Genomic DNA, 92,512 nt, shown 5'->3' with positions numbered 1-92,512 from the left:
TCTATAACCACCACATTCCTCAGAGAGCACTACACCACAAAGCGCCTATAGCAGCAATGAAGGAGTGGCAGGTCGAACGACCTGAGCTGTTTACGCAAGCTATAGTCAATCAGACGGAACCCGACACCTACGAACAGACCAGGACAGTTCAGCAATCCCGCCCCGCCACCCAGCGTCCCTGAAGAGGAGAACAGCATGCGAATACTGGTACATCATGAACGCGCCGAACGTTGGTGCGATGCTCTGCGTCAGCGCCTGTGCGATACCGCCGACGCCAAGGGGTCGCAGCAAGGTGAGTTTTCGGAACAGTCGTCGGAGTCGTCATCAAAGCACGCGCCGCTGGAAATCGTTGCCGATGACGGCGAGATGCTGGGCGATGTGCTGGTGGTGTGGGCACCGCCCGCAGCGCTGTTCGAGCGCCACCGCGATCATGACGTCAAGGCGATCCTCAATCTGGGCGCGGGCGTCGACAGCCTGCTAGGCAACCCGGCACTGCCTGACGATGTGCCGGTGCTCAAACTGAGCGATGCCGGCATGGCCAGCCACATGCTGGATTACGTGCGCTATGGCCTGCTGTATTTTCGGCGTGATTTCGACCGCTATGCCAGACAGCAGGCGGACTCACACTGGGCCCCGCACCGCGTGGTGCGCACCCATCAGTACCCGGTGGCAGTGCTCGGGCTGGGCGCCATCGGCAGCCAAATCGCCGAATCACTGGCGGCAGACGGCTATCCGGTACATGGCTTCAGCCGCAGCGCCCACACGTTGCAGGGCGTGACCTGCCACCATGAAACCGGCGAAGGGGGCCGCACCCTCCAGCAAGTGCTGGGTGACGAGTCGCTCGGCCTCAAGGCGGTGATCAACCTGTTGCCCAATACGCCGGCCACGAGAGACGTGTTGAACACCGATGTCTTCCAGTCCCTGCCCGACGACGCCGTGCTGATCAATCCGGGGCGTGGCAGCAGCGTGGTCGAGGAGGACCTGGTCGCGGCGCTCGAGGAAGGCAAGCTCAGGGGCGCCCTGCTCGACGTCTTCCAGCACGAGCCACTGGCCGAGGACAGCCCGCTGTGGCACCAGCCGCGCGTGATCATCACGCCGCATGCCGCTGCGCCGACCCCGGTGGCCGAGGCAGCTGATCAGCTGGCAGACAACATTCGCCGCATTCAGCGAGGTGAAGTGCTGACCGGCATCAGCCGCGAGCACGGTTATTGAGCACGCTGGCGCACGGCGCTCAACCGGCGATCAGACGTCACCGCCTGACAGCCATCACAGCGGCAGCGCGGTGGTCGTCTTGATGCGCTCCATCGCGAAGCGGGCCGACACGTCGCTCAGCTCGTCGATGGTGTTGACCAGCCGCTTGTAGACGCGATCGTAGGCGTTCATGTCCTCGACCTGCACCTTGAGGAGATAGTCGTAGTCACCGGCCATGCGATAGAACTCGGTGACTTCCTCGATCTCCTCGACGATGGCCACGAAACGCTCGAACCAGGCCCGCGAGTGATCGCGGGTCTTGATCTGCACGAAGGCCGTCAACCCCATGCCGATCAGCTCGGCATTCAGCAACGCCACCCGTGCGGTGATCACGCCACACTCTTCCAGGCGCTTGAGGCGCTTCCAGCAAGGAGACGTGGTCAGATGCACGGCTTCCGCCAGCGCCGCCAACGACAGGCTGGCATCGCGCTGCAGCAGCCGCAGCAGGGCGCGGTCCGTGGCATCGAGCACTATTTTCTCCATTACCCTCACCTCGCAATGAATTCTTGCCATGAAACATGGCTCACGCCATGACAACTGGCAAGTTTTGCTTGGCGGCTGGTCATACCATGAAAGCTCCTTCCTGCGACCGAAAATGCCGCCATGCCGACCACTGCCTCGCCCTCGACTGCGCCTTTCAGCACGCCCGCAGCACAGCACGCCCCGCACGCGACTCAGCGCGAGTCATGGCACCAACGCAGTCTCATGAAGCTTGCGGCCTTGAAGGCCGCCACCCCGGCGACCCCGCTGCTGGAACTCAGCCTGCGCGGGCTGGGTGAGGCGCGCATCCTGATCAAGGACGAGCGAGCGCATGCCAGCGGCTCGCTCAAGCATCGCCTGGCGATGTCGCTGTTCGAGCAGGCCCTGCTAAAGGATTGGCTGACGCCCGGCTGTCCGGTGATCGAAGCCTCCTCGGGCTCCACGGCGGTCTCCGAGGCGTGGCTGGCACGCCGGCTGGGGCTTCAATTCATTGCCGTGGTGCCCAGGGGCACCGCCTTTTACAAGCAGGAAGCGATTCGTGACGAGGGCGGGCGCGTGGTGGAAATCGAAGACTCCGCTCGGCTTTGCCAGCATGCGCAGGCGCTTGCCGATGACAGCGGCGGTCACTTCCTCAATCAATTCCGCCATGCCGCTACTGCCGGTGACTGGGCAAGCGACACGAGCCTGCCCGGGGAGTGCCTGGCACAGATCGCCGCGCGTGAGCTGCCCGAGCTACAGGCGGTATTTCTCGGCGCCGGCACCGGCGGCAGCGCCGCCAGCTTCGCGCGCCATCTGCGCCACAAGCGTCATCTGCATCAGGGGAGCCATCTGCATCACGGGAGCCATCGTGCCCGCGTGATCGGCGTGGACCCCGAGCACTCCGTCTATCACGCCTGCTGGCAGCACCATCGTGCCCACGGCACCCGTACGACCAGCCTGCCCGTCCCGCAGGCGGCCAACCCCATCGAAGGCATCGGGCGGCCCTGCGTGCTGGAGGCATTCGACCCCGCCCATTTCGATGACTACCTACGCATCGCGGATGCACGCAGTCAGGCGGCCGCGCTATGGCTGGCCGAGCATGCCGGGCTTGAAGTCGGCCCCTCCACCGGCACCGCCTTCGCGGGGCTGCTCGAGAGTCTGGCGAGCAAGCGCGCTCGCGGTGAGTCGCTGGCCGGCAGCTGGTTGCTGCTGGCCTGTGATCACGCCGAGCGGTATGCCACCACGCTGGGCGACCCCGCATGGCGAGCCGCACAGCAATCGCGACTCGCCCCGCAGCGGGCCTGGATCGAGGCGCTGACCGTCTGAAACGACGACACCCCGCCGAGTGGCAGGGTGTCGTCAGGCAGATCCGATGCGATGGCGGGCGCTAGCGGGGGTGAATCACACCAGCAGCGCCTGGAACTGACGCAGCCATTCCGGATGCGCCGGCCAGGCCGGTGCAGTCACCAGCTTGCCGGAGGTCACGGCGTCGGTCACTTCCAGCGACACGAACTCACCGCCCGCCAGCTTCACCTCAGGCGCACAGGCTGGATAGGCGCTGACGCGATGGCCTTCCAGCGACATGGCGGCGGCCAAGAGCTGCGGACCATGACAGACGGCGGCGATGGGCTTGTCGGCCTCGACGAAGTGACGCACCATCGCCAGTACACGCTCATCCAGACGCAGATACTCGGGGGCGCGGCCACCGGGAATCAGCAACGCGTCGTAACTCTCGACGGCGATCTCGGCGAAGCTGGCGTTGAGCGCGAAGTTGTGGCCCGGCTTCTCGGTGTAGGTCTGATCACCCTCGAAGTCATGGATGGCGGTCTTGACGATATCGCCTTCCGTCTTGTCCGGGCAGACGACATCCACGCGATGTCCCATCGCCTGCAGCGCCTGGAAGGGCACCATCAGCTCGTAATCTTCTACAAAATCCCCGGCAATGATGACAATGCTGGCCATGATGATCTCCTGATTGGACCCAACGTCTAGGTACGCGCCGCGTGCGGCGGAAGGACAAGGCAGTTACAGAGTACCTATCCATTGCACATGAGCAAGCGCTGAAATATCGTCGTGGCCGCCTGGCGGGCGTTGGCTTGATTGTGGATCGCCTCAACATCATTACATCACTATTACATCACTACGTGCAGTCGCCCTACCCCGTCGCTGCCTGACCGCTCGACACCCTCATTCACAGGCCACGGCTCCAGTGCCGGTCTCGGGAGTCACCATGACCCTGCCATCTTTCGCCTTGTCTCACCTTTCTCAAGCCCCCGCGCGGCGCGGCGCTTGCACCGCCACACGCGCTGATCGACCCTCGGCATGGCAGCGCCTGTGCCGCGCAGGCCTGGGGGCGCTCCTGCTGGCGGGCAGTGCCCAGGCGGCCAGCGATGAAGCCGCTGTCAGCCCTGACGCGCCCGTGGCACCTGTCGCCAGCATCGCCCCGGTGCCCTTCACCGCCCACTACACCCTGGTGCTGGATGGCTGGCCGGATGTGCCCATCACCCAGCGCGTCAGCCAGAGCGGCGAGCTGTACATCGTCAGCATGGAGGCCTCCATCAAGGTCGCCAGCGGCTATGAGCAGGGCCGCTTCACGCTTGCGGAGGGCCGCATGCTGCCCGAGGGCTATCGCTCCGGCTATCGGCTGGCCGGCATCGGCAAGGACTACAACCGGGAAGCACCGCAGGCAGGCGACACCCGCCTGCCTGACCGTCAGAGCCTGCTGGTGCTGCTGAGCCAGCAGGTCGACAGCCAATGGAGCGAGCAGGCCTGTCTGGCCGCGACGCCCTGCTCACTGGACTATCTCGACCACAAGGGCCGCCAGCGCACCTTGATGTACGAGATCCAGGGCCAGGAAACGCGCCAGGCGGCACAGCGCACCTTCCGCACCCTGCGCATCGAGGCATGGCGCAAGCATCGCGAACACAAGCACTACCGTATCTGGCTGGCGCCGCGCTGGCCGGGCCTGATGGTCGGCCTCGATTACCTCGACTACGAAGACGTCATGGACAAGGAAGGCAACCGCAACGGCAAGGTACCGCCGCGCTCGGCCCACCTGACCCTGAACCAGCTGAGCAGCGCCCGCCAGTGATGACATGCTCCCGCCTCTAGCGCGGCTGATCATAAGCCCCGCTGATACGCCATCAGCAAGTCTCTCACGCAATGCTGATGGCGGGGTTATCCAGACCCCACGCCAACCGATATAATAAGGTCCTTCGGCGGTATTCACCGCCAATCAATCACTTGCGCCACCCTGCTATCCGGGTGGCAATGCCAGGGAAGGGTCATGCTGTCGGGTCTCATCTTCATTCTGCTGCCGCTGATACTCGGCTATCTGGTACGTCTCACTGATCCTGGCCGCCTGGCGGTGGTCAATCGGCTGGTCAATGCCTCCATCTATCTCATCCTGTTCCTGATGGGCATGGGACTGGCGGCGCTGGAGCAGTTGAGTGTCGGCATGGCCGCCATGAGCGGTCAGGCGTTGACGCTGTTCGCCATCATCACGCCGCTGAATCTGCTGGCGCTGTGGTGGCTGTCGCGCCGCAGCCCGCTACGCGCCAATCCCGCCCAGGCGGTGGATGGCGCACCGATAACCCGCTGGCAGGCACTGTCCGGCTCGCTGACCCTTGCCGCCATGGTCGCGCTCGGCGTCGGCGCCGGCGTGCTGCTCAAGACCTTCGGCACCCAGCTTGATACCGACACCCTCGCCGAATGGGCCCTCTATGTGCTGCTGGCGCTGATCGGCTGCCAGCTCAGAAGCTCCGGCATGAGCCTGCGCCAGATCCTGCTCAATCGACACGGCCTGGTCATCGCGCTGACGGTGATGGCCAGTTCGCTGCTCGGCGGCCTGCTGGCGGCGCCTCTGCTGGCGCTGGAGTGGAATCAGGGCATGGCGATCTCGGCCGGCTTCGGCTGGTATTCCCTGTCGGGGATCCTGATCGGTGATCAGCTCGGGCCGATTCTCGGCGGCGCCGCCTTCTTCAATGATCTGGCGCGCGAGCTGCTGGCCTTCGTGCTGATCCCCCTGACCATCCAGCGCTACACGCCGCTGGCCATCGGCATCGGCGGGGCCACCTCGATGGACTTCACGCTACCGGTGATCCAGCAGACCGGCGGCGTGGCCTGCGTCCCGGTCGCCGTGGTCTCGGGCTTCCTGCTGTCGCTGGCAGCGCCGCCGATGATGCTGTTCCTGCTCTCGCTGAGTCACGTCTGATCCGCCGGGCAAGGCTTGCTCCCGGGCTGCCTTAACAGGGACACTCTTGTCCTCCTTCGCAGCCGCTTGAATGTCCATGCCCTCTCAGCCACACAAAGCTTCCCGCCTCAAGCGCGTCACCCTGGCCGATATCGCCGCCCGACTGGGCGTCACCAAGGTCACGGTGTCGCGCGCGCTCAATCAGCCCGAGAAGGTGTCCGCCGCGATGCGCGAACGCGTCACCGAGTGCGCTCGCGAGCTGGGTTACATGCCCAACCGTCAGGCCGGCAGCCTCGCCAGCGGCCACTCGCGGCTGATCGCGCTGCTGATTCCTTCGCTCTCCAACGCCGTGTTCTCGGAGCTGCATCGCGGCCTGGAAGCCCCGCTGGCCGCCGCGGGCTATCAGCTGCTGATCGGCCATACCGGCTATTCGATGCAGGAAGAGGAGCGCCTGATCGAGACCTGGCTCTCCTTCGGAATCGACGGGCTGGTGCTGTGCGGCAGTCGCCATAGCCCGCGTACCCGCGAGATGATCGCGCGCTCAGGCTGTGCGGTGGTGGAGTGCATGGAGAAGCGCGAGACGCCGCTCGACATGGCGGTGGGACTGGACCAGCACGCCGCCGGCCGTGCGATGACCGAGGCCATGATCGCCCTGGGCCATCGTCATATCGGCTTTCTTGGCGCGCGCATGGACCGCCGCGTCGAACAGCGCCTGGGCGGCTGGCGAGCCGCGCTGGAGGCCGCCGGCCTGTCGCAGCAGGCGCTGTTGACCACCGATGCTCCCTCCAGCGTGCGCCTGGGCGGCGAGCTGCTCGATGAGATGCTGACCCGCTGGCCCGAGACCCGCGCGGTATTCTGCTGCAATGACGACCTGGCGGCCGGCGGTCTGTTCGAGTGTCAGCGCCGTGGCCTGTCGGTGCCCGACCAGCTGGCGCTGGCCGGCTTCAATGGGCTGGAGATGACCCGCGGCACCTGGCCACCGCTGGCCAGCGTGGTCACCCCGCGCCGCGAGATCGGCGAACGCGCCGCCGCCCTGTTGCTGGCACGCCTGAGCGGTGATCTCGACGCCACGCCCCACGGCCTGTGGGAAGACCTGGGCTTCAGCCTGCAGACTGGCGGTAGCCTGTCCTCGTGATACTTTGTCCTCGTAATAAGTGGCAGCAACCTGTCGCCGTGAGACGTCCGGCGAGCGACTAGCGCTATGGCGCGTCGAGGACCTGCTGACAGACACTCTCGACCAGCGCCTGCGGTGTGGCGCTGATGTCGAGGGTGTGAATGCGCCCTTCATCGTCGCCGGGCACCTCGAGCGTCGCCAGCTGATTGTCGAGCATGTCAGCGCCCTTGAAGAAATGATCGGTCCGCGCCTCGAGGCGTTCCAGCAGCAGCTCGCGCGTGCCTTCGAGGAACACGAAGCCCAGCGCGGGGTCCCCGCCACGCAGTTGATCCCGATAGCGTCGCTTCAAGGACGAGCAGGCCAGTACCAGACTGCGCCCGTCGCGACGCGCCGCCTCGATCAGCTCCGTCAGACGGGCCAGCCAGCCGTGGCGATCATCGTCATCCAGGGGGATGCCGCGCGCCATCTTGGCCACGTTGGCCTCACCGTGATAATCGTCGCCATCGATGAACTGCGCGCCCAGGCACGCCGCCAGCTGCTGCCCGACGTGTGACTTGCCACAGCCCGACACCCCCATGACCACCAGACGCACGCCACCCTGAGCGGCCAGAGCCTCTGACCTGGTCGGCATCGACGCGACCGCTGATGCTCCTTCTGCCTGCTGCTGCATGAAAACCCTCTCCCCCTTGAATGAAAACGATGGCCCACCAGCGTACCCGATGTTGCCGATCAATCCCTTGTCAGGCGCCTCGGGACGGCTGTCGCGCACTGAGCGACTGCCCGCTGGCGGACAGCCAGCTGCCAGACGCGACAGACTTTTGCCCCTCATGCACCTTTCGGATCATTGCGTAAGTGTGAATGTTACCGGTAACTTTCATCCTGCACGATCCACGACGCCTCACACAATACGCCTTTGGGCAATGGCCGATGATCACGCCGTTGCCAGCCGCAAGAGTTCGCCATCATGTCCCCAGATAGCACCCTCGTCCTTGCCGCCCTCGGCGGCATTCTGCTGCTGCTTTACCTCGTCATGCGCCTGCGCCTGCATGCCTTCGTTGCCCTGCTGGTGGTGAGTCTGGGGGTCGGACTGGCCACCGGCATGCAGCCCGACGCCATCATCGATTCCGTCACCAACGGCATGGGCAACACCCTGGGCTTCGTTGCCACCGTGGTCGGTCTTGGCGCGATGTTCGGCAAGATGCTGGAAGTGTCCGGCGGTGTCGATCGCATGGCCAACACCCTGCTGGGGCGCTTCGGCACCTTACGCTCGCAATGGGCGCTGGCGCTGACCGGCTTTCTGGTCGCGATTCCGGTGTTCCTGGATGTCGCCTTCATCATCCTGGTGCCGCTGGTCTACGCGTTGGCACGCCGCAGCGGCCGCTCGCTGCTCTATTACGGCATTCCGCTGCTCGCCGGTCTGGCCGTGACGCACTCCTTCATTCCGCCGACCCCGGGGCCGATCGCGGTCGCCAAGCTGATCGGTGCCGATCTCGGCTACGTCATCCTGTTCGGGGCGCTGTGTGGCCTGCCGGCGATGATCATCGCGGGGCCGATCTTCGGTCGCTTCATCGCGGCGCGCATCGACGCCAGGATCCCGGATTACATGGAAAATACCGGCAGCGTGATGAGCGATGAAGAGGTCAATCAGCGCGCCCCGGGCTTCGGTCTGATCCTGTCCATCGTGCTGCTGCCGCTGGCGCTGATCGTGCTCAATACCGTCTCGGGCTTCCTGTTCGGTGACGACAGTCCGCTGGTCGGCTGGCTGGGCTTCCTCGGCCACCCGTTCGTGGCGCTGAGTCTGGCCACCCTGATGGCCTTCACCCTGCTGGGTACACGGCGTGGCATGACGCGCGAACAGGTGATGGAAGTCGCCACCAAGGCGCTCGAACCCGCCGGCATCATCATCCTGGTCACCGGCGCGGGCGGCGTCTTCAAGCAGATGCTGATCGATTCCGGGGTCGGTGACGTGCTCGGCAACCTGATGGCCGACAGCAACCTGCCGCCTATCCTGCTTGCCTTCCTGATCGCCACCGCCGTGCGTGTCATCCAGGGCTCGGCCACCGTGGCGATGATCACCGCCGCCGGCCTGATGGCCCCGGTGATCGATACGCTGGCGCTGTCAGGCCCGGTGCTGGGGCTGGTGGTGATCGCCATCGCCAGTGGCGCCACCGTGCTCAGTCACGTCAATGACTCCGGCTTCTGGCTGGTCAGCCGCTACTTCGGCCTCACCGAGAAGGAAACGCTGAAGAGCTGGACGGTGATGGAGACCCTGATCGGCGTGATCGGCGTCTGCATGGCACTGCTGATCGGCCTGTTCATCTAGGTTATCCAGTTCAACTATTTCAACTACTGAAATCTAGCCTGCCCGCGCGGTTCAGCCAGGCTGATAGAGCGGTTCATCCCGTCAGCAGCCGCCGCCCGCCAGGCGCACTCGTGAAAAGCTGCCACTTCATGTGGCAGCTTTTTTGTGGGACGCCAATCACGCAATGGCAGATTGCGTCTGTTGCACGCTATTTCCCATTTTGGCATTGCGCCTGAATGGCATCATGCGATCATCCACCCATTCGTCTGCCTTTCATGGCCATGATCCATCGCCCGCTCTGACCGACGCCAAAGCGACTGGCCAGAAGACGGCTGCGCATCAGGCCAGTCACTTTTCGTTCGGAGTCCGCATGGACCATAGCCCTGAGACGCCAGCCTCGTCTTCCGCATCGCCCGCCCCTGACGGCCGCCCCGCACCCTCCTCGCGGCGCCTGATCTGGATGCGCCTGCTGGCGCTGATCATTCTCGCGCTGGCGATCGCGCTGGCCGCCTGGTGGATGAATCATCGCCCCGGTGCGCCGAAGCGTGCCCCCAGCGAGGCACCTGCACCCACGGTCGAGGTAGTGACGGTCAGCCATGCCGCCAACGCCCCGACGCTTGAGGGCTTCGGTCGCGTGATCGCCGATCGTCAGACCACGGTCTCCACGCGCGTCAGCGGCCAGCTGGCGCCCTTCCCCGAAGGCATCGAGGCCGGCCGCGAGGTTCGCAAGAACCAGCTGCTGGCCAGTCTCGATCAACTGGATTATCAGCTGGCACTGCGTCAGGCCGAGGCAGATCTCGCCACGGCAGAAGCCAGCCTCGCCTCTGAAAAGGGCGAGCAGATCCGCGCCGCCTCGGAATACAAGACCTTCGGTCGCAATCTGCCGGCGGCCCAGAAGGCGCTGGTCCTGCGCGAGCCTCAGCTCAAGTCGGCCCAGGCCGCCGTGGAAAGCGCCCGCGCCAGCCGCGATCAGGCCAAGCTCAATCTGGCCCGCACCGAGATACGCGCCCCCTACGACGGCCTGATCAGCGAGCGTCTGGTCGGCGAAGGCAGCGATCTCAACGCCTTCACCGACCTGTTGACGCTGGTGGCCACCGACCGCTTCTGGGTGCGCCTCAATCTGCCGCAGGCCGACATGGAGTGGCTCTCGACCCACGCCCGTGATGGCCAGGGCACGCCGGTACTGCTCTCGAGCAAGGCCTGGCCGGATGGCCAGCATCGCCGTGGCGAAGTGTGGAGCGTGCTGCCGTCGCTGGAAGACAACGGCCTGCTGACCCAGGTGATGGTGGCGGTGGAAGACCCGCTGGCGCTCAATGTCTCTGGAGAGGCGCGCGCCAGCACCCCGGCGCTGCGCATCGGTGATGTGGTCGAGGCGACCCTGACGCCCCGACGCACCGCCTCGCTGATCGAACTGCCGATCAGTGCGCTGCGCAGCGGCCAGCAGGTCTGGGTGCTGACGGAGGACGGGCACCTCGAGAAGCGCTCGGTAGGCGTGCGCCACCTGGGCAATGACACCCTGCTGGTCGCCGACGGTCTGGTGGACGGCGAGCGCGTCATCATAAGCTCCCTGAGCAGCGTCGAAGCCGGCATGGCACTGCGCGCCCGCGGCGATGCGCCGACGCCGACCGCCCGGGCGACGGATGCCAAGGCGGCTGACGACAGGACGACGGCTGGCGACAAGAGCACCGCGACAGTTGAGAAGGACACGGCGACTGTCGACAAGAGCACCGCCGCTGCCGACCAGAACACCACGACCACCGGAAGTGACTCATGACGGCACAGTCGCGCCTCAAGGGCCCCATCCGCTGGATGCACGATCACGGCGTCGCCGCCAACCTGCTGATGCTGTGTCTGATTCTCGGCGGCCTGCTGATGTCCAGTCAGATCAAGAAGGAGGTATTCCCCTCCTTCGAGCTCGAGATCATCAACGTCAGCGTCAGCTATTCCGGTGCCACGCCGGATGAGGTCTCCGAAAGCCTGTTGCAGGCTATGGAGTCCGCGGTACAGGACGTGGAGGGCATCGAGGAGATCACCGCCACCGCCGAGGAAGGCCTTGGCTCGCTGTCCATCGAGCTGCAGGACGGCGTCGAGACCATGCGCGCCTATCAGGACATCCAGCAGGCCATCGACAGCATCACCACCCTGCCCGATGAATCCGACCCGCCCGTCTACTCGCTGGCGGGCCGCTCGCGCAGCGTGATGGAGCTCAAGCTGCATGGCCAGACCGATGACCAGACCCTGCGCAATGTCGCCGAGCGTCTGCGCCTGAGCCTGCTGGACAGCGATGACATCACCAAGGTGGAGCTGACCGGCATCCGTGACCGCGAGGTGCATGTCGCGCTGGAGGAAGGCGCGCTGCGTCGCTACGGCCTGTCGCATCAGGATATCGCCGGCCTAATCGGCAATCAGGCGCTCAACCTGGCCGGGGGCAGTCTCGATACCCAGCAGGGCGAATACCTGGTGCGCTATGAGGCGCGTCGCGACGGCGCCGCCGAGTTCGCGCAGCTGCCGGTGATCTCCAGCCAGGAAGGCAATGTCGTGCGTCTGGGCGATATCGCCACCGTCACCGACGGCTTCGCTGACAGCGACAAGGAAGTGCTCTACGACGGCGAACCGGCGATTGGTCTCGATATCTATCAGGTCGGCTCCCAGACACCCAACGAGCTGTCCGCCGCGACCATGGCGATGCTGCCGCAATTGACCGCCAGCCTGCCGCGCGGGCTGACGCTGAGCGTCGAGGACGATGACTCGCTGATCTACCAGGACCGCCTGGAACTGCTGCTCAAGAATGCCTGGATGGGGCTGGTGCTTGTGCTGGTGCTATTGGGGCTGTTCCTCGAGGCGCGTCTCGCCTTCTGGGTCACGCTGGGCATCCCCACCGCCTTCCTGGGCGCGATGCTGTTCCTGCCGCTGGTCGGCGTGTCCATCAACATGATCTCGATGTTCGCCTTCATCATCGCGCTGGGCATCGTGGTCGATGACGCCATCATCGTCGGCGAGAACATCCACTCGCACCGCGAGCGCGGCGCCAGCATGCGCGAAGCCGCCATTCTCGGCGCGCGCGAGATCGCGGTGCCGCTGGCATTCTCGATCCTGTCCAACATCGTGGCCTTCATTCCGCTGCTGTTCCTGCCCGGCTTCCTCGGGCTGGTATTCGGCATCATCCCGCTGGTGGTGATCAGCATCTTCGCGCTGAGCTGGATCGAGGCGATCTTCATCCTGCCCGCCCACCTGGGTCACACCAGCGAGAAACCGATACGCTGGCTGGCACCGCTGGACCGCGTGCGCCATGGCGTCCAGCACGGACTGGAGCGTTTCACGCGTCGCCGCTTCCAGCCCTTCCTCGAAGGGTGCCTGAACTATCGTGGCCTGACCGCCGTCTGCGGTCTGGCGCTGCTGGTGCTGGCGATGGCCTGGATGGCCAGTGGCCGCCTCGGCTTCTCGCTGATGCCGCGTGTCGAGTCCAACCGTGCCGGCGTCACCGCCAACCTGCCGGTGGGCAGCCCGATCAGCCAGGACCGCGAGGTACGCACCCTGCTGCTGGACGCGCTGGAGCGGGTTCGTGAGCGCGACGACGCCCCCGCGATCTACTCCACCAGCGCCGAGATCGAAGGCAACTCGCTGAGCATCATCGCCAATCTGGACACCACGGTAGAGGACAACTGGTCGCCCTCGCAGCTGATCACAGCCTGGCGTGAGGAAGCCGGCACCATCGCCAATACCGAGTCGCTGCTGTTCGAATCCGATATCGGCGGGCCAGGACGCGGCGCGGGCCTCACCATCCGCCTCTCCTCGTCTGACAGTGGCGCGCTGATGGCCGCCGCCGAGTCGCTGGCGACGTCGCTTGAGGATTACAGCTCGCTGTCGGACATCGACAGCGGCCTGGATGACGGCAAGCGCGAGCTCTATCTGCAGCTCAATGCCTACGGTCGCTCGCTGGGACTGGATGGCGCCACCCTGGCCAACCAGCTGCGTGGGCCGCTGTCCGGCGCGACCGCCCTCAAGCAACAGCAGGGCCGCAATGAGGTCGAGGTCAAGGTGCTGCTGCCCGAAGACCAGCGCGCGAGCCTCGCCCAGCTGGAGAACTTCGGCGTGCAGACCGCCAACGGTGTCAGTGTGCCGCTGGGGCTGGTGGCCGATATCGAGCAGGGACGCGCCGCGTCCAGCATCCTGCGCATCAACGGGCGCCGCGTGATCGAGGTCACCGCCAACGTGACCCCGTCCGACGCGGTCAGTCAGGTGATCACCAGTCTGGAAAGCGATGTCTACCCTCAGCTGAAGCGCCAGTATCCGAGCCTGAGCATCGGCTATGGCGGGCGTCAGGAAGAGACCGCCGACAACCTGGGGTCACTGCAGGTGTCGTTGCTGCTGACGCTGGCAGCACTCTATCTACTGCTGGCGCTGCCGTTCAGAAGCTATCTGCAACCGCTGCTGGTGATGACGGCGATTCCCTTCGGTCTGATCGGCGCGGTCGTCGGCCATCAGCTGATGGGCTATGGCCTGTCGGTGATCAGCCTGATGGGCATGCTGGCGCTGTCGGGCATCGTCATCAACGATGCCCTGGTGCTGATCGACTACGCCAACCGCCAGCGTCTGGCCGGTGCCACCGCGCGTGAGGCGATCATCATGGCGGCCTCGCGGCGTCTGCGCCCCATCCTGCTGACGACACTGACCACCTTCTTCGGCCTGGCGCCGATGATCTTCGAGACCTCTCGCCAGGCGCGCTTCATGATCCCGATGGCGGTCTCCATCGGCTTCGGTATCCTGTTCGCGACGGTGATCCTGCTGATACTGGTGCCCTCGCTTTATCTGCTGCTGGAAGACCTGCAGCACAATCTGCGCCGCCTGCTGGGGCTGCCGCCCCGCACCCCGCGTCAGGAGGAACAACCATCATGATGCCCGCCATCACCGCCTGGCGCTCACGGCTGTCCGTGCGGCTGTTCGTGATCCTGCTGCTGACCAATGTCGTGATCGGCGGCAGCATCTACATGTTCATCTCGCATAGCATGGACAAAGGGTTCGCGGAGTATCTGGAGCAGACCCAGCAGGAGCGCATCGAGTTGATTTCGTCCGATCTGGTCAGCGCCTACGCCGCGGAAGGCAACTGGGACTGGATGAAGAGCCGACGCAACTGGGGGCGCCTCGTGCATTCCCAGGCGCCGCAGGACAGATTCGATCTGCCGCCGAACTTCAACCTCAATCGTCCCCAGGACTACATGCTGCGTGATACCAGTGGTCAGCGCCTCAATGGGCCGCCACGTCCCATCCCCGGCATGCAGTTCAAGGACCTGATGCTGGACGGCGAGAAGATCGGCGAGCTGGGCTACCTGCCGGTGAGTGAATTCTTGCGCCGCGGCAAGGACCAGTATCTGGAGCGTCAATCGCGCAATCTGGCGACCATCATCCTGTCCTCCACCTTCGCCTCTTTGCTGGCGGCGGCCGGTATCGCCTGGTGGCTGGGCCATCGGGTGCGTGACCTCGCCAGTGGCGCCAGCCGTCTGTCGAGCGGCGACTATGCCACCCGCCTGCCGGTGCGTGGACGGGATGAGCTGTCGCGGCTGGCCGGCGATTTCAATGCGCTGGCACAGACGCTGGAGACCAACCGCGATTCCCGCCAGCGCTGGGTGAGTGATATCTCCCATGAGCTACGCACGCCGCTGGCGGTGCTCAAGGGCGAGATAGAGGCCATGCAGGACGGTATCCGCCCGATGAGCCAGGACAGCCTCGGCTCGCTGGAACAGGAAGTGGACGCCCTAAACCGCCTGGTGTCGGATCTGCGCCTGCTGGCCCAGAGCGACGCCGGCACGCTGGAAGCCTGGCGCGAGCCGCTGGAGCTGGATGCCCAGCTCAGCGATAGCCTGGACGACCTGCGCGGCTGGCTGGAAGACAGCGGCATCCAGCTGGAGACCGACATCCAGCTGCCGCTGCGAGTGCAGGGCGACATGCAGCGCCTGCATCAGCTGTGGAGCAACCTGGCCAGCAACACCCGCGCCTACACCGACTCGCCCGGCAAGTTGAAGGTCAGCCTGCTGCGCGAGGCTGCCTCACCCGGGGATGGCGCCGGTCACCCCGGCTGGGCGGTCGTGCGCTGGGAAGACTCGAGCCCCGGCGTGCCAGAAGCCGAGCTTGCCCACCTCACCGAGCGCCTGTATCGGGTCGAGAACTCGCGCAATCGCTCGAGTGGGGGTTCAGGCCTGGGCCTGTCGATCGCCAGCGCGCTGGTCAGTGCCCATGATGGCGAGCTGGTACCGGGGCAGTCATCGCTGGGCGGACTGCGATGGGACATTCGCCTGCCGCTGCTGTCTACTTGAAACAGACATTTTCCTCTGCAAGGACTCTTGACCATGAGCGACGTTCACGCCGACACCCCTGACGCCCGGGCCGAGACCCAGAAACCGCTGATTCTGGTGGTGGAAGACGAGCCCAAGATCGCCAGCCTGCTATGCGATTATCTGGACGGCAGCGGATATCGCACCCGGCATGTCGACGACGGCAATGCCGTCATCGCGGCGGTCAATGACGAGACACCCGCCCTGGTATTGCTGGACCTCATGCTGCCGGGCACCGACGGCCTGACCCTGTGCCGCCAGCTGCGGGCCGAGGACAACCTGCTGCCCATCGTGATGCTGACTGCGCGGGTCGAGGAAGTGGACCGCCTGCTGGGGCTGGAACTGGGCGCCGATGACTACATCTGCAAACCCTTCAGCCCGCGTGAGGTGGTGGCGCGCATCAAGGCCGTGCTGCGTCGCAGCCAGGCCCTTGATCAGACCCTCTCGCAGACCTCCGACAAGGGCCAGCTGGTGCTCAATGAGGAAGGCTGGCAGGCACTGGCCGATGGCAGTGACCTGGGCCTGACCGCCGTCGAGTTCCAGCTGCTCAAGGTGATGATGCAGTCGCCGGGGCGCATCTTCTCCCGCGATCAGCTGATGGACCACATGTACCGCGACCACCGCATCGTCTCCGAGCGCACGGTGGATTCCCACGTCAAGAAGCTGCGCCGCAAGATCGCCAATGTCTGGCCGGAGCGCGACGTGATTCGCTCCATCTATGGGGTCGGCTACAAGTTCGAGCCTGACGTACTGGACTGACATCCCGCCTCACACAGGCATCGAAACCTTTCAGAAACATGACAACCGCCGTCTGTGACCACAGACGGCGGTTGCGTTTTTGTTGCACCCACGGTGCGAACTTGCTGTCCAACTGCGACGGATACTGTCAACACTGCCCAAGCGAGAGCCATTTACTGCTGCTCAAGCGCGGGTCTACGCCACAAGTGAGGTATTCGTCATGTCCCACAGTCCTGCCCGTCGTGCTCTCTCCCGCACTCGCCTGATCGGTGCCGGCGTATTGAGCGTCATGCTGATGGCATCACCGCTGAGCGTGACCAGTGCCAGCGCCGCCGATGTCTCGCTGAACGTGCTGCTGGATGGCATCAGCCTGAACGTCAGCCAGCGTGCCACCCTCGACAAGCAATATCGCCACTATCGCCAGCACCGTAAGGCTGCGGAGAGCCGTCACGACGCCAAGGCGCTTGCCAAGGCGCGCGCGGCCTATCTGGCCGATGTCGATCGCATCCTGAACCGCCATCAGACCCAACGCTTCCACCAGCAGTTCAACCGCCACTATCCGGCGAACGCCAAGGTGGCGAAGAAGAGCCACCACAGCGGCTGACGGCCAGCGCGTCTGAGCGCCGCGGGTTGAACCCTGGCGCCATCACCTTGATCAGGGACTCAGTCTCCACAGGGTTCTGTCTCTAAAGGATTCAGACCACAAGATCACGCTGCACAAAGACCACGCAGCAAGCCGTTGCATGTTCCGCCGAAGCGCGTTGCACGCAAACCCATGAAACCTTGCACAATGCCGGCACATTCACTGCTGATAATGCTCTTATCGCTTGATTCCGGTCCTTTACCTAGACACTCGGAGTACGCCATGAACCGCATTTCTCGCAAGCTCATCGTTTCCGGTCTGCTGACCGCCCTGGCGCTGCCGATGACCGCCATGGCCTCAAGCAACGACAAGCACCATGACGGCGCCGACCGCAAGGAAGGCCTCGACAGGATTCTCGCCAGCTGGCATCTCAGCGATGAACAGCAGCAACAGCTCGACGCACTCAAGCAACAGCAGAGGGAAAGCCGCAAGCAGCTCAAGGAGCAGAAGTTCGACTCCCGCGAAGCGCGCCGCGACGCCATTCAGGCACAGCGTGAAGAACACAAGGCCGCCCTGGCTGAGATTCTCGACGAGAATCAGGTCAAGGTGCTCGAAGCCTATTGGGCTGCCGGCAAGCCGATGCACGGCAAGCACATGGACAAGCATGACGGCAAGCGTCACGGCGAAGGCAAGCATGCCGACGAGCATGGCGGTGAGCGTGGCGGCAAGCACATGGCCGAGGACGGCAAGCAACGCATGCAGCTGATGGGTGCCCTGTTCGACAGCTGGGACCTGGATGATGACCAGCGCAGCGCCCTCAAGGACTCCTTCAAGTTCATGCGCGACGACATGGAGTCACTCAAGAAGACCGACTTCGACTCACGTGAAGCGCGCAGGGCCGCCTTCGAGGAACTGCGCAAGACCCAGCACGATCGTCTGGCCAAGGTGCTCAGCGAAGACCAGATCAAGGTGCTGGACCTGATGCACCAGCGTGACAAGCGCGGTCCGAAGATGGCCGACCGTCAGCAGCGCGAAGGCATGAAGGCGCTGCTGGCCAGCTGGAACCTGAGCGATGACCAGATGCAGGCGCTCAAGGAAGTCCGCAAGGAAATGCGCGACGAGATGCATGACAGCATGAAAGAGATGCACGACGACATGCGTGAGGCCATGCAGGACGCCGACACCAAGGAAGAGCGTGCCGCCGCCCGCCAGGAAATGCGCAAGGAAATGAAGGAGCAGCGCCTGGAGCTGCGTGAGGAAGGCCGCGAGAAACTCGCCGATGTGCTGTCCGCCGAGCAGCTCGATGCGCTGGAAGCTTTCATGGCAAATGGCATGCGCCATCACGCTGGCAAGCATCATGGCGGCATGAAAGGTGACATGAAGGGCGGCGACATGCAGCGCGGCCCGATGCATGACGCCGACCAGTCTGAAGATGCCTGAGTCAGGCCATCAACTGGGCAGCTGAACGCCGGCTGATCGACGATCCGGCGAGGCAAGAACCGGACGATCGCGTCCCGGACACAGCCATTCAACTGCCCTGCTGACGTCACTTTCGCCGCCCCGGCCACGATTCTGTGGTCGGGGCGGCGTCGTTGTGTCCTTTTACCGACAGCGATTTTCCAGAGCACGACACCGCGCCTGAGAGGCTCTGCCATCGGGTCTCGCGGCGATCTGACCGCGACGCGAGGATAAACGAAAGCGACAGTTGCACTGCCTTTTTCCCCGAAGGGGGGTTATATTTTTATTGAACAATCAATTAAAATAATTCTGCAACGCTTTGAGCATTACACGGCGTGATGATGTGAGTCGCGTTTTCCTGACTGCTGAGCTCCCCTCCGCTGCCGATCTCGACCGGTGGCAGCAAGACGGGATGCCTGCAACCGTCACAGGAAAGCGGACCCGGTAGATGCCGACGAGACTGACGCCTGCCATCCCGGCAACTTCAAGGGAACAGGTGATGGCGACCGCCACGGACTCGCGAGTAGACACCGGAGTCACCCGCCCTTCGCGAGAAGGCGGGTGACGTCCAGGGACGCCGAGTAGACGTTCGAAGTGATGAGAGCAGCACGATGAAGGCACAGCGTTCCCCTGCGCTCGACCCGCCATCGTTCTTCTGCGGCCATGCTGGCCTGCAGGGAAAGGACCGCAGCACCGCGGTGCACGCGCCCGGCGTCTCTCATGAATTGCCCACCGGCATTTCTTGCTTGCTGCCCAGCGATGCCCCTGCAATCGCATCGCCACGGCAGTCGACACTGCCGCTGCTGCAAGCTCCGCCCCGTGCGTGAGCTGAGCACGGCCTGTGCCGTTCGTGTCCGTCTTTTCCTGCTCGCCACCCGTACTTCCTGCGGCTGACGGGCAGCTAAGCACCACGCACGAGTGAAACTTCCCCTGATAAGGAGTTGCTCATGCAGAAACCTGCTTCCGCCGAGAACGCCACGCCGTCCTCGAGTCGTATCAACCCGACGGTCTTCTACGGATCGATCATCGGTATCCTCGCTTTCCTGGCCTTCGCGATGCTGTTCACCGAACAGGCCGACGCCTGGATCGGCAGCGCCCTGGGCTGGACCATCGATACCTTCGGCTGGTTCTACATGCTGGCCATCGTCGCCTATCTGGTCTTCGGGGTACTGATCGCATGCTCGCGCTTCGGCCGCATTCGCCTCGGGCCGGATGATTCACGCCCGGAGTTCTCGCTGCTGTCCTGGTCGGCGATGCTGTTCGCGGCCGGTATCGGCATCGATATCCTGTTCTACTGCATCGCCGAACCGCTGTCCCACTACGTGGCACCGGTGACCGGTGACCCAGAGACCCAGGCGGCAATCCGCAACGCCATGGTGGAAACCTTCTTCCACTGGGGCCTCTCCGGCTGGGGCATCTACGTGCTCGCCGGCATGTCACTGGCCTACTTCAGCTACCGCCACCGCCTGCCGCTGGCGATCCGCTCGGCCTTCTACCCGCTGCTAGGCAACCGCATCAATGGCCCGATCGGCAACACCGTGGACATCTTCGCGATCATCTCCACCGTGTTCGGCATCGCCACCTCGCTGGGCATCGGCGTCATCCAGCTCAACTACGGCCTCAAGTTCATGCTCGGCGTGCCCGAGAACCTCGCCGTCCAGGCCGCGCTGATCCTCGGCGTGATGGTGCTGGCGACCATTTCCGTGATCACCGGTGTCGAGAAAGGCATCCGCATGCTGTCCGAGTTCAACATGCTGCTGGCCACCGCGCTGCTGATCTTCGTGCTCGCGGTCAGCGATACCTCGCAGCTGCTCAACGCCCTGGTGCTCAACATCGGTGACTACATCACCCAGTTCACCGCCAAGAGCTTCGATACCTACGCCTACACGCCGGGTACCGATGAGTGGATGAGCGGCTGGACGCTGTTCTTCTGGGGCTGGTGGATCGCCTGGACCCCGTTCGTCGGCCTGTTTCTGGCACGCATCTCGCGTGGTCGTACCATCCGCGAGTTCGTGTTCGGCGCGCTGCTGATTCCGCTGAGCTTCATGATGGTGTGGATGAGCGTGTTCGGTAATTCCGCCATCGACATGGTCGCCAATCAGGACGTCGCGGCACTCGCCACCGAAGCCCTGAATGCACCACAGAACACCATCTACACCTTCCTGGAGCAGCTGCCCTACTCCACCATCACCACCGCCGTGGTGGCGATTCTGGGTATCGTGTTCTTCGTGACCTCCGCCGACTCCGGCGCCCTGGTGCTGGCCAACTTCACCTCCATCCTCAAGGACGTGAATCACGACGCACCGATCTGGCTGCGCGTCTTCTGGTCCGCCATCATCGGCCTGCTGACGCTGGCGCTGTTGATGGTCGGGGGACTGAGCGCGCTGCAGAGCGCCGTGGTGATCACCGCCGTGCCCTTCTCCATCGTGCTGATCTTCATGATGATCGGCATGTACAAGGCGCTGATGATCGAAGATCGCAAGGAGAGCGTGCGTCAGGACAACCGCTACGTCTACGAAGGTGTCGACTGGCATGAGCGTCTGGACCACGTGCTCGACTTCGCCCAGAGCGGCAGTTCCGAGGCGACCCTCAAGCGCTCCATCCGCCCGGCCCTCAACCAGCTGGCCGAGGAGCTCAATCGTCGCGGTCAGGTCTCCAGCGTCACCGAAGAGACGCTGGAAGATGAGCCGCTGCCCCGCGTGACGCTGGAAGTCGAGTTCGAGGATGCCTCCAACTTCGTCTACCAGGTGCGTGCGGTGCGCCAACAGACGCCGAGCTTCATCGACGCCAATGATGACTACTACCTGCGTCTTGAGGTCCACCTCTCCGAGGGTGGCAGCGGCCAGGAGCTCAACGGCCTGTCGCGTGCCCAGGTGCTCGACGAAGTCGTCACCGCCTACCAGCAGCATCTGGCCTTCGTGCGCCACGATACGGTCAACGAAGCGCCGGCGATGCCGGGCGTGATCGGCAAGTCCGAACTGGACTGAGCCGTCGCTGAGCGCCTGCGCTCGGCCTGCAATACAAAAGCCCCCGCCGGGAGACCGGCGGGGGCTTTTTGCGTCTTGCCTAGTGCGTTTGCGGCTTGCGTCTTTACCTGCCTGCCAGCGGCTCAGGTCGCGGCAGCGGTCTCGACCTGCTGTGCGCCCTTCTTGATCAGCGCATAGCCGATACCCGTCACCAGGGTGCCGGCGACGATGGCGCCCAGGTACATCAGCGGCACGTTGATGGCGTTGGGAATCAGCAGCACGAACAGACCACCGTGCGGCGCCAGCAGCTTGGCGCCTATCAGCATCGACAGGGCGCCGGTGACGGCGCCGCCGACCATGCAGACCGGAATCACGCGCAGCGGGTCCTTGGCGGCGAACGGAATCGCACCCTCGGAGATGAAGCACAGGCCGAGAATGAAGCTGGCCTTGCCCGCCTCACGCTCCGGCTCGGCGAACTTGCTACGCGCGATGAAACTGGCCAGCCCCATGCCCAGCGCCGGCACCATGCCAGCGGCCATGATGGCCGCCATCGGCGCATAGGTCTCGCTGGCCAGCAGGCCGACACCGAAGGCATAGGCGGCCTTGTTGACCGGGCCACCGAGATCGAAGCACATCATCGCACCGAGCAGAATGCCCAGCAGCACGGCATTGGCCGAGCCCATGGACTCGAGGAATTCGGTCAGCGTCGCCATCAGCCCCGCCACCGGCGTACCGACCACGTAGATCATCACCAGGCCAGTGACCATGCTCGCCACCAGCGGGATGATCAGGATCGGCTTGAGCGATTCGATCGACTGCGGCAGCTTGACGAAACGGCTCAGCCCCAGCGCGCTGTAGCCCGCCAGGAAGCCGGCGATGATGCCGCCGAGGAAGCCGGCGTCCAGGGTGGCGGCCAGCCAGCCGCCGATCATGCCCGGCGTGATGCCCGGGCGGTCGGCGATTGAGTAGGCGATATAGCCCGCCAGCACCGGAATCATCAGCTTGAAGGCCGAGCCACCGCCGATCTGCATCAGCGCCGCCGCCAGGGTGCCTTCTTCCTCGAAGGCCTTGATGCCGAACACGAAGGACAGCGCAATCATCAGACCGCCCGCCACCACCATCGGCAGCATGAAGGACACGCCGGTCAGCAGGTGCTTGTAGGGGCCGCGCTTCTCGCCCTTCTGCTGGCCGCCCTGACCGCCCGAAGCCGTGGCGGATTCCACCTCGGCGCCTTCCAGCGCCTGCTCGATGGTATCGCGCGGCTTCTTGAGTGCGGTGCCGGTGGAGGTGCGCCAGATGCGCTTGCCGGCGAAGCGCGTCGGGTCGACCTCGATATCACAGGCCAGAATCACCACCTCGGCCGCGGCGATCTCGGCCTCGGTCAGCGCATCCTGCGCGCCCACCGAGCCCTGGGTCTCGACCCGCGTTGGGTAACCCAGCGCTCGCCCTGCCTCGCTCAGGGCCTCGGCGGCCATGAAGGTATGCGCCACGCCGGTCGGGCAGGCGGTGACCGCGACGATGGACGGCTTGTGCGCCACGTCGCCATCAGCTGCGCTTGCTGCGCCGCTGGCCGTCGTGCTGACAGTCGCAGCCACGTCGGCGATGTCCTTGGCTTCCAGCACGCGGGCGCGGGCCTCGGCATTGGCCAGGAAGGCAGCGGGGTCCGGCAGCGCCTCTTCAATAGGCGCGACATGCACGCGCTTGCCGACGAAACGCTCGAGACCGGCGCTGGTCATCGGCGACGCCGCGACGATCACCAGCTCGGCGGCGGCGAGCTGGGCATCGCTCAGCACGAGTTCACGCTCGAATTGCGAGCGCATGTCGATGAGGGGCTCCCAGTCGCGACGACGGGCGGCCTGCTCCAGGCGGCGCGCCGCCAGGAAGCTGGTCGCCATGCCGCTCGGGCAGGCGGTAACGATGATGACATTCATGGGCGTGGCTCTCCGGCTGTCGCGACCTCGGCACTGGCCAATGTCTCGATGCTGGTGTGTTGTTGGAGGGTTTCAAGCTCCGGGGCGGCGGGATTGCCCGGCCCCGGGTGGGTCACGGCCTCGGCGGAAAGCGCCGTGGCATGACGCAGAATTTGTTCACGCATGGCCGCCGTGGGTGTCGGATGGCAGAGCACCCCATGCAGCATGGCGGCCAGCAGGGTATCACCGGCACATACGGTACTGACCACTCGCATGCGCGGCGGGCGTGCCCGCAGTGTCTCGGCGCCGGGGCTTGCCCACAGCACGCCTTCCGGACCGGCAGAGATCAGCGCCTGCTCGATGCCGTGCTCGACCAGACTCGCCAGCGCGCGTTGACGGGCAGCGTCGCTCTCCAGCGGCTCCCCCGCCCACAGCGCCAGTTCCTGCTCGTTGGGCTTCACGCCGCTGGGCGGCACCGCCAGACCGGCTTCCAGTGCCGTGCCGCTGGTATCCAGCCAGCAGGCAATGCGGCGGGCACGCACCCGCTGCACCAGGCTTGCCAGCTGCTCGCTGCTGACACCCGGCGGCAGGCTGCCGGCGATGACGACGGCACAGCGCTCGTGGCTACCCTCGGCCTGCTGACGAGCGATCCAGTCATCGATGCGCGCCTCGAGCCGCGTGAAGGCGGCCTCATCGACCTGCATGCCCGCGCCGTTGATATCGGTGACACGACCACTGGCCTCACCGAGCTTGACGTTGATGCGGGTCGCGCCCGCGACGCGCTCGAAGGCGTCACTCAGCCCCCATTCGGCGAAGGCGGCCTCGAAATCGGCCTGGTTGTCGGCGCCCAGAAAGCCGCTCAGCGTCACCGGATGGCCCAGCGTCGCCAGCACCCGGGCGACGTTGATGCCCTTGCCCGCCGCCTCGAGATGCTGGCTGCGCGCCCGGTTGACCTTGCCCGGCACCAGGCTGTCGAGGCCGATGGTCATGTCCAGCGCCGGATTGAGCGTCACGCACAATACCGGGCAGTCGGCGGCCTGACGCGTCGTGTTGTCACTCATCACACTGACTCCCGCGGGCTGTGTCCATTACTGTTCGCATGACTGACCGCAGCGCCCGAGGTGGCCTCGGCAACCGAAGGCTCGCCCTGCACGAGCAGCGCTTCCAGAGCACTGCGCACGTCTTCCGAGGTCGGCTGGGCCAACGCGACCCGCGCCTGCTCACGCGCCGTGGCCAGGTCCAGCTCACGCACCCGCGCCTTGACCAGCGGAATCTGGCGACTGGACACCGACAGCTCATCCACGCCCAGCCCGACCAGCACGCCGACGGCCTGGTCATCACTGGCCAGTTCACCACAGACGCCGACCCAGGCGCCGTGGGCGTGGGCGGCACTGACGGTCATCTCGATCAGGCGCAACACCGCCGGATGCAGGCCATCGGCCTGCGCCGAGAGGGTCGCGTGGCCACGGTCGATCGCCAGGGTGTACTGGGTCAGGTCATTGGTGCCCACCGAGAAGAAGTCGACTTCCGGTGCGATGCTGGCCGCCGTCAGCGCCGCCGAGGGGATCTCGATCATCACGCCGACCTGCACGTCGCGCACCGGCGGCTGGCCATGTTCGGCCTCATAGGCGGCGTCCAGCTCGGCACGCACGCGATCGACGATGGCACGCGCGCCACGCAATTCGGCCAGGTCCTTGACCATCGGGAACATCAGGCGAATCGGCCGCGCACCGGCGGCCGCCAGCAGCGCCCGCACCTGGGTCTCGAGCACTTCCGGGCGCGTCAGGGCTAGGCGAATGCCGCGCAGGCCGAGGAAGGGGTTGTCCTCGCGCGGCAGCGGCCAGTACGGCAGCGGCTTGTCGCCGCCGACGTCCAGCGTGCGTGCCACCAGCGGCCGTCCCTCGAGCGCATCCAGCGCCTCGCCGTACTGGGCGGTCTGGGTGGCGAGGTCCGGCGCCTGCGGGTGCGCCATGAACACGAATTCGGTACGCAGCAGGCCGACACCCTCGGCACCGCGCTCGACGGCGTCGCCGGCATGAGCGGTGTTGCCCAGATTGGCGACCACCTCGACATGATGGCCATCCAGGGTTGTGGCGGGCGCCATGCGCGACTCCCAGGCAGCGGCCTGGCGGTGTTCATGCCCGGCGATCGCCTCTTCGGCACGCGCGCGGCGACTGGCCGAGGGCATCACGCTGACGCGGCCGCGTTCACCATCGACGATCAGCTCGCTGCCATCGGCGATCGCCAGCACGCTCGGGCCAGCCCCGACCACCGCCGGAATGCCCAGCGAGCGCGCCAGAATCGCGCTGTGCGAGGTCGCTCCGCCCAGCGCCGTGACCAGGCCCCGCACGCGAGTGGTATCCAGGCGCGCCACATCCGACGGGCCGATATCCTCGGTCACCAGCACATGCGGTGTCTCGGGGGCGCTGGGCAACGGCGTATCGGTGAGCACGCCGAGCACCCGCCGACCGACATCGCGCAGGTCGGCGGCGCGTTCGGCCAGCAGGCGATCGGCGAGGTTCTCCTGGGCACTGGCGGCGCTGTCGATGGCCGACCACCAGGCCGCTTCGGCGCTGTGCCCTTCATCGAGGCTTTCGCGCGCCGCGGCAAACAGCTCCGGATCGCCAAGCATCTCCTCGTGCATCGAGAGAATCTCGGCCATCTCGGCACCTTCAGCGCGATTGACCAGCGCCAGCAGCTGCTCGCGGGCGGTCTGGATGCTGGCCACCAGGCGCTCGGCCTCACGATCGGCGCCGGCATCGCTGCGCGTCTCATAGACGAAACGCGGCAGGCGCATCACCCAGCACGGCGCGATGGCCATGCCCGGCGAGGCGGCCACCGCGGGTACCACGCTGTCGGCGGCAGGAGCGGCCTGCTGAGGGTCGCGGGTAGCTTGCTGCTCGCTGACCGCAAGCGGCGTGGCGGCGTCGGCGCGCCAATCGGCCAGCGGCTCCACCGCCTCGCCGAGACCGGCCTGTACCGCGCTCACCATCATGCTCAGCGCCGCCTGATTGGCCGCCGAGTCATCGCCGGAGGCGCTGAAAATCAGCGTCTGGCCGCGGCGTGCCCCCAGCCCCAGCACCTTGGTCAGACTGGCGGCACTGACCACACCGCTGTCATCGCCTTCCAGTCGCAACGCCGGAATGACGCCATGCTGCTCTCCCGCCTCGCGCGCCGCCTGCACCAGCTGCTTGGCCGGGCGCGCATGCAGGCCGTGGGCGTTGAGCAACACGACCTGAGCCAGCTGCGCCGTGGCAGACTCCCCCGACAGCCGCGCCAGCAAGGCACTGGCCGACAGGCCCGGCAGGCTTTCGCCTGCGCCCTCCTCCAACAGCGTCAGCAGGCGCTCCAGCAACGGCTGATGCTGGCCCTGCCGGGCATCGACTGCCAGACAGGCCAGCGCAGTGATGCGCCCGTGGCGCGTCTCCAGCGCCTTCTCCGGTGTCACGATGGCCAACGCCGAGCGGGACACATCCTGCTGCGATTGCACCAGCCACACGCCCTGCCCCAACGCCACCGGTTCGGCGGCGAGCATGGCCGAGATGAAACCATCGCTGACACAGCCGGCCTGGCGCAGACGCGCGGCCCCCGCCAGTACCAGCTCGTCACGATCACGCGCGGGGAAACCGCACAGCAGCGTCTCGGCATCCAGCCGCGGCGGCACCACCTCGCGCCCCAGCTCGCTCAGCACTTCCTCGGCGGTCGTGGCCGAGGCCAGGCGCTCACTGACGCCGTCGCGATCGAGCACACACGTCAGCGCGCGCAGGATATCGAGGTGCTCATCGGACTGTGCCGCGATGGTCACCAGCAGGAAGACGCGATTGCCGTCGTGCCACTCCACGCCCTGCGGGAACTGCAGGACACGCACTCCGGTAGCCAGCACGGCCTCGCGGCTGTCCGGCGTGCCGTGGGGGATCGCGATCCCCTGCCCCAGGTAGGTGGAAGACTGGGCTTCACGCGCCAGCAGACCCTCACGATAGTCGGGCGTGGCGCGCCCACCGGCGACCAGGGCATCGGCGGCCTGTTGCAAGGCATCGCGCCAATCGCTGGCATGGGCGGCGAGAAGGATGTCCTCGCGATCAAGACTGAGCATGGCTGGCTCCTTGAGGCTCCCTTGGGGTGAGGAGCCTGGATGTTGGCGGTGCGCGGCAAACGCGTCTTTCAGCTGCCGCGACACGTCACTTGGCGAGTTCCGACAGGGTAGCGCGTCATGGCGTGATGACGAGCGTGCTGAATCGTGTCACCTCAATAGGACTCATGCTGGCCGTTTTCTTGCGCCCGATCAAGCGAACACAAACCGAAAACGTGCTTCTGGTGACTAGACATTGGGCGTAGAGCCGCCTGTGGCGCGGGCTCGAGAGGCGTCGAGAGAGACGCGCCCGGCGCAGAGAGGATTTGCACCGGAGCCCACAAGTGCGCATCATTCCTCGCACATGGAGCACGCAGATCCCGTTCCCCTTTCCAGCAAGGACAGTGGCATGACCCTGGCAGAAATCGCGCGTCTTGCAGGCGTTTCACGCACCACCGCCAGTTATGTGGTCAATGGGCAGGCACAGGCACGACGTATCAGCCCGCAGACGGTCGAGCGCGTCATGGCGGTGGTACAACGTCATCATTATCGGATCGATGCCCAGGCAGCCGCGCTGCGGCGTGGTGAGAGCCGCACGCTGGGCTTCATGCTGCCGGACCTGGAGAACGCCAGTTACGCCCGCCTGGCCAAGTTGCTGGAGCGCGGGGCACGTGAGCGCGACTATCAGCTGTTCATCGTCTGCTCCGACGATGAGCCGGAAACCGAGCGCGAGCTGGCGCGCATGCTCAAGGCGCGGCGGGTCGATGCGCTGATCACCGCCAGTTGCCTGTCCCCCGATGACCCCTTCTACCGCGAACTGGCGCTGGATGGCTTCCCGGTCATCGGTGTCGATCGCGCACTGGATACGCGCCACTTCGCCAGCGTGGTCAGCAACAACGAAGATGCCGCCCGCCAGCTGACCGAGGCCGTGCTGGAACACGCGCCGCAGCGACTGCTATGGCTGGATGCCTTGCCGGAGATCGATATCTCGCGGGCGCGGGCCAGCGGCATGCAGGCGGCGCTGACGCACTATCAACAAAACACCGGCAGCAGCGAGCTTGAGGCCACCATCCTGCATGCCGCACGTTACGAGCGCGAGGCCGGTGCAGCGGCGCTGATCGAGCATCTCCGCCATTCACCGCTGCCGGATGCCATCGTCACCGCCTCCTACACCCTGATGGATGGCGTGCTCGATGTGCTGTTCGCCGAGGGGCCGCCGGCCAATCCGCCCAAGGCGATGGCCAGCTTCGGCGATGATCGCCTGCTCGACTTTCTGCCCCTGCCGATCCATTCGCTGCCCCAGCGTCACCAGCAGATCGCCGATGCGACGCTGACGCTGGCGTTGCAGGGTATCCAGGGCAAGACCACGCCGGGTGTGACGCTGGTGGAGCGCGAGCTGCGCCGCCGCCAACACTGAGCTGCCGCGCTCGCCGATCTCCAGCCTCAAGGGTAGCGGGCGCCCTCAGCCTGATCGGCGCTGCGGTGATCGCGAATCTCGGCCAGCAGCGCCGCCACCGCGGCCTCGATACGGGTGCGCGGCGTGTCGGATGCCAGCAGCAGCTCCAGCTGCAGAGCGGCGTCGCGTAGCAGGTCGTGATCCAGAGTGGCGGCGCTGCCCTTGAGCAGATGGGCCTCATGCTGGAGCTGCTTCAGATCCATATGATCCACCGCCCGCGACAGGCGCTGGGACTGCTGCTCGAGCTGCTCCTCGAAGGCCGTCTCGAGGGCCGCGATACTGTCGGCATCCAGCTCGTCCCGCAGCGCAGGCGTCACGGACTGTGCAAGCGCCGCCGCTGACCCGCCAGACATCCACGACTCGCCTGTGTTCATGCTCGTGTCTCCCCCATCTATCCCTTCCCGTTCGCCCTCAGGCTCACGCCGCTCGATGGGGCCAGCCGCCGACGACTCACTGACCTTGCCTGCTTTAGTCTCAGTTTCAGCTTCAGCCTCGGCCTCAGTGGCACGCGCCTGAGCCTCCTGGATCATGCGACGCCGCGCAGCGGGGGAATCGAGTGATGCCACCAGTGACGCCGCACGCGCGAGAGCCTCACCGGTTTCCGGCGGCGCCTCGAAGTGGGGCGGTCGCTCAGTGGTAGGGGAATAGCTGATCGGGTCGAAAGGCTGGGTGCTGGCGAGGGCATTGACGCGCCATTCGCCGAGGTCCTGGCTGCCCGACTGCCAGCGCGCCAGCATGCTGGCGAGCTGCTGACGCCGGATCGGCTTGGACAGGAAGTCGTTCATGCCCGCCGAGAGGCAACGCGCACGCTCCCCCGCCGCCACATTGGCCGTCATCGCGACGATAAGACTCGGCGCACGCCTGTCACTGTGCTCCATGGCGCGCCAACGACGCGCCACCGCAAAGCCATCCAGTCCCGGCATGCGCAGGTCGAGCAGCACCAGCACCGTATCGGGCTGGCGTGCATACCACGCCAGCGCCGCCTCGCCACTGTCGACCGTCGTCACCGTATAGCCCAGGCCACTGAGCATGGAGTGGGCCACTTCGCGATTGATGTGATTGTCGTCGACCACCAGAACATGCTCGCCACGGCTGATCGGCAGGGGTGTGGAGGATAGGGCCGGTCGCTTGAGCGCCGCGGCGCGTGGCAGCGGCAGCTCGAACCAGAAACAGGCGCCCTTGCCCGGGCGTTGCCTGATGCCCAGTCGCCCCCCCATCAGCTCGACCAGCCGTCGCGAGATCGAAAGCCCGAGCCCGGTACCGCCGAAGCGGCGCGCAGTGGAAGCATCGCCCTGGGTAAAGGGCTCGAACAGCTGGGCGGCCTGCTCTTCACTGACCCCGATGCCGGTGTCATCGACCTCGAAGCGCACGCGCCCCGCCGGCAATGCCTCGACCAGCAGACAGACACGCCCCTGCTCGGTGAACTTGAAGGCATTGGAGAGCAGATTGAGCAGCACCTGACGCAGACGCACCGAATCGCCCATGACCTGCTCGGGCAGCTGGGCGGAACGGCGGTCATCGAAGACGATGCGCGTGCTGTCCATCTGCGGCAGCAGCAGGTCGATCACGCCATCGATGGCCGTGTGCAGTTCGAAGGGGCGTCGCTCGACGCTGAGCTTGCCGGCCTCGATCTTGGAGAAGTCGAGAACATCATCCACCAGCCCCATCAGCACTTCGCCACTGTCGCGCAGGCTGCTGGCATAGCGGTGCGCACTGCTCTGCAGCGGTTCGGCCAGAAGCAGTTCGCTCATGCCGATCACGCCATTGAGCGGGGTGCGAATCTCGTGGCTCATGGTGGCCAGAAACTCGGACTTGGCGCGACTGGCCTGTTCGGCCCGCGCCGCCTCGTGCTTGAGGGCCGACGACATCGCCAACATCTGCTGGCGGGCCTGTTCACGCCCGCGGGCCTGCAGCCAGATCTGACGGCAGACCATCACGGTGGCCAGCAGCATCAGCGCCAGCAGCAGCAACATCAGCTGCACCAGGCTGTCGCGGCTCTGACGCTCGTGGGCCAGCTCCTCGGCCAGACGTGCACGTACCCGCAACAACAGCGTCTGGGTGGTATCGCCCAGCGCATCGCTCAACTGCTGGAACTCCGCCGCCTCGCGACCCTCGGGCCCCAGCACCCGGGAGCGCTGTGCAGCGCCATTGCCTGCTGAAGCGTCACTGCCTGCTGAAGCGTCGTCGGTCTGGGCCGCCTGCACCGGGCCCGCGCCCTCGAACACCGGGCCATGTCGCCACTTTTCCAGCCGCAGATCGAGATACTCGATCTGGCTCATCAACTCATCGGCCAGCAGCGGCACGGCCGGCAGGGTCATCAGATGGCGCTGGAAATCCCCGCGCCGGAAGATGTAGGTACGGCTGTAGAGCAGTTCGTAATTCTGCAGCACCTCATTCCAGATACTGGCACGGTCAGCTGGCCCTGCGACGCGATAGCGCGCCATCGAGGAGGAGAGACTGACCGCCTCGCGATCCAGCTTGTAGATCGACCAGACGGCATCGTCGCGGGTGCGGTCTTCCAGGCTGACCTGGTTGTGCAGGATGGTGCCGCCGATGCCGATGGAGGCCAGCAGACACAGGATGCTGATCGCCATGCCCAGCCACAGCGGCCAGCGGACAGGGGGATTGCCGCTTGCGGCCACGTCCGACGCGACAATGCCCTGATCAGCAAAGGACTGATCAGCAGCGGTGCCTGAAATCGGGGATCTTTCACCCGGCGACTGATTCACTGCATGACTCCATGTCATCTTGCGACTGGGGGCCGGGCGCCAGCCCTCGCTCACTCCAGCGTCAGCCCGGTGACTTGCCAGACACTGCGAAAGCGCACCTGCTCATTGAGCAATTCCGGATGAGCATCAAAGGGATACAGCACGAACAGGGGCCCGAGATCACGCACCGGCATGCGCTCGCCATCACGTCGCGTGGCCAGCAGGACATCGAAGTCCTCGATATCGCTGAGGGGGATCTCGGCCACGAAGTCATTCAGTGCCCGCACCTTGAGTCCGCTGGCATCTTCAGACACCCGCGCCACCAGCTCGCGCAGCAGCGGGCCAGAGAAACTGACACGCCCCTGGGTCCAGGGAGTATGGGTGGCCACCACGCGCGACGGCATGGCTTCGAGCATCGCCAGATCGAAACGCGCCCGCGGTGCCTGCCGGGAACCGGCATTGCCACAGCTGACGGCGCCCTCGACCGTCAATACCACCGGCCCGCTGGGCGCGGGCAGGCAGTCATTGGCCGCCAGCACGTGGCGCTTGCCTGTCGCCAGCGGCGCCTCGGCGGCCAGGGCCGCAGGGCTTGAGAGGCACGCGGCCAGGCCTGCTGTCAGACTTGCGGCCAGAGCGACCTTGCGCCAGACAGGGCTGCGCAAGCCGGGCCCGCGGTTGACGGGTCTGGACAACGGACTCACGAGGCGCATCGCCGATGGATCATTCATGCCGGTTTCCCATGCTATTGTGCGAACGCCATGTGCATTCAAGGGCCCAACTTTACGCTAGCTCGCGCATGCTTTGCGAGTCTGCGAACCTCGCGCCACGACGAGTTGTCACACTCAACGCACGGAGCCACTCACACGCGCAAGCCCACGCCTGCACCCATGGCTGGCGTTCGTCACCTGTTACGCTATCGCTTGATAAGCGCCAGCTGACCGCCATCCCTCTCCACCTGCCATCGAGCCTGCTTCATGTCTGCCACTTCGTCCGCCTCGCTGCCTGCCAACGGCTCTCCCACACCGACTGCTGCCCTGCCCCGCGTGCTGGCAGGCCCGATATTGCGTCGTGTCACCGCCGAGGGCGTGATGCTGTGGCTGGTGACTTCTCGCCCACAGCAGGCGCGGGTGTGGTTGCTGCCGGAGCAGGACGCGACGCCTCTCACCCGAGGTGAGGATGGCCTGCCGACGACACCTGGCTGTCGGCTGACTGAGCATCTGGCGATGCCGCTGGGGGAGCACGCCTGGCTGCTGTTGATCGAAGCGCACCCCGACACGCCCTTGCCTGCCGACTGCGCCATCGCCTACGAGCTGGGCCTGGCGGAGCCATCCTCGACAACGGCAGCATCATCCACAGACACGCCTGAATGGCAGGGCATCGCCGACTGGGCGCCACAGATCCGCTATCCCGGTGAAAGCCTGCCGCGTTTTCGCCTGCCGTCACGCCTGACGCGTGTCGCACATGGCAGTTGCCGCAAGCCGCATCACGGCTTGAGTGACGACGAGCAACAGGCGCAGCAGAGTGCGCAAGGCGCTGCGACGACAGACCACCTTGAGACGCCACCGCCCAAGGGCCCGGGTGGCGATGGACTGGTGGCGCTGGATCACTGGTTGAGCGAGCGTCGTCAGAGCGTCAGCGAGTGGCCGGAGGTGATGCTGTTCACCGGCGATCAGATCTACGCCGACGATGTCGCGGGGCCGATGCTGGGCGCGATCGATCAGCTGATCGCGGGGCTGGGCCTGCCGGAGGAGACATTGATGGAGGCCGAGGTCTCCGACACTCGCGAGCTGCGCCAGCACCCCTCGCACCTCTACCATCGCCCGCAGCTGCTACCGGACATGGCGGCCAACGAAGGTGTGGCCGCCAGCTTCTTCGGTGCCAAGCGCAAGCCCATCTTCACCTCCACCGGTGCCGACAACCATCTGATCGGCCTGTCGGAAGTCATCGCCATGTACCTGCTGGTGTGGTCTGACGTGCCGTGGGAGGCGCTGGGCATCACGCTGGAAGATCCCTTGTCGCTCGAGGGCCATGACGACGCCACCCGCGAGCGCCATGCCACCGAGGCCCGCCATCTGCGGCGCTTCTGTGGCGGACTCGGTCAGGTACGTCGTCTGCTGGCCAATGTCCCCAGCCTGATGATCTTCGATGACCACGATGTCACCGATGACTGGAACCTCAGCGCTGCCTGGGAGGAAGCCGCCTATGGCCACCCCTTCTCGCGCCGCATCATCGGCAATGCGCTGACCGGCTATCTGCTGTGTCAGGCCGCCGGCAACGGGCCGGAGCCACTGGCGGAGCTGCTGGAGGAGACCCGGGCGCTGTTCACTCATGCCCTGACTGGCACTGACACGGCCGCAGACGGCCATTTCGATGTCGAGCGTCAGGAGGCGTTGATCGCCCACCTGCATCGCTGCGAGAGCTGGGATTATCAGCTCGACACCACGCCGCCGCTGATCGTGGCCGATACGCGCACCCGCCGCTGGCGCAGCGAGCGCAAGCTCTCGCATCCCTCGGGGCTGATGGACTGGGAGGCACTGAGTGAACTCCAGCAACGCCTGGTCGGCCATCCGGCCGTGGTGCTGGTGTCCCCGGCACCGATGTTCGGCGTCAAGCTGATCGAGAGCATCCAGAAGCTGTTCACGCTGGCCGGCAAGCCGTTGATGGTCGATGCCGAGAACTGGATGGCGCATCGCGGGGCGGCCAGCGTGATGCTCAACATCTTCCGCCACTCGCGCACGCCGCAGAACTTCGTGATCCTGTCCGGCGACGTGCACTACTCCTTCGCCTACGATGTGCGCCTCAAGCATCGCCGTTCAAGCCCGAACATCTGGCAGATCACCAGCAGCGGCATCCGCAATCGCTTCCCTGTCGGCCTGCTGGATGTGCTCGATCGTCTCAATCGCTGGCTATACGCCCCGCGCTCGCCGCTCAATCTGCTGACGCGCCGGCGCAACATGCGTGTCACGCCGCGCCGTCACGATGCGGCCAGTCACGGCGAACGCCTGCTGAATGCCTGCGGCATCGGGCTGGTCGATCTGGACAGCGACGGCCGCCCCATCGCCATTCGCCAGCTGACCACCGACGGCCAGGAGGTGCACTTTGTGCCCCGTCGCTGATGCCCACTGCCCGCCGCTGGCGCTGATTCACCATCCCGGCTATCGGATCGCGCTGCCCGAGAAGCACCCCTTCCCGATGGACAAGTTCAGCGTGCTCAAGCGTCTGCTCGACCGCCAGCTGACCGACTGCGCCTCGGCCGTCGACTGGGTGACGCCTCAGCCCGCCGAGGAAGACGACCTGCTCAGCGTACACACCCGCCGCTACGTGCATGAATTCCTCACCGGCACCTTGAGTCATCAGGCCCAGCGGCGCAGCGGTTTCGTATGGAGCGAGGCACTGCGCGAGCGCAGCGTGCTGGCGGTGGGAGGCACTATGACCACCGTGCGCGAAGCGCTGACACGCGGGCTGGCTTGCAACACCGCGGGCGGCACCCATCATGCCCACCCGGAGGCCGCCAGCGGTTATTGCCTGCTCAACGACATCGGCGTGGCGGCGCATCAGGCGCTGGACGACGGCGTGACGCGAGTGCTGATCGTCGATCTCGATGTTCATCAGGGTGACGGTACGGCGTTGATCTTCGCCGACGAGCCGCGGGTCTTCACGCTGTCACTGCATGCCGAGAGCAACTTTCCGGCACGCAAGCAGCAAAGTGATCTGGACGTGCCCTTGCCCAGGGGCATGGGCGATGAGGACTATCTGGCGGTGCTGGAGCGTACGCTTGAGGAGGTGCTGGCACGGGTACGCCCGGAGCTGGTGATCTTCGATGCCGGTGTCGACCCGCATGCCGCAGACAGGCTCGGCCATCTCGAATTGAGCGACAGTGGCCTCTACCGGCGCGAGCGGCATGTCATCCAGCGCTGTCGCGCGGCGGGCGCCGCCGTGGCCTGCGTGATCGGCGGCGGCTATGACCGCGATATCGAGGCGCTGGCATGGCGTCACAGCCAGCTGCACCGTGCGGCGCTGGATGTCTGGCGCGAGGAACATGGCCAACCTGCCCTGTTCGGGCCGCCGGACTGAGCTTGCCTACCGCCTTGCTTACCGTCTTGCCAAGAGTCCCTTAACGAAAACGCCCGCCATCGAGGGTGGCGGGCGTTTGGGTTCAAGCCTTCATGCAAGAGACCACTGACGTCACTTGAAGGCGGTGACTTCCACTTCATCGCCGATACGCAGAGTCGACTTGCACGAGGGATCGAGTGCGACGAGGTTGTAGCCGAAGTGCACCTGGCCATCCGCGAAGCGACGCACCCGCGCCAGCGTCTTGAGCGGCTCACCGTCACCACGCTTGTCGCCCGTCGCCGGGTCGACATTGACCATCGCACAGCGGGTGCAGGAGGACACCAGCGTGAAGCGTGCCTCGCCGATGCGCACTTCCTGCCAACCATCCTCGGCCCATGCCTCGGCACCACTGATCACCAGATTGGGCCGGAATTGATCCATGCCATGATCCGCCGTCGGCGTCTCACGATTCAGCGCTTCCAGCGAAGCCTCGTTGGCCAGCAGCAGCGGGAAGCCGTCGGCGGCGCTGACGCGCTGCGCGATGATCTCGCGATAGCGCTGCGAGCGCTCGCCCAGCCAGCAGAGCCTGACCGGCATGCCGATCTGCTCGCTCAGCCAGGCATCAGCCTCAAAGCTCACGCTCAAGGCAGTGAACCGATCGGCCCAGACCTGGATATCGAGACGCTCGGCCTGGTCATCGGTGGCAAAGCTGACGCTGCCGCATTCGGGGTGGTCCAGATGCCACAGTCGCCACTGGCCGCTGGCGTCTTCGCGCAAGGCCAGACGCTGCATCTCGGGATGCGTGCGCGCGGTGACGAACTTGCCCCGCGCCGCGACCACCACGAAGCGGCGGTCCTGCGTGAGACCTTCCTCGCCAAGCGTCACTGCCTCCAGCGCTTCAGCGGCGCCGGACTTGAGGGGATAGCGCCACAGGTGGGTCAACTTCATGAGAAGTTCCTTTCCAGAATCCATCAATTTGACAAGTCAGCGTAGGGTGCAACCGAGCGGCATCAGCTCGCAGACGAAGTGGAGCCTGCGTCATTCTGCGTCGCATTTGCCTGTGCCGCATGTGTCTGTGCCGCATCCATCACGGGAATATCGTCATCCATGGCGTCCAGACTGATCACGTCGGGGCCCGAGAGCGCCACGCTGGAGATCAGCGCCTTGACGCCCAGCCCGACCTTGAGGCCCAGCTCCTGACACACCAGGCGGTCGACTCGCGCCCTCACCCGCTGACCGGCGATGCCCAGTACCAGCTCGGCGCTGGCGTGGCCGCGCTCGCTCTCGATCTCGTGGATCACGGCCGGCAAGGCATTGCGCAGGCTGGTGTGAGTCGGCGTCTCCAGTGCGATGCTGATGTCACGCGCCCGCAGCCGCAGTCGCACACGACGCCCCACCGGCATCGCCAGCCGCGCCAGCTTGAGGCTCAACCCGGCGCCCAGCCCCAGACGCGTCAGCTGCCAGTCATCATCGTGCGACAGCACCTCGGCGGTCAGCAGCGAGCCCGCTTCGAAGCGGCCGGTCTGCGGTGCCAGGTCCAGCCGTGACAGCATGTCACCGATCTCGCCGCTGGCGGTGATGCGGCCGTTGTCCACCAGCGCCAGGCGGTCGGCGACCGCGAACAGCTCGCGGGTGTCATGACTGACGAACAGGATCGGGATCTCGATCTCGCGGGCCAGCCGCGCGATGTAGTGCAACAGCTCCTGCTTGCGAGCGCCGTCGAGGCCGGTCAACGGCTCATCCAGCAACAGCATGCGCGGGCGTGACAGCAGGGCGCGGCCGATCGCGACACGCCGCGCCTCGCCACCGGAGAGCTGGCCAGGCATGCGCGACAGCAGGTCCTCGATGCCCAGCAGCGTCACCATCTCATGCAGACGTGACTGATTCTGTTGGCGCTGAGCGGGCGTCAGGGCGCGCGGCATGCCGTAGCGAAGGTTGCCGCGCACGCTGTAGTGCGGAAACAGGCGCGGCTCCTGGAAGACGACGCCGAGCCTGCGGCGATGCGCCGGCACGAAGATATCGCTCTCGCCGCCCGTCAGGCACTCGCCATCCAGGCGCAGATGGCCATGGTCGGGGCGTTCGAGGCCTGCGATCAGGCGCAGGATGGTGGTCTTGCCGCTGCCGGAGCGCCCGAAGAGCGCCGTGACGCCGCGCGCCGGCACCTTGAGCGTGGCATCCAGCGTGAAGGCGCCCTGCTGACGATGGAGGTGGAAATCAAGCATCACGCCCCTCCATGCGCAGTCGCGCGCGACGTGCCAGCCACTCGGAGGCCAGCAGCGACAGCATCGCGATGACGACGGCGATGGCGCACAGCCTGGCCGCGGCGCCTTCCTGGCCCGGGGTCTGGATCAGGGTATAGAGCGCCAACGGCAGCGTGCGGGTCTCACCGGGGATATTGGCGGCGAAGGTGATGGTGGCACCGAACTCCGACAGCGCACGCGCGAAGGCCAGCATGCCACCGGTGAGAATGCCCGGCAGCGCCAGCGGCATGGTCACCGTGAACAGTACCCGCAGCGGATTGGCCCCCAGGGTGCGGGCCGCGGCCTCCAGCCCCGGGTCGATGGCCTCCAGCGACAGGCGCATCGCGCGCACCATCAGCGGAAAGGCCATCACCGCCGCCGCCAGCGCCGCGCCCTGCCAGGTGAAGGGCAGCACGATATCGACCTTGGCCAGCCACTGGCCGATGACACCATTGCGCCCGAAGGTGACCAGCAACAGGTAACCGACCACCACGGGCGGCAACACCAGTGGCAGATGCAGCAGACCATCGACCAGCGCCTTGCCACGAAACTCACGTCGCGCCAGCCACCAGGCCGCCGCAAAACCGGGAATCAGGCTCAGGCCGACCGCGACGCAAGCCACCTTGAGGCTCAGGCTCAGGGCTTCCCATTCCAGCGCACTCAGCATGGATCTTCCTCAGACGAAGACAGGTTCTCGCACACGACGTGACGCCAAGAGCCGGCAGACAGCTCTGCCTCCTTGCTCACGCCGATGTGACAGCAGGCTTCCAGTGTAGCGGCCTCATCTTGTCGATGACATGCCAGCGTATGACGCAAGGCACCTCGAGGCTGAGCCAGCGGCTAGTCGGCCTCTGGCTGCGCAGCAGGAGCCTGCTGGGCGAGCGTACTGAAGCCGAAGCGATGGAAGATGGCACCGGCCTCGTTGCTGGCAAGCCAGGCCGAGAAGGCCTCGGCCTGTGACGACGGCGCATCACCGCCACGACTGATCAAGGCGGCAGGATAGCGGATGGGGTCATGGCTGCTGTCCGGCAGCAGGCCGATCTGATGCACCCGATGACTGATGGCGGCGTCGGTGGCATAGACGATCCCCAGCGGGGCCTCGCCATGCTCGACCAGCGCCAGCGCGGCGCGCACGTCCTCGGCGCTGGCCAGACGCGAGCGCAGCGTCTGCCATTGCCCCAGCGTTTGAAGCGACTGACGCGCATAGATGCCCGCCGGCACGTGGTCGGGATCGCCGACGGCCAGGCGCGTGTTGCTGCCGGTGGCGGCGAGGCGCTCGGCCACATCGGTGACGTCCTCGGCATTGCTGACACTGGCGTCCAGCTGGCTGGGGCCAGGCGCGACCAGCGCGAGACGGTTGCCCAGCAGGTCGTGACGGCCGGTGACGACAATGCCGGCCTGCTGCTCCAGCCAGTCCATCCAGCGCTCATTGGCCGACAGGTACAGCTGCGCTGGAGCCCCATTGGCCAGCTGACGCGCCAAGGTCGAGGACGAGGCGTAGACCGGCTGGATATCCACTTCGGCGAGACGCTCGTAGCGCGCCTCGATGGCATCCAGCGCATCATGCAGCGAGGCGGCAGCCATGACACGGATCTGGGGGCGCTCGTCTGCCTGAACTGGCGCGGTCAGCAGTGCCAGCATCAACGGGGCCGCCAGCCTGGCGCCCCTCAACAGCGCTGATGAAGGAGATAGCGCTGATGAAGGAGATAGCGCTGACGAAGGAGTGGGCACTGATGACGCAAGCCATAGCGGAGAGACAAGCAAGGCGGCCCGGGCGCGCAAGCGGGTAGCGAATGACATCTACAGGGGTCCTTGAACAGTGACACGCAGCGACGAGGCCTGCTGCACATTGATCTCGCCATGATGCCGCGCTCGCTCGCCATGTGCATCTCATGTGGGCGCAATTGCCGTGCGGGGCGCGGAAACCGTCAACCCTGTTTGTCGAACGCCAGCGGCTTGAGGTTCGCTTGGGGCACGCCGGCTGCCTGTCAGCGCCCGTCTGCCATCAGCCACGGGCTGGTCAGCGACGGCGCCGGCTGGCGGATCTTTCGCCTCATCCGGCTACAGGCAAACGCGAATCACTCACATGTATGCCATTCACTCGACCAGATCGGCTACAATGCTGGCCAAAATGGCAGGGAGTCGCTGGCCCACACCCCAGCAACGACGCGATTCCTGCTTTCATGCTTTCTTTCACGCTATTTGCCGCTTCAACGGCAGACAACAGCGGCGGGTGCCACCAAGTCATGCCTCCAGTACTTGACGAATTTCAGGGCCTCAGTGCCTTCGATGCCATCATGCGCTACGGCAATCTGGGCGCAGGAGCCGAGCATCTCGGTATCTCCAAGTCCACGCTCAGCCGTCGGATCAGTCATCTCGAACATCAGCTCGGCCAGCCACTGCTGCACCGCCAGGCCAACCGCCTGATTCCCACCGAGGCCGGCACGCTGTTCTATCAGTACTGCCAGCAGATGCTGTCGCTGGGTGAGCGCTCACAGATCGCGCTGGATGAACTGCGCGAGGAGATCAGCGGTGACATCACCGTCAGCGCGCATCCGCACTTCCTGCGTGGCTGGTTCAATCGTGTGCTGACCGACTTCATCGAAGCGTATCCGGGCATCCGTCTGACCCTGACCGCCAACCACCTGCCGCCGTCACGCGATGACGACCAGGTGATGCTGTGGCTGTGGGAAGGGCCGGCCAAGGACACCGGGCTGCGCGAAGAGATACTGGGGCAACAGCAGCAACATCTCTATGCCCACCCCAGCTATCTGCGCCAGCATGGCCATCCGCAGCACCCCAGCGAGCTGACCTCCCATGACTGGGTCAATCTGATCGACCGCCACCACCCCAATCTGGTGCTCAACCACCCCGAGGAAGGCGAGTATCGCCTGAGCCTGCCCCCATCACGCTTCACGGTCGACAACGTGGTGGTGCATGCCGACCACATCGCGCACGGTGCCGGTATCGGCCTGCTGCCGGACTACCACGTGCGCACTCGGGCGAAGGCGCACCCGGGACAGTTCGAGGCCTGCCTGCCCGACTGGAAGGGGCCATCGATTCCGGTCAGCCTGCACTACCCCTTCGGGCACCCGCCGCGCAAGCTCGGTGCCCTGCTCGACCATATCCGCCGTCGTGTGCCGACGGACTGGACCCGCTGACCTGTTGGCCTGACAACTCTGCAGGCCGTTCAGCGGTTGCTTCACGTTTTTCAGCTCCACGATTTCACAGCTTCACGGCAGCACTGACTGCCCGTCAGGATTGCTGGCCGAACAGATGACGGCGCGCTTCCTCATCCATCGCCACATTGGCGGCCGGGTTGATGTCATCGATACGTGCCATTGCCCGCTTGACGCCATCACGCTCGGCGATGCGGGCACGATAGGCGGCGACCGCCGGGAAGCGCGTCAGATCGATCTCCTGCTTCTCGGCCTTCAGCCATGGCCAGATGGCCATGTCGGCGATACTCAACTCATCCCCCGCCACGAAATCACGCTCCGCAAGCTGGCGCTCCAGCACGCCATACAGACGCTCGCCTTCCCTGTGATAGCGCTCGATGGCGTACTTCACCGGCTCTGGCGCGTAGTGCGTGAAGTGATGCACCTGACCCAGCATCGGCCCAAGGCCACCCATCTGCCAATGCAGCCACTGCAGCACGTCATTGCGCGCACGCGTCTCGCGCGGCAGGAACTTGCCAGTCTTGTCAGCCAGGTACTCCAGAATCGCGCCGGACTCGAACACCGAGATCGGCTCACCGCCATCGGCTGGCGCATGGTCGACGATCGCCGGCATGCGATTGTTGGGCGAGATGGCCAGAAACTCCGGCGCGAACTGCTCGCCCTTGCTGATGTTCACCGGAATGAGGCGATACTCGAGTCCGGCTTCCTCCAGAAAGATCGTGATCTTGTGGCCGTTGGGCGTGGTCCAGTAATACAGATCGATCATCATGGGCTCCTTGTCTGGAACAACACGACATGGCCCGAACGCCCACCAGCGTTCGGGCCATGAGAAAGTTCATCTGCGATGCGATATTACTGCGCAATCTCGCTGGCACGTGGCGCCTTGCGCGCCATGCCGTCGTGCAGGTCCATCATGCGCTCGCGCCACTGCACCAGCGGGTCGCCCGCGTCTTCCGTCTCACCGAAGGGCGAGGTGTCAGAGACGATGTGCGCCCAGATGAAGAAGCCGAAGACCAGGTAATCCGCCGCCGCCGGGGCATCGCCATCCATGAAGGGCTGATTGGCAAGCAGGCCACGCAGTGGCTTGAAGGCGCTGTCGAGAATGCCACGGGCAATCTCGACGTTATGGAATTCCTCGAACGACATGCCGAAGCGGGCTTCACGCGCGCTCCGGAAGTACTCGCGGTCATCCGGGTGAATCGCCGCCAGCAGATCCAGCGCCACCAGGCGGAAGAAACCGACCGCCATGACCTGCTCGGCATACACCTTGACGAAATTCAGGCGTGCCTGCGCCTGGGCATCACCGATCAGCGGGCCATTGCCGGCATTCGGATAATGCGCGTCCAGATGCTTGAAGATGTCATAGCTGTCCATCGCCACACCATGCGCATCCTTTAGCACCGGCACCGTGGTGGAATCACAGAAGTCGATCGGGCTCTTGTCGGTGAACAGCATCGGCACGAGTTCTGCCTCGATACCCTTGTGGGCGAGTGCCAGACGCGCGCGCCAGCAGAACGGCGAGAAACGCAGGCGGTCATCACGGCCACGCAATTCATAGAGGACTGGGGTCATGCGGATCTCCTTGGGTGTCATTGAGGCCTGGGGTCATTGAGGCCTGGTGTCATTGAGGCTTGATGTGAACGGCATGACTTCGCTGCGCGTCCTGCCTCTGGCAATGTTTTGGACGTTGTGTCGCGCCAATGCAAGAAAAATGAGCATTCGTTCAACATCACGCCAAGCGCCACTCAAGGTGCGGAGCCTCGCTCACCCTTGCAGTGACGCGAGGTTGGACCCATTGATGAGGGTTACGTGACCAGGGCCGGACATTGACCAAAGGATATTGATGACACCCGGCCTCGACAGCGCGAATAATGGGGCCCATCGCTTTCGCGCCAGCCACTTCCTGCCCTGATCCCCTCTTTTCATTTTTCCAAGGAGTCTCGATGTCCGTCGAAGACCTGCACCTGAACCTGCGCAACCTGCAGGAATCAGACTACCCCCAGCTCAAGCGCCTGATGGACGGCATCTATGACGACATCGGTGGCGCCTGGCCTGAGCACACCATCAACCGTCTGATCGCCGAATTCCCCGATGGCCAGATCGTGATCGAGGATGGCGACAAGCTGGTCGGTGTCGCTCTGACGGCACTGGTGGATTACGACGCCTTCTCCAACCCGCACAAGTACGACGACCTGATCGGCCAGCGCGAGATCATCCTCAACAAGGAGGATGGCGATGCGCTTTACGGTCTGGATGTGCTGATCGACGTCGACTACCGCGGCTATCGCCTCGGTCGCCGCCTGTACGAGGCGCGCAAGGACCTGTGCCGCTCGATGAATCTGCGCTCGATTCTGGCCGGCGGACGCATTCCCCAGTACCACGAATATGCCGCCGAGCTCTCGCCCTCCGAGTACATCGACAAGGTGGAGCGTCGCGAGATCCATGACCCCATCCTGTCGTTCCAGCTGGCCAACGGCTTTCTGGTCAAGCGCCTTTTGCGCCAGTACCTGCCCGAAGATGAGGATTCCCAGGGCTACGCCACCCTGCTGGAGTGGAGCAATATCCTGTTCGAGCCCGTCGAGCGCGTGCTGGAAAGCCGCAAGACGATGATTCGCGTCGGCGCCGTGCAGTGGCAGATGCGCAAGTTCGACAGTGTCGAATCCGTGCTGCAACAGGTCGAGTACTACGTCGATGCCCTGTCGGATTACCAGAGCGACTTCGCCGTCTTCCCGGAACTGTTCAACACGCCGTTGATCGGCCTTCTGGAAGACCAGAGCGACCCGGTGCGCTGCATCCGCTACCTCGCCGGCTTCACCGAGCGCTTCAAGCAGGAAATCTCGCGCATGGCGGTGGCCTACAACATCAACATCGTGGCCGGTTCCATGGTCGAGATCGGTGACGACAACGAGCTCTACAACGTCACCTACCTGTGTCACCGCGATGGCGAGATCGACCGTCAGGCCAAGCTGCACATCACGCCGCAGGAGCGCCGCGACTGGATCATCAAGGGCGGTGACGAGCTGGCCGTGTTCGAGACCGACGCCGGACGCATCGGCATGCTGATCTGCTACGACGTGGAGTTCCCGGAACTGTCGCGTCTGCTGGCCGATCAGGACATGGACATCCTGATGGTGCCGTTCTGGACCGACACCAAGAACAGCTACCTGCGCGTGCGCAACTGTGCCCAGGCGCGTGCCATCGAGAACGAATGCTACGTGGTGGTCTGCGGCAGCGTCGGCAACCTGCCGTCCATCGAAAGCCTCGACATCCAGTACGCCCAGTCAGCGGTGTTCTCGCCGTCGGACTTCTCCTTCCCGCATGACGCGGTGATGGCCGAGACCACGCCGAACACCGAGATGATCATGTTCTCGGATCTCGATCTGGAGCGTCTCAAGGTAGTGCGCAGCGAAGGCTCGGTGACCAACCTGAAGGACCGCCGCAAGGACCTCTTCGAACTGCGTCTGCGTGACTGGTCGTGGAAGTCCGGCAGCCGTCAGGAATGAAGCGATGACGCACTGGTGGCAACGGCTGTGGCAGCGCTCCCGTCGTCATGGCCGTGATACGTCAGCCCCCGACGCCTGCATTGCCTCGGCCGCTTCCCACGCTGGCGAGACAGCGCCGGATGAGGCGTGGCAGGCAGTCCGCGAGCGCCTGCCGATCCTCGATGGACTCGACGCCGAGGCACTGGCGCGTCTTGAGCGGCGCGCCCGCCATCAGCTGAGCGACTGGAAGCTGACCAGCGCCGAGCCGCTCTCACAGGTCGAGGCGCTGGCGCTGGCTGCCCAGGCGATGCTGCTGCTCAACGGCTGGGCGCATGCCGAGCGCTGGCAGGACGCCGGCGCTCGCGTGCACGAGATCATGCTGCCGCTGCAGGCCATCCGCCGTGAGGTGGAAGAGATGGATGACGCCGGTGTGGTGCATGTCTTCGAGGACACCCGCGCCGGCGAGACCTGGTATCAGGGGCCGGTGGTGGTCACCCAACAGGACCTGGCCGCCAGCGGTGACTGGAGCGGCTTCAATGTGGTGATCCATGAATTCGCCCACAAGCTCGACATGGCCAACGCCACCGATGCCGATGGCTTTCCGCCCCTGCCGCGCCATATCAGCGCGGCGGAGTGGCACGCCACCTTCACTGCCGTGTGGGATGACCTGAGCGCGCGCCTGTCACGCGGTGAGCCGACGCCCATCGATGACTACGCCGCCAGCCACCCCGCCGAGTGCTTCGCCGTCTGCTGCGAGTATTTCTTTACTGCTCCGGATGAGCTCGATGCGGCCTATCCGGCGCTGTATGCCCTGCTGGAGCGCTTCTTCCAACAGTCGCCATTGGCGCGCTGCCCGTCGCCTTCCGACTGACTACGCCAGACAGACGAGGCACCAGGCAGACAAGGCGCCAGCCAGCCGAGGAAAGAGTGAGAGAAGAGATAGCGGCCGCTTACCGTGGCGGACACCACCTCAAGATAACGGTATATCGTTCAAAGCGTACCTGCAGGCACGGAACACCGATCAACAGGGGACACAGAAGCACCCTCTGCATCGCTCACTTTGGCTCCGCCAGCAGATAATCCCAGACACGCTGCGCGGTGGGCCGCATCGGGCGTTGATTGGAGCGCACCAGCCAGAAGTTCTGCTCGGCGGGGATCGTCAGCGCGAAGACCTGCTCCAGCCCGCCATTCCCGGACGCCACCCATTGCCGGAAATGGCCTTCATGCACCAGCGCCACCCCCATGCCGAGACGCGCCATTTCCAGCGTCATCACTTGGGTGTCACAGCTGATGGTGGAGGTCGTCTTCTCCAGCCCCAGTTGATCTGCCGCCACCAGCCAGCGCCGCCAGCCCACCGCGAAACCTGCGGCATGCAGCAGCGTCATGCCGGCCAGGTCCGCTGCCGTGGTCAGCTGCGCGCTCAGCGCCGGACTCGCCACGACGGTCATTCTCTCCTGCTCTGCCCCGACCTGGATCGCCTCCACCTGCGGCCAGTCGCCCTGACCGTAGCGCAGCTCGATATCCACCTGCTCGCCATCGAAGTCGCTCTGCCAGAAGGCACTGACCAGACGCAACGCGATCTCGGGCTGATCACGGTGGAAGTTCGCCAGCCGTGGCAACAGCCAGGCCTGCTGGCTCATCGGGGTCGCACGCAGGCTGACCGGCGCGGCGCGCGAGGGGCCGAAGACTTCCAGCGTGCCCTCCTGCAGGCGCTGGAAGCCATCCTGCAGCGCCGGCAGCCAGGCCTGACCGGCCGGCGTCAGATTGAGGCTGCGGGCATGCCGCACGAACAATGGCTGGCCAAGGCGGTCCTCCAGCTGGCGAATCCGCTGGCTAATGGCCGACTGGGTGACACTCAGCTCCTCGGCGGCACGCGTGAAGCTCATCAGGCGCGCAGCGGCTTCGAAGGCCTGCAACCAGGCCAGCGGCGGCAGGGGGCGCGGCAAGGCATTCGGCGTCGTGGGGGAAGGTTCGTGCATGGCTATCTCGCATCAGAGCATGAAGGTCAATCGCACACATTAGCTCAGCTAAGTCATGGCCGTCATATTTCGCGTTGGCCAGCCGTGATGACGAGGGGGACAATGGTCTCATTCTCGGGTCACGGCTCAGCGTCACAGCTCAGCCATACGACCCAGCACGCAACACGTGTTGACTCACCTGCTACTGCATACACGATATAGGACAGCACCCATGGAGACTCTCATCGCATCTGCCCCGGACACTCAAGACACTGAAGCGCCACAGGAACGCCATCATTGGGACATGAAGGAATACCTGCCCCATCACGAGGGCGCGCCGCTGGTGAAGGCAGACCACGACGAGACCCTGGCGTCACTGGCATGGGCCAGCGGTGAGCAGACCCAACTGCCGCTGATCTGGCTGCGCGATCACTGCGCCTGCGATCTCTGCCGTCACCCGCAGACCTTCGAGCGCACCTTCATGCTGATGGATGATGCGGCCCTGACAGTGCATCAGATGCGTGTCGAGCAAGGCAATCTCGTCGTCGTCTGGCAGGACGGCCACACCAGCCACTTCGATGCCGGCTGGTTGCTGCAACGTCGTCCGAGTGATGCGCCGCCAGCCACGCCGGTTCCCGCAAGCCAGGCTTGGCAGCAGGCCCATCAACCTCACGTCACCGCCTTTGCCGACTACATGGCCGGTGGGCAGGCGCGCCTGGGCTGGCTGGAAGCGCTGTGCCGCGACGGCTTCGCGATTCTGGATGCCGGCCCGACGGCAGGCGGCGAGATCGACCAGGTGGCCGCGACCATCGGCCCGATCCGCGCGACCAACTTCGGTGGCCGTTTCGAGGTCTTCTCCAAGCAGGCGCCCAACAACGCCGCCTACACGCCGATCGCGCTGGAACTGCACACCGACCTGCCCAACTGGCGTCAGCCGCCGGACATCCAGATGCTCTACTGCCTGGCCAACGAGGCCGAAGGCGGGGACTCCATCTTCGGAGACGGCATGGCGGTCGCCGAAGCCCTGCGCGAGCGAGACCCGCAGGCCTTCAGGCTGCTGGCCGAGACCCCGGTGGACTTCCGCTTTGCCGACGAAAATACGGACCTGGTAGTGCGCGAGCCGGTGATCCATCTGGATGCCAACGACAAGGTCATCGAGGTGCGCTTCAACAACTGGATCCGCGACAGCCTGCGCCTGCCGCTGGAACAGATGCAGGCCTGGTACAGCGCTTATCGCCAGTATTGGAGCATTCTGCGCGAACCGGCCTTCCGTCTGCACCTCAAGCTGGAAGCCGGCCAGATGGTGGCCTTCGACAACCGCCGCGTGATGCACGGCCGTAAGTCCTTCGACCCGACGACCGGTCGCCGCCACCTGCAGGGCTGCTATGTGGATTACGACATGGTGGAATCCGCGCTGCGCGTCACGGCGCGTCAGCTGGCCAGTGCCGACCCCACTCAGTCGTGAGCACGACAGTCCTCATGCCGTCGAATGACTGAAATAGCGTTGAACCGCGCGCAAAGGTTGCGGCGGTTCCTCCAGGGCATACCACGCAAGGCAATGGCATCCTGAGAGTCTGGCAACTCAGGTATCGCCCATGAATCCCATGACACTCTGCTTTGCGGATGACACTCTGGAACGACGCTATCGTCGTCGACAGATCGAGACTTCGCACAAGCTCAGCCGGATCACCATCCCGCTGAGCTGTCTGCTGTTCGCGTCCTATGCGCTGATCGAGATCAGCATGGACGAGCACTACGAGCCCTTTCTGCTGCTACGCGCCGGTATTCTGGTCAGCGTGCTGAGCCTGTTTCTGCTGTCACGCCTCCCGCGCTTCAGACACCACGTCAACGGCATCCTGTGCCTCGCCTCACTGGTAGCAGCGCTGGGGACGCTGGCGATGTTCCATCTGGGAGATGGCCATGCCGGTGAGCACCTGGTGAGTGGTCATGCTGGAGAATTTCCGGGAGACAGCCACGCTGGTGGGCACCTGGTGGACGACCATGCCGGAGAACATCCAGAAGACAGCCACGCCGACGAGCATGGTGATTTCCCGGTCTATTTCGTCACTCTGTTGCTGCTGGTCTTCTGGACCTACACTCTGCTGGGACTGCAGTTCATCTATGCCATGGCTTGCGGCCTGCTGATATGGATGGGCTGCACCGCCAGCTGCGCGCTGATGCATCATGGCTCCCATGTACTGGTGGAAGCCAACGAGATTTTCTTCATGATGGCCGCCAATCTGCTGGCGGGCATGAGCGCCTACTCGCGCGAGCGCCAGAGCCGACAACTCTTCCTGCATGAATGCCATATCACCGGTGAGCGGGACGATCTGCGCGACCATGCGATGTGCGACTCACTCACCGGGCTGCTCAACCGGCGCGCCCTGCTGACACGCCTCGACCAGATACTCGACATCCAGACCCCCGGCACCGTGCAGGCCGCGTTGTTCATCGACCTCGATGGCTTCAAGCCCGTCAATGACCGCCACGGCCATGCCATCGGCGATGAGGTGCTGCGCATCACCGGCGAGCGCCTGGGCAACACCTTGCGCGGCAACGATATCGTCGGCCGCCTGGGGGGCGATGAGTTTCTGGTGCTGATCAGCCGTGAGGGCAACGGCCGCAAGGGCCCGGAGCAGCTGGCGGAACGTCTGATCGACGCCATCAGCCGCCCCATCACGCTGGAAGTCGATGGCGAGCCGCTGATCATCGCCGTCAGCGCCAGCATCGGCATCAGCCTGTTCCCCTTTTCGGGCGCCACGCCGGAAACGGTCATCGCGCGCGCCGACAGCGCCATGTACGAGGCCAAGCAACGCGGTCGGGGCGTCGTCGTCACCGGCAATCCGCTGCGTCTGGTACTATGACGCTCGACGCTCAACGCTCGACGCCTCAAGCATGTCGCCGCGCACCCTCCCTCTTGAGACAGCGGCAGACGCCCCAATGAGACAAGGATGCCATCTCGTCCTTTTCTCATGACCCGCATCACGCCAGGACGCCCCACGACTCATCAACGGGGCGTCCTGGCGCATGGAGCCTGCCAATGACACGCCTGCCGCATCTTGCCTTCTCTCTCATCGGTCTCGGCCTTCTCGGCGGCTGCGCCGGAGTCCCCTCTGGCACCCAGCCCGTCGAGGGTTTCGAGCTCGAACGTTACTACGGTGAATGGCGCGAGATCGCCCGCCTGCCCAATGGCTTCGAGGAGGGCTTGAGCTGCGTCAGCGCTGATTACTCGCCCCGCGAGGACGGCGGCGTGCGCGTCATCAATCGCGGCTACAACGCTGAGCAAGGGCAATGGAGTCAGGCCGAAGGTCGCGCCTACTTCACTCAGGGCAGCGAGACGGCGGCCCTCAAGGTCAGCTTCTTCGGCCCCTTCTATGGCGGCTACAACGTGCTGGCGCTGGATGAGGACTATCAGTGGTCGCTGGTGGCCGGTGCCGATCGCGACTACCTGTGGATACTGGCACGTAAGCCACAGCTGGATGACGACACCTATCAGGCGCTGGTCGATCAGGCCGCCGAGCTGGGCTTCGCCACCGACGCGCTGATCAAGGTCGAGCAGGGCGATGCCTGCCCTTCTCCTGATGACACCGAACGCTGACTCCGGTCGCTGACACCGAACCCGGTCCCAAGACCCAAGGCCTGACACCAAGGTCTAAACCGGCGCGTGACGTTTATATGGTGCGGACAGCCGCTTTCATCCAACCGACCTCGCCTCTTGTCACGCGCGTGTGGCTCGCCAATGGTGAGCTGACAATCTTCCGGGGTAGCGCCTCGCCGAGTTCGCCACCCTGACGCCAATCGTTTGATGCTGTCGCCCAGTGCCAGTGATGCCTCGCTGCACTGGGCTACTCAGTTCAGAGGGAGCCCGTGCCATGGATATCCAGCAGTTCTTCAGCGCCCTGTGGGATGACTACGTCGCCATGACGCCCCAGGCCCAAAAGATCCAGGATGCCTTCATCGCTGACGGCGAGACCATCGTCAACGACCACGTCGCCTTCCGCACCTTCGATCGCGGGCCGATCACCCTGAGCGCGCTGGAGCCTCACCTGCTGGCGCTGGGCTACACCCGCTTCGCACCCTATGATTTCCGCGAGAAGAAACTGCGCGCCTTCGGCTATCTACCGCCATCTCCCGACATGCCGCGCGTCTTTCTCTCCGAGCTGAAATGCCACGAGCTGTCCGAGCGCGCCCAGGCGATCATCGATGGCCTGGTCAGCCAGATCTCGCCGGATGCCGCCACCCAGCCCTCCGTGCTGTGGTCGGGCCGCCTGTGGAAGGCGCCCAGCTTCGAGCAGTATCAGCGTCTGATGGAAGAGAGCGAATATGCCGCCTGGCTATCGATCATCGGCCTGCGCGCCAACCACTTCACCATCAGCGTCAACGCGCTCGAACGTCACGACACCCTCGACAAGGTGCTGGCGCGTGTCGAGGCGCTTGGCCTTGGCATCAATCCGGCCGGAGGACGCATCAAGGGCTCGCCCGAGGTGCTGCTGGAGCAGGCCTCCACCCTTGCTGACCGCCAGACCTTCACCTTCGCCGGTGGCGAGGAGCATGAGATCTCCACCTGCTACTACGAGTTCGCGCGCCGCTACCCCGATGCCGATGGCGAGCTGTATCAGGGCTTCGTGGCCGCCAGCGCCGACAAGATCTTCGAATCCACCAATGTCCGCCAGGAGCCGACTGCCTCGTGATTGCCGACTGGCTAGACCTGACACTCGAAGGCCACGCCAGCGCCCGTGGCATGGGCCGTATCCCCGGCGGCCGCTATGAGATCGTCGCGCCCGGCGTGCTGGAGATCACCCCCGACGTCATGGGGCCCGAGGCGCGCCCGTGCGTGATCTCCGCCGGCATCCACGGCAACGAGACCGCCCCCATCGAACTGCTCGGTGAACTGATCGCAGGCCTGGAAAGCGGTCATCTGATCGTCGGGGCGCCACTGCTGCTGATTCTGGGCAACCTGCCCGCCATCCGCAGTGGCGAGCGCTTCATCACCACCAATCTCAATCGGCTGTTCAAGCGCGCCGAGGCCAGTGTCACGGCCAACGACTGCCCGTCGGATGATGAGCCGGCGCGCGCGCGTCAGCTGATGGCGGCCGTGGACACCTTCTATGCTCGCTTCCCGCTGACCGAGGGCACGCGCCGTCTGCACTACGACATGCACACCGCCATCCGCGACAGCCTCTATCCGCGCTTCGCGGTGGTGCCCTTCAGTGATGGCGATGCCATCAGCGCAGCGCAGTGGCCGATATTGAGCGCCGCCGGCATCCAGGCCGTGCTGCACCAGCATCAGCACAGCTGGACCTTCTCGCACTATTCGCGCCACTACCATGATGCCGACGCCTTCACGCTGGAGCTGGGCCAGGTACGCCCGTTCGGCACCAACGACATGGCGGCGCTCGCACCGATGAAAGCCCTGCTCGCGGCGCTGGCGACCGGCACGGCGCCCGCCGAAGCGGACCCCAAGGCCATCGACTACTTCACGGTGGAAGTGGAATTGATGCGTCAGTCAGCCAACTTCACGCTGTGCTTCAGCGAGGATGTCGCCAACTTCACCGCCTTCGCCCCCGGCAGCGTGGTGGCCGAAGACGCCGCTGCTGGCCCCTGCATCATCGGCGATACGCCACTGCGGGTAGTCTTCCCCAACGCGAAGGTGGAGATAGGCGCCCGCGCCGCCCTGCTGCTGGCCGAGAGTTCGACACCGACAGACTGAGTTCCCAGACACTGAACTACAAGCGCCGACATTCTGCCCGCCCACTTCCCGCAGGGCGCAGCACGACGGCGCGATTGCACTGACGAAAGCCTTGACTACAACGACAACAGGCGACCTTGATCATGAAGACTCCTCCCCCACTGCCGGACGGCATCCACGTGCGTCCTTGCACGCTCCACCAAAGTCGTAATATTCCTCCACGCCAGATAGCGGTGAACCCTGCGTTGAGCTGGTAGAATCGGCCCCCTTTCCCGTCCACGACATGCAAGCACAGGCATTCTTGGCCTGTTGTAGACGGTCACTGGCAGCGAGAACGACGATCAATCGGACTGATCGTGAGGAACTGGCCATGCCCCTGACGGCATTCTCCGCCACTCCTCCCATGCCACGCCTTGCCGCCTCACCACGTCTGCGTCGCGCAAGTCAGCGAGTGGCAGTGAAGGCAGTGCCAGGCAGCCGTGCCATGTCGGCAACGAACCTGTATCCCGAGCCCGACCGCCCCGCGGCGGACTCGTGGCGTGTCATTGCCCCCAGGGCTGGCAACGTCCGGATTGGAGTAACTGCATGACCATGAGATCTTCCGTGGCCGAGAGCCCGAGCAGCGACGCGCTGCCTCTCGAGGTCCGCAACATCACCAAGTCCTTCGGCACCAATCAGGTGCTCAAGGGCTTGTCGCTGCAAGCACACAAGGGTGATGTCATCACACTGATCGGTGCGTCCGGTTCCGGCAAGAGCACCTTTCTGCGCTGCATGAACCTGCTGGAACAGCCGGACGGTGGCGACATCTTCGTGCATGGCGAACAGATCGGCTTCAAGGAAAGCCGCCGTGGCCGTGAACCGATGGACTGGCGTCAGGTCGAGCGCATGCGCGCGCGCCTGTCGATGGTCTTCCAGGGCTTCAATCTGTGGTCGCACATGACGCTGCTGGAAAATGTCATCGAGGCGCCGATCCACGTGCTCGGCAAGCCGAAGAAGGAAGCCATCGCCCACGCACGCAGCCTGCTGGACCGCGTCGGCCTGCTCGAGCGCGCAGACTACTATCCGGCGCAGATGTCCGGTGGCCAGCAGCAGCGCGGCGCCATCGCGCGCGCGCTGGCGATGGAGCCGGAGGTGATGCTGTTCGACGAGCCGACCTCGGCCCTCGACCCGGAACTGGTCGGTGACGTGCTCAAGGTCATGCGTGACCTGGCCGAGGAAGGCCGCACCATGGTGGTGGTGACCCACGAGATGAGCTTTGCGCGGGATGTCTCGAGCCAGGTGGTCTACCTGCATCAGGGACTGGTCGAGGAAGCCGGCAAGCCGGAAGACGTGCTGGGCAATCCCCAGTCGGAGCGCCTCAAGCAGTTCCTGGCGCCCAAGTACTGAGCAAGCGCCCTGATCACCAGTACTGATGAATGGCCCTTGGCCCATCGCTGAGCCAACCGCTCGGCCTGTGGCAGATCCGGCACGGTGATCCCGTGACCGGCACATGATTCAGCACCGCGAGCGCCACGCCAACGAAAGGCCTCGAGGTGTCCAAGACTTCAGGAATGACAAGCAATGAAACAGTTCGCGACACGTGCCCTGCTGGGCCTCACCCTCGGTCTCTCCAGCTTCGCCATCACCACCAGCGCCGTTCAGGCGGCCGATGTGCCGGACCCGCTGCGCCTGGGCATCGACGTGCCCTACGCGCCCTTCGGCTACAAGCTGCCCAGCGGTGAGCTGACCGGCTTCGAGATCGAACTGGGCAACGCCATCTGCGCCCAGCTCGCCACTCACTGCGAATGGACCGAGCAGGACTTCGACGGCATCATCCCGGGCCTGATGGCGCGCAAGTACGACGTCATCATGTCGGCGCTGACCATCAATCCGGAGCGTGAGCGTCAGGTGCTGTTCTCCGAGCCCTACTTCACGCCGCCGTCCGGCTGGTTCGTCAAGGCGGATAGCCCGCTGGCGGGCGCGGACAGCCTCGATGCCGAGGCCCTCAAGGGCAAGGTGATCGGGGTGCAACGCGGCAACCTGCAGGATCACTACGTCACCGACCTCTACGGCCGTACGGCAGAAGTGCGCCGCTACACCAAGCTCGATGACCTGGCGCTTGACATGGACAGCGGCCGCGTCGATGTCGCCTTCCTGGACCTGCCGGTCGGTCAGGACACCCTGGTCGACGCCAATGACGGCAACTTCGTCAACACCGGCAGCGCCATCAGCGAGCCGAAGAAGTACTTCGGCGACGGCTTCGGCATCGCCATGAAGAAGCGCGACCGCGACCTCAAGAAGGCCATCGATGGTGCCCTGGAAGCGCTCAAGGCCGATGGCACGCTCAAGCGTCTCAACGACAAGTACTTCGCCAGCGCCGCCACCGCGTCCGACAACCACCAGTAAGCCGCTGAACGGGTTATTCGGCGCTTCACGGGAGATTTCCCATGATTGACCTACAAGGCTACGGGCCCAGCCTGCTGGAAGGTGCCTGGGTCACGGTGCAGCTGGCCGTGCTGGCCCAGCTGCTGGCCATCGCGCTGGGGCTATTGACGGCGACGGCCAAGATGTCGCGCTCCACACCTCTGCGCTGGCTCGCGATGCTCTATACCACCATCATCCGCGGCGTACCGGACATCGTGCTGATGCTGCTGCTGTTCTTCGGCGGCCAGATCGGCATCAACATGGTCACCGACTGGCTGTACGACAGCTACGACATCGACGTCTTCGTCAATGTCGATGAGTTCACTGCCGGCGTCGTCACCATCGGCTTCATCTTCGGTGCCTACATGGGCGAAACCTTCCGTGGCGCCTTCATGGCGGTGGATGCCGGTCAGATCGAAGCCGGGCGGGCCTATGGCATGAGCAACTGGAAGGTCTTCAAGCGAATTCGCTTCCCGTTGATGATGCGTCACGCCCTGCCGGGGCTGGGCAACAACTGGATGGTACTGCTCAAGACCACCGCCCTGGTGTCGGTGATCGGGCTGGTCGACATGGTGCGTGTCGCCAGTGAGGCCGCCAAGGCGACCCACGAGCCCTTCACCTTTCTGTTGCCGGTCGCGGCGGGCTATCTGCTGATCGCCACCGTGTCCGAGTGGGGGCTGGCACGTCTCAAGCAGCGCTATAACGCCGGATTCGGGGAGGCCAGCGCATGGAACAACTGAATGAGGCAGGCTCCTCAGGCGTCATCGCCCAGCTGGGCCGGATGCTCGAGGATGCGCTGAGCGACAACTACATCTTCACCGCGACCACCCTCTGGCACTACTGGGAAGGGCTGGTCACCACCGTACAGCTGGTGTGTCTGGCGCTGCTCATCGGCCTGATACTGGCCGTACCACTGGCGATCATGCGCGGTTCGCGCCGTCGCTGGGTGAAGATGCCGGTCTATCTCTACACCTATGTCTTCCGTGGCACGCCGCTGCTGATCCAGCTCTATCTGATCTACTACGGCGTAGTGTTCTTCGACGGCTTCGACATCTCGCTGGGCGTGACCAGCGTGCATGTGCCCAGCATCCAGGAGACCTGGCTATGGGATTACTTCCGTGATCCCTTCGTGCCGGCGCTGCTGGCCTTCGTGCTCAATACCGCGGCCTACACCACCGAGATCTTCCACGGTGCCATCCAGTCGACCCCCAAGGGCGAGATGGAAGCCGCCCGCGCCTACGGCATGTCACGCGGCAAGATGATGCGTCGCATCATTCTGCCCAGTGCCTTCCGTCGGGCACTGCCGGCCTACGGCAATGAAGTCATCTTCATGCTGCATGCCAGTGCCATCTGCAGTGTGGTGACGCTGCTGGACCTCACCGGCGCCGCGCGTGACATCTACGCACGCTTCTACGCGCCCTTCGAGGCCTTCCTGTTCGTCGCCGCCATCTACCTGTGCCTGACCTTCACCATCATTGCTATATTCCGGCAATTGGAGAAACGCCTGCTGGCACACTTGAAACCATTAAGCTGAACGTCAAAAGCGCCCTTTGGAGGGCGCTTTTTTCATATCAGGAGATAACGGCAGGAATTCATCTCGTTTAACGACCGTTTGAATTTATCCATTGACCCTCTTCACCACAGCCTCGGTCTGGGCTAGTGTGGAGCCACTGGCATGACACACCCCCTTATGTTCCCGACTCAGACGACTGGTGTTCAGGAGGGAGTGTCTGATGCCACTGATCAGCCAGTATGACCAACAACAATGATGGATGGGACTGACATGAAGAAGCTTCTGGGAATCTCCCTGCTGGGTGCAGCATTGATGGCCGGTGGCGCTCAGGCGGCCGAATCGCTGCGCATCGGCGTCGACGTGCCCTACGAGCCGATGGAGTACAAGACACCCGACGGTGAGCTGACCGGTTTCGATATCGAACTGGGCAATGCCATCTGCGCGAAGATCAACCGCGACTGCGAGTGGGTCATCCAGGCATGGGACGGCATCATTCCCGGCCTGATGGCGCGCAAGTACGACGCCATCATGTCCTCGATGACCATCAATGAGGAACGCCGCGAGAAGGTGCTGTTCTCCGACAGCTACATCACCCCGCCGTCCGCCTGGTTCGCCCCGTCCGACAGCGAGCTGAGCGCCACCTCCACCGAGGCCCTGGCCGGCAAGGCCATCGGCGTGCAGCGCGGTACCCTGCAGGACAACTACGTCACTGATCTCTATGGCAAGAATGCCGAGGTCAAACGCTACACCACCGCCGATGACCTGGTGCTGGACATGGACGCGGGTCGCCTCGATATCGCCTTCCTCGATTTCCCGGTCGGCAAGTCCACCCTGATCGACGGCGGCAACGGTAACTACAAGGCCGTGGGTGAAGTGGTCACCGAGCCCAAGAAATACTTCGGCGACGGCTTCGGTATCGCCATGCGCAAGCGTGACAAGGACCTGGCCGAGCAGATCAACGGCGCCCTGGCCGAGCTGAAGGCCGATGGCACCTACGACACCATCCACACCAAGTACTTCGGCGAGAAACAGTAAACGCTCCCTGACAGGCTCATGATATGAGTGCTGACTGATACAGGTGACAGGCAAGACGACAAGCCCCGCAAGCCTCAGGCCGCGGGGCTTGTCGCATCACGCCAGTGCCGGGAAACGGACAGATGCCCCCCTGCGCCATCACCACGGGCGCAGAATGTCCCGTACTGGCACTCAACATTGCGCGTTGAATCACCGCCATCTGCACAATTGGTGCAATTTCAGCATCAAAGCAGTGTGTCTGATGGGACTTATCGATAATGCGCAGTCTCTCTAGGATGCCTTGCAACTCTTTCTGCAACGGTAGATTCCCATGTCGAGACTGAACTCACGTCCGGCGCGCCTTTCCCGTATCGCTTCTTCCCTGCTGCTGACCCTCGGCGGCCTGCTGACGCTCAGCGCCTGCAGTGAAGGCAGTGGTGAAGCGAACGACAGCGCGCAACAGACGCCCCCCACGATGGAAGTCGTCGCTGCCATCTCGCAGCCGGTGGCGGCCTGGCACACCTACACCACGCGCCTGGAATCTCCCCAGCGCGTACAACTGCGCCCACGCGTGAGCGGCGAAGTCGAAGAAGTGCTGTTCACCGAAGGCAGCCAGGTAAGCGCCGGCACGCCGCTGGTACGTCTTGATCAGCGCCCCTTCAAGGCTGAGGTCGAGCGACTGGAAGCCGATGTCGCGCGCTTCAAGGCCGAACTGGCCAACGCGCGCAGCGAGTCCGGTCGTGCCGCCAGCCTGGTCAAGCGCAACCTGATCTCCCGCGAGGAGGCCGATTCGCGCAGCACCAATGCCACCGGTCTGAACGCTCAACTCAAGGGTGCCATCGCTCAGCTGGAGCGTGCGCGCCTGGATCTGGACTACGCCACCATCCGCGCCCCGATCGACGGCCGCCTGTCCAATGCGCGCATCACGCGTGGCAACACGGTACAGGCGGGGGAAAGCGTGTTGACCACGCTGGTCGAGACCCGTCAGCTGGACGCCTATATCGACATCAGCGAGCTGACCTGGAACAAGGACTTCGCGCATGTCACCGCCGAGGACCATCTGCCGGTGGAACTGCAGCTGGCCGGACAGGAAGACTTCCCCTTCCACGGTGAGCTCGACTTCATCGACAACAGTGTCGACATCGATACCGGCACCCTGCGCATCGGCACCACCTTCAATGCCGATGATCCCGCTCTACGTCCGGGTGCCTTCGCGCGCCTGCGTATCGCCTCACCCGAGATCCGAGATGCCGTACTGATTCCGGAACGCGCCATCGGCACCGACCTGGACCGTCAGTTCGTCCTGGTGGTCGATGAGAACGACACCCTCGCCTACCGTGGCATCAGCACCGGTCCGCGCTTCGGCACGCTGCGCGCCGTGACCGATGGCCTGGCCGCCGGTGACCGCGTGTTGGCGGCTGGCCCCGCCAAGGCAGGTCCGGGCATGCCGATCAGCCCCAAGCTGGTCGACATCAAGGATGGCGGTGCCCTCAAGTCACTGGCGGCGCGCGTCTCCCGCCTGCAGGGGGAGCAAGCTGCCCGCCAGCTGAATCAGGACAACGACCAGAAGGCCGCGACTCTCGCCGAGGCTGACCGTCAGGCAGCCGGAGGTCGTTCGTGAACATCTCCGGTTTCTTCATCAAGCGCCCGGTCTTCGCCGCGGTGCTGTCGATCCTGATCGTCATCGGCGGCTTGCTGTCGCTGGTCAAGCTGCCTATCTCCGAGTATCCCGAAGTCGTGCCACCCACCGTGGTGGTGCGCGCCAACTATCCGGGCGCCAACCCGGAGGTCATCGGCTCCACCGTGGCCACGCCGCTGGAACAGGAAATCACCGGCGTCGAAGGCATGCTGTACATGGATTCCCAGGCGACCTCCGATGGCAACCTGACCCTGACCGCGACCTTCGCGCTGGGCACCGATCTGGACAAGGCTCAGGTCCAGGTGCAGAACCGCGTGGCTCGCGCCACGCCGCGTCTGCCGCAGGAAGTGCAGCAACTCGGCATCACCACCGAGAAGGCCTCGCCCAATCTGACGATGGTGGTCCACCTGACCTCCCCGGATGGCCGCTATGACCAGCTGTGGCTGTCCAACTATGCGCGCCTGAACCTCAAGGACAATCTCGCCCGTCTCGAGGGGGTCGGCGACGTACAGCTGTTCGGTGCCGGCGAGTACTCGATGCGCGTCTGGCTCGACCCGGACGCCGTGGCGGCGCGAGGCCTGTCTGCCGGTGACGTGATCAGTGCGCTGCGTGCGCAGAACCAGCAGGTCGCCGCCGGCTCCGTCGGTGCTCAGCCCTCGCCTGACGACAACCAGTTCCAGCGTCTTCTCAATGTACGTGGCCGTCTGGAAAGCACCGAGGAATTCGAGAACATCGTCATCCGTGTCGATGAAGACGGCCGTCTGACACGCCTGAAGGATGTCGCGCGTGTCGAACTGGGCGCCGACAGCTATTCGCTGCGCGCCAAGCTCGATGGCAAGGATGCCGTGGCGATGCCGATCTTCCAGCGTCCGGGGTCAAATGCCATCGCACTGTCGGATTCCGTACGTGAACGCATGAGCGAGATGTCCGACGCCTTCCCGGATGGCGTCAGCTACGACATCGTCTATGACCCGACGGTCTTCGTGCGTGGCTCCATCGAGGCGGTCATCGACACCCTGTTCGAGGCCATCCTGCTGGTGGTGATCGTGGTGATCCTGTTCCTGCAGACCTGGCGTGCCTCGATCATTCCGTTGATCGCGGTGCCGGTCTCGCTGATCGGGACGTTTGCGGTCATGCAGATGATGGGCGTGTCGATCAATACGCTGTCGCTGTTCGGGCTGGTGCTTGCCATCGGTATCGTCGTCGATGACGCCATCGTGGTGGTGGAGAATGTCGAGCGCAACATCGAGCTGGGCCACTCGCCCATCGAGGCCACCCGGATCGCCATGCGCGAGGTGACCGGTCCGATCATCGCCATCGCGCTGGTGCTGACGGCGGTATTCGTGCCGACGGCCTTCATCAGCGGCCTGAGCGGTCAGTTCTACAAGCAGTTCGCGCTGACCATCACCATCTCGACGCTCATCTCGGCCTTCAACTCGCTGACGCTGTCACCGGCGCTCTCCGCCTTGCTGCTCAAGCCGCATGGCAGCAAGCCGGACTGGCTGACCCGTGTCATCGACGGCCTGTTCGGTCGCTGGCTGTTCGCTCCGTTCAACCGTGCCTTCAATGCGATGGCCAACGGCTATACCGGCTTGATCAAGAAACTGCTGCGCTTCGGTGTCATCGTCGGCGTTATCTATCTGGCCCTGCTCGGCGCCACCGGCAAGCTGTTCGACAGCGTGCCCGGCGGCTTCATCCCGGGGCAGGACAAGCAGTATCTGGTCGCGATGGTTCAGCTGCCGGACGCCGCCAGCCTCGACCGTACCTCCGAGGTCATCGACGAGATGCAGGCACTGGCGCTGGACACACCGGGCGTGGCGCACACCGTGGCCTTCCCGGGGCTTTCCGTGAACGGCTTCGTCAATGCCTCCAACTCCGGCATCCTGTTCACACCGCTGGATGACTTCAAGGATCGTCAGTCGCCCGAGCTTTCCGGTCAGGCGATCGCCGCTCAGCTGAACCAGAAATTCGCCGGTATCGACGAGGCCTTCGTCGCCGTCTTCCCGCCACCGCCGATTCTGGGCCTGGGCACCACGGGTGGCTTCAAGTTGCAGCTGCAGGACCGCGGCAACAAGGGCTTCGATGAGCTGTTCGCCGCCGTGCAGACCATCACCGCCAAGGGTAACGCTGACCCGCGTCTGAGCAGCGTCTACTCCAGCTTCCGCATCCAGGTGCCGCAGTACGACATCGATCTGGATCGCGAGCAGGCGATGATCATGGGCGTGCCGGTGGAACGTGCCTTCGAAACCCTGCAGGTCTATATGGGCTCGCTGTACGTCAATGACTTCAACCGCTTCGGGCGTACCTATCAGGTACGCGCCCAGGCCGAGCAGTCGGCGCGTCTCGACCCGGATGACATCCGCAACCTCAAGGTGCGCAGCGACAACGGCCGCATGATTCCGCTGGGCAGCTTCATCAAGGTGACACCGACCACCGGCCCGGACCGCGTGATGCACTACAACACCTTCGTCAGCGCCGATATCAACGGCTCGCCGGCACCGGGCGTCTCCAGTGATCAGGCCAAGGCCGCCATCGAGGAAGTGCTGGCCGACAATCTGCCACAGGGCATCGGCTACGAGTGGACGGAGGTGACCTACCAGCAGGTGCTGGCCGGTAACACCATGATCTACATCTTCCCGCTGGTGGTGCTGCTGGTATTCCTGGTGCTGGCCGCCCAGTACGAGAGCTGGTCGCTGCCGCTGGCGATCATCCTGATCGTGCCAATGACACTGCTGTCGGCGTTGGCCGGCGTGTGGCTGACGGGAGGCGACAACAACATCTTCACGCGGATCGGCTTGATCGTGCTGGTGGCGCTGGCGTGCAAGAACGCCATCCTGCTGGTCGAATTCGCTCGCGAGCAGCAGCATGAAGGCCAGAATCGCCTGGACGCCGTGCTGACGGCCTGCCGCCTGCGTCTGCGCCCTATCCTGATGACGTCGGTAGCCTTCACCGCCGGGGTGGTGCCGCTGGTACTCGCCAGCGGTGCCGGCAGCGAGATGCGTCAGGCGATGGGCGTGGCGGTATTCTCCGGCATGATCGGTGTCACCGTGTTCGGCCTTCTGCTGACACCGCTGTTCTATGTTGGTATCCGCCGCCTGGTCGAGAAGCGTGAGTCGGATCAGGACGCTGCCACACCGGACAGCGATGCCGAGTCTGCTCGCCAGGCTCACTGACGGCCTCAGCGTCGAAAAAGGCAAGAACGGCAAGATGCCACGGGGCGTCGTGGCTTCAGCAACCGCTGAAGCATTGACTCCCCGTTGGCAACACTGCCATTCCGTTCGTGGCATGTTTACTGCTCACGACTCTCGGCATAATGCCCATCAATATCTACCCACTCGGGAGCAGGTGCCATGTACGCCGATACCTTCAATGATCTGGCCCTCGAGGCCGAACTCGAAAACTTCGCGCACCGCTGGTTCTCCATGCTCAACCGCATGGCGCCTGCCATCGAACTGTCGGAGCTGCTGGGCGAGGAGGCTTCCATCCAGCTGCTGGATGAAACCCTGACCGGCAGCGAGTACCTGGCCAACTGGGAGCAGCGTCGCAGCGAGCTGCTGGTCAATGGCCATGCACTCGGCTGGGTGCGTGCACAGCGCAACAGCCTCGACAGCGCCACTCTGCGCATGGGGGGTGAGCACCGCGCCGCCATGCGTGATGGCAGCGTGCTGCACACGCACTTCGACGCCGAGTGGGTGCTCGACCTGAGTTGGGGCGAGCCGCGTATCCAGAGCATCAAGCTGCTGGATATGCGTACGCTGTAACGCGATAGGCAGACAGCAAAAGGCCCCGTCACCATTAAGTGACGGGGCCTTTTGCTGTCTGGAGGGGCCTGTTTCCAGCGCACGTGACGTCTTTCAGTTTCAGCCTCTGAGTCTCAGTCCCTCTATCTAAGACCCTCTGTCTCAGTCTCTGATCTTAAGCATCGCTGGCGTGTCGATGTCGTGATGGATACCGACATCACCGACTGCCACCTCACGCAGCGCCTCGAGATGCCGCGTGATCACCTCGCGCGCGCCCTCGCCGCCGTCAAGCGCCGCAAGTTCTGCCCACAGCGTCCGCCCGAACAGCACCGGATGCCCGGGCCTGCTGTCCTCGCCGTCAAGCCTCGGTCGCACGATATGCACGTCATCGGCCTGGGCCTGCAGGGCATGAAAGGTCTGCGCCGTGATCTGCGCCATGTCCGCCAGCCATACCGCCGCCACCTGCACATGCGCCAATCCAGCCTCATCACTGAGCTGACGGAAGGCATCGCCGAGACTGGCACCGAGTCCGTTATCCGCCTGTGGCGCACGCCAGATCCGCCTGGCATGCTCACATGCGAACGCCTCTCCCAGCAGTGCGGCGGGATCATCGTCCTCACGCAGCAGCAGACGCCAGTCCACCTCGCAGGACATGACCCGCGACAGCGTCGCCATCAGCAGCGTCTGGCCATCCGCCAGACGCGCCTGACGCTTGTCACTGCCGAAGCGGCGACTCTGCCCTGCGGCCATGACCAGGATGATCGACTCATTCATGGGCGGCCTCCCTGACTGTCTCCTGAGCGGCTTCACAGGCTCTCGCGAGCGCGGCCACGGCGGATGCGCACGATATCGGCCATCACCGCCAGCGCGATCTCGGCCGGTGTCTTGCTGCCCAGATTCAGCCCGATCGGCATCACGATGCGCGCGATCTCCTCGGCACTGAGCCCACCGCTGCGTGCCAGCCGCTCGGCGCGTGCCGTTGAGGTACGCAGCGAGCCCATCACGCCGATATAGAACGCGGGTTGGCGTACCGCTTCGATCATCGCCAGGTCATCGATACGCGGGTCGTGGGTCAGTGCGACCACGGCGGTGGCGGCATGACAGCCGCCGGCGGCGATGAAGCGTGACGGCAACTCGCGACGCAGGCTGACGCCCTCGAGCGGCGCCTTGCGAGCCTCCCAGTCGGCCAGCACTTCCTCGCGTGGCTCACAGATGATCACCTCGAAACCGAGACTGACGGCGAAGGCGGCGCAGGCTTCCGCCACCGGCGAGAGGCCCGCCAGCAGCAGACGCGCCACCGGCCCGACCCGCAGCTGATAGCCGCACGTCTGCACCGCATGCCCCTTGAGCGGCTCGACCCGTTCCCCCAGCCCGCTGTCGCATTCAAGCGTACGCGCGCCATCCCCCTCCAGCATCACCTGCCGCAGACGCGGCGTCTGGCCCTCGAGTGCCGCGCGCAGCGCCTCGAGGTGCGCGATATCCGCGTCACAGGCGGTGAAGCGCTCGACCAGTACATCCAGGATGCCGCCACAGGGCAAGGCAATCCCCGCACCCTGATGGCCGCCCTCGCCATAGCGGATCACCTGGGCGGACGCGGTGAATTCCCCGTCAGCCAGGCGCGCCAGAAAGTCCTCCTCGACACAGCCGCCGGACAGCGAGCCACGATGTTGCCCATCGGCGCGCGCCACCAGCCAGGTGCCCGGCTCACGCGGCGAGGAGCCGAAGGTGGCCAGCACCGTGCACAGCCAGATCGGACGCGCAGATGGCTCGCCATCTGCGGGTGCCAGCCAGTCGATCGCCTGATGGATCACTTCAAGATCAAGGTGTTGCATCAACAATCTCTCATATCAGAAGCCAGCGCACGCTCTGAAGACTCGAAACCCGCCACCCGGGCATGCCGGAGTGGCGGGTTTCAGAGCCATTCGCTGGAGAAGGTCAGGCCTCGCTGAGCGCGGCCTTGAGCGCCGCCGGACGCATCGGCAGGTCACGCAGGCGCACACCAACCGCATGCTGAATGGCGTTGGCGATCGCCGGTGCGACCACCGTGGTGCCCGGCTCGCCGAGACCGACCGGCATCTCGGTGCTGTCGACGAATTCGAGATCCATCTGCGGCACCTGATGCATGCGCAGCGGCTGGTAGGCGCCCAGATTCTGCGCCACCGGACCGCCCTCGCGGTATTCGGTGCCTTCGTGCAGCGCCATCGAGACGCCCCACAGGAGCGAGCCTTCCAGCTGCGCCATTGCACCATCCGGATGCGCCAGCGTGCCGGCATCCACCACGCTGGTCAGCTTCTCGAGCTTGACCTCGCCCGTGCCGCGATCGACCTTGACCTGCGCCACACAGGCCACCCAGGTCGGCATGCTGCGTTCCTGACCGAAGCTCAATGCCACGCCCATGCCGGTGTCTGCCGGCAGGCTGTCGCGCTCGCTCCAGCCAGACTTCTCCATCACGCGCTTGAGCACGTTGCGCAGACGGTCGGCGCCGCCGGTGCTGACCGGCGCCTTGCCGGCATTGCGGCCTTCGGCGTCCAGCAGCGCAAGACGGAATTCGGCCGGGTCCTGGCTGGCCGCCAGCGCCAGCTCATCGATATGCTGTTCAACCGCCCACAGCGTCCAGCCCGGTGCGACCGAGCGCAGGTAGCCGGGCACGAAGGCCTCGTGAGCGACCTTGTTCTGCTGCGCCCAGACACGCTGGGTGCCGACGTTGTACCAGTGATCCGCGCCGCTGATGGAGAAGGAGTCCAGCTTGCCGCCGCCCTCGACCGCCTCTGCCAGGAAGGCCGGCATCAGGGCTGCCGTCGGCCAGCCGGCGGCGGCGGCGTGCTCGGAGGCCACGACACGCCCCTCGGCATCGAGACCGGAGCGCAGGCGCTGCACCGAGGGCGAGCGCACGCAATCGAAGCGGCTGTCATCCGGGCGCGTGAAGATCATCTTCACCGGACGCCCCACGGCCTTGGCCGCCAGCGCTGCCGGCACGGCGTAGTCACCGTGCAGACGACGGCCGAAACCACCGCCCAGATACAGCTGGTGATGGGTGACCTTGCCTTCCTCGAGCTCCAGCGCCTTGGTGACCAGTGAGGTCAGCAGGGACTGCTGCTGGTTGCCGCAGTGGATGTGCCAGTGGCCATCCTCTTCGTAGGCCAGCGCATTGGCCGGCTCCAGCGTGAAGTGCAGCACGCTTGAGGTGGTGAAAGTGGATTCCACCGTGGTGGCGGCATTCTCGAGCAGCGGCGCAGGGTCGCCCTGATCCACCAGCAACGAGCCATTGTCACGGCTCGGCGAGCTGACCAGACGCTGGCCCTCGGCCTGGATCGCCGTCTCGTCGACCTGATAGCTGTCGCCCTTGCTCCACTCGACCTTGAGCAGGTCGGTGGCGCGCATCGCCGCCGAGAAGTTGTCGGCGATGACCGCAAGCCAGCCCTGGCAGATGCCGGACGGGTCCTTGAGCTCGATGGTCTGGCGATAGCCGATGACCTTGCGGGCCTCGCTGTCATCGACGGCGGTGACCTTGCAGCCGAAGCGGCTCGGCGGCATCACCGGGCGCGCATGCAATGTCTTGCCGACACGCGCCTCGATCTCTGCCGGCAGGGTGTAGTCGATGCCGTAGACGGCCTGACCGTTGGTCTTGGGCGGCACGTCCAGCGCGTTGCCCCTGGTGCCCAGCACGCGACGCTCGGAGGCCGGCTTGAGCTCGATGGCTGCAAGCTCCTCCTCGGAGAAACTGCGCTCCAGCCCCGCCGCGACGATCTCGCCATAACCCAGCGACTGATCGCCACTGATGACGCGTCCCTTGCGCGCCTTGCAGCTCTCGACCGCCACGCCCATCTGCTGAGCGCCCGCCTCTATCAGCGCGATACGCCCCGCCGCACCGGCCTGTGACAGCGGCTGGTAGCTCTGGTGAACCGACCAGCTGCCGCCGGTGATCATGTAGCCCCACTTGGGGGCGCTGTCAACGTAATCGACCTTGACGCTGTCCCAGTCGGCCTCCAGCTCCTCGACCACCAGGCGCGCGAGGCTGGTAGCGACGTGCTGACCCATCTCGGACTTGGTGATATGCACGGTGACGGTGCCATCAGTGGCAATGGCGTACCACATGGTCGGCTCGAAGGCCCCGGCGGACAGCGTCTCGCTGGCCGAGCCCTTGCCGTCTGCCCCGGCGGCCAGCGCCGCGCCTGACACGCCGAAGGCCAGCATGGTGGAACCCGCCACACTGCCGATCAGGAAGCCACGCCGCGTGATACCGCCGCGACTGGAGGAAGTCTTGTGCGCGGCAGCAAGCTCGCGCTGATGCGCGGCCAGCTTGTCATCAAACCTTGCCATGGGACGTCTCCTCGACAGCAGAATGGGACACGGTGCCTGCCGTGGCACGAGGATCGAAGATGCCGACGCCGGCAGTCGCAGCCGTGGCGTCGGTCTGCTGACCGTTCACCTGGCTGGTGGCACGCTCACTGGCGATGGTGGCGGCACGCTTCACTGCGCGATGGATGCGCACGTAGGCCATGCAGCGACACAGGTTACCGGCCATGGCGGCGGTGACCTGCTCATCGGTGGGGTCGGGCGTGTTCTTGAGGAAGTCGGCGGCCTGCATGATCTGGCCGGACTGGCAGTAACCGCATTGCGGTACCTGCTCCTCGACCCAGGCCTGTTGCAGCGGGTGGTCATCGTTCTCGGCCAGCCCCTCGATGGTGACGATGTCACCACCCTCGGCTGCCAGTACCGGCAGGACACAGGTGCGCGCCGCTGTGCCATTCAGGTGTACGGTACAGGCACCGCACTGGGCGATCCCGCAACCGAACTTGGTGCCGGTCAGACCCAGGTGCTCACGCAGCACCCATAACAGCGGGGTCTGCGGATCGACCTCGAGACTGACGGCCTTGCCGTTCAGAGTGAAGTTGGCCAAGGGCTTCTCCTCAGGAGCATGAAGCAGGGGGCAGGGTTCGGACAACGCGTGCAGGCAGTCGTGGCCAGCCATGGCGTCAGCTGACTGACGTGGCGTGGGTTCGGCGTCAGGGACCGACCCCGGGCTGTGGACCTGGCACGATTCGAACCAGTGAATTCTACAGGTCACGATCAGGCATCATGGTGCCATCAAGGAAACAGTGTGGTGTCGCTGAGCTCATCATGACCATGCAGATGCTGTCTTGCATGCGACACAGTATAGCGTTTCACGCCTTGTCATCGGCAGATGTTTGCATGACATCGGTCCGCCTCGGGACAGGGGCGGTAGCGGTAGCGGTCGAGGACGATGGCAACGCCCCAGCGCGAGGGCTCCCGCGAAGGCATATGACTGGCTGGTATGGATGAGAGTGTCGCAGACGCGTCTGACAGTGGCGTTTCCGGCATCTGTACTTTTATGAGAATAAAGTGAAATGTAGCGAGAGCCCTAATGTAGCGAGAGTCCTCAAGCAGGACGTCCCGCCCATGGCCAGCACCGGGTGCAGGAACCGCAAGAACCGCAAGAACAACGACAATAACGATTGCCGGCATGAAGATCTGACATGCAACTGAACTGGAAGGCAGCGATCGCGTTGGCAGCGCTGATTCTCGCCATCAATACCGGGGCGCGCCAGGCGATGGGCTTCATGCTGCCACCGATGGCCAGCGAACTCACCTGGGGCATGGGGAGTCTGTCTTTTGCGCTGGCCATCCAGAATCTGGTCTTCGGGCTGGCCGCGCCCATCGCCAGCAAGCTGTCAGAGCGCGTCGGCACCCTCAGCGTCTTTCTGGTCGGTAGCCTGTGCTACGCGGTCGGCATGGGTATCACCGCCCTCTGGCCGACCCCGACGGCGTGGATGCTGGGCGCCGGCGTGCTGGCCGGTATCGGCATCGGGGCGACCACCTTCCCGCTGGTGCTGGCCGCCGTCACGCGCGTGGTTCCCCTTCGGCATCGTGGCATCGGGCTGGGTATCGCCTCGGCCGGCGGCTCCTTCGGGCAGCTGATCTACTCGGTCGCGACCCCGATGCTGGTACTGATCGACTGGAAGATCGCCATGCTGGCGCTCGGCGCCAGCTGTCTGCTGCTGATTCCCATGGCCATGCCGTTGCTGCGTCGCCCGTCGGCCGGCAGTGAGACACCGGCGGAGGATGTCCCGAGCCAGGGTCCACTGCTGCAGGACCGGCGCTTTCTGGCGCTGGCCGGCGGCTTCTTCGTCTGCGGCGTGCACGTCGCCTTCATTGCTACCCACTTGCCCAATTTCGTGGTCGCCTGCGGCCTGCCCCTGAACGTGGCCGGCAACACGCTGGCGATCATCGGCGCGCTCAATATCGCCGGCACCATCCTGTTCGGGGCCTGGGGCGGCCGCCGCCACCCGCCACAGCTGCTGATACTGATCTACGTGTGTCGCGCTGCGCTGGTGATGGCGATGGTGGTCATTCCCCCCAGCAGCGCCCTGCTCTACGCCTTCGGCGCGATCATGGGGGTGCTGTGGCTGTCGACGGTACCGCTGACCAGCCAGGCCGTCGCACTCTACTTCGGTCAGAAGCGCCAGGCCTTCGTGTTCGGCATGGTGCTGGCCGCCCACCAGGTCGGTGCCTTCCTGGGGGCCTGGGGCGGTGGTGTGGTCTATCAGCTGACCGGCAGCTACGACCTGCTGTGGATCACCAGCGGCATCTTCGGTCTGCTGGCCGCCATCGTGCATTGGCCGGTGCGCCGTGTGCCCACGGCAGCGGTCCAGCCTCGACTGGCCTGAGTCGCGCCACGCCATCCGCCTCTCAGATCTCAACTCTCAGACCACATCTCCACAACGACACAGCCCCCACCGGCGAGACCGATGGGGGCTGTGTCGTTGTGGACTTCAGCAAGGGCGATCAGCGCTGGAAGGCGTAGACATTGCCAACCTTCAACAGCTGCGTCAGCTCATCCAGTGCCACCAAGGTTTCCTCGGCCAGCTGCGGATCGGCAAGGTCTGCCGGCGTCAGGCTGTCACGGTAGTGACGCTTGACCCAGTCACCCAGCTCGGCATGCAGCGTATCGCTCATCATCACGCGCCCGGACAGCGCGGCGCGCTCGGCGTCGCTGAGCACCACGCGCAGACGCAGACAGGCTGGGCCACCGCCATTGCGCATGCTCTGCTTCACGTCCTTGACCAGCACTTCACCGATCGGGTTGGGGCCGGCCAGAATCGCGTTCTGCAGCGCATGCCATACCGCCTCGTTCTCCTGACACTCGCCCGGCACCACCAGCGTCATGCTGCCATCGTCATTGGAGAGCAGCTGCGAATTGAACAGATAGGACGACACGGCATCCTCGAGACTGACGGCTTCCAACGGTACACGGATCGGGATCAGCGGCGTGGACAGCTTGGCGCGAATCTCCTCGAGCACCGCCTCCTCATTGCGGAAGGCCAGCTCGTGATAGAACAACACCGGGCCATTGCCCACCGCGATGACGTCGTTGTGGAAGACACCGGCATCGATGGCCTCCGGGTGCTGCTGGGCGAACACCACCTGGTCTTCGCCGAGACCATGCTGACGCGCGACGGCCTGACTGGCTTCCAGGGTCTGACGCGCCGGATAGCGACGCGGTTCGACGCCATCACCGCCGAAGGCCTGGCGGCCGTAGACGTAGAGATGCACGCCAGGACCGCCGTGGCCATCGCACAGCCGCGTATGGTTGGCCGCCCCCTCATCGGAGAAGGCCGGCGTCGCGGGCAGCGCGGGGTGATGCGCGAAGTGGCCATCGTCGGCGAAGATGGCGCCGAGGATGCGCCCGGTGGTCGCGGGTTCCAGGTAGCGGTGGAAGCTGGATTGCAGGTTGGCCGGCGTGAAGTGCACGCGGCCATCACCACTGTCGCGTGACGGCGTGACGGTGGCGGCGTTGGCGGTCCACATGCTGGAGGCGGAACACACCGCGCGCAGAAGCTGCGGGGCCTGCTCGCTGGCCGCCTTCAACACCTGGGCATTGCTGCCGGTGAAGCCGAGGTCGCGCAGTGCGCCGAGGTCCGGGCGTTGCTGCGGCAGCAGAATCCCCTGTGCATACCCCAGGTCCGCCAGCGACTTCATCTTGTCGAGGCCCTGCAAGGCGGCCTCGCGCGGGTTGGAGGCCAGGCCACCATGACGCATCGAGGCCACGTTGCCATGCGCCAGGCCGGCGTAGTTGTGGGTCGGGCCGACCAGGCCGTCGAAATTGATCTCTTGATACGAAGTGTCGGACATGAAGGTCTCCTGCCACGACGCCTTGCCAGCTCAGCAAACAGGCACGGCAGGCGTCGTGGTCAACAATGGGTAAGCGGCAGCGGTGCCCGGACGGACGGTCTTACAGACGGATACCGGCCGGCAGGTTCGCGGGCAGCGCCAGCTCCTCGGCTTCCATCGAGGCGACCGGATAGCTGACATAGTCGGCGGCGTAATAGGCACTGGGGCGATGGTTGCCGCTGTCGCCGATGCCACCGAAGGGCGCATCGCCGGAGGCGCCGGTGGTCTGGCGGTTCCAGTTGACGATGCCCGCGCGAATGCGCAGCAGGAAGTCGTCCCAGTCAGCGCGATCGCCACCGATCAGCCCGGCCGAGAGGCCGTAGCGGGTGTCGTTGGCCAGCGCGATGGCGTCGTCCCAATCGGCGTAGCGGTGGATCTTGAGCAGCGGGCCGAAGAACTCCTCGTCCTCGAGCGCAAGGCCGGTGACATCGATTAGCGCCGGGCTGAGCAGACTGGTGCCCTCTTCCACCTGCTGCATGCGCACGATGACGTTGCCGCCCAGCGCTTCGAGATCGTCCTGCGCCTTGAGCAGACCCTCGGCCGCGGCGACGCTTGCCAGGCCGCCATAGAAGGGGGCCTCCTGGGCGAACTGCCCCGCCACCCGCAGCTCACGCAGTGCCGTGGCCAATGTCTCGATCAGACGATCACCGACCTCGCCCTGCGGCACGATCAAGCGCCGCGCACAGGTACAGCGCTGACCGCCCGAGGCGAAGGCCGACTGGATGATCGCCAGCACCGCGGCGGCTTCATCCTGTACATCACGCACCACCAGCGGGTTGTTGCCGCCCAGCTCCAGCGCCAGCAGCTTGCCGACCTGACCGGCGAACTGACGGTGCAGCAGCTTGCCGACCTTGGCACTGCCGGTGAACAGCAGCCCATCGATGCCCTCGGACTGGGACAGGGCCTGGCCGACTTCCGCTGCGCCCTGCACCAGATTGATCACGCCGGCTGGCAGCCCCGCGGCCTGCCAGCACTGCAGGGTGAGATCGGCGGTAGCCGGGGTCAGCTCGGAGGGCTTGAACACGCAGGCATTGCCCGCCAGCAGCGCCGGTACCATGTGGCCGTTGGGCAGATGCCCCGGGAAGTTGTAGGGGCCGAAGACGGCCATCACGCCGTGCGGACGGTGGCGCAGGACTGCCTGGGTGCCCGCGACATCCTTGGCACGCTCGCCGGTGCGCTCGTGATAGGCCTTCACCGAGATCGCGATCTTGCCGATCATCGCGCCGACCTCGGTGCGTGCTTCCCATAGCGGCTTGCCGGTTTCGCTGGCGATGCTGACCGCCAGCGCTTCGCGGTGCTGCTCCAGCTGATCGCGGAAGCGCTCCACCACCGCCAGACGCGCCTCGAAGCCCAGACGTGCCCAGGCCGGGAATGCCTGACGCGCTGCCGCGACGGCCTGCTCGACCTGCTCGGCCGTGGCAGCGGCGCCCTGCCACAGACGTGCGTGGGAGACGGGATCGGTCTTGGTGAAGGATGCGGCCTCGCCCGCTTGCCACGCGCCGTCGATGAAGAGCTGTTGACGCACGTTGAGTGTGGCGGGAGTCGAATTCGTAGTGGTCATGGCATGCCTCATCGAAAGGGCGCGCCGCGCGAGCGACGCTGAACAAGGAGTAACGGGACAGTTGGCGATCTGCCCCGCTGATGGCAAAAGGACGCAAGGCGGTATACGCCTGCGAGTTGGCGCGCAGGAGCGGATGCCCGTGGCCGACGCTTCAGCCGGCCAGCACGCGCAGCGTGTCGCCGCCGGTGACGCCCAGGCGTTCGGCCTCATCACGGTGCAGACGCACATGGCAGGCGCCGGAGTCGTCCCGGGTGACGTCGTGGCTGATCCAGCTGGCACGGAAGTCGGCCATGCCGGTGGTGGCAGCCATCACGGCGGGACGCTCGCAGGCCGGAGCATCAGACGCGATGACCTCGACACTCGCCAGCTGACTGTCACGCACGGCGCGCACATCATCGATATAGGCCTCGACCGTCGGGCCGCCATCGAAGATGTCGACATAGCCTTCCCAGCGCAGCCCTTCCTTCTTGAGCATCGCCACCGCCGGCCGGGTGTGCTCATGCACCTGCCCGATGGCAGCCCGCGCGGGCTCGGAGAGAAACGGCGTATAGATCGGGAACTTGGGCATCAGCTCGCCGATGAAGCTCTTCTGGCCCATGCCGGTGAGGCGGTCGGCCTCATTGAAGTCCATCGGGAAGAAGTGGCTGCCCAGACACTCCCAGAACGGGCTGCGCCCTTCGGGCGTGAAGACACCGCGCATCTCGGCCAGCACCTTGTCGGGGAAGGCCGCGCGGAACTGGGCCATGAACAGCCAGCGCACCTTGGAGAGCAGCGCGCCGTTGCGGTCCTTGCGCCAGCCTTCACGCAGGAACAGCGAACAGACCTCGGCATCACCGGTGTGATCGGAGCACAGCGTCAGCGTATCCAGGGTGCGATGCAGATCGAGCTGCACCGAGGAGTGCGCCAGCGAGCCAAGCCGATAGTGATAGAACGGCGCATCGGTGCCCACGCAGGCCTCGATGGCGCAGCAGCCCGCGATGCTGCCGTCGCGATCATCCTCGAGCACGAAGAAGTACAGGCGATCATCGCCGGGTTCGCGGCCCTCGAAGGCGGCCAGGGTGCGCTCTATCTTGGCGCTGAGAAACTCATGATTGTCCGGCAGCGAGGTGAAGCCGACACCGGTTTCCCGCGCCAGTACCTTGAGGCCTTCGATATCGTGTCGAGCGATAGGACGAATGCGCATTACAACTCTCCCTCATCCATCGTCGGCAATGGCATCGGCACGGCAAGCACCGCACGCCCCTCTTCCACGCCCAGTACCTCGGCCTGCTGCGGCGTCAGCATCAGCTGGCCGGTTGGCGTCAGGGCATAGCGCGCCAGCACGCAGCGGAAATCGCCGAGACGCTGGTTGGCCACCATCGCCGGCACCGCATCCGGCAGGCTTTCCTGCGGACGGATACGCACCGGATGCCAACCGCACTGCTTGAAGGTGTGCAGACGCTCGCACTCCGCCAGCAGCAAGGGGCCGGCATCGAAGATGTCGACATGACGCGAGCGCGAGAAGCCCTCGGCGAGCATCTCCTGCATGGCGTACTCATGGCGCGGATTCTCACGCCCGATGGCGGCGCGCGCCTGGGGCGTCAGCAGCGGCAGATAGAGCGGGAACGGCGGCATGACCTCGGCGATGAAGCTCTTGGAGCGCACCCCCGCCATCTGATTGATTTCATTGAAATCACGATCAAAGAAGTGCTGGCCGACGCTGTCCCAGAACGGGCTGACCTGACGCTCGTCGCGCGTTTCCAGATAGCCCGGGAAGGCCACCGCCAGTTCGGTGGCGAAGCGTTCCGGGTACTGGGCGATGAACATCAGGCGTGCGCGGCGCAACAGGCTGTCCGCATCCGTCTCGCGGTAGCGGGCATCCAGCGACAGCGCGCACAGCAGCGTGGCATCCGACACCTCATGCGACAGCGACAGCGTCTGCACTTCGTGGCGCACGTTGAGCTGCTGCGAGGCGTGGATCAGCGTCTCCTGACGATAGGTGTAGTAGGCCTCCCGCGCGCCAGCCTCGGCGCGCAGTGAGGCGGTACCGACCACTTCACCGGTATCGAGATCTTCCAGCACGAAGCAGTAGATCTCGTCGCCCGGGAAGTCGATCTCGGCACGCAGGCTGCGCTGGGAGCGCAGAATGCGCTCCTCGAGGCGGTCACGATGTGCCGGCAGATTGGTCAGGCGCGGCGTGGCCGTGGCCGCGAGCCGCTCGAGAGCGAGCAGATCGCGGCTTTCGGCAGGCCGCACCACCAGCATCGGGGCACTGCTCATGGCGCTGCTCATGCAGATGCAGAGGTGGCGACGAAGTTCGCCACGGCGCGGTCGAGCTTGTCGAGACCGCTCTGGATCTCCTCTTCGCTGATCACCAGCGACGGCGCCAGACGCAGCACGTCAGGACCGGCGATCAACACCATCAGACCTTCCTCCATCGCCAGGTTGAGAATGTCCTTGGCACGCCCTGCGTAGTCCGGCGCCATCTGGGCACCGATCAACAGACCCATGCCGCGCACTTCCTTGAAGACACCGTGACGCTTGGCGATGCCTTCCAGGCCGTTGCGCAGCAGCTGGTGGCGGTGGGCGACGCCCTCGAGCACTTCCGGCGTGTCGATGGTCTCGAGCGCCGCCAGACCCACGGCACATGCCAGCGGGTTGCCGCCATAGGTGGAGCCGTGAGTGCCGATGGCCATGGCCGGTGCGATGCGATCGGTGGTCAGCATGGCGCCCAGCGGGAAGCCGCCGCCGATGCCCTTGGCGGTGGTCAGGATGTCCGGCACCACACCGAAGTGCTGGTAGGCGTACAGGTGGCCGGTACGCCCGGCACCGCTCTGGACTTCATCGAAGATCAGCAGCGCATCGTGCTGGTCGCACAGTTCACGCAGTCCTTCGAGGAAGGCCTGCTCGCCCGGGATGATGCCGCCCTCGCCCTGCAGCGGCTCGACGATGATCGCGCAGGTGTCATCGCCCATCAGCTCGCGCACGGAGTCGAGATTGTTGAATTCGGCGTGCTGGATACCGCCCGGAATCGGTCCGAAGCCCTGGGAATACTTGGGCTGGCCACCGACGCTGACGGTGAAGAAGGTGCGGCCATGGAAGGACTGACGGAAGGAGATGATCTTGTCCTTCTTCTCGCCATGGGTGTCGTGGGCGAAACGACGCGCCAGCTTGAGGGCGGCCTCGTTGGCCTCACCACCGGAGGAGCAGAAGTAGACCTTGTCGGCGAAGGTGCGCTCGGTCAGCGCCTTGGCCAGCGCCAGTGCCGGCTCGTTGGTGTAGACATTGGACAGGTGCCAGACCTTGTCGGCCTGGTCCTTGAGCGCCTTGACCAGCGCCGGGTGGCAGTGACCCAGCGAGGTGACGGCGATGCCACCGGCGAAGTCGATGTACTCACGACCTTCCTGATCCCACAGACGGCTGCCCTCGCCACGTACCGGAATGGCAGCCTGGGGTGCGTAGTTGGGCACCATGGCATGGTCGAAATCGGCACGGGTCAGCTGGGTCATCGTCTCTTCCTCATCGCGGGGTCTTGGCGTGGCCGGCCGATGATCGGCAAGCCACGGGTCATGACACTCGAGTATAGGGAGGCGAGATGACAAAGACTTTCAGCGAAAGGACGACGACTTATGTCAGGAGGCGACTTTTGTCATCCAGGGAAGGTGTCAGGCCTGCAGCATGAGACGTTCGTCGCGGGGGCTGCGTCCGAAATGGTTGCGAAACGCAGTGGAGAAGTGAGCCGCACTGGAAAAGCCGGTGGCCAGCGCGATCTCGCCGATCGGCTGATCGCTCTCGCGCAGCAGCTGACGCGAGCGTGCCAGACGCAGATCCAGATAGTAGCGGCTGGGCACCGCCTGCAGATGCTTCTTGAACAGCCGCTCCAGCTGACGCCGCGAGATGCCGAGGTGCTCGCCGATCTCGTGGGTAGAGAGCGGCTCCTCGATATTGGCCTCCATCAGCGTCACGGCCTCCACCAGCGGCTGCGGCGCATGGGCGAAACGGTTCTTGAGCGGCACGTGCTGTGGCTCGTCCGCCAGCCGGATGCGCTCGCAGACGAAGTGCTCGGAAACCTTCTCGGCCAGCGCGCGGCCATGCTGCTGGGCGATCAGCGTCATCATCATGTCCATCGCCGCGGTACCACCGCCGCAGGTGACACGATCACGGTCCAGCTCATAAAGCTGATGGGAGACATTGACCTGCGGGAAGTCGCGGCGGAAGGATTCGGCGCGCTGCCAGTGAATCGTCGCACGATAGCCATCGAGCAACCCGGCGCGGGCCAGCTCACGGGTGCCGGTGGAGATGCCGCCCAGCATCACGCCACGCTCGGTCAGTCGCTTGAGCCAGGCCAGCAGCGCGGGATTCGAGGCCACCTCCTGCGGGCCCGCTTCCCCCGCCGGCTGAGCGCCGCACACGAACAGGGCGTCCAGATGGCGCGAATCACTGGCGACCAGGCTGTCCGGCGAGAGGCTCAAGCCCGCCGCGGACGCCACGCCGCGCCCATCAAGTGCGAAGGTGACGGCCCGATAGAGTGTCTGCCCCGCGAGCTGGTTGGCCACCTGCAGGGGCTCCAGCGCACAGGCCTGGGACAACAACGAGAAGCCGGGCAGCAGCACGAAGCCTATCTGGCGTTGCTGGGCCTGGGGGGAAACCAGTGAATCCACGGGCATGAGTATGGCGCTGAATCCGTTGGGTAGAAGGTGAGTCAAACGAGCGGTGGATGTCGGTGGATATCAAAGTCATGCCACCAGACTGCCATCAGAGTGCCGCCATATTGTGCCATGCCTGCTACGCCAATGCCTGACCAGCGCCCCAGAGACAGCACCACAAAGACTGTGCAAACGACAACGCCACCCCGAAGGATGGCGTCGTCGCGTTTGGCGGTCAGTGCTCAGCGGTCAGCTGGCAGCGAGCTGCCCTGAGCTCTGCATGCTTGCTGAAGCGCTCTTACATCTGAACGACATCGAATTCAACGTCGGTGGCGACATCGGCGTCGTAGTCGACGTCGTCACGCGTGAAGCCGAACAGCTTCAGGAATTCCTGCTTGTAGCTGGCGTAGTCGGTGATGTCGAACAGGTTGTCGCTGGTGACCTGCGGCCACAGTTCCTGACAGGCCTGCTGGACGTCGTCCTTCAGCTCCCAGTCATCAAGACGAAGACGGCCGGACTCGTCGGTGGCGATCTCGCCTTCGCCGTAGAAGCGCTCGGCGTAGAAGCGGTTGAGCTGCTCGATGGTGCCTTCGTGCAAGCCCTTCTCCTTCATGATCTTGTAGACCATGGAGATGTAGAGCGGCATGACCGGGATCGCGGCGCTGGCCTGGGTGACCACGGACTTGAGCACGGCCACGTGGGCACGACCGCCCTTGGCGGACAGCTTCTCGTGGATACTGCCGGCGGCGCGGTCCAGATCTTCCTTGGCGCGACCCAGCGCACCGTGCCAGTAGATCGGCCAGGTGATCTCGGTGCCGATATAGCTGAAGGCAACGGAACGGGCGCCATCCGCCAGCACGCCGGCGTCGTCCAGCGCCTGCATCCACAGCTCCCAATCCTGACCCCCCATCACGGTGACGGTATCTTCGATTTCCTGCTCGGTGGCCGGCTCGACCTCCGCTTCGATGATGGTGTCCTTGTTGGTGTCGATGGCGGTCGCGCGATAGGTCTCGCCGATCGGCTTGAGCACGGAGCGCTTCACTTCACCGCTGTCCGGCAGCTTGCGCACCGGAGAGGCCAGCGAGTAGACGACGAGGTCGACTTCACCCATGTTGGCCTTGATCAGCTCGATGGCCTTGGCGCGTGTCTCATGCGAGAAGGCATCGCCGTTGATGGCCTGGCTGTAGAGGCCTTCCTGCTTGGCGAACTTGTCGAAGGCGGCAGAGTTGTACCAGCCTGCAGTGCCGGCCTTCTTCTCGGTGCCCGGCTTCTCGAAGAACACGCCCAGGGTATCCGCGCCATAACCGAAGGCTGCCGTGATGCGTGCCGCGAGGCCATAGCCGCTGGAAGAGCCGATCACCAGCACCTTCTTCGGACCACCGTCGCGCTTGTCACCGACTGTCTTGCGGGTGATGGCGATCTGCTCGGCGACATTCTGCTCGCAGCCCTTGGGGTGTGTGGTGGTGCAGATGAAGCCACGAACCTTGGGTTTGATGATCACGTAAAGAACCTCGTTTGCTGTTGGCCCGGCGTGTACCCGCCGATGCTGATACTCGCTTCACGCTGACAGCAGGCAAAGGCCGTCCCTGGATGGTGAAGCGTATCGTGAAATAGGGCGTTCGAATCCCGTAAAGCAGGCTCAGTGCCCGCTCATGGGCGCTATTCTAGCGGCTGTCGGCGACGCTGTCCGCCCTGCCGTCATGATCCGCCATCTGCCTGCATATCACTGGAGCCGGCCGCGGCGGCTGCCGTATCATATAGGCCTTTTCACGTACTGCCATTCCACTGCCGTCCTGCATTCGCCGCTGGTTGCCAGCCGCACTGTCCGACAGGCTCTGCCCAGGATGTTTTCATGAACGATCAGAACGCTCACCTCGCCCCCGATGTGGCCGCCCTGCTCGAGCGCCGACAGGACATCTGGCTGGCGCTGTCTCCACTGTGGCTGGAACGCGAACCGCGTGAAGCCGAGTATCAGCACATGGCAGAAGTCGTCGAAGCCCAGGGGTTGAGCTTCCAGGAACTGGAAAAGCTCTATCGCCTGGAGATGGCGCCGGTACTGGTGCGAGAACAGGTCAGCATGACACCCAACTTCAAGGGCTTCGATGACAGCCAGCTGCTGTCACGCCTGCTGCAGCATACGCATCGTCTGACGCGTGGCCGGCGCATGTTCTGGCTGCTGTTTTCGGGACTGGCCACGATGCCGAGTCGCCATCGCTACGGCAATCTGCTCGAGATCCTGCACCTGCGCGGCAATACGCCCCGCTAGCGCCCCGCAATCTGCACGGCGCAGCCTGACGAGAGCGCCGGCCTGCAATGCCCGGATGGCAAGACACCCCGCGACCGGAAGGTCAAGGGGTGTCTTGTCGTGCTGTCGTGCTTAAGAGTGCTTAGCAGTGCTTGGCAGCGCAAAACCACCATTCCTCGAGGGGGCTTACGCCGCCAGACTTATGGCCGTTGGTGGCGCGGCACTCTCAGCACCCCTTGTGCGCGGCGCTTCTGCCAGTCAGACAGACTTGAAAGGCCTCGGCTGTCGCTGATGCGCTTGCCCCCTTCCAGACGTTTGCTCATCCACAGCGCACTGCCATTGAAGCTGTAGATAGGCAGCAGGTCCGTGCGCTCACTGGCCGGCAGGATGGAACTGTTCAGGTTGTCCAGTACATGAGGGTTGCGCGTGTTGGCGCTCTGATAGGTCACGACCATGTGAAACTGATTGAGACTGAGCGCCTTGACGTAGTGCAGACGCAGGCGGTCTTCCGGTACGCCAAGCTCGCGCAGGGTCAGATACTTGGCCATGGCGAAGTCATCGCAATCACCGGCCCCTGCCCCCAGAAACTCCTGCGGCGTCGCCCAGTAATCGGTCGCTCCCCAGACGCTGAGATCATCGGTGAAGTTGAGACGATTGAAGAAATCGTTCACTTCGCTCAACTGACGCCTGACCGGCGCGCCCTCCAGACGCTGCAACAGTTGCTGCCATTGCTGCACACGATTCCAGCCACCTGTCCCGTAGATCTGGATGAACTGGCGGGAATCCAATGCCTGTGCCAGACCCGCACCGAGTGACAACGCCAGCAGCACCCCAACCGCAAGACCCTCCCACCAGCGGCGATGATTCATGTCGAGGCACCCTGAATGTCACTTAGCGAGGCATATCTTCTGCTGGACTGGCAAGCCTTGCCATGACATCGACTGCCGGTGACACGAAGCCCTGATAGCCATCTGCGCCCAGCGACATCGCCCGCTCCTGATCCGCCTCGGACTCGACGCGGGTCACGATGACCTGCGACTCGACCTGATGCGCCGTCATGCACAGACTCTGCAACAGCTCGGTGTCGACATCTTCGCGCTTGAAGAACGCTTGGTCGATCTTGACGTAATCAGGCCGCAGTGCCGACAGATAGCTGAGCTCCTTCAGCTCTCGGGCGAAGCGGTCGATGCCGCCCCGCGCACCCAGTCGACGAGCATGTCGGAACAGCATCTTGATACGCTCCTGATGCCTGAGGGCGATGCTTTCGGACACCTCGATATCCAGACGCTTGCTCAGGCGCGGATGCGCCGCCAACCAGTTGAGCAGACCAATATAACTGGCTTCATCGTCGAAGGTTTCTTCGGTCAGGTTGAGCGCCAGTCTTGGCACTTCAATCCTGTCGATATAAGAGGCCAGCCACTCCAGAGCGCGCAGATCGAACTGCGCCCCCATGCGGAAATGGCGGATCACGGGCAGGAAGTCACCCGCGCGATGCAGTTCATTGCCATCGCGCAGACGGGCAAACAGCTCGCGGTGAAGCTCGCCACCATCATTGAGCAACACCGGCTGAGCAACGAAATCGAGCCCCTTGGGGGCATCCAGAGCCTTTTCGATGATCTCGCGCCATTCGCCTCGCGGACGTGCACGGCCACCCGCAGGGGCCAGCTCGACGCTAGATCCCAGCTCGATGGCCTGACGAAGCGTGGCATCTGCAACGGCAAACATCTGGGTACGCTGCATGCCCGGCTCACGCCGAACGGCACCAAGGGCACAGTTCTCCGGCGGAATATCCACCAGCGGATTGGCATCCAGCAGGTGGTCGATATCCTCCGCCAATAGCGTGAGAAATTCCTGAAGTCGAGTCTCATCAGTTTCCGGCAGCAACAGACCGAAATCACTATTGGCCAAGCGCGCGGCGATGATCGCCTCACCCGCCAGTTCACGATCTTCCAGCTTGCGCGCAATGGCTTTCACCAGGGCATCACGCCCCTTGTAGCCCTGCTCGCGATACACCACCTCGATATGCGACACACGCAGCAGCGCGAAGCTGCCGCCCATCGGCTCGCTCAGCCACTCATCGACCGCTCGGTTCAAATAGCCGCGGTTGCCAAGCCCCGATACCGAGTCTTCTTCCGCCTGGCGCTGCAGACGCGCCAGCTGCGCGGCCTGAGCCTCGAACTGGGTCTGAAGGCGCTGTCCCAGACGATTGACCGCCGAGGTAATGCCCTTGAGCTCCGCCACGCTGGTCTCTTCCAGCGGCGCGTCGAAGCGCTGCGTCTCCATCTCATTGAGGCGAGACGAAAGGCGCTCCAGCGGGCGCAGCAGACGGCGCATGACCAACGAGGCAACCAGCAGCGTGATCAGGCCGCCCAGCAGCAGCCACAGCGCCAGACGCTTGGCCAGCTGCCAGAGCTGGTCGTAGCCCTGGGCAGATTCGCCGGTCAGGCTGATCGTGCCCAGCGACGCCCACCCCCCCGGCAGCTCGCGGCTCGCCGATTCCACCGGCATGGGAATCAGGTCACGAAACCACTCGGGTGCCAGGCTCTCGCGCACGACATTGAAAACGATGGGCGTCGCGACGGCCACGCTCTCCAGCCTGGCATCGCGCACATGGCCACCATCCACCGTGGCACGTATCAGGGCTTCGGCACTGGCGGCATCGCCAAGCTCTACATGTGGCACCAGCGCGAGACTCAAGCTCTGGGCGAGATTCGAGAGTTCGACGCGTTGTCGTTCGGCCAGTGCATCACGGGTGTTGTTGACCTGGATGAAGAAGATACCGAGGGAGAACCCCAACAATACCAGCAACATCAAGGTAAACAGGCGGCGCGAAAGACTCATCTGATTTCCTCATCAACCATCAGCATGGCAACGACGCATCCAGGGTGCGGGAGCGCCGTGGGTGGCTTAGCCCTGTTGTTGGACGGGGACGGCAACACTCATGGAATCCAGCAGAGCACCGGTCGCCGACAGCAGGCGATAGTTGGCGGTTTCCAGATCAAAACGGGCGCGAATCAGGTTCTGTTGAGAGGTGAACAGCTCACTCTCGCTATCCAGAAGGTCCAGCAATGTGCGGCGCCCGATATCGAATTGCTTGCGATAACTCTCGCGGGTATCGGTCGCGGCACGCACATAACTTTCCAGGTAATCGATCTGGCGCTTGAGGTTTTCGCGAGCATTCCATGCCAGACGAATCTCGTCACGCACATCGCGTATCACGCGATCATTGTCGTGCTCGACCGCTTCCAGCGCTGCCTGACGACCGCGGATCTCGGATTGATCGCGGCCACCACGATACAGGTTGTAGCGCATGACCAGTTCGACGCTCCAGTCGTCTGACTTGCTCTTGTCCTGGTCATAATCATTGTCCAGCGTGCGATTGCCCTCGAGACTGAACTCGGGGTAGTTATCGCCCTTCTCGGCGTTCACTTCATGGCGCGCAGCGTCAATGGAGACCCGTGCCGCCGCCAACAGCGGGTTGCGCTGATTGGCCTGCACGTAGGCGCTCTCGACATCCTCGCTGAGCAGGCTGGTGTCGATACCCGGCATGCTGAGGTCCGACGGCATCTCGCCCACCAGACGCAGATAGGCAGAGCGGGAATCCTCGAGATTGTTGATCGATGACAGTACGCTGGCTTCGGCATTGGCCAGACGACCATCCACCTGACGCACGTCACTGCGCGCACCAAGGCCGGATTCCGCACGCCGCCCGATATCATTCGAGATGCGACGGTGAGCCTCGAGATTGGCTTGTGCATACTTGAGAATCAGCTCATCACGCATGACCTGCAGATAGGCACCGGCCGTATCCAGCGCGATGTCATTGGCCTCGGCCGCGACCTGCAGGCGCTGGTAGTCCGCTTCTGTCTCGGCCTGGCGGATGCGCTCGATTGTCGTGTTGCCGTCCCAGAGCAGCTGACGGATGGTCAGGTCAAGGCGCGTGTAATCGTGCCAGTCGTCATCATCATTGATGCCGTCATCTTCCGAGTCGAACTTTCCATAACCCAGGCGGCCAGTCAGATCCACCGTCGGGCGATACGCCCCGCGCTGGGTTTCCGCTTCTTCGAGTCGCTGGATGTGACGTGAAACCTGAACGCGCGTGCGCGGGTTTTCCATTACCGCTCGGGATACGGCCTCTTCAAGAGTCGCAGCCGAAGCCTGAACGCCAAACCCCATCCCTGCGGCGATGCTCAACGCCAAGAGTGTCTTTTTCATTATGAGTTACCCTCGAATCCATCAAATCCTTGATCAACGTTCACGCAAGGCACCTTGCCTGGCGCGCAGAATCGGCTTCATCAAATATTGCAGTACGGTCTGATTGCCAGTGATCACGTCGACGCTGGCCTGCATGCCCGGGATGATCGTGAGCGGATCCGAGTCACTGCCAAGGTGGTTCTGCTCCGTCAGCACCTTGATCTCGTAGAAACTGTTGCCTTCTTCATCCTGCACAGTATCTGCACTGATCTGATCCACCTTGCCTTCCAACCCACCGTAGATGGTGAAGTCGTAGGCAGATAACTTGACGACGGCCGGCTGCCCGATTCTCAGGAAGCCGATGTCCTTGGGAGCGACTCGCGCCTGAACCAGCAGCTGATCCTCGATGGGAACGATCTCCATCAGGTCTTCCCCGGGCTCGATGACGCCGCCTATGGTATTGATATTCAGCGTCTTGATGGCGCCCTGAACCGGAGATGTCACCAAAGTACGATCGAGTCGGTCCTGAAGACTGGTGCGCCCCTCACGCAAGCGACCCAGATCCGCCTGGGTCTTGGCGAGCTCTTCCGCGGCACGCGAGCGGAATTCCTGCGCGACGCCGACCCTGTTCGAGATGGCCTCATCCAGCTCCGATTGCTTGCCCGGCACCGCCAGGCGCGCCGACTCAAGATCACCCCGCAAGTCGTTGACCTCACGCTGGATCTTGAGAAGGTCTACCTGAGAGACCACGCCTTCACGCACCAGCGGGGCCGTCATGCCGAGCTCGCGACGTGACAGTTGATAGCTGCGCTCGAGGCTGTTGATGCGCGATCTCAACTCACGCAACTCCTGCTCTTTCTGCAGAATCTGTTCACGCGCGCCATTGAGGCCACTGTTGAGCTGATTCAGATGCGTGCGATAGGCCGTCATCGCACGCGAGACCAGAGCGGGACTGCGCGCCTTGAATTCTTCATCGAAGGGCAACTCGATACTCTTCACGATCACCTGATCCTTCCAGGCATCCGCGGAGGCGTTGACCTCGATGGAATCAAGCTCGGTGTCGTACTGCATGATGGTGGCCTGCAGGCCATCGAGGGTCGAGACACGCTCACGCAGATCGGAACCTGCACTGGTATCGTCGATACGCAGCAGTGGCTCCCCCGCCGAGACGACCTGACCTTCCTTGATATAGATCTCGCGCACGATACCGCCTTCCAGGTTCTGTACAACCTGCAGGTGCGTCGAGGGCACGACCTTGCCGGAGCCGCGCGTGACGACCTCCAGACTCGCCTGACTGGCCCAGATGATGAAGATGACCACGAATGCGAGCACCATCCAGATCAGGATGCGCGACTTCCAGGGGGTCGCCAGCAAGACGGCTGAACTGACATCGTCGAGATGATGAAGATCACGCTGCTCAATCGGTGCCTTAGCCACGATTCACCTCCTGCTTGCGCCCGGCGACTCGGCCTTCATTCAGGGCGCTCAGCACCTGCTGCTTGGGGCCATCGGCGACGATGCGCCCTCCTTCCATGACGATGACGCGGTCTACCACGTCGAGCATGCTGCTCTTGTGGGTGACCAGCACCAGCGTCTGGCTGCGTGGCAAGGACTTGAGCATTCTGCGCAGCCGCAGCTCGGCGCGGTTATCCATGTGCGAACCGGGCTCATCGAGCAGCAAGAGCGGAGGACGCATCAAGAGTGCGCGTGCCAGCAAGACCGTCTGACGCTGACCGCTGGAGAGCATGCGCCCACCCTCGCCCACCTGACGGTCCAGTCCTTCAGGGTGATGACGAGTGAATTCGGTCACGCCGGAGGCATCAGCCGCGAGTTCGATCTGTACATCACTGGCGTGTGGTTGGCCGAGGGTGATGTTGTCGCGAATGGAGCCGAAGAACAGTGCACTGTCCTGGCCCGCATGGCCGATATGCCGACGTACGTCGGCGGGATGCAGCTGATTGAGATCCAGGCCATCAATGCGAACACTGCCAGTTGTGGCACGATACAGACCAGAGACAAGGCGCTGCAAAGTGCTCTTGCCAGCGCCGATACGCCCGATGATCGCGATCCTCTCACCTGGTTCGATGGTCAGTGAGATATCCGACACGGCAGGCGGCGTATTCGGCGCATAGGCAAAGCCGACGCGATCGAATTCGATACGCATCTGCAGGTGCTCGCGGTGAACGTAACGACGATCTTCCGACTCTTCCGGCAATGCCATGATCTGCTCCAGCGCACTCATCGCACTGCGAGTCTGGCCGATGCGCGTGATCAACAACGCCAACTGTCCCAGCGGCTGCAACGCACGCCCGGACAGCATGACCGCGGCGATCAAACCACCGACAGACAGGCGTGCATCCGCAATCAGATAGACCCCGAACACGACCAGCGCCACGGTAGTGGCCTGTGTCAGCGACATGCTCAGCGAGCTGACAGAGGTCGTCAGGTTGCGGCTTTTCACTCCCCAATGCGCGATCTGCCCGACGGCGCGTTCATATCGGCGCTGGGTTTCCCCCTGGGCATTGGCCAGCTTGAGGCTCTCGAGGCCGGAAACGGCTTCGACGAGGCGCGCATTGCGCTCCGTCGCCAGGCGCGACCCTTGCTCGATGCTGCTGCGCAGCGGTTTCTGGATCGCCAGACTGTAGACAAGCAGGATCACGAGCGCGACGAATGGCACCAGAACCAGTGGCCCCGCCACGATCCAGATCACCAGCAGGAACAGCAGGGCAAACGGCAGATCGACCAAGGTGGTCAGGGTCGCGGAGGTGAAGAACTCGCGAATCGAATCGAACTCCTGCAGGTGCTTCACATAGCCACCGACGGAGCCGGGTCGCGCTTCCATCCGCAGGTTCATGGTCTTGGAGAAGAGCTTCGAGGTCAGCAACACTTCGGACTTCTTGCCGGCCGTGTCCATGAAGTAGGCACGCGTCTGGCGCATCACGAAGTCGAACACCATGATGATCGCCATGCCCGTCGCCAAGACCCACAGCGTGTTGAAGGCCAGATTGGGCACGACCTTGTCATAGGCGTTCATCACGAACAGTGGCGATGCCACGGCAAACAGGTTGATCAATATCGACGCCAGAATCACGTCACGATAGATCGGCCGCGACAGCTTCAGCGTTGACCAGAACCAATGACCATCACTCTGCTTGAGCGTTTCCGGGGCGCGTTCATCAAAGCGGTGCTCCTGCTTGAGATAGACGACACGCCCATCATGACGCTCAACCAGTGACTCGATGTCCACCAGCTCATCACCATCGGCCTCAGGCTGATGAATCCTGGCCTTGCCTGCGTCGTTGTCGACCTCCAGCAAGACGACAGCACGCTCTTCCTTGAGTATGAGAATGCACGGCATCAACATGTCGCTGATGGCCGTGATCTGCTGGTTGACCAGTTTGGCACTCAGATTGGCACGTGCCGCGGCACGACTGACAAGTGCCAGGGGAAGACGGCCTTCCTCCATGGGAAGACCATCGACCAGCACTGCTGCAGATCTGGGATTGCCGTGGTAACGCGCCATGAAGACCAGCGCATTGAGAAGGGGATCGCCCTCCCTCTCGCCAACAGGCTCCGGTCTTAATGGCGTGGGTTGATCGCTCAACCTGTCCTCCTTAGTAGGGCACTTCGCAGATGTCTCTACGGCAAAATCTAATACAGCAAGGGGAGATAGCCTAAGCCATCTCCCCTACCACATCGATTCAGCCGTCAACATTCGTCTTGAGACTGTTGCTGTCGAGCAGAGATTGAATGATCTGCGTATCCGTGTCGCCACCTGATGTCAGGTCGACATCACGCAGATTGATCTCTTGCGTGATATTGCTGCCGTTGGATCCATCGACACTGATCTCGATATTGGTGCCACCCTCTCCATCTGACTCGAAGTGTAGGAAGCTCGAGAGCGTATCGGCATCCTCATCAGCCTCCAGCAGATCAGACAGATCGATGACATCGCCATCCGCGACACTGAAGTCAGTGATGGTATCCGTCGCCATGCCGCCTTCGCTGTTGATGTCATGACCGCTCAGCCACTGGAAGGTGTCAGCACCATCGCCGCCGGTGAGGATGTCATTGCCGGCACCTCCGACCAGAAGATCATCGCCCTCGCCACCGGACAGGATATCGTTGCCGGTACCGCCCCGCAGCGTATCGTTGCCGCTGCCGCCTTCCAGACGATCGCTGCCCACACCGCCACTCAAGATGTCATTGCCGCCCTGGCCAATCAGATAATCCGCATAGAACGGGCCATCGCCATCGCCTGTCAGGGTGTCGTTGCCAGAGGTCCCGATCAGGACCGACAGCTTGTCTACGTCGATACTGACACTTGAAGCATTGGTATCCCCGTCACTGTCGACCGTGACGTAATCGAAGCTGTCCGTGGAACGCGCACTGACATTGTCCGGCGGCGTATAGGAGAAGTCACCGGTCCCAAGATTGAACAGCATGCTGCCACCCAGATCCGTCGAGATGGTCAACTCCAGGCTGTCCGCATCGTAGCTGCTGTTGTCGGTGCCGGTGGCAGAAACAGCATTGGTATCCGGGTCATAACTGTAGGTCGTGCCATCCACAGTGACCGACTGCAGATAACCGCCATCCGCTCCCAACAGACTGCCATCCACGGAACTGCCTGATACCAGCTGACCGCTGACGTGTGATTGGACCGTGGCAGCAAGCGTATCGTCCAGATCCTCGAAGCTGGTCACGACTGTACTATCGATATCTTCATCCGCTGAACCATCATAGGCAATCGGATCAAGATTGGCTTCTGTGACATTGCTACCCAAGCCGATGGAATAAGACTTAACACCATTTTCCACCAGGAAGTCAGTCCAGATACCCTCTTCTATGTTGCTGATGCCAGTATCCGAGTCATCTCTGACAGGCACTGTTATCGTCTGACCAATCCTGTTGATCGTGGTGTATTGAACGGTACCGAAGTCCAAAGAGTTGTTCAGCGCATTGGAATCACCATCAGCACCATATGGCGTACCATCCGAGAAGAAATAAGAGATGCTTTGCGCATCTTCCAATGCCCCGTCCAAAGCATAATTGTCCATCGCTTCTGCAAGCGCAGCATCGTAGTTGGTAACCCCTCCCGCTATCAGGCTATCCAGAACATCTTCGACCTCGGCGACTGTCAGCCAAGCACCGTAGGAGTCGGCCGTCGTGGAGAAGGTCACCAGATTGATACGTACATCCCCGAAATCGTCATAGGACTCAATCAACGTTTTGATCGAGCTGATAGCGCTGTCCAGTCGAGATTCACCACCAATGCCATCTCTCGTCACCATGGAACCAGAGACATCCAGCACGATAGTGAGGTTGGTATCCACCAACGTCGAGGAAAAGCTCTGTGCTTCCTGCTGCTCGGGGGCATCATCCTCGATGCCGATGGTCAGCGTGCCGGTGGAGCTTGCGCCTTCGCTATCCGTTGCGAGCACGCCGAAGTCCAGAGACAGGACATCTTCCCCATCACCCGAGTGATCGACCGCCTGACTCAGAGTGAAGGTATAGGCACCGCTGTCATCGATGGTCACCGTCGCGACTTCATTGCCATCAACATCGGTTGCCACCATTGACTGGGTACCGCTGCCGGACCAGGCCACCGCACTGCCACCGGAGGTGATGGCCGTGGCAGGAGCCGTCAATACCAGCGACACGCTGTCACTATCGACATCCGTGACGGAAACCGTACCGGTGACGGTGGTGGCATCGGTGGTATCCGTGAAGCCATCAGCCGCATCACTGTCGGCGATACCGCCTTCGAGCCCTTCTTCACTGACACGGCCTTCAGTCGCAGTCACCACCGGGGCATCGTTCGTCCCCTGGATGGTAATGGTGACATCCTGGGTAGCTGTCGCTCCTGCCGTATCCGTGACAGTGACGGTGTAGGTCAGGACCAGTGACTCGCCTGCAGACAGGTAGTCGAAACTTTCCCCGGCAGCACTGCTGTCGAAGGACCAGTTGAGCGTTCCTTTCGTGTTCTCGTCATCGATGATGGCGCCGGTGTCCACCCCCAGCAGCGCAAGCAGATCATCATTGTCCAGCGTGCCAGTATCACCATTGCTGGAGACACTGGTCACGCTCGGCGTCACGCTATTGCTGAGATCCACGTCACTTACCGACAGAGTCCCGCTGGCACTCAGCGGTGAATCCGTCTCCGTCAGGCTGGCGGCTGCACTGTCGCCACTGCTGACACTGATCTCCGGCGCATCGTTGCTACCATTGATGGTGATGGTCAGCGTGGTAGTGGCAGTATCACCGTCAGCATCCGTGATCACGTAGGTATAGACGTCCGTGACCGACTCACCGGCCGCCAGATATTGCAGGTCGTCGCGTGCTGACTGGTAGCTGTAGGAGCCATCCGCTTCAAGCGTCAGCTCGCCATAAGACCCAGTGATCACAGCCGCCGCGCCATCGCTCACCGTGACGGTTTCTGATCCAGAAGTGACGGCGGTGACGGTGACCGCATCGGCCCCCAGGGTATCCGCCGTCGCAGATGAGCCGTCCACCACATTGCCGGTAACGGCAGCACGGCGATTCTCGTTCATGCTGCGGGTATCAGCGTTGGCTATCGGCGCGGTGTCCAGAACGGTGACATCCAGACTGGATGTGGTGCTCTGACCGGCAAGATCCGTCACTACGACAGCGAAGTCGTCAACGACACTGTCATCGCCACCGGAATGATCAGCCGCAGTGCCATCTTCCACATAGCTGTATGAGACCACCCCGGTATCGGCATCATAGCCAGTGACGGTCAGCGTCCCTTCGCCATCTGGATTGGAGATCACTACCGGTGAGGTATTGGCATCCGTGATATCCACACCAGCGATCGTCACTGCCGCGATACCTGCTGCAGCTGACACGGTAAAGGTATTGGTGAGCGTGCTTCCGGTCGCTTCGATGACGGACAGGTCTTCCAGTGAACTGATGACCGGCACAGCATCATCAGTACCGGTGATCACGATATCCACTGTCGTGGTGGAACCATCGCTGAGCTGCACGATGTACTGCTCATTGATCGTGTCGGCAGATGTCAGCCCCTGCACAGCGGCAGTGTCGTTATCCAGCGTATAGGTCCAGCTACCGTCGGCATCGACAGCGAAGGTACCGTAGAGACTGCTGTCGTCAGTGGCCGGCGTGAACGTCGGCGCGTCACTATCGACATCGGTCGCGGTCAGCGTACCTGAAGCTTGTGTCACACCATCTTCGGCAACAGCGCCATCATCGGCACTGATGACGACAGGGTCATCAATCGCTGCGACGTCCTTGAAGCTGAGAATGGCTTCATCGAACTCGGTGCCATCCGTGATCACATAAGTGGTGTCGGGTACTGGACCGTTGTAATTCTCACCGGGCGTGAAGGTGAAGGTACCGTCAGCATTGATCAGCAGTGTGCCGACTTCCCCGAGATCCGCCGTCTCGCCCGGGTCGTAGGTATCGCCGTCAACAGTGAAGCTGACGACGCTCAACTCATCACCATCGGCATCAACATCGTTGCTCAGGACGTTCCCGCTGACCGGAGTATCTTCCTCGACCACGATCGGACCATCGTCATAGGCCACCGGCTTGTCATTCAACCCCTGGACATTGATGGTGATGTCGGCGGTATCCGAGTCGCCATCCGCATCCAGGATGGTGTACTCGAATACTTCCTTGACGAGGTCACCGGCACCCAGTGCCTGGGCACGTACATCGTCCAGGTCATAACTGAAGCTGCCATCGGTATTTAGGGTCAGGCTGCCATAGCTGCCATCGACGGTAACACTACCCCCGTTGTCTGCCAGCAAGATGCCGTCCAGTTTCGTGATGGTCACGGCATCGGCACCAAGCTCATCCCGCCCGCCACCTACGACGCTGGAGATCACATTGGTGCTGATCACCGGCTCACCATCAGGAGAAGTATCGTCCTCACGAATGGTGTAGGTGTCATCATGGGCGACAGGCGCGGTATCCAGAATCTTGACGTCAAGGCTGTCGCTGGTGCTCTGCCCAGCCAGGTCAGTGACGACCACGGCGAAGTTGTCGAACACGCTATCATCGCCAGCCGTGTGATCCGCAGCCGTGCCATCCTCCGCATAGGTGTAGGACACGGTGCCGGAATCGTAGCCCGTGATGGTCAGCGTGCCTTCGTCATCAGTCGCGCCCGGAATCACGATGGGGTTATCCACTGACGCCGTAGTGATATCCGTGCCATTGATGGTGACGCTGGCGATGCCGGCATCCGCTTCCACCTGGAAGGTGTCAATGACCGTCTCCCCCGTGGCCTCGGTCACTTCCTTGTCAGCCAGCGTGATGACCGGCACTGCATCGGTCGAGCCCGTGACGGTGATGGTCAGCGTGGTGCGGGAGACATCGCCATCGGCATCGGTGATGCCGTAGGTGAAGACGTCGGCCAGCGGGTCGCTGTCATCGTTCAGCGACTGGACGTCTGCATTGCTGTTGTCCAGCACGTAGCTATAGCTGCCGTCACTGTTGAGGGTCAGCGTGCCGTAGTCGCCGATGATCTCGGTGCCGGTCGTGCCGCTGACGTTTGCCGCAAGCGCGTCATCGTCTTCCAGGCGGCCTTTCACGACACCGGTGACCAGGGTCGGCGTGTCGCTGCCCAGGGCATCGGCGGCCGCATCGGCATCCGTGCTGTCGCCCTCGCCGCTGATGACATTGCCGGTCAGGGCATCAGAGGTGTCTTCGGCGATGGTGCCGGTGTCCTCGTTGGCCGTCGGGACGGTGTCGACGATCGCGATGTCGAGACTGTCCGTGGTGCTGGCGTTCGTGATGTCGGTGACCACGACCGCGAAGCTGTCGGTGATGTCGCCGCCCGAGTGATCCTCGGTCTCGCCATCCTCGACGTAGCGGTACGTTACGGTGCCCGTATCGGCGTCATAGCCGGTCACGCTCAGGGTGCCTTCGCTCCCCTCGATGACCACCGGATCGGCCTCGGTCGCACCCGTGATGTCGACCGACGCATCCGCATCGACGCCAGCAATGGTGACCGTGGCAATCCCGGCAGTGGCGGCGACCGTGAAGCTGCCGGTGACGGTGTCGCCGGTGGCTTCGGTGACGCTGTTGTCGTCCGTGCCGCTGATGCCGCTGATGGTCGGCACGCCATCGGTCGAGCCCGTGACGGTGATGGTCAGCGTGGTGCTGGAGGCATCGCCATCGGCATCAGTGATGGTGTAGCTGAAGACGTCGGTCAGTGACTCACCGTCGTCCAGCGACTGCACGGCCGGATTGGCATTGTCGAGCACG

At 64.1% G+C, this 92,512-nt stretch carries 65 protein-coding genes and 2 pseudogenes; 35 read left to right on the top strand and 32 right to left on the bottom strand.

The genetic code is table 11. The features are described 5' to 3' along the window. Nucleotides 1-182 (top strand): annotated as a pseudogene (locus NH396_RS16345) (IS481 family transposase); the annotation flags it as partial. Nucleotides 183-195: 13 nt separating this feature from the next. Next, nucleotides 196-1,212: a glyoxylate/hydroxypyruvate reductase A gene (locus NH396_RS16340; RefSeq protein ID WP_253064959.1), complete on the top strand. Its 1,017-nt coding sequence runs from the start codon at nucleotides 196-198 to the stop codon at nucleotides 1,210-1,212. 54 nt (nucleotides 1,213-1,266) lie between these two features. On the opposite strand, the gene NH396_RS16335 is transcribed toward NH396_RS16340, so the two are convergent. Beyond that, a complete protein-coding gene (locus NH396_RS16335; RefSeq protein WP_290441822.1) occupies nucleotides 1,267-1,734 on the bottom strand; it encodes an Lrp/AsnC family transcriptional regulator in 468 nt (155 codons plus the stop codon). A gap of 222 nt (nucleotides 1,735-1,956) precedes the next feature. Between NH396_RS16335 and NH396_RS16330 the strand changes: the two genes are divergently transcribed. Then, a complete protein-coding gene (locus NH396_RS16330; RefSeq protein ID WP_253064958.1) occupies nucleotides 1,957-3,036 on the top strand; it encodes a pyridoxal-phosphate dependent enzyme in 1,080 nt (359 codons plus the stop codon). 75 nt (nucleotides 3,037-3,111) lie between these two features. Here NH396_RS16330 and NH396_RS16325 read toward each other — a convergent pair whose 3' ends face one another. Beyond that, nucleotides 3,112-3,672, bottom strand: coding sequence for a DJ-1/PfpI family protein (locus tag NH396_RS16325; protein WP_043334317.1), 561 nt, complete (start codon nucleotides 3,670-3,672; stop codon nucleotides 3,112-3,114). Nucleotides 3,673-3,940: 268 nt separating this feature from the next. On the opposite strand from NH396_RS16325, the gene NH396_RS16320 reads away from it, so the two are divergent. The 3 genes from NH396_RS16320 (at nucleotide 3,941) to NH396_RS16310 (ending at nucleotide 7,037) form a co-directional block, all read left to right on the top strand. Further along, the gene (locus tag NH396_RS16320; protein WP_253064956.1) at nucleotides 3,941-4,801 is read left to right on the top strand and encodes a hypothetical protein; all 861 of its coding nucleotides are present in this window, start codon (nucleotides 3,941-3,943) and stop codon (nucleotides 4,799-4,801) included. Nucleotides 4,802-4,996: 195 nt separating this feature from the next. Beyond that, nucleotides 4,997-5,923 (top strand): lysine exporter LysO family protein, encoded by a 927-nt coding sequence (locus NH396_RS16315; protein ID WP_253064954.1) that lies wholly within the window; start codon nucleotides 4,997-4,999, stop codon nucleotides 5,921-5,923. 76 nt (nucleotides 5,924-5,999) lie between these two features. Further along, a complete protein-coding gene (locus NH396_RS16310) occupies nucleotides 6,000-7,037 on the top strand; it encodes a LacI family DNA-binding transcriptional regulator (RefSeq protein WP_253064952.1) in 1,038 nt (345 codons plus the stop codon). Nucleotides 7,038-7,101: 64 nt separating this feature from the next. Here NH396_RS16310 and NH396_RS16305 read toward each other — a convergent pair whose 3' ends face one another. Further along, nucleotides 7,102-7,686, bottom strand: coding sequence for a gluconokinase (locus tag NH396_RS16305; RefSeq protein ID WP_306424427.1), 585 nt, complete (start codon nucleotides 7,684-7,686; stop codon nucleotides 7,102-7,104). A 294-nt stretch (nucleotides 7,687-7,980) separates the two neighbouring features. Between NH396_RS16305 and NH396_RS16300 the strand changes: the two genes are divergently transcribed. The 8 genes from NH396_RS16300 to betT all read left to right on the top strand — a co-directional run bounded on the left by NH396_RS16300 (nucleotide 7,981) and on the right by betT (nucleotide 21,413). Further along, nucleotides 7,981-9,339 (top strand): gluconate:H+ symporter, encoded by a 1,359-nt coding sequence (locus NH396_RS16300; RefSeq protein ID WP_253064950.1) that lies wholly within the window; start codon nucleotides 7,981-7,983, stop codon nucleotides 9,337-9,339. 349 nt (nucleotides 9,340-9,688) lie between these two features. Beyond that, nucleotides 9,689-11,092, top strand: coding sequence for an efflux RND transporter periplasmic adaptor subunit (locus NH396_RS16295; RefSeq protein WP_253064948.1), 1,404 nt, complete (start codon nucleotides 9,689-9,691; stop codon nucleotides 11,090-11,092). Continuing rightward, a complete protein-coding gene (locus NH396_RS16290) occupies nucleotides 11,089-14,214 on the top strand; it encodes an efflux RND transporter permease subunit (RefSeq protein WP_253064946.1) in 3,126 nt (1,041 codons plus the stop codon). The genes NH396_RS16295 and NH396_RS16290 overlap by 4 nt, the downstream gene beginning before the upstream one ends. Then, nucleotides 14,211-15,629 (top strand): ATP-binding protein, encoded by a 1,419-nt coding sequence (locus NH396_RS16285; RefSeq protein WP_253064944.1) that lies wholly within the window; start codon nucleotides 14,211-14,213, stop codon nucleotides 15,627-15,629. Before NH396_RS16290 ends, NH396_RS16285 begins: the two co-directional genes overlap by 4 nt. A 33-nt stretch (nucleotides 15,630-15,662) precedes the next feature. Beyond that, nucleotides 15,663-16,406 (top strand): response regulator, encoded by a 744-nt coding sequence (locus NH396_RS16280; RefSeq protein WP_175089247.1) that lies wholly within the window; start codon nucleotides 15,663-15,665, stop codon nucleotides 16,404-16,406. A gap of 199 nt (nucleotides 16,407-16,605) precedes the next feature. Next, on the top strand, nucleotides 16,606-16,989 hold the full coding sequence (locus NH396_RS16275; protein ID WP_253064942.1) for a hypothetical protein: 384 nt from the start codon (nucleotides 16,606-16,608) through the stop codon (nucleotides 16,987-16,989). Nucleotides 16,990-17,250: 261 nt separating this feature from the next. Further along, nucleotides 17,251-18,408, top strand: coding sequence for a hypothetical protein (locus NH396_RS16270; RefSeq protein WP_253064940.1), 1,158 nt, complete (start codon nucleotides 17,251-17,253; stop codon nucleotides 18,406-18,408). 965 nt (nucleotides 18,409-19,373) lie between these two features. Then, nucleotides 19,374-21,413 carry a choline BCCT transporter BetT gene (gene betT / locus NH396_RS16265; RefSeq protein ID WP_176677808.1) on the top strand — a complete coding sequence of 680 codons (2,040 nt, stop codon included), beginning with the start codon at nucleotides 19,374-19,376 and terminating at the stop codon, nucleotides 21,411-21,413. Between the two features lie 122 nt (nucleotides 21,414-21,535). On the opposite strand, the gene NH396_RS16260 is transcribed toward betT, so the two are convergent. The 3 genes from NH396_RS16260 to ptsP are packed head-to-tail and all read right to left on the bottom strand — an operon-like array spanning nucleotide 21,536 to nucleotide 27,395. Beyond that, a complete protein-coding gene (locus tag NH396_RS16260; protein WP_253064938.1) occupies nucleotides 21,536-23,323 on the bottom strand; it encodes a PTS fructose-like transporter subunit IIB in 1,788 nt (595 codons plus the stop codon). Then, nucleotides 23,320-24,363, bottom strand: a complete 1,044-nt coding sequence (locus NH396_RS16255) for a hexose kinase (RefSeq protein ID WP_176677810.1) — start codon at nucleotides 24,361-24,363, stop codon at nucleotides 23,320-23,322. Before NH396_RS16255 ends, NH396_RS16260 begins: the two co-directional genes overlap by 4 nt. Next, entirely contained in the window at nucleotides 24,363-27,395 is a 3,033-nt protein-coding gene (ptsP, locus tag NH396_RS16250; RefSeq protein WP_253064936.1) for a phosphoenolpyruvate--protein phosphotransferase, read from the bottom strand. Before ptsP ends, NH396_RS16255 begins: the two co-directional genes overlap by 1 nt. Nucleotides 27,396-27,780: 385 nt before the next feature. Here ptsP and cra point away from each other — a divergent pair, with 385 nt between their 5' ends. Next, nucleotides 27,781-28,788 carry a catabolite repressor/activator gene (cra, locus tag NH396_RS16245; protein ID WP_176677812.1) on the top strand — a complete coding sequence of 336 codons (1,008 nt, stop codon included), beginning with the start codon at nucleotides 27,781-27,783 and terminating at the stop codon, nucleotides 28,786-28,788. A gap of 26 nt (nucleotides 28,789-28,814) precedes the next feature. Here cra and NH396_RS16240 read toward each other — a convergent pair whose 3' ends face one another. Beyond that, nucleotides 28,815-31,556 carry a sensor histidine kinase gene (locus tag NH396_RS16240; protein ID WP_253064935.1) on the bottom strand — a complete coding sequence of 914 codons (2,742 nt, stop codon included), beginning with the start codon at nucleotides 31,554-31,556 and terminating at the stop codon, nucleotides 28,815-28,817. Between the two features lie 50 nt (nucleotides 31,557-31,606). Then, nucleotides 31,607-32,263: an oxidoreductase gene (locus NH396_RS16235; protein WP_253064934.1), complete on the bottom strand. Its 657-nt coding sequence runs from the start codon at nucleotides 32,261-32,263 to the stop codon at nucleotides 31,607-31,609. A gap of 246 nt (nucleotides 32,264-32,509) precedes the next feature. Between NH396_RS16235 and NH396_RS16230 the strand changes: the two genes are divergently transcribed. Continuing rightward, a complete protein-coding gene (locus NH396_RS16230; RefSeq protein WP_253064933.1) occupies nucleotides 32,510-34,651 on the top strand; it encodes an alkaline phosphatase D family protein in 2,142 nt (713 codons plus the stop codon). Beyond that, nucleotides 34,635-35,609 (top strand): histone deacetylase, encoded by a 975-nt coding sequence (locus tag NH396_RS16225; RefSeq protein WP_253064932.1) that lies wholly within the window; start codon nucleotides 34,635-34,637, stop codon nucleotides 35,607-35,609. The genes NH396_RS16230 and NH396_RS16225 overlap by 17 nt, the downstream gene beginning before the upstream one ends. A gap of 111 nt (nucleotides 35,610-35,720) precedes the next feature. On the opposite strand, the gene NH396_RS16220 is transcribed toward NH396_RS16225, so the two are convergent. From NH396_RS16220 to modA, 4 genes are all read right to left on the bottom strand, one after another. Beyond that, on the bottom strand, nucleotides 35,721-36,536 hold the full coding sequence (locus NH396_RS16220) for an MOSC N-terminal beta barrel domain-containing protein (protein ID WP_253064931.1): 816 nt from the start codon (nucleotides 36,534-36,536) through the stop codon (nucleotides 35,721-35,723). 62 nt (nucleotides 36,537-36,598) lie between these two features. Further along, nucleotides 36,599-37,810, bottom strand: coding sequence for a molybdenum ABC transporter ATP-binding protein (gene modC / locus NH396_RS16215; RefSeq protein WP_253064930.1), 1,212 nt, complete (start codon nucleotides 37,808-37,810; stop codon nucleotides 36,599-36,601). Continuing rightward, a complete protein-coding gene (gene modB, locus NH396_RS16210; protein ID WP_176677817.1) occupies nucleotides 37,803-38,495 on the bottom strand; it encodes a molybdate ABC transporter permease subunit in 693 nt (230 codons plus the stop codon). The genes modC and modB overlap by 8 nt, the downstream gene beginning before the upstream one ends. A 173-nt stretch (nucleotides 38,496-38,668) precedes the next feature. Further along, nucleotides 38,669-39,469 (bottom strand): molybdate ABC transporter substrate-binding protein, encoded by an 801-nt coding sequence (gene modA / locus NH396_RS16205; protein ID WP_253064929.1) that lies wholly within the window; start codon nucleotides 39,467-39,469, stop codon nucleotides 38,669-38,671. 605 nt (nucleotides 39,470-40,074) lie between these two features. Between modA and NH396_RS16200 the strand changes: the two genes are divergently transcribed. Continuing rightward, nucleotides 40,075-40,989 carry a LysR family transcriptional regulator gene (locus NH396_RS16200; protein WP_253064928.1) on the top strand — a complete coding sequence of 305 codons (915 nt, stop codon included), beginning with the start codon at nucleotides 40,075-40,077 and terminating at the stop codon, nucleotides 40,987-40,989. Nucleotides 40,990-41,083: 94 nt separating this feature from the next. Here the strand turns inward: NH396_RS16200 and NH396_RS16195 are convergent, their stop codons facing one another. Both NH396_RS16195 and NH396_RS16190 read right to left on the bottom strand, forming a co-directional pair. Then, entirely contained in the window at nucleotides 41,084-41,773 is a 690-nt protein-coding gene (locus NH396_RS16195) for a glutathione S-transferase N-terminal domain-containing protein (RefSeq protein WP_176678457.1), read from the bottom strand. 86 nt (nucleotides 41,774-41,859) lie between these two features. Continuing rightward, a complete protein-coding gene (locus NH396_RS16190; RefSeq protein WP_176677820.1) occupies nucleotides 41,860-42,579 on the bottom strand; it encodes a glutathione S-transferase N-terminal domain-containing protein in 720 nt (239 codons plus the stop codon). 371 nt (nucleotides 42,580-42,950) lie between these two features. Here NH396_RS16190 and NH396_RS16185 point away from each other — a divergent pair, with 371 nt between their 5' ends. Continuing rightward, the gene (locus NH396_RS16185; RefSeq protein ID WP_253064927.1) at nucleotides 42,951-44,510 is read left to right on the top strand and encodes a carbon-nitrogen hydrolase family protein; all 1,560 of its coding nucleotides are present in this window, start codon (nucleotides 42,951-42,953) and stop codon (nucleotides 44,508-44,510) included. 4 nt (nucleotides 44,511-44,514) lie between these two features. Further along, the gene (locus tag NH396_RS16180) at nucleotides 44,515-45,360 is read left to right on the top strand and encodes a M90 family metallopeptidase (RefSeq protein WP_253064925.1); all 846 of its coding nucleotides are present in this window, start codon (nucleotides 44,515-44,517) and stop codon (nucleotides 45,358-45,360) included. 184 nt (nucleotides 45,361-45,544) lie between these two features. On the opposite strand, the gene NH396_RS16175 is transcribed toward NH396_RS16180, so the two are convergent. Beyond that, the gene (locus NH396_RS16175) at nucleotides 45,545-46,468 is read right to left on the bottom strand and encodes a LysR family transcriptional regulator (RefSeq protein WP_176677823.1); all 924 of its coding nucleotides are present in this window, start codon (nucleotides 46,466-46,468) and stop codon (nucleotides 45,545-45,547) included. A gap of 211 nt (nucleotides 46,469-46,679) precedes the next feature. Here NH396_RS16175 and NH396_RS16170 point away from each other — a divergent pair, with 211 nt between their 5' ends. From NH396_RS16170 to NH396_RS16110, 13 genes are all read left to right on the top strand, one after another. After that, the gene (locus tag NH396_RS16170) at nucleotides 46,680-47,912 is read left to right on the top strand and encodes a TauD/TfdA family dioxygenase (protein WP_253064923.1); all 1,233 of its coding nucleotides are present in this window, start codon (nucleotides 46,680-46,682) and stop codon (nucleotides 47,910-47,912) included. A gap of 130 nt (nucleotides 47,913-48,042) precedes the next feature. Beyond that, nucleotides 48,043-49,311 (top strand): GGDEF domain-containing protein, encoded by a 1,269-nt coding sequence (locus NH396_RS16165; protein ID WP_253064921.1) that lies wholly within the window; start codon nucleotides 48,043-48,045, stop codon nucleotides 49,309-49,311. A 176-nt stretch (nucleotides 49,312-49,487) separates the two neighbouring features. Further along, nucleotides 49,488-50,045 carry a lipocalin family protein gene (locus NH396_RS16160; protein WP_253064919.1) on the top strand — a complete coding sequence of 186 codons (558 nt, stop codon included), beginning with the start codon at nucleotides 49,488-49,490 and terminating at the stop codon, nucleotides 50,043-50,045. 274 nt (nucleotides 50,046-50,319) lie between these two features. Further along, a complete protein-coding gene (locus NH396_RS16155; RefSeq protein ID WP_253064917.1) occupies nucleotides 50,320-51,138 on the top strand; it encodes a DUF1338 domain-containing protein in 819 nt (272 codons plus the stop codon). Next, on the top strand, nucleotides 51,135-52,157 hold the full coding sequence (locus NH396_RS16150) for a succinylglutamate desuccinylase (protein WP_253064915.1): 1,023 nt from the start codon (nucleotides 51,135-51,137) through the stop codon (nucleotides 52,155-52,157). The genes NH396_RS16155 and NH396_RS16150 overlap by 4 nt, the downstream gene beginning before the upstream one ends. Nucleotides 52,158-52,739: 582 nt before the next feature. Further along, complete coding sequence (locus tag NH396_RS16145) at nucleotides 52,740-53,522, top strand: ATP-binding cassette domain-containing protein (protein WP_366071756.1); 783 nt, start codon at nucleotides 52,740-52,742, stop codon at nucleotides 53,520-53,522. A gap of 174 nt (nucleotides 53,523-53,696) precedes the next feature. Next, the gene (locus NH396_RS16140; protein ID WP_253064913.1) at nucleotides 53,697-54,521 is read left to right on the top strand and encodes a transporter substrate-binding domain-containing protein; all 825 of its coding nucleotides are present in this window, start codon (nucleotides 53,697-53,699) and stop codon (nucleotides 54,519-54,521) included. A 41-nt stretch (nucleotides 54,522-54,562) separates the two neighbouring features. Next, nucleotides 54,563-55,279 (top strand): ABC transporter permease, encoded by a 717-nt coding sequence (locus NH396_RS16135; RefSeq protein WP_176677830.1) that lies wholly within the window; start codon nucleotides 54,563-54,565, stop codon nucleotides 55,277-55,279. 41 nt (nucleotides 55,280-55,320) lie between these two features. Continuing rightward, nucleotides 55,321-56,073, top strand: a complete 753-nt coding sequence (locus NH396_RS16130; protein WP_225348169.1) for an ABC transporter permease — start codon at nucleotides 55,321-55,323, stop codon at nucleotides 56,071-56,073. A gap of 249 nt (nucleotides 56,074-56,322) precedes the next feature. After that, on the top strand, nucleotides 56,323-57,087 hold the full coding sequence (locus NH396_RS16125) for a transporter substrate-binding domain-containing protein (protein WP_253064911.1): 765 nt from the start codon (nucleotides 56,323-56,325) through the stop codon (nucleotides 57,085-57,087). Nucleotides 57,088-57,397: 310 nt separating this feature from the next. Then, the gene (locus NH396_RS16120) at nucleotides 57,398-58,687 is read left to right on the top strand and encodes an efflux RND transporter periplasmic adaptor subunit (RefSeq protein WP_253064909.1); all 1,290 of its coding nucleotides are present in this window, start codon (nucleotides 57,398-57,400) and stop codon (nucleotides 58,685-58,687) included. Further along, nucleotides 58,684-61,878: a multidrug efflux RND transporter permease subunit gene (locus NH396_RS16115; RefSeq protein WP_253064907.1), complete on the top strand. Its 3,195-nt coding sequence runs from the start codon at nucleotides 58,684-58,686 to the stop codon at nucleotides 61,876-61,878. The genes NH396_RS16120 and NH396_RS16115 overlap by 4 nt, the downstream gene beginning before the upstream one ends. A 177-nt stretch (nucleotides 61,879-62,055) precedes the next feature. Further along, nucleotides 62,056-62,466: a hypothetical protein gene (locus NH396_RS16110; protein ID WP_253064905.1), complete on the top strand. Its 411-nt coding sequence runs from the start codon at nucleotides 62,056-62,058 to the stop codon at nucleotides 62,464-62,466. Nucleotides 62,467-62,607: 141 nt separating this feature from the next. Here the strand turns inward: NH396_RS16110 and NH396_RS16105 are convergent, their stop codons facing one another. The 4 genes and pseudogenes from NH396_RS16105 to NH396_RS16090 all read right to left on the bottom strand — a co-directional run. Further along, complete coding sequence (locus NH396_RS16105; RefSeq protein ID WP_253064903.1) at nucleotides 62,608-63,219, bottom strand: nucleotidyltransferase family protein; 612 nt, start codon at nucleotides 63,217-63,219, stop codon at nucleotides 62,608-62,610. A gap of 32 nt (nucleotides 63,220-63,251) precedes the next feature. Next, on the bottom strand, nucleotides 63,252-64,277 hold the full coding sequence (locus tag NH396_RS16100; RefSeq protein ID WP_253064901.1) for an XdhC family protein: 1,026 nt from the start codon (nucleotides 64,275-64,277) through the stop codon (nucleotides 63,252-63,254). A gap of 103 nt (nucleotides 64,278-64,380) precedes the next feature. After that, entirely contained in the window at nucleotides 64,381-66,765 is a 2,385-nt protein-coding gene (locus NH396_RS16095) for a molybdopterin cofactor-binding domain-containing protein (RefSeq protein WP_253064899.1), read from the bottom strand. Nucleotides 66,766-66,898: 133 nt separating this feature from the next. Further along, nucleotides 66,899-67,345 (bottom strand): annotated as a pseudogene (locus NH396_RS16090) ((2Fe-2S)-binding protein); the annotation flags it as partial. A 598-nt stretch (nucleotides 67,346-67,943) separates the two neighbouring features. On the opposite strand from NH396_RS16090, the gene NH396_RS16085 reads away from it, so the two are divergent. After that, complete coding sequence (locus NH396_RS16085; protein WP_253064897.1) at nucleotides 67,944-69,134, top strand: MFS transporter; 1,191 nt, start codon at nucleotides 67,944-67,946, stop codon at nucleotides 69,132-69,134. A gap of 118 nt (nucleotides 69,135-69,252) precedes the next feature. Here the strand turns inward: NH396_RS16085 and astB are convergent, their stop codons facing one another. The 7 genes from astB to fabV all read right to left on the bottom strand — a co-directional run bounded on the left by astB (nucleotide 69,253) and on the right by fabV (nucleotide 78,325). Further along, nucleotides 69,253-70,599, bottom strand: a complete 1,347-nt coding sequence (gene astB / locus NH396_RS16080; RefSeq protein WP_253064895.1) for an N-succinylarginine dihydrolase — start codon at nucleotides 70,597-70,599, stop codon at nucleotides 69,253-69,255. A gap of 100 nt (nucleotides 70,600-70,699) precedes the next feature. Beyond that, nucleotides 70,700-72,199, bottom strand: coding sequence for a succinylglutamate-semialdehyde dehydrogenase (astD, locus tag NH396_RS16075; RefSeq protein WP_253064893.1), 1,500 nt, complete (start codon nucleotides 72,197-72,199; stop codon nucleotides 70,700-70,702). Nucleotides 72,200-72,350: 151 nt separating this feature from the next. Further along, on the bottom strand, nucleotides 72,351-73,382 hold the full coding sequence (gene astA / locus NH396_RS16070) for an arginine N-succinyltransferase (RefSeq protein WP_253064891.1): 1,032 nt from the start codon (nucleotides 73,380-73,382) through the stop codon (nucleotides 72,351-72,353). Beyond that, nucleotides 73,382-74,443, bottom strand: a complete 1,062-nt coding sequence (locus tag NH396_RS16065; protein ID WP_043334469.1) for an arginine N-succinyltransferase — start codon at nucleotides 74,441-74,443, stop codon at nucleotides 73,382-73,384. The genes astA and NH396_RS16065 overlap by 1 nt, the downstream gene beginning before the upstream one ends. A 23-nt stretch (nucleotides 74,444-74,466) precedes the next feature. Beyond that, complete coding sequence (locus NH396_RS16060) at nucleotides 74,467-75,687, bottom strand: aspartate aminotransferase family protein (protein WP_253064889.1); 1,221 nt, start codon at nucleotides 75,685-75,687, stop codon at nucleotides 74,467-74,469. 156 nt (nucleotides 75,688-75,843) lie between these two features. Continuing rightward, nucleotides 75,844-76,845 (bottom strand): GlxA family transcriptional regulator, encoded by a 1,002-nt coding sequence (locus tag NH396_RS16055; RefSeq protein ID WP_253064888.1) that lies wholly within the window; start codon nucleotides 76,843-76,845, stop codon nucleotides 75,844-75,846. A 277-nt stretch (nucleotides 76,846-77,122) separates the two neighbouring features. Next, a complete protein-coding gene (fabV, locus tag NH396_RS16050) occupies nucleotides 77,123-78,325 on the bottom strand; it encodes an enoyl-ACP reductase FabV (protein WP_253064887.1) in 1,203 nt (400 codons plus the stop codon). A 351-nt stretch (nucleotides 78,326-78,676) separates the two neighbouring features. Here fabV and NH396_RS16045 point away from each other — a divergent pair, with 351 nt between their 5' ends. Further along, nucleotides 78,677-79,090 carry a hypothetical protein gene (locus tag NH396_RS16045; RefSeq protein ID WP_107336043.1) on the top strand — a complete coding sequence of 138 codons (414 nt, stop codon included), beginning with the start codon at nucleotides 78,677-78,679 and terminating at the stop codon, nucleotides 79,088-79,090. 179 nt (nucleotides 79,091-79,269) lie between these two features. Here the strand turns inward: NH396_RS16045 and NH396_RS16040 are convergent, their stop codons facing one another. From NH396_RS16040 to NH396_RS16005, 6 genes are all read right to left on the bottom strand, one after another. Then, complete coding sequence (locus NH396_RS16040) at nucleotides 79,270-79,938, bottom strand: transglutaminase-like cysteine peptidase (protein WP_253064886.1); 669 nt, start codon at nucleotides 79,936-79,938, stop codon at nucleotides 79,270-79,272. A gap of 22 nt (nucleotides 79,939-79,960) precedes the next feature. Then, nucleotides 79,961-81,910, bottom strand: coding sequence for an EAL domain-containing protein (locus NH396_RS16035; protein ID WP_176677848.1), 1,950 nt, complete (start codon nucleotides 81,908-81,910; stop codon nucleotides 79,961-79,963). Between the two features lie 66 nt (nucleotides 81,911-81,976). Beyond that, nucleotides 81,977-83,284, bottom strand: coding sequence for a TolC family outer membrane protein (locus NH396_RS16030; RefSeq protein WP_253064885.1), 1,308 nt, complete (start codon nucleotides 83,282-83,284; stop codon nucleotides 81,977-81,979). A gap of 33 nt (nucleotides 83,285-83,317) precedes the next feature. Beyond that, nucleotides 83,318-84,700 (bottom strand): HlyD family type I secretion periplasmic adaptor subunit, encoded by a 1,383-nt coding sequence (locus NH396_RS16025; protein ID WP_253064884.1) that lies wholly within the window; start codon nucleotides 84,698-84,700, stop codon nucleotides 83,318-83,320. After that, on the bottom strand, nucleotides 84,693-86,867 hold the full coding sequence (locus tag NH396_RS16020) for a type I secretion system permease/ATPase (protein WP_253064883.1): 2,175 nt from the start codon (nucleotides 86,865-86,867) through the stop codon (nucleotides 84,693-84,695). Before NH396_RS16020 ends, NH396_RS16025 begins: the two co-directional genes overlap by 8 nt. A 97-nt stretch (nucleotides 86,868-86,964) precedes the next feature. After that, nucleotides 86,965-92,512 (bottom strand): VCBS domain-containing protein (locus NH396_RS16005; protein ID WP_290441821.1); only part of this gene is annotated, 5,548 nt, incomplete at its 5' end.

It is taken from the genome of Cobetia sp. Dlab-2-AX, assembly GCF_024124625.1.
Lineage (GTDB): Bacteria > Pseudomonadota > Gammaproteobacteria > Pseudomonadales > Halomonadaceae > Cobetia.
This window is presented reverse-complemented; position numbering and strand designations above follow the sequence as displayed.

What these genes read in the sequence shown, in the direction of transcription:
- ptsP (WP_253064936.1), bottom strand. Translation starts at nt 27,395, where the DNA reads ATGCTCAGTCTTGATCGCGAGGACATCCTTCTCGCCGCCCATGCCAGC.
- NH396_RS16105 (WP_253064903.1), bottom strand. Translation starts at nt 63,219, where the DNA reads ATGAATGAGTCGATCATCCTGGTCATGGCCGCAGGGCAGAGTCGCCGC.
- NH396_RS16335 (WP_290441822.1), bottom strand. Translation starts at nt 1,734, where the DNA reads ATGGAGAAAATAGTGCTCGATGCCACGGACCGCGCCCTGCTGCGGCTG.
- modC (WP_253064930.1), bottom strand. Translation starts at nt 37,810, where the DNA reads ATGCTTGATTTCCACCTCCATCGTCAGCAGGGCGCCTTCACGCTGGAT.
- NH396_RS16260 (WP_253064938.1), bottom strand. Translation starts at nt 23,323, where the DNA reads ATGAATGTCATCATCGTTACCGCCTGCCCGAGCGGCATGGCGACCAGC.
- NH396_RS16130 (WP_225348169.1), top strand. Translation starts at nt 55,321, where the DNA reads ATGCTCGAGGATGCGCTGAGCGACAACTACATCTTCACCGCGACCACC.
- NH396_RS16100 (WP_253064901.1), bottom strand. Translation starts at nt 64,277, where the DNA reads ATGCAACACCTTGATCTTGAAGTGATCCATCAGGCGATCGACTGGCTG.
- NH396_RS16095 (WP_253064899.1), bottom strand. Translation starts at nt 66,765, where the DNA reads ATGGCAAGGTTTGATGACAAGCTGGCCGCGCATCAGCGCGAGCTTGCT.
- betT (WP_176677808.1), top strand. Translation starts at nt 19,374, where the DNA reads ATGCAGAAACCTGCTTCCGCCGAGAACGCCACGCCGTCCTCGAGTCGT.
- NH396_RS16035 (WP_176677848.1), bottom strand. Translation starts at nt 81,910, where the DNA reads ATGAGTCTTTCGCGCCGCCTGTTTACCTTGATGTTGCTGGTATTGTTG.
- NH396_RS16040 (WP_253064886.1), bottom strand. Translation starts at nt 79,938, where the DNA reads ATGAATCATCGCCGCTGGTGGGAGGGTCTTGCGGTTGGGGTGCTGCTG.
- NH396_RS16060 (WP_253064889.1), bottom strand. Translation starts at nt 75,687, where the DNA reads ATGACCCAGCTGACCCGTGCCGATTTCGACCATGCCATGGTGCCCAAC.
- cra (WP_176677812.1), top strand. Translation starts at nt 27,781, where the DNA reads ATGACCCTGGCAGAAATCGCGCGTCTTGCAGGCGTTTCACGCACCACC.
- NH396_RS16255 (WP_176677810.1), bottom strand. Translation starts at nt 24,363, where the DNA reads ATGAGTGACAACACGACGCGTCAGGCCGCCGACTGCCCGGTATTGTGC.
- astB (WP_253064895.1), bottom strand. Translation starts at nt 70,599, where the DNA reads ATGTCCGACACTTCGTATCAAGAGATCAATTTCGACGGCCTGGTCGGC.
- NH396_RS16300 (WP_253064950.1), top strand. Translation starts at nt 7,981, where the DNA reads ATGTCCCCAGATAGCACCCTCGTCCTTGCCGCCCTCGGCGGCATTCTG.
- astD (WP_253064893.1), bottom strand. Translation starts at nt 72,199, where the DNA reads ATGACCACTACGAATTCGACTCCCGCCACACTCAACGTGCGTCAACAG.
- NH396_RS16175 (WP_176677823.1), bottom strand. Translation starts at nt 46,468, where the DNA reads ATGCACGAACCTTCCCCCACGACGCCGAATGCCTTGCCGCGCCCCCTG.
- NH396_RS16055 (WP_253064888.1), bottom strand. Translation starts at nt 76,845, where the DNA reads ATGCCCGTGGATTCACTGGTTTCCCCCCAGGCCCAGCAACGCCAGATA.
- NH396_RS16135 (WP_176677830.1), top strand. Translation starts at nt 54,563, where the DNA reads ATGATTGACCTACAAGGCTACGGGCCCAGCCTGCTGGAAGGTGCCTGG.
- NH396_RS16160 (WP_253064919.1), top strand. Translation starts at nt 49,488, where the DNA reads ATGACACGCCTGCCGCATCTTGCCTTCTCTCTCATCGGTCTCGGCCTT.
- NH396_RS16170 (WP_253064923.1), top strand. Translation starts at nt 46,680, where the DNA reads ATGGAGACTCTCATCGCATCTGCCCCGGACACTCAAGACACTGAAGCG.
- NH396_RS16065 (WP_043334469.1), bottom strand. Translation starts at nt 74,443, where the DNA reads ATGCTGGTGGTGCGGCCTGCCGAAAGCCGCGATCTGCTCGCTCTCGAG.
- NH396_RS16045 (WP_107336043.1), top strand. Translation starts at nt 78,677, where the DNA reads ATGAACGATCAGAACGCTCACCTCGCCCCCGATGTGGCCGCCCTGCTC.
- NH396_RS16185 (WP_253064927.1), top strand. Translation starts at nt 42,951, where the DNA reads ATGTCCGTCGAAGACCTGCACCTGAACCTGCGCAACCTGCAGGAATCA.
- NH396_RS16125 (WP_253064911.1), top strand. Translation starts at nt 56,323, where the DNA reads ATGAAGAAGCTTCTGGGAATCTCCCTGCTGGGTGCAGCATTGATGGCC.
- NH396_RS16190 (WP_176677820.1), bottom strand. Translation starts at nt 42,579, where the DNA reads ATGACCCCAGTCCTCTATGAATTGCGTGGCCGTGATGACCGCCTGCGT.
- NH396_RS16290 (WP_253064946.1), top strand. Translation starts at nt 11,089, where the DNA reads ATGACGGCACAGTCGCGCCTCAAGGGCCCCATCCGCTGGATGCACGAT.
- NH396_RS16235 (WP_253064934.1), bottom strand. Translation starts at nt 32,263, where the DNA reads ATGAATGATCCATCGGCGATGCGCCTCGTGAGTCCGTTGTCCAGACCC.
- NH396_RS16200 (WP_253064928.1), top strand. Translation starts at nt 40,075, where the DNA reads ATGCCTCCAGTACTTGACGAATTTCAGGGCCTCAGTGCCTTCGATGCC.
- NH396_RS16325 (WP_043334317.1), bottom strand. Translation starts at nt 3,672, where the DNA reads ATGGCCAGCATTGTCATCATTGCCGGGGATTTTGTAGAAGATTACGAG.
- NH396_RS16120 (WP_253064909.1), top strand. Translation starts at nt 57,398, where the DNA reads ATGTCGAGACTGAACTCACGTCCGGCGCGCCTTTCCCGTATCGCTTCT.
- NH396_RS16340 (WP_253064959.1), top strand. Translation starts at nt 196, where the DNA reads ATGCGAATACTGGTACATCATGAACGCGCCGAACGTTGGTGCGATGCT.
- NH396_RS16085 (WP_253064897.1), top strand. Translation starts at nt 67,944, where the DNA reads ATGCAACTGAACTGGAAGGCAGCGATCGCGTTGGCAGCGCTGATTCTC.
- NH396_RS16180 (WP_253064925.1), top strand. Translation starts at nt 44,515, where the DNA reads ATGACGCACTGGTGGCAACGGCTGTGGCAGCGCTCCCGTCGTCATGGC.
- NH396_RS16230 (WP_253064933.1), top strand. Translation starts at nt 32,510, where the DNA reads ATGTCTGCCACTTCGTCCGCCTCGCTGCCTGCCAACGGCTCTCCCACA.
- NH396_RS16030 (WP_253064885.1), bottom strand. Translation starts at nt 83,284, where the DNA reads ATGAAAAAGACACTCTTGGCGTTGAGCATCGCCGCAGGGATGGGGTTT.
- NH396_RS16165 (WP_253064921.1), top strand. Translation starts at nt 48,043, where the DNA reads ATGAATCCCATGACACTCTGCTTTGCGGATGACACTCTGGAACGACGC.
- NH396_RS16320 (WP_253064956.1), top strand. Translation starts at nt 3,941, where the DNA reads ATGACCCTGCCATCTTTCGCCTTGTCTCACCTTTCTCAAGCCCCCGCG.
- modA (WP_253064929.1), bottom strand. Translation starts at nt 39,469, where the DNA reads ATGCTGGCACTGCTGACCGCGCCAGTTCAGGCAGACGAGCGCCCCCAG.
- NH396_RS16280 (WP_175089247.1), top strand. Translation starts at nt 15,663, where the DNA reads ATGAGCGACGTTCACGCCGACACCCCTGACGCCCGGGCCGAGACCCAG.
- astA (WP_253064891.1), bottom strand. Translation starts at nt 73,382, where the DNA reads ATGCGCATTCGTCCTATCGCTCGACACGATATCGAAGGCCTCAAGGTA.
- NH396_RS16220 (WP_253064931.1), bottom strand. Translation starts at nt 36,536, where the DNA reads ATGAAGTTGACCCACCTGTGGCGCTATCCCCTCAAGTCCGGCGCCGCT.
- NH396_RS16195 (WP_176678457.1), bottom strand. Translation starts at nt 41,773, where the DNA reads ATGATCGATCTGTATTACTGGACCACGCCCAACGGCCACAAGATCACG.
- NH396_RS16305 (WP_306424427.1), bottom strand. Translation starts at nt 7,686, where the DNA reads ATGCAGCAGCAGGCAGAAGGAGCATCAGCGGTCGCGTCGATGCCGACC.
- NH396_RS16310 (WP_253064952.1), top strand. Translation starts at nt 6,000, where the DNA reads ATGCCCTCTCAGCCACACAAAGCTTCCCGCCTCAAGCGCGTCACCCTG.
- NH396_RS16110 (WP_253064905.1), top strand. Translation starts at nt 62,056, where the DNA reads ATGTACGCCGATACCTTCAATGATCTGGCCCTCGAGGCCGAACTCGAA.
- NH396_RS16275 (WP_253064942.1), top strand. Translation starts at nt 16,606, where the DNA reads ATGTCCCACAGTCCTGCCCGTCGTGCTCTCTCCCGCACTCGCCTGATC.
- NH396_RS16295 (WP_253064948.1), top strand. Translation starts at nt 9,689, where the DNA reads ATGGACCATAGCCCTGAGACGCCAGCCTCGTCTTCCGCATCGCCCGCC.
- NH396_RS16330 (WP_253064958.1), top strand. Translation starts at nt 1,957, where the DNA reads ATGAAGCTTGCGGCCTTGAAGGCCGCCACCCCGGCGACCCCGCTGCTG.
- NH396_RS16270 (WP_253064940.1), top strand. Translation starts at nt 17,251, where the DNA reads ATGAACCGCATTTCTCGCAAGCTCATCGTTTCCGGTCTGCTGACCGCC.
- NH396_RS16155 (WP_253064917.1), top strand. Translation starts at nt 50,320, where the DNA reads ATGGATATCCAGCAGTTCTTCAGCGCCCTGTGGGATGACTACGTCGCC.
- modB (WP_176677817.1), bottom strand. Translation starts at nt 38,495, where the DNA reads ATGCTGAGTGCGCTGGAATGGGAAGCCCTGAGCCTGAGCCTCAAGGTG.
- NH396_RS16140 (WP_253064913.1), top strand. Translation starts at nt 53,697, where the DNA reads ATGAAACAGTTCGCGACACGTGCCCTGCTGGGCCTCACCCTCGGTCTC.
- NH396_RS16285 (WP_253064944.1), top strand. Translation starts at nt 14,211, where the DNA reads ATGATGCCCGCCATCACCGCCTGGCGCTCACGGCTGTCCGTGCGGCTG.
- NH396_RS16315 (WP_253064954.1), top strand. Translation starts at nt 4,997, where the DNA reads ATGCTGTCGGGTCTCATCTTCATTCTGCTGCCGCTGATACTCGGCTAT.